116 protein-coding genes, 2 rRNA genes and 3 pseudogenes (2 of these 121 only partly in view) are annotated in these 115,343 nt (G+C 30.8%); 101 read left to right on the top strand and 20 right to left on the bottom strand.

Annotated elements, in window-relative coordinates; genetic code table 11:
* From CD56_RS07410 to CD56_RS07280, 27 genes are all read left to right on the top strand, one after another.
* Positions 1 to 1,130: ribosomal RNA gene (locus tag CD56_RS07410) — 23S ribosomal RNA — on the top strand; it begins 1,777 nt to the left of the window's first position.
* Between the two features lie 276 nt (positions 1,131 to 1,406).
* Positions 1,407 to 1,523, top strand: a 5S ribosomal RNA gene (gene rrf / locus CD56_RS07405).
* Between the two features lie 1,366 nt (positions 1,524 to 2,889).
* On the top strand, positions 2,890 to 6,648 hold the full coding sequence (locus tag CD56_RS07395; RefSeq protein WP_047208669.1) for a type IIG restriction enzyme/methyltransferase: 3,759 nt from the start codon (positions 2,890 to 2,892) through the stop codon (positions 6,646 to 6,648).
* A gap of 2 nt (positions 6,649 to 6,650) precedes the next feature.
* Positions 6,651 to 7,820 (top strand): protein kinase family protein, encoded by a 1,170-nt coding sequence (locus CD56_RS07390; RefSeq protein ID WP_047208668.1) that lies wholly within the window; start codon positions 6,651 to 6,653, stop codon positions 7,818 to 7,820.
* A 38-nt stretch (positions 7,821 to 7,858) separates the two neighbouring features.
* Positions 7,859 to 9,886 carry a hypothetical protein gene (locus tag CD56_RS08125; protein ID WP_052768391.1) on the top strand — a complete coding sequence of 676 codons (2,028 nt, stop codon included), beginning with the start codon at positions 7,859 to 7,861 and terminating at the stop codon, positions 9,884 to 9,886.
* Between the two features lie 97 nt (positions 9,887 to 9,983).
* Positions 9,984 to 10,172: a BCCT family transporter gene (locus CD56_RS08430; RefSeq protein WP_235375835.1), complete on the top strand. Its 189-nt coding sequence runs from the start codon at positions 9,984 to 9,986 to the stop codon at positions 10,170 to 10,172.
* On the top strand, positions 10,166 to 11,926 hold the full coding sequence (locus CD56_RS07380; RefSeq protein WP_235375834.1) for a BCCT family transporter: 1,761 nt from the start codon (positions 10,166 to 10,168) through the stop codon (positions 11,924 to 11,926). Before CD56_RS08430 ends, CD56_RS07380 begins: the two co-directional genes overlap by 7 nt.
* A 41-nt stretch (positions 11,927 to 11,967) precedes the next feature.
* Entirely contained in the window at positions 11,968 to 13,503 is a 1,536-nt protein-coding gene (locus tag CD56_RS07375; RefSeq protein ID WP_039619359.1) for a nickel ABC transporter, periplasmic substrate-binding protein, read from the top strand.
* 11 nt (positions 13,504 to 13,514) lie between these two features.
* Positions 13,515 to 14,453: an ABC transporter permease gene (locus CD56_RS07370; protein WP_039619694.1), complete on the top strand. Its 939-nt coding sequence runs from the start codon at positions 13,515 to 13,517 to the stop codon at positions 14,451 to 14,453.
* On the top strand, positions 14,446 to 15,222 hold the full coding sequence (locus CD56_RS07365) for an ABC transporter permease (protein WP_039619357.1): 777 nt from the start codon (positions 14,446 to 14,448) through the stop codon (positions 15,220 to 15,222). The genes CD56_RS07370 and CD56_RS07365 overlap by 8 nt, the downstream gene beginning before the upstream one ends.
* Complete coding sequence (locus CD56_RS07360) at positions 15,219 to 15,992, top strand: ATP-binding cassette domain-containing protein (RefSeq protein ID WP_039619356.1); 774 nt, start codon at positions 15,219 to 15,221, stop codon at positions 15,990 to 15,992. The genes CD56_RS07365 and CD56_RS07360 overlap by 4 nt, the downstream gene beginning before the upstream one ends.
* A complete protein-coding gene (locus CD56_RS07355; protein ID WP_039619692.1) occupies positions 15,976 to 16,647 on the top strand; it encodes an ATP-binding cassette domain-containing protein in 672 nt (223 codons plus the stop codon). Before CD56_RS07360 ends, CD56_RS07355 begins: the two co-directional genes overlap by 17 nt.
* A 116-nt stretch (positions 16,648 to 16,763) precedes the next feature.
* Positions 16,764 to 17,183 carry an NAD(P)H-quinone oxidoreductase subunit 3 gene (locus CD56_RS07350; RefSeq protein WP_039619354.1) on the top strand — a complete coding sequence of 140 codons (420 nt, stop codon included), beginning with the start codon at positions 16,764 to 16,766 and terminating at the stop codon, positions 17,181 to 17,183.
* Positions 17,162 to 17,659 carry a NuoB/complex I 20 kDa subunit family protein gene (locus CD56_RS07345; protein WP_039619352.1) on the top strand — a complete coding sequence of 166 codons (498 nt, stop codon included), beginning with the start codon at positions 17,162 to 17,164 and terminating at the stop codon, positions 17,657 to 17,659. The genes CD56_RS07350 and CD56_RS07345 overlap by 22 nt, the downstream gene beginning before the upstream one ends.
* Positions 17,659 to 18,450, top strand: coding sequence for an NADH-quinone oxidoreductase subunit C (locus tag CD56_RS07340; protein WP_039619349.1), 792 nt, complete (start codon positions 17,659 to 17,661; stop codon positions 18,448 to 18,450). Before CD56_RS07345 ends, CD56_RS07340 begins: the two co-directional genes overlap by 1 nt.
* A gap of 1 nt (position 18,451) precedes the next feature.
* The gene (nuoD, locus tag CD56_RS07335; RefSeq protein WP_047208667.1) at positions 18,452 to 19,678 is read left to right on the top strand and encodes an NADH dehydrogenase (quinone) subunit D; all 1,227 of its coding nucleotides are present in this window, start codon (positions 18,452 to 18,454) and stop codon (positions 19,676 to 19,678) included.
* Positions 19,675 to 19,902, top strand: a complete 228-nt coding sequence (locus CD56_RS07330; RefSeq protein WP_039619346.1) for an NADH-ubiquinone oxidoreductase subunit E family protein — start codon at positions 19,675 to 19,677, stop codon at positions 19,900 to 19,902. Before nuoD ends, CD56_RS07330 begins: the two co-directional genes overlap by 4 nt.
* On the top strand, positions 19,899 to 20,615 hold the full coding sequence (locus tag CD56_RS07325) for a hypothetical protein (protein ID WP_039619344.1): 717 nt from the start codon (positions 19,899 to 19,901) through the stop codon (positions 20,613 to 20,615). The genes CD56_RS07330 and CD56_RS07325 overlap by 4 nt, the downstream gene beginning before the upstream one ends.
* The gene (locus CD56_RS07320; protein ID WP_047208666.1) at positions 20,612 to 23,065 is read left to right on the top strand and encodes an NADH-quinone oxidoreductase subunit G; all 2,454 of its coding nucleotides are present in this window, start codon (positions 20,612 to 20,614) and stop codon (positions 23,063 to 23,065) included. The genes CD56_RS07325 and CD56_RS07320 overlap by 4 nt, the downstream gene beginning before the upstream one ends.
* Positions 23,062 to 24,060: an NADH-quinone oxidoreductase subunit NuoH gene (gene nuoH / locus CD56_RS07315; protein WP_039619340.1), complete on the top strand. Its 999-nt coding sequence runs from the start codon at positions 23,062 to 23,064 to the stop codon at positions 24,058 to 24,060. Before CD56_RS07320 ends, nuoH begins: the two co-directional genes overlap by 4 nt.
* Before the next feature lie 8 nt (positions 24,061 to 24,068).
* On the top strand, positions 24,069 to 24,701 hold the full coding sequence (gene nuoI, locus CD56_RS07310; RefSeq protein WP_039629100.1) for an NADH-quinone oxidoreductase subunit NuoI: 633 nt from the start codon (positions 24,069 to 24,071) through the stop codon (positions 24,699 to 24,701).
* Entirely contained in the window at positions 24,694 to 25,200 is a 507-nt protein-coding gene (locus tag CD56_RS07305; RefSeq protein ID WP_039629099.1) for an NADH-quinone oxidoreductase subunit J, read from the top strand. Before nuoI ends, CD56_RS07305 begins: the two co-directional genes overlap by 8 nt.
* On the top strand, positions 25,200 to 25,496 hold the full coding sequence (nuoK, locus tag CD56_RS07300) for an NADH-quinone oxidoreductase subunit NuoK (RefSeq protein WP_039619690.1): 297 nt from the start codon (positions 25,200 to 25,202) through the stop codon (positions 25,494 to 25,496). Before CD56_RS07305 ends, nuoK begins: the two co-directional genes overlap by 1 nt.
* Before the next feature lies 1 nt (position 25,497).
* Positions 25,498 to 27,300, top strand: coding sequence for an NADH-quinone oxidoreductase subunit L (nuoL, locus tag CD56_RS07295; RefSeq protein WP_047208665.1), 1,803 nt, complete (start codon positions 25,498 to 25,500; stop codon positions 27,298 to 27,300).
* Position 27,301: 1 nt separating this feature from the next.
* The gene (locus CD56_RS07290) at positions 27,302 to 28,771 is read left to right on the top strand and encodes a complex I subunit 4 family protein (RefSeq protein WP_047208664.1); all 1,470 of its coding nucleotides are present in this window, start codon (positions 27,302 to 27,304) and stop codon (positions 28,769 to 28,771) included.
* Positions 28,771 to 30,168, top strand: coding sequence for an NADH-quinone oxidoreductase subunit N (locus CD56_RS07285; RefSeq protein ID WP_039629093.1), 1,398 nt, complete (start codon positions 28,771 to 28,773; stop codon positions 30,166 to 30,168). The genes CD56_RS07290 and CD56_RS07285 overlap by 1 nt, the downstream gene beginning before the upstream one ends.
* A 24-nt stretch (positions 30,169 to 30,192) precedes the next feature.
* Entirely contained in the window at positions 30,193 to 32,556 is a 2,364-nt protein-coding gene (locus CD56_RS07280) for a tetratricopeptide repeat protein (protein WP_052768390.1), read from the top strand.
* Here the strand turns inward: CD56_RS07280 and miaA are convergent.
* Complete coding sequence (miaA, locus tag CD56_RS07275; RefSeq protein WP_047208663.1) at positions 32,547 to 33,422, bottom strand: tRNA (adenosine(37)-N6)-dimethylallyltransferase MiaA; 876 nt, start codon at positions 33,420 to 33,422, stop codon at positions 32,547 to 32,549. The genes CD56_RS07280 and miaA overlap by 10 nt on opposite strands.
* Before the next feature lie 69 nt (positions 33,423 to 33,491).
* Here miaA and mqnP point away from each other — a divergent pair, with 69 nt between their 5' ends.
* From mqnP to purF, 22 genes are all read left to right on the top strand, one after another.
* Positions 33,492 to 34,367: a menaquinone biosynthesis prenyltransferase MqnP gene (mqnP, locus tag CD56_RS07270; RefSeq protein WP_039627137.1), complete on the top strand. Its 876-nt coding sequence runs from the start codon at positions 33,492 to 33,494 to the stop codon at positions 34,365 to 34,367.
* Positions 34,358 to 34,861: a hypothetical protein gene (locus tag CD56_RS08300; RefSeq protein ID WP_047208662.1), complete on the top strand. Its 504-nt coding sequence runs from the start codon at positions 34,358 to 34,360 to the stop codon at positions 34,859 to 34,861. Before mqnP ends, CD56_RS08300 begins: the two co-directional genes overlap by 10 nt.
* Complete coding sequence (locus CD56_RS07260; RefSeq protein ID WP_047208661.1) at positions 34,854 to 35,375, top strand: hypothetical protein; 522 nt, start codon at positions 34,854 to 34,856, stop codon at positions 35,373 to 35,375. The genes CD56_RS08300 and CD56_RS07260 overlap by 8 nt, the downstream gene beginning before the upstream one ends.
* A 9-nt stretch (positions 35,376 to 35,384) precedes the next feature.
* A complete protein-coding gene (gene moaA / locus CD56_RS07255; RefSeq protein WP_047208660.1) occupies positions 35,385 to 36,353 on the top strand; it encodes a GTP 3',8-cyclase MoaA in 969 nt (322 codons plus the stop codon).
* Positions 36,353 to 37,102: a 7-carboxy-7-deazaguanine synthase QueE gene (locus CD56_RS07250; protein ID WP_047208659.1), complete on the top strand. Its 750-nt coding sequence runs from the start codon at positions 36,353 to 36,355 to the stop codon at positions 37,100 to 37,102. Before moaA ends, CD56_RS07250 begins: the two co-directional genes overlap by 1 nt.
* The gene (locus CD56_RS07245; RefSeq protein WP_047208658.1) at positions 37,099 to 37,683 is read left to right on the top strand and encodes a 6-pyruvoyl trahydropterin synthase family protein; all 585 of its coding nucleotides are present in this window, start codon (positions 37,099 to 37,101) and stop codon (positions 37,681 to 37,683) included. The genes CD56_RS07250 and CD56_RS07245 overlap by 4 nt, the downstream gene beginning before the upstream one ends.
* Complete coding sequence (locus CD56_RS07240) at positions 37,683 to 37,883, top strand: hypothetical protein (protein WP_039619318.1); 201 nt, start codon at positions 37,683 to 37,685, stop codon at positions 37,881 to 37,883. The genes CD56_RS07245 and CD56_RS07240 overlap by 1 nt, the downstream gene beginning before the upstream one ends.
* On the top strand, positions 37,883 to 38,293 hold the full coding sequence (locus tag CD56_RS07235) for a hypothetical protein (RefSeq protein WP_039619316.1): 411 nt from the start codon (positions 37,883 to 37,885) through the stop codon (positions 38,291 to 38,293). Before CD56_RS07240 ends, CD56_RS07235 begins: the two co-directional genes overlap by 1 nt.
* Positions 38,293 to 38,955 (top strand): 16S rRNA (uracil(1498)-N(3))-methyltransferase, encoded by a 663-nt coding sequence (locus CD56_RS07230; protein ID WP_047208657.1) that lies wholly within the window; start codon positions 38,293 to 38,295, stop codon positions 38,953 to 38,955. The genes CD56_RS07235 and CD56_RS07230 overlap by 1 nt, the downstream gene beginning before the upstream one ends.
* A gap of 77 nt (positions 38,956 to 39,032) precedes the next feature.
* On the top strand, positions 39,033 to 39,233 hold the full coding sequence (rpmE, locus tag CD56_RS07225; RefSeq protein ID WP_012662118.1) for a 50S ribosomal protein L31: 201 nt from the start codon (positions 39,033 to 39,035) through the stop codon (positions 39,231 to 39,233).
* Positions 39,233 to 40,051 carry a 16S rRNA (cytidine(1402)-2'-O)-methyltransferase gene (gene rsmI, locus CD56_RS07220; RefSeq protein WP_047208656.1) on the top strand — a complete coding sequence of 273 codons (819 nt, stop codon included), beginning with the start codon at positions 39,233 to 39,235 and terminating at the stop codon, positions 40,049 to 40,051. The genes rpmE and rsmI overlap by 1 nt, the downstream gene beginning before the upstream one ends.
* A gap of 19 nt (positions 40,052 to 40,070) precedes the next feature.
* Positions 40,071 to 40,751, top strand: coding sequence for a 23S rRNA (guanosine(2251)-2'-O)-methyltransferase RlmB (gene rlmB, locus CD56_RS07215; protein WP_039619309.1), 681 nt, complete (start codon positions 40,071 to 40,073; stop codon positions 40,749 to 40,751).
* Positions 40,744 to 41,619, top strand: a complete 876-nt coding sequence (locus CD56_RS07210; RefSeq protein WP_047208655.1) for a hypothetical protein — start codon at positions 40,744 to 40,746, stop codon at positions 41,617 to 41,619. Before rlmB ends, CD56_RS07210 begins: the two co-directional genes overlap by 8 nt.
* Positions 41,613 to 42,419, top strand: coding sequence for a hypothetical protein (locus CD56_RS07205; RefSeq protein ID WP_047208654.1), 807 nt, complete (start codon positions 41,613 to 41,615; stop codon positions 42,417 to 42,419). The genes CD56_RS07210 and CD56_RS07205 overlap by 7 nt, the downstream gene beginning before the upstream one ends.
* A gap of 11 nt (positions 42,420 to 42,430) precedes the next feature.
* Positions 42,431 to 43,633 (top strand): LL-diaminopimelate aminotransferase, encoded by a 1,203-nt coding sequence (locus tag CD56_RS07200; RefSeq protein WP_047208653.1) that lies wholly within the window; start codon positions 42,431 to 42,433, stop codon positions 43,631 to 43,633.
* A gap of 1 nt (position 43,634) precedes the next feature.
* Positions 43,635 to 44,888: a homoserine dehydrogenase gene (locus tag CD56_RS07195; protein WP_047208652.1), complete on the top strand. Its 1,254-nt coding sequence runs from the start codon at positions 43,635 to 43,637 to the stop codon at positions 44,886 to 44,888.
* Positions 44,888 to 45,226, top strand: coding sequence for a YraN family protein (locus CD56_RS07190; protein WP_047208651.1), 339 nt, complete (start codon positions 44,888 to 44,890; stop codon positions 45,224 to 45,226). The genes CD56_RS07195 and CD56_RS07190 overlap by 1 nt, the downstream gene beginning before the upstream one ends.
* A gap of 50 nt (positions 45,227 to 45,276) precedes the next feature.
* Positions 45,277 to 45,591: a thioredoxin gene (trxA, locus tag CD56_RS07185; protein ID WP_039619298.1), complete on the top strand. Its 315-nt coding sequence runs from the start codon at positions 45,277 to 45,279 to the stop codon at positions 45,589 to 45,591.
* Positions 45,592 to 45,709: 118 nt separating this feature from the next.
* Positions 45,710 to 46,648, top strand: a complete 939-nt coding sequence (gene trxB / locus CD56_RS07180; RefSeq protein ID WP_047208650.1) for a thioredoxin-disulfide reductase — start codon at positions 45,710 to 45,712, stop codon at positions 46,646 to 46,648.
* 63 nt (positions 46,649 to 46,711) lie between these two features.
* A complete protein-coding gene (locus tag CD56_RS08495) occupies positions 46,712 to 47,002 on the top strand; it encodes a PepSY-like domain-containing protein (protein WP_047208649.1) in 291 nt (96 codons plus the stop codon).
* A gap of 71 nt (positions 47,003 to 47,073) precedes the next feature.
* Complete coding sequence (gene dapB / locus CD56_RS07170; RefSeq protein ID WP_047208648.1) at positions 47,074 to 47,802, top strand: 4-hydroxy-tetrahydrodipicolinate reductase; 729 nt, start codon at positions 47,074 to 47,076, stop codon at positions 47,800 to 47,802.
* Positions 47,803 to 49,143 carry an amidophosphoribosyltransferase gene (gene purF, locus CD56_RS07165; protein ID WP_047208647.1) on the top strand — a complete coding sequence of 447 codons (1,341 nt, stop codon included), beginning with the start codon at positions 47,803 to 47,805 and terminating at the stop codon, positions 49,141 to 49,143. It abuts the gene before it with no gap.
* Positions 49,144 to 49,146: 3 nt separating this feature from the next.
* On the opposite strand, the gene CD56_RS07160 is transcribed toward purF, so the two are convergent.
* From CD56_RS07160 to ilvE, 4 genes are read right to left on the bottom strand one after another with little or no spacing between them, the layout of a single operon-like run.
* On the bottom strand, positions 49,147 to 49,677 hold the full coding sequence (locus tag CD56_RS07160) for a DUF2393 domain-containing membrane protein (protein WP_039619288.1): 531 nt from the start codon (positions 49,675 to 49,677) through the stop codon (positions 49,147 to 49,149).
* Complete coding sequence (locus tag CD56_RS07155) at positions 49,677 to 50,213, bottom strand: DUF2393 domain-containing membrane protein (protein WP_039619286.1); 537 nt, start codon at positions 50,211 to 50,213, stop codon at positions 49,677 to 49,679. The genes CD56_RS07160 and CD56_RS07155 overlap by 1 nt, the downstream gene beginning before the upstream one ends.
* Positions 50,214 to 50,228: 15 nt before the next feature.
* Entirely contained in the window at positions 50,229 to 51,299 is a 1,071-nt protein-coding gene (locus CD56_RS07150; RefSeq protein ID WP_039619283.1) for a prohibitin family protein, read from the bottom strand.
* A gap of 12 nt (positions 51,300 to 51,311) precedes the next feature.
* On the bottom strand, positions 51,312 to 52,226 hold the full coding sequence (gene ilvE, locus CD56_RS07145; protein WP_039668864.1) for a branched-chain-amino-acid transaminase: 915 nt from the start codon (positions 52,224 to 52,226) through the stop codon (positions 51,312 to 51,314).
* Between the two features lie 97 nt (positions 52,227 to 52,323).
* On the opposite strand from ilvE, the gene CD56_RS07140 reads away from it, so the two are divergent.
* The 10 genes from CD56_RS07140 (at position 52,324) to CD56_RS07095 (ending at position 62,116) form a co-directional block, all read left to right on the top strand.
* Positions 52,324 to 52,530 carry a tautomerase family protein gene (locus CD56_RS07140; protein WP_039619281.1) on the top strand — a complete coding sequence of 69 codons (207 nt, stop codon included), beginning with the start codon at positions 52,324 to 52,326 and terminating at the stop codon, positions 52,528 to 52,530.
* On the top strand, positions 52,527 to 52,988 hold the full coding sequence (bcp, locus tag CD56_RS07135) for a thioredoxin-dependent thiol peroxidase (RefSeq protein ID WP_047208646.1): 462 nt from the start codon (positions 52,527 to 52,529) through the stop codon (positions 52,986 to 52,988). Before CD56_RS07140 ends, bcp begins: the two co-directional genes overlap by 4 nt.
* On the top strand, positions 52,982 to 54,055 hold the full coding sequence (locus CD56_RS07130) for an epoxyqueuosine reductase QueH (RefSeq protein WP_047208645.1): 1,074 nt from the start codon (positions 52,982 to 52,984) through the stop codon (positions 54,053 to 54,055). Before bcp ends, CD56_RS07130 begins: the two co-directional genes overlap by 7 nt.
* A gap of 68 nt (positions 54,056 to 54,123) precedes the next feature.
* Positions 54,124 to 54,564 carry a 3-hydroxyacyl-ACP dehydratase FabZ gene (gene fabZ, locus CD56_RS07125; RefSeq protein ID WP_039619275.1) on the top strand — a complete coding sequence of 147 codons (441 nt, stop codon included), beginning with the start codon at positions 54,124 to 54,126 and terminating at the stop codon, positions 54,562 to 54,564.
* Complete coding sequence (lpxA, locus tag CD56_RS07120) at positions 54,564 to 55,355, top strand: acyl-ACP--UDP-N-acetylglucosamine O-acyltransferase (RefSeq protein ID WP_039619687.1); 792 nt, start codon at positions 54,564 to 54,566, stop codon at positions 55,353 to 55,355. The genes fabZ and lpxA overlap by 1 nt, the downstream gene beginning before the upstream one ends.
* Positions 55,348 to 56,577, top strand: coding sequence for an ATP-dependent Clp protease ATP-binding subunit ClpX (gene clpX, locus CD56_RS07115; RefSeq protein ID WP_047208644.1), 1,230 nt, complete (start codon positions 55,348 to 55,350; stop codon positions 56,575 to 56,577). Before lpxA ends, clpX begins: the two co-directional genes overlap by 8 nt.
* A 2-nt stretch (positions 56,578 to 56,579) precedes the next feature.
* Entirely contained in the window at positions 56,580 to 57,617 is a 1,038-nt protein-coding gene (locus CD56_RS07110; RefSeq protein WP_012662095.1) for a rod shape-determining protein, read from the top strand.
* Positions 57,607 to 58,347 carry a rod shape-determining protein MreC gene (mreC, locus tag CD56_RS07105; protein ID WP_039619271.1) on the top strand — a complete coding sequence of 247 codons (741 nt, stop codon included), beginning with the start codon at positions 57,607 to 57,609 and terminating at the stop codon, positions 58,345 to 58,347. Before CD56_RS07110 ends, mreC begins: the two co-directional genes overlap by 11 nt.
* An 86-nt stretch (positions 58,348 to 58,433) precedes the next feature.
* Positions 58,434 to 61,697 carry a carbamoyl-phosphate synthase large subunit gene (gene carB, locus CD56_RS07100; RefSeq protein ID WP_047208643.1) on the top strand — a complete coding sequence of 1,088 codons (3,264 nt, stop codon included), beginning with the start codon at positions 58,434 to 58,436 and terminating at the stop codon, positions 61,695 to 61,697.
* Complete coding sequence (locus tag CD56_RS07095; protein WP_047208642.1) at positions 61,694 to 62,116, top strand: Sua5 YciO YrdC YwlC family protein; 423 nt, start codon at positions 61,694 to 61,696, stop codon at positions 62,114 to 62,116. The genes carB and CD56_RS07095 overlap by 4 nt, the downstream gene beginning before the upstream one ends.
* On the opposite strand, the gene CD56_RS07090 is transcribed toward CD56_RS07095, so the two are convergent.
* Positions 62,117 to 63,151, bottom strand: coding sequence for an isoaspartyl peptidase/L-asparaginase family protein (locus CD56_RS07090; protein WP_039642326.1), 1,035 nt, complete (start codon positions 63,149 to 63,151; stop codon positions 62,117 to 62,119).
* Positions 63,152 to 63,342: 191 nt separating this feature from the next.
* On the opposite strand from CD56_RS07090, the pseudogene CD56_RS08580 reads away from it, so the two are divergent.
* The 5 genes and pseudogenes from CD56_RS08580 to bioD form a co-directional block, all read left to right on the top strand.
* Positions 63,343 to 64,116, top strand: a pseudogene (locus CD56_RS08580) (cache domain-containing protein); the annotation flags it as partial.
* An 819-nt stretch (positions 64,117 to 64,935) separates the two neighbouring features.
* Positions 64,936 to 65,334 (top strand): annotated as a pseudogene (locus CD56_RS08575) (methyl-accepting chemotaxis protein); the annotation flags it as partial.
* Between the two features lie 64 nt (positions 65,335 to 65,398).
* A complete protein-coding gene (locus CD56_RS07080) occupies positions 65,399 to 65,746 on the top strand; it encodes a DMT family transporter (RefSeq protein WP_047208640.1) in 348 nt (115 codons plus the stop codon).
* Positions 65,746 to 66,060: a DMT family transporter gene (locus CD56_RS07075; RefSeq protein ID WP_039619256.1), complete on the top strand. Its 315-nt coding sequence runs from the start codon at positions 65,746 to 65,748 to the stop codon at positions 66,058 to 66,060. Before CD56_RS07080 ends, CD56_RS07075 begins: the two co-directional genes overlap by 1 nt.
* A 7-nt stretch (positions 66,061 to 66,067) precedes the next feature.
* Complete coding sequence (gene bioD, locus CD56_RS07070; protein ID WP_047208639.1) at positions 66,068 to 66,640, top strand: dethiobiotin synthase; 573 nt, start codon at positions 66,068 to 66,070, stop codon at positions 66,638 to 66,640.
* On the opposite strand, the gene CD56_RS07065 is transcribed toward bioD, so the two are convergent.
* A complete protein-coding gene (locus CD56_RS07065) occupies positions 66,614 to 67,882 on the bottom strand; it encodes an adenosylmethionine--8-amino-7-oxononanoate transaminase (protein WP_047208638.1) in 1,269 nt (422 codons plus the stop codon). The two genes, bioD and CD56_RS07065, sit on opposite strands and share 27 nt — an antisense overlap.
* A gap of 127 nt (positions 67,883 to 68,009) precedes the next feature.
* Here CD56_RS07065 and CD56_RS07060 point away from each other — a divergent pair, with 127 nt between their 5' ends.
* Genes CD56_RS07060 through bioC form a run of 3 tightly spaced genes read left to right on the top strand, consistent with a single transcriptional unit; the run spans position 68,010 to position 70,440 of the window.
* The gene (locus tag CD56_RS07060; RefSeq protein WP_047208822.1) at positions 68,010 to 69,134 is read left to right on the top strand and encodes an aminotransferase class I/II-fold pyridoxal phosphate-dependent enzyme; all 1,125 of its coding nucleotides are present in this window, start codon (positions 68,010 to 68,012) and stop codon (positions 69,132 to 69,134) included.
* Positions 69,131 to 69,757 (top strand): pimeloyl-ACP methyl esterase BioG family protein, encoded by a 627-nt coding sequence (locus CD56_RS07055; protein ID WP_047208637.1) that lies wholly within the window; start codon positions 69,131 to 69,133, stop codon positions 69,755 to 69,757. The genes CD56_RS07060 and CD56_RS07055 overlap by 4 nt, the downstream gene beginning before the upstream one ends.
* A complete protein-coding gene (bioC, locus tag CD56_RS07050; protein ID WP_052768389.1) occupies positions 69,742 to 70,440 on the top strand; it encodes a malonyl-ACP O-methyltransferase BioC in 699 nt (232 codons plus the stop codon). The genes CD56_RS07055 and bioC overlap by 16 nt, the downstream gene beginning before the upstream one ends.
* Here bioC and blaOXA read toward each other — a convergent pair.
* Genes blaOXA through surE form a run of 4 tightly spaced genes read right to left on the bottom strand, consistent with a single transcriptional unit; the run spans position 70,414 to position 73,030 of the window.
* Entirely contained in the window at positions 70,414 to 71,181 is a 768-nt protein-coding gene (blaOXA, locus tag CD56_RS07045; RefSeq protein WP_047208635.1) for an OXA-493 family class D beta-lactamase, read from the bottom strand. The two genes, bioC and blaOXA, sit on opposite strands and share 27 nt — an antisense overlap.
* Positions 71,178 to 71,627, bottom strand: coding sequence for a GNAT family N-acetyltransferase (locus tag CD56_RS07040; protein WP_047208634.1), 450 nt, complete (start codon positions 71,625 to 71,627; stop codon positions 71,178 to 71,180). The genes blaOXA and CD56_RS07040 overlap by 4 nt, the downstream gene beginning before the upstream one ends.
* Positions 71,611 to 72,264: a ThiF family adenylyltransferase gene (locus tag CD56_RS07035; RefSeq protein ID WP_047208633.1), complete on the bottom strand. Its 654-nt coding sequence runs from the start codon at positions 72,262 to 72,264 to the stop codon at positions 71,611 to 71,613. The genes CD56_RS07040 and CD56_RS07035 overlap by 17 nt, the downstream gene beginning before the upstream one ends.
* The gene (surE, locus tag CD56_RS07030) at positions 72,257 to 73,030 is read right to left on the bottom strand and encodes a 5'/3'-nucleotidase SurE (protein ID WP_047208632.1); all 774 of its coding nucleotides are present in this window, start codon (positions 73,028 to 73,030) and stop codon (positions 72,257 to 72,259) included. The genes CD56_RS07035 and surE overlap by 8 nt, the downstream gene beginning before the upstream one ends.
* Positions 73,031 to 73,165: 135 nt before the next feature.
* On the opposite strand from surE, the gene CD56_RS07025 reads away from it, so the two are divergent.
* The 28 genes from CD56_RS07025 (at position 73,166) to uvrA (ending at position 102,327) form a co-directional block, all read left to right on the top strand.
* Positions 73,166 to 73,978 (top strand): cytolethal distending toxin subunit A/C, encoded by an 813-nt coding sequence (locus CD56_RS07025; protein WP_047208631.1) that lies wholly within the window; start codon positions 73,166 to 73,168, stop codon positions 73,976 to 73,978.
* The gene (locus CD56_RS07020; protein WP_047208630.1) at positions 73,975 to 74,778 is read left to right on the top strand and encodes a cytolethal distending toxin subunit B family protein; all 804 of its coding nucleotides are present in this window, start codon (positions 73,975 to 73,977) and stop codon (positions 74,776 to 74,778) included. Before CD56_RS07025 ends, CD56_RS07020 begins: the two co-directional genes overlap by 4 nt.
* Before the next feature lie 9 nt (positions 74,779 to 74,787).
* The gene (locus CD56_RS07015) at positions 74,788 to 75,360 is read left to right on the top strand and encodes an RICIN domain-containing protein (RefSeq protein ID WP_047208629.1); all 573 of its coding nucleotides are present in this window, start codon (positions 74,788 to 74,790) and stop codon (positions 75,358 to 75,360) included.
* A 78-nt stretch (positions 75,361 to 75,438) separates the two neighbouring features.
* Entirely contained in the window at positions 75,439 to 76,536 is a 1,098-nt protein-coding gene (gene lpxB, locus CD56_RS07010; protein ID WP_047208628.1) for a lipid-A-disaccharide synthase, read from the top strand.
* Between the two features lie 9 nt (positions 76,537 to 76,545).
* Positions 76,546 to 77,031 (top strand): transcription elongation factor GreA, encoded by a 486-nt coding sequence (gene greA / locus CD56_RS07005; RefSeq protein ID WP_039619215.1) that lies wholly within the window; start codon positions 76,546 to 76,548, stop codon positions 77,029 to 77,031.
* A 3-nt stretch (positions 77,032 to 77,034) separates the two neighbouring features.
* On the top strand, positions 77,035 to 77,763 hold the full coding sequence (locus CD56_RS07000; RefSeq protein ID WP_080956342.1) for a UDP-2,3-diacylglucosamine diphosphatase: 729 nt from the start codon (positions 77,035 to 77,037) through the stop codon (positions 77,761 to 77,763).
* A complete protein-coding gene (locus CD56_RS06995) occupies positions 77,763 to 78,716 on the top strand; it encodes a chemotaxis protein (RefSeq protein ID WP_047208627.1) in 954 nt (317 codons plus the stop codon). The genes CD56_RS07000 and CD56_RS06995 overlap by 1 nt, the downstream gene beginning before the upstream one ends.
* A gap of 2 nt (positions 78,717 to 78,718) precedes the next feature.
* Positions 78,719 to 81,025 (top strand): hybrid sensor histidine kinase/response regulator, encoded by a 2,307-nt coding sequence (locus CD56_RS06990; RefSeq protein WP_047208626.1) that lies wholly within the window; start codon positions 78,719 to 78,721, stop codon positions 81,023 to 81,025.
* Positions 81,026 to 81,029: 4 nt separating this feature from the next.
* A complete protein-coding gene (locus CD56_RS06985; RefSeq protein ID WP_039619209.1) occupies positions 81,030 to 81,548 on the top strand; it encodes a chemotaxis protein CheW in 519 nt (172 codons plus the stop codon).
* Positions 81,548 to 82,174 (top strand): phosphoserine phosphatase SerB, encoded by a 627-nt coding sequence (serB, locus tag CD56_RS06980; RefSeq protein ID WP_047208625.1) that lies wholly within the window; start codon positions 81,548 to 81,550, stop codon positions 82,172 to 82,174. The genes CD56_RS06985 and serB overlap by 1 nt, the downstream gene beginning before the upstream one ends.
* Complete coding sequence (locus tag CD56_RS06975) at positions 82,171 to 83,142, top strand: transaldolase (RefSeq protein WP_047208624.1); 972 nt, start codon at positions 82,171 to 82,173, stop codon at positions 83,140 to 83,142. The genes serB and CD56_RS06975 overlap by 4 nt, the downstream gene beginning before the upstream one ends.
* A 46-nt stretch (positions 83,143 to 83,188) precedes the next feature.
* Entirely contained in the window at positions 83,189 to 83,725 is a 537-nt protein-coding gene (locus CD56_RS06970) for a 50S ribosomal protein L25/general stress protein Ctc (RefSeq protein ID WP_039619203.1), read from the top strand.
* Between the two features lies 1 nt (position 83,726).
* A complete protein-coding gene (gene pth / locus CD56_RS06965) occupies positions 83,727 to 84,266 on the top strand; it encodes an aminoacyl-tRNA hydrolase (protein WP_039619201.1) in 540 nt (179 codons plus the stop codon).
* Positions 84,267 to 84,269: 3 nt separating this feature from the next.
* A complete protein-coding gene (locus CD56_RS06960; RefSeq protein ID WP_047208623.1) occupies positions 84,270 to 85,331 on the top strand; it encodes an LptF/LptG family permease in 1,062 nt (353 codons plus the stop codon).
* Positions 85,332 to 85,348: 17 nt separating this feature from the next.
* Positions 85,349 to 86,554 carry a diaminopimelate decarboxylase gene (lysA, locus tag CD56_RS06955; RefSeq protein ID WP_047208622.1) on the top strand — a complete coding sequence of 402 codons (1,206 nt, stop codon included), beginning with the start codon at positions 85,349 to 85,351 and terminating at the stop codon, positions 86,552 to 86,554.
* Between the two features lies 1 nt (position 86,555).
* Positions 86,556 to 87,317: an HAD-IIA family hydrolase gene (locus tag CD56_RS06950; RefSeq protein WP_047208621.1), complete on the top strand. Its 762-nt coding sequence runs from the start codon at positions 86,556 to 86,558 to the stop codon at positions 87,315 to 87,317.
* The gene (gene pheA, locus CD56_RS06945) at positions 87,314 to 88,387 is read left to right on the top strand and encodes a prephenate dehydratase (RefSeq protein ID WP_047208620.1); all 1,074 of its coding nucleotides are present in this window, start codon (positions 87,314 to 87,316) and stop codon (positions 88,385 to 88,387) included. Before CD56_RS06950 ends, pheA begins: the two co-directional genes overlap by 4 nt.
* On the top strand, positions 88,377 to 89,468 hold the full coding sequence (hisC, locus tag CD56_RS06940) for a histidinol-phosphate transaminase (RefSeq protein WP_047208619.1): 1,092 nt from the start codon (positions 88,377 to 88,379) through the stop codon (positions 89,466 to 89,468). The genes pheA and hisC overlap by 11 nt, the downstream gene beginning before the upstream one ends.
* A gap of 14 nt (positions 89,469 to 89,482) precedes the next feature.
* Entirely contained in the window at positions 89,483 to 91,168 is a 1,686-nt protein-coding gene (gene fliF / locus CD56_RS06935; RefSeq protein ID WP_039619193.1) for a flagellar basal-body MS-ring/collar protein FliF, read from the top strand.
* Entirely contained in the window at positions 91,168 to 92,196 is a 1,029-nt protein-coding gene (fliG, locus tag CD56_RS06930; RefSeq protein WP_039619192.1) for a flagellar motor switch protein FliG, read from the top strand. The genes fliF and fliG overlap by 1 nt, the downstream gene beginning before the upstream one ends.
* A 4-nt stretch (positions 92,197 to 92,200) precedes the next feature.
* The gene (gene fliH, locus CD56_RS06925) at positions 92,201 to 93,016 is read left to right on the top strand and encodes a flagellar assembly protein FliH (protein ID WP_039619191.1); all 816 of its coding nucleotides are present in this window, start codon (positions 92,201 to 92,203) and stop codon (positions 93,014 to 93,016) included.
* Positions 93,013 to 94,842, top strand: a complete 1,830-nt coding sequence (gene dxs / locus CD56_RS06920) for a 1-deoxy-D-xylulose-5-phosphate synthase (protein WP_047208618.1) — start codon at positions 93,013 to 93,015, stop codon at positions 94,840 to 94,842. Before fliH ends, dxs begins: the two co-directional genes overlap by 4 nt.
* Before the next feature lie 80 nt (positions 94,843 to 94,922).
* Positions 94,923 to 95,336: a peroxide-responsive transcriptional repressor PerR gene (perR, locus tag CD56_RS06915; protein ID WP_047208617.1), complete on the top strand. Its 414-nt coding sequence runs from the start codon at positions 94,923 to 94,925 to the stop codon at positions 95,334 to 95,336.
* Between the two features lies 1 nt (position 95,337).
* Positions 95,338 to 96,522: a CYTH domain-containing protein gene (locus CD56_RS06910; RefSeq protein WP_144411998.1), complete on the top strand. Its 1,185-nt coding sequence runs from the start codon at positions 95,338 to 95,340 to the stop codon at positions 96,520 to 96,522.
* Between the two features lie 7 nt (positions 96,523 to 96,529).
* Positions 96,530 to 97,231, top strand: coding sequence for a bifunctional demethylmenaquinone methyltransferase/2-methoxy-6-polyprenyl-1,4-benzoquinol methylase UbiE (gene ubiE, locus CD56_RS06905; RefSeq protein ID WP_047208615.1), 702 nt, complete (start codon positions 96,530 to 96,532; stop codon positions 97,229 to 97,231).
* On the top strand, positions 97,228 to 98,391 hold the full coding sequence (xseA, locus tag CD56_RS06900; protein ID WP_047208614.1) for an exodeoxyribonuclease VII large subunit: 1,164 nt from the start codon (positions 97,228 to 97,230) through the stop codon (positions 98,389 to 98,391). The genes ubiE and xseA overlap by 4 nt, the downstream gene beginning before the upstream one ends.
* Positions 98,392 to 98,403: 12 nt before the next feature.
* On the top strand, positions 98,404 to 99,480 hold the full coding sequence (gene serC / locus CD56_RS06895; RefSeq protein WP_047208613.1) for a phosphoserine transaminase: 1,077 nt from the start codon (positions 98,404 to 98,406) through the stop codon (positions 99,478 to 99,480).
* Between the two features lie 21 nt (positions 99,481 to 99,501).
* Positions 99,502 to 102,327 (top strand): excinuclease ABC subunit UvrA, encoded by a 2,826-nt coding sequence (gene uvrA, locus CD56_RS06890; protein WP_047208612.1) that lies wholly within the window; start codon positions 99,502 to 99,504, stop codon positions 102,325 to 102,327.
* An 18-nt stretch (positions 102,328 to 102,345) separates the two neighbouring features.
* Here uvrA and trpB read toward each other — a convergent pair whose 3' ends face one another.
* Positions 102,346 to 103,521, bottom strand: a complete 1,176-nt coding sequence (trpB, locus tag CD56_RS06885) for a tryptophan synthase subunit beta (RefSeq protein WP_047208611.1) — start codon at positions 103,519 to 103,521, stop codon at positions 102,346 to 102,348.
* Positions 103,522 to 103,830: 309 nt separating this feature from the next.
* Here trpB and CD56_RS06880 point away from each other — a divergent pair, with 309 nt between their 5' ends.
* Entirely contained in the window at positions 103,831 to 104,274 is a 444-nt protein-coding gene (locus CD56_RS06880) for a YqaA family protein (protein ID WP_047208610.1), read from the top strand.
* On the opposite strand, the gene CD56_RS06875 is transcribed toward CD56_RS06880, so the two are convergent.
* Positions 104,230 to 105,234, bottom strand: coding sequence for a nucleoside hydrolase (locus CD56_RS06875; protein ID WP_047208820.1), 1,005 nt, complete (start codon positions 105,232 to 105,234; stop codon positions 104,230 to 104,232). The genes CD56_RS06880 and CD56_RS06875 overlap by 45 nt on opposite strands.
* A complete protein-coding gene (locus CD56_RS06870; protein WP_087691011.1) occupies positions 105,234 to 106,589 on the bottom strand; it encodes an MFS transporter in 1,356 nt (451 codons plus the stop codon). The genes CD56_RS06875 and CD56_RS06870 overlap by 1 nt, the downstream gene beginning before the upstream one ends.
* A gap of 132 nt (positions 106,590 to 106,721) precedes the next feature.
* On the opposite strand from CD56_RS06870, the gene polA reads away from it, so the two are divergent.
* From polA to motB, 3 genes are read left to right on the top strand one after another with little or no spacing between them, the layout of a single operon-like run.
* A complete protein-coding gene (polA, locus tag CD56_RS06865; RefSeq protein ID WP_047208609.1) occupies positions 106,722 to 109,361 on the top strand; it encodes a DNA polymerase I in 2,640 nt (879 codons plus the stop codon).
* 12 nt (positions 109,362 to 109,373) lie between these two features.
* The gene (motA, locus tag CD56_RS06860) at positions 109,374 to 110,147 is read left to right on the top strand and encodes a flagellar motor stator protein MotA (RefSeq protein ID WP_039619177.1); all 774 of its coding nucleotides are present in this window, start codon (positions 109,374 to 109,376) and stop codon (positions 110,145 to 110,147) included.
* Positions 110,148 to 110,156: 9 nt separating this feature from the next.
* Complete coding sequence (gene motB / locus CD56_RS06855) at positions 110,157 to 110,891, top strand: flagellar motor protein MotB (RefSeq protein ID WP_047208608.1); 735 nt, start codon at positions 110,157 to 110,159, stop codon at positions 110,889 to 110,891.
* A gap of 19 nt (positions 110,892 to 110,910) precedes the next feature.
* On the opposite strand, the gene CD56_RS06850 is transcribed toward motB, so the two are convergent.
* The 6 genes from CD56_RS06850 to CD56_RS06825 form a co-directional block, all read right to left on the bottom strand.
* On the bottom strand, positions 110,911 to 111,894 hold the full coding sequence (locus CD56_RS06850) for a beta-ketoacyl-ACP synthase III (RefSeq protein ID WP_047208607.1): 984 nt from the start codon (positions 111,892 to 111,894) through the stop codon (positions 110,911 to 110,913).
* On the bottom strand, positions 111,881 to 112,870 hold the full coding sequence (gene plsX / locus CD56_RS06845; RefSeq protein ID WP_047208606.1) for a phosphate acyltransferase PlsX: 990 nt from the start codon (positions 112,868 to 112,870) through the stop codon (positions 111,881 to 111,883). The genes CD56_RS06850 and plsX overlap by 14 nt, the downstream gene beginning before the upstream one ends.
* Before the next feature lie 5 nt (positions 112,871 to 112,875).
* A complete protein-coding gene (gene rpmF / locus CD56_RS06840; RefSeq protein ID WP_012662034.1) occupies positions 112,876 to 113,022 on the bottom strand; it encodes a 50S ribosomal protein L32 in 147 nt (48 codons plus the stop codon).
* Positions 113,023 to 113,036: 14 nt separating this feature from the next.
* Positions 113,037 to 113,390: a DUF177 domain-containing protein gene (locus CD56_RS06835; protein ID WP_039619169.1), complete on the bottom strand. Its 354-nt coding sequence runs from the start codon at positions 113,388 to 113,390 to the stop codon at positions 113,037 to 113,039.
* Positions 113,390 to 113,803, bottom strand: coding sequence for a nucleoside-diphosphate kinase (gene ndk, locus CD56_RS06830; protein WP_039642239.1), 414 nt, complete (start codon positions 113,801 to 113,803; stop codon positions 113,390 to 113,392). Before ndk ends, CD56_RS06835 begins: the two co-directional genes overlap by 1 nt.
* A gap of 140 nt (positions 113,804 to 113,943) precedes the next feature.
* Positions 113,944 to 114,228 (bottom strand): ferredoxin, 4Fe-4S, encoded by a 285-nt coding sequence (locus CD56_RS06825; RefSeq protein WP_039619165.1) that lies wholly within the window; start codon positions 114,226 to 114,228, stop codon positions 113,944 to 113,946.
* A 186-nt stretch (positions 114,229 to 114,414) separates the two neighbouring features.
* On the opposite strand from CD56_RS06825, the gene CD56_RS06820 reads away from it, so the two are divergent.
* Together CD56_RS06820 and CD56_RS08570 are read left to right on the top strand one after the other, a co-directional pair.
* Positions 114,415 to 115,011 carry a peroxiredoxin gene (locus tag CD56_RS06820; RefSeq protein ID WP_039619163.1) on the top strand — a complete coding sequence of 199 codons (597 nt, stop codon included), beginning with the start codon at positions 114,415 to 114,417 and terminating at the stop codon, positions 115,009 to 115,011.
* Between the two features lie 162 nt (positions 115,012 to 115,173).
* Positions 115,174 to 115,343: pseudogene (locus CD56_RS08570) on the top strand (cache domain-containing protein); its annotated part runs 544 nt beyond the window's last position; the annotation flags it as partial.

Below are 115,343 nucleotides of genomic sequence, written 5' to 3'. Positions count from 1 at the left end.
CAAAGAGTCCCTCCCGACTGTTTACCAAAAACACAGCACTCTGCTAACTCGTAAGAGGATGTATAGGGTGTGACGCCTGCCCGGTGCTCGAAGGTTAATTGATGGGGTTAGCATTAGCGAAGCTCTTGATCGAAGCCCGAGTAAACGGCGGCCGTAACTATAACGGTCCTAAGGTAGCGAAATTCCTTGTCGGTTAAATACCGACCTGCATGAATGGCGTAACGAGATGGGAGCTGTCTCAAAGAGGGATCCAGTGAAATTGTAGTGGAGGTGAAAATTCCTCCTACCCGCGGCAAGACGGAAAGACCCCGTGGACCTTTACTACAGCTTGACACTGCTATTTGGATAAGAATGTGCAGGATAGGTGGGAGGCTTTGAGTATATGACGCCAGTTGTATATGAGCCGTTGTTGAGATACCACTCTTTCTTATTTGGGTAGCTAACCAGCTTGAGTTATCCTCAAGTGGGACAATGTCTGGTGGGTAGTTTGACTGGGGCGGTCGCCTCCCAAATAATAACGGAGGCTTACAAAGGTTGGCTCAGAACGGTTGGAAATCGTTCGTAGAGTATAAAGGTATAAGCCAGCTTAACTGCAAGACATACAAGTCAAGCAGAGACGAAAGTCGGTCTTAGTGATCCGGTGGTTCTGTGTGGAAGGGCCATCGCTCAAAGGATAAAAGGTACCCCGGGGATAACAGGCTGATCTCCCCCAAGAGCTCACATCGACGGGGAGGTTTGGCACCTCGATGTCGGCTCATCGCATCCTGGGGCTGGAGCAGGTCCCAAGGGTATGGCTGTTCGCCATTTAAAGCGGTACGCGAGCTGGGTTCAGAACGTCGTGAGACAGTTCGGTCCCTATCTGCCGTGGGCGTAAGAAGATTGAAGAGATTTGACCCTAGTACGAGAGGACCGGGTTGAACAAACCACTGGTGTAGCTGTTGTTCTGCCAAGAGCATCGCAGCGTAGCTAAGTTTGGAACGGATAAACGCTGAAAGCATCTAAGCGTGAAGCCAACTCTAAGATGAATCTTCTCTAAGCTCTCTAGAAGACTACTAGTTTGATAGGCTGGGTGTGTAATGGATGAAAGTCCTTTAGCTGACCAGTACTAATAGAGCGTTTGGCTTATCTTATTTAAGCATCACTTCCTTGTTAAGGTTTTTAATAAAGCTTTGAATGTTTTTATATGAAAACTACATTTAGCTTATAAAATCTTACAAGTAAAGTTTATATTAGAACTTGCTCTTAACATTGTTTTTTAAGTATTCTAAAACAATAAAGTGATTTAGTTTAATAAAACATCTAAATATAAGAATAAGATTAAAAACTAAAATAAAAATGATTTTTATATCTAAATCTTATTGATTGCTTTTATTATGCTATATTAAATAGAATATTTAAATAACAATGTCCGTGATTATACAGATGTGGAGACGCCTTGCTCCATCCCGAACCAAGAAGCTAAGCACATCGTGGGTGATGATACTACGCCTTACTGGCAGGGGGAAAGTAGCTCATTGCGGACTTGTTAGTTCTCTTATTATTCTTACTTATTACTTAGTTGAATCCTTAATTAGTTTATTATTTCTTTTCTTTAGAGATAGTTTTTATTGTTTTATAATTTATTTCTTTTATTTCTTTTATTTCTTTTATTTCTTTTATTTCTTTTATTTCTTTTATTTCTTTTATTTCTTTTATTTCTTTTATTTCTTTTATTTCTTTTATTTCTTTTATTTCTTTTATTTCTTTTATTTCTTTTATGGTGCGATCATGAATTATTTATTGGTTTAGTTAGTTTTTATTGCTTGTGGTGGATTAGTTTGGTTAGCTTGTGAAAATTTCTAATTAGTTTGTGTTGATTAGGTAGGATGTTTATTGTTATTTTTTATTATTTTATAAAATTTAGTTATTTAGTTGGATGGTTTTATTTTTTAGATGTTTTAGTTTGAGTGGCTATTAATTTTTTTTAGTAGTAGTTTGTTTTTATTTTTAAATTTTTTATGGTTTTTAGGTTTATTATTTTATTTTTTGTGGTTTTTTTATTTAATTATATTCCTTTTTATTTTTTAATTTATTTTTATTCTTTATTGTTTTATTTTTTTTGCTATTGTTTTTTATTTTTTGTCATGGTTTTTATTTTTGTTTTTAGTTGTTTGTGTTTTTAGTGATTTAGCTTTTGGATTTATATTGTTTGGGGATTTAGTCGTTTTAAGTTTAAAATGTTTATAGCGAGTTTGATAAATTTAGTTTTTTAGTTTTTACTGCTTATTTTTTTGCTTTTTTATTAATATGAAAAATTAGATTTTTAGTTGTTTAGTTGTTTAGTTGTTTAGTTGTTTAGTTGTTTAGTTGTTTGGTTGTTTGGTTGTTTGGTTAAACGGTAGGGTACGTTTTTATTGTGAAATTTTTTAATTAACTGTAGCTTTAAGATTTGATAGAATGCTTACTAAGAATTAGATGATTTGGTTGTTTTAGTTATTTTTATGGCTTAGATTTGTGTTGTTTGGTTATTGAATTGTTTTAATGGTTTATTTGATGGTTTGAGGTTGGGTGATATTTTATTGTTAGTTACTATTTGTTATTTATTTGGATTGGAAAGATTGGTATTTGAATTAAATAGTGTTGTGGTTTTATAAAATTATAGAATTAATTAGACTTGTTTTATTTGTATATTGTAAGGCAAAATTTATTGTTGGACTAGAATAAATATGCTTGATAAAGATTAATTGTTTTTGGTTGGTGGATTTTTTAGTTTTTGTTAATTGTTATATCTAGATATAGTATATAATGACATGTGAAAATAGTATGGATGACAATGATTAAATCAACTTCTTTTCAATCCTTTAAAGTAAATTTTAGTAAAATACAAAATATTCTTTATAAAGGTTAAAAATGCACTTTACTTTGCTAAATGAAAAAGATTTTTTCAACCCTTACTACCGCAAAAAGCAAATCACACAAAATGAATTTGACGCTTTTAGCAAGGCTTTAACGCAGTATCTAGAAAGGCTTGAAAGCTCACAAAGTGAAAACGAAGACTATCTTGTGGCTAACGCACTTAGTCCATTTTTAACCATGCTAAATTTCAAAACCCACATCAAAACCAAACAACAAGGCAAAAGCGAGATTGATTTAGCCATCGCTAAAGATAAGCTTAGCAAAGACCTAGAAGTTCTCATCGAAGCTAAAAAGCCCAACTCAAAAGAATTCATCACCCACACAAAGCCAAATTCCAAAGCCTTGCATGAGGCTATTTTGTATTATTTTAGAAATAGAGAGCATAGCTTTAGTTTGAAATTTATCATCATCACAGACTTTTATAAATTCTACATTTTCAAAGCTAGTGAGTTTGTAGAACTTTTTTATAAAAACACAAGCTTTAAAAAGCTTTTTGAAGAATTTCAAAGCCCAAATTCACTTTTTAAAGGCAACACCGATGAATTTTACAAAGAAGCAAGCAAACTCATAGAAAATTCTAAAGAAAGCTTAAAAGGCTTTTTCATCGATTTAGCCTTTTTAAAAGACAAGCAAAAGTCAAATTTCAAAAACCTAGCAAGCATTTTTAAAACCTTCCACAAAGACTTTTTGCTAAATGAATTTAGCCCAAATGACGCAAACTCACTAAACAACGCATTCTATAAAGAGCTTTTATACATCCTAGGCTTAAGCGAGAGCAAACAGCTTTCTAAATTTATCATCACACAAAGTGAGCAAAGCAAACAAGCCCAAGGCACGCTTTATCATCTCATAGCGAGCAAACTCCCAAAGCATGACTTTGAAGAGGTGCTAAAATTCATCATACTTTGGCTAAATCGCATTTTATTTTTAAAGCTTATTGAGTCAAATTTGGTTAGATTCAACGATGATAAAACCCTTAAATTTCTAAACTATGAAAAAATTCCAAATTTTACTACCCTTTCACACCTTTTCTTTGATATCTTAGCTAAAGAAAAGCACACAAGAGCGCAGAGTAAATTTAGCTATTTGCCTTATTTAAATTCATCGCTTTTTGAAAAACAAGCCATCGAAAAAACCACACTAGAAATTGCTACTTTGGAAAATGACGCTTTGCTAGAGTACCACCCACATACGCAGTTAAAAGATGACAAAGGCAAAAGCAAAAAAGGCAAAGTAGGTTTGCTAGAGTATTTGTTTGAGTTTTTAGACAGCTTTGACTTTGGAGCAGATGAGCAAAGTGAAGAACTCATCAAGCAAAAAGAACTCATCAACTCAAGCGTTTTAGGAAATGTCTTTGAAAAGCTAAATGGCTACAAAGAAGGCAGTTTTTACACCCCAAGCTTTATCACTTCATATATGTGTAAAGCAAGCATAGAAAAAGTCGTGCTTGATAAGTTTAACCATACTTTTAAGCTAAATGCCACCAAGCTAAGCGAGCTAAGAACCCAGCTACGCCAAGAAAAAATCCCTCAAGAACAAAAACTAGCCTTGCTAAATTCCATACGCATTTGCGATCCTGCGGTGGGAAGTGGGCATTTTTTAGTTTCAGTTTTAAATGCCATGCTTATGGTGCATTATGAGCTTGGTTTGTTTGAAGAGGACTTTTACCTAAGCGTGCAAAATGATGAAATTTTAGTGCAAAATCACAAAGGCCAGTTTTTAGAGTATAAACGCCCTGATTTTGACAAAGACAAAACCCACCTTTGTCAAAAAGAACTTTTTGAGCGTAAAAAAGACATCATAGAAAACAATCTTTTTGGAGTAGATATCAACCCAAACTCATGTGAGATCACTAAACTAAGGCTTTGGATAGAGCTTTTAAAACACAGCTTTTATGAAAGCTTTGATGATGCAAACTATCATGATCTTAAAACCCTACCAAACATCGACATCAATATAAAATGCGGGAATTCTCTTATAAGTTATTTTGAAATTCACAAAAGCCTTTCTCACTACCCCAATATCAAAGAACGCATGGATAAATACAAACGCATAGTCAAAGACTACAAAGAAGGCTTTTACACCGATAAAACTCTCATAGCAAAAGAGATCAAAAATCTCAAAGAATCTTTTAAAAATTTCTGTTTAAAAGACAAATTTGCCAAAGAGATCAAGCAACTTACCAACGGCGCTAATGAATACTCTAAAAAATACGGCGATTTTTTAGCACAAGATGAAAAAGATGAGAATTTTAGAGTATTTTTCTCTAAAAATATGTTTGAATTTGACTTTGATGAAAGTGCTGCTAAGAAAGAATTTAAAAAGCTTAAAAAGCTTTATGAGAGTATATTTGACTTAGAAAGTGCAAATCCTTTTGAATGGCGTTTTGAATTTAGTGAAGTGCTTGATGAGGGCGGGAGTTTTCAAGGGTTTGATCTCATCATCGGCAATCCACCTTACATCAGACAAGAAGACATCAAAGAACTAAAGCCAAATTTAGCCAAAAACTATAAAGTATATAAAGGTACAAGCGACATTTATACTTACTTTTATGAGCTTGGGTTTAATGTGCTAAAGCAAAATGGTGTTTTGTCTTTCATCACTTCAAACAAATACACAAGAGCAGGTTATGGAGAAGCTTTAAGAGAGTTTTTACTCAAAAATACCACACTTTTAGAATACATCGATCTAAATGGTATAAAAGTCTTTGATAGTGCTACGGTAGATACTTCCATACTAAGCTTTGAAAAAGCAAAAACTAAAGATAGTAGCTTCAAATACCTAGCCCCAAACACCGAGCTTTTAAAAGAAAACGACTTTAATATAGAAAGCATTTTAAATTTTAACAAAATCGCACAAAACTCTTTAAGCAAAGAAAGCTTTACTTTTAACGATGAAAGCACAAACGCACTAAAAGCAAAGATAGAAAAGCACGGCACTCCGCTTAAGGACTGGCATGGGCTTAATATATATCGTGGAATTTTAACAGGGCTTAATGAAGCCTTTATTATCACTACTGAAAAAAGAGATGAAATTCTAGCTAAATGCAAAGATGAAGCCGAAAAAGAACGCACCGCCAAACTCATACGCAAAATGCTACGCGGTAGAGATATAAAAAGATATAGTTATGAGTGGGCAGGGCTTTGGGTGATTAACACTCACAATGGCTATAAAAGCAAAAGCGGAGAAAAGGTAGAAGCGATAAACATAGATGAATACCCTAGCTTAAAACAGCATTTAAAGCCGTATTATAAAACTTTAGAAAAAAGAACTGACAAAGGAAAAACACCTTATAACCTTAGAAATTGTGCTTATTTAGAGGAATTTGAAAAAGAAAAGATAGGCTGGCAAAGAGTAACCCAAGAACCGAGTTTTATTTTAGAAAACGAATGTGTTTTATTGGATTCTATGGCTTTTATGGTAGGAAATTCTAAAAATGAACTTAAATATCTTTTGGGATTTTTAAATTCTAGTTTGATATTTTATTATTTTAAAAATATCGGGCATTTATATTCAGATAAAGGTTTTTTATTATCAAATCAATATGTAGAAAAATTTCCTATACCAAAAATAAATTCTAAAAATGAAAAACTAGCAAACGAGCTTATAAGCTTAGTCGATGAGATTTTAAATTTAAAAGAACAAGACAAAAAAGCAGACACCAAAACCCAAGAAGATAAAATAAACTCTATTGTTTATAAACTTTACAACCTAAACGAAGAAGAAATAAAAATCATTGAAGGAAATAAGTGAAAATGGATTTAGTAAGAAATGCTATTGAGATTGCTTATAAAGCAATTGATTATAAAAAAACTTTAGCATATAGTGAATTATATGATAGTATTTGTGATAAAAAATTGCAGATTATTTTTTCAACTTTACATAGTGAAATTATTAAAGATTTTAAAGCAATGAATGAGCGACTTCCGGTCACTCAAACAAGTATTAGACATTATTGGGCAGAAAATAGTAGAAGATTAAAAGAAAGTATAGAAATAGCAAAACAATTAGAAAAAGAGTTAAAAAATAGTGAATTGTCTTTTGAAATAGATAGGTATTATAATCAAATATTTAATAAATGTTTAGAATTTTTACAATCTAGTTACGGTAGCGAACTTCCTGAAGGTATGGAAAAAATAGGAATATATGAAGTTATTCCTATATTTAAAAAATCAGATTTTATTAAAAATTCAAAAACTAATATAGAGTATCAATTAAAAAATATTGGTTGCGGTTCTTATGCGAAAGTATTTAAATATTATGATGAATTTTATCAATGTGATTTTGCTTTAAAAAGATTAAATGAAAATGCAAACACTAAAGAAATTGAAAGATTTTTAAAAGAATTTGAAACAATGAAAAATATAAATAATCCTTATATTTTAAAAGTATATTCTTTAAATAAAAATAGAAATGAATATATTATGGAATATGCTGATTTTACTTTAGAAAAATATATAAATCAAAATAATTCCAAACTTTTGATTGATGAAAAAATTAGTTTAGGTTGTCAAATAATTAGAGGTATTGAAATTTTATGGAATAAAAAAATATTACATAGAGATATAAGCTTTAAAAATATTTTATTAAAGATATACGATGATATTTATCCTGTAGTAAAAATTTCAGATTTTGGGCTTATAAAAGAGATTGATAGTCAATTAACAAGTGAAAATACAGAAGTAAAAGGAAGTTTAAATGAAATTTCTAGATTACAAAAAAAGGGTTTTAAAAACTATGATACAAGTGATGAAATTTATGCTTTAAGTAGAGTTTTGTATTTTGTAGCCACTGGAAAAACAAATATGGAAAAAGCTACATGCAACTTTTTACAAAAAGCAACTGATGAAAATATAGAGAATAGATATAAAAATTTAAATGATTTAAGAAAAGATTTTGTTTCTTTTTTAAAAAACCGCACGTAAAAACTCCATAGTGCTAAGCTAAAATATAGGAAGATGAAATGATGGAAAAAACACTTGAAAAAATACTTCATACCTTAGAGAAATGTTGCGAACAAAAACAACACTATAAAAGCAAAGATGATGAAAATCAAAGCAAAGATGATGAAAATAAAAATAGGGAAATTAAAAGTATAATAGCAAATGCTTTAAAGATATCCGAGGATAAAGTAGCGCTAAATGATGATCGTATTTTCACTATCGCCATAGAAGGTAGTGAAGAGGATAAATTGTATATTGATGATATAGAAATAGATGTTGTATCGAGTTTTGGAAACTTAGAAGATAAAGAAAATATACATACTATTTTTGTGAAGTATAATTTTGAATTTAAATTCTGTATTTTTAAAAAAATTGATTTACAAAATGGTTTGGAGCTTCAAAAATTTTCTTTTGAGAATTGTGATATCAAAGATAAAATTGATTTAAATATGTCTGAATTTAAATCTCTATCTTTTTGTGATTGTAATTTTGATAAAAATACTAATTTTTCTTGTATGAAAATTCTCAAAGAAGCATCTTTTTCTGGATGTAATTTTAAAGAAGAAGTTGATTTTGCTGATGCAGAGTTAAAAAACAACGATTATGATATTTTTTCTGAGTGTATTTTTGAGAAAAGAGTAAATTTTACAAATTTTACATTTGATGAAGATATAAATAGTTTGTTTTTTCGCGATGAAGTTGTTTTTAATGGTACTAAATTTCTAAAAAAAATCTCATTGAGTGAAGATAATTTTACGCAAAAAGATATAAAATTTGAAAAATGTGTTTTTGAAGAGGTTGACATAGAAGATAATCTCTTAAAATCAAAAAATATATCGTTTAAAAGTTGCGAATTTAACCAAGTAATTGCTTTTGAAAATAAAACTATAAAAAACTTAACATTTGGAACATGTGTTTTTAATAAAGGTGTGTATTTTGTATTTTGCAATTTTTTTGATGTGAAAATTTATAGTTGTAGTTTTAACCAACCTGCTTCTTTTTATGGGTCTACTTTTAATATGGTTCCAAATTTTTCTCAAATAATTTTGAAAGATAATTTTAATGCTTTAAATATAACTTTAAATTTTACTTTTGATGATTTACAAGAAAGAATCAAACAAGAATATGAAGATTTTAATAAAGATGAAAATGAACAATATCAAAAATCTTTAGATAAATTTGCAAATGATTTTAGAGATTCTTTTAGAGTTCTTAAAAATGCATTGATAAAAGATAACAATCTTTTAGAAGCTTCAAAGTTTCATAAATATGAGCTTTGTTATAAAGAGATAGAACTAGAAGAGAAAAAGCCCAAGAAATTTTCTAAAGAATGGATAGACAAATGGCAACTTGTTTTTTATCGTAAACTTTGTGATCATCATACAGACTTGCTAAAGGTATTTCATAATCTACTTATAATCATCATGCTTTTTAGCGTTTTTTCTTTTGTGCTTGATAAATTTAAACAACCTAGCATAGAAAATAATGCAAAATATCACATCGTTCAAGTAGATACTAACGAAAGCTATATCTTTAAAGAACATAATAAAACGACTTATAATATTTTTGGTTTAAATATAAACAAAGAAAGTGGCAAGCTAGATGAATTTATAAAAAACAATTTTGTTTATATATTGATTTTATTATTTATAGTTTTACCGATACTTTCTTTCAATATTTTTACTAATTTATATATTTTTGGTAGCTTTTTTTATGTGATTTTTAATTTTTTAGATTTAGTAGCTTTGTATACACATGTTGCTATTATAAGTCTTTTTGTATTTTTTGCTTTGAAATTTATTTTACTTGATGATAAGCAAGAAATTATAAGAAAAATCATCATTGGTATTTCTTATATAGTTTGTATTTTTACGCTACTTGCAAAACCTAGTTTAATGCTTCCTGTGTTTGGAAGCTTTTTAGAAAAAGACACTAATGCTACTTATCCTTTACTACTTAGTTTATCGGTGGTATATTTTATACTTGTAGCTTTAGTGATATTCTCACTTCAAAAAACCGCACGTAAAAACTCCATAGTGCCAAGCTAAATCAAAAGGCTTATTAAAGCCTTTTTGTTTTTTGGTTTTTAAATTTTGCTCGTTTTTAGCTTATGGTATAATGAAAATTATCCAAAAAAGGAGTGCCATGCTAAAGACAAGTTTTAAAAAATCAGTTTTTATTCCAAGTATTAGCATCATAATCATCTTAAGTCTTAGTTGTATTTTCTTACCTAAGCTTACAAATGATTTTATCAATCATATCAAAAGCGGGATTTTTGCAAATTTTTCATGGTTTTATATACTAAGTGTAAGTTTTTTTTGTGTTTTATGCTAGCACTCGCACTTTCAAAATTTGGCGATATCAAGCTCGGCGATGATGATGAAAAACCTCATTTTAAATTTACTTCTTGGCTTGCTATGCTTTTTGCTACGGGTATGGGTGTGGGGCTTATGTATTTTGGTGTGGCTGAACCTCTTATACATAAAAAAGCCTTGCAAACAAGCGATGAAGAAGCTATGCTACATACTATCTTTCACTGGGGAATTCACCCATGGGCTATTTATGGGGTGTGTGCTTTGGCTATGGCGTATTTTGGTTTTAGATATAAAATGCCTCTTAGCTTGCGTAGTGCTTTTTACCCTTTGCTTAAAGACAAAATTTATGGCTTTTGGGGAAATTTAGTCGATATGCTAGCTTTGATTGTCACGGTTTTTGGTATTAGCACTACGCTTGGCTATAGTGCTTCTCAGCTTAATGCTGGCTTTTTAAATTTAGGTATTTTAAACGAGCAAAGCTTTTTAGAACAAAGCGTGATTATAATCATCATCATTTCTTTAGCTACGCTTTCATCGATTAGCGGTTTGACAAAGGGCTTAAAAATTTTAAGCGAGGCAAATTTGGTTTTTGCGGTGTGTTTAATGCTTTTTGTGCTTTTTTCAACCAACACCATTCAAATTCTTTCGCAATTTAGCTCTAATATTGGCAATTATTTGCAAAATTTAATTTCTTTGAGTTTTAAGACTTATTATTATGAAAAAGAACATATAGAGTGGTTTAATAACTGGACTATTTATTATTGGGCTTGGTGGCTTAGTTGGGCGCCTTTTGTGGGCTTTTTCATCGCTAAAATTTCTCGCGGTAGAACGATAAGGGAATTTATCTTTGGTGTGCTTGTGGTGCCTACTAGTTTTAATATACTTTGGTTTAGCATTTTTGGTAATAGTGCTTTAAATTTCAATGATATCTTAAGTCCTTTTACTTCAGCACCTGAAAGTTTGCTTTTTTATTTTTTACAAAATTTTTCTTTTTCTTATTTTAGCTCTTTGCTTGCGCTTTTGGTTTTAGCTTTGTTTTTTATCACTTCAGCAGATAGCGGGATATTTGTGTTAAATTCTTTAAGCAGTGGCGGAGCTCATGAGCCATATAAATGGCAAAATATCCTTTGGGGTTTTATACTTGCACTTTTAGCTACTTCTTTGCTGTATTCAGGTGGTTTGGGAGCGATTTTAAGTATCACTATGATAGTGGCCTTACCTTTTGCTTTTTTGCTTTGCTTGATGTGTTTTTCACTGCTTAAAGGTTTAATCGTAGATGTAAATTACTCTTTAACTAAGCTTAGTCAAAGTAGTGTGTATTTTTCAGGGGAATTTTGGCAAGAAAGACTAGCTAGAATTTTAAAACAAAGTAAAGAACAAGACATACAAAATTTCTTAAATACTAAAGTTAAAAATGCTATGGAGTTGCTTGATCAAAGTCTAAAAAACTATGGCTTAAAAACACAAATTGTTCAAGAAAAATCAAGCATAAGTTTGATTATAAAAAAAGAATTTGCAAAAGATTTTATCTATGGAGTGCAAGTGGTAAAAAAACAAGCAAGTCAAAGCATAATCGATGATAAATTTATGCCAACTTATTCTAAAGAATTTATTTTTGAGCCACAGACTTTCTTTGCTGATTCGCGTAATGGTTATAATATAGAGTATTTAAATGAACAAGAAATCATCGTAGATATACTAAAGCAATATGAGAGGTATTTGCAACTTTTATTTGATGATAAAAATGAAATTTTTACTAAAGCTTATGATTAAAAATACTATAATTAAAATTTATTTCAAAAGAAAGGAAAATTATGTTGCGATTTTTTTTAATGCTTTTTTGTGCTTTAAATCTTTTTGCTGCTACGCCAAAAGATACGATTGTTATAGCAGTGGAGAATGAACCAGAGCGTATTAATCCTCTTTTTAGTGAAGATCACGATGTGGCGATTGCTCTTGTGTTTTCAGGGCTTACACGCTTTGATGAGAATATGAACTTAGCGCCTGATCTTGCTAGTTCTTGGAAAGTTAGCAAGGATGGGCTTGTTTATGAATTTACTTTAAGAGATGATGTGTTATGGCATGATGGGGCTAAATTTAGTGCTAAAGATGTGGAATTTAGTATAAATGCTTTAAAAGATGAGAAGCTAAATTCACCTTCAAAAGTAAATTTTGATGCGGTTAAGGAAGTAAAAATCATCGATGATTATCACTTGTCTATCACACTTTCAAAGCCTTTTCCTGCATTTTTAGACGCTTTGAGTGTAGGGATTTTACCAAAACACTTGCTTGAAAAAGAAAATTTAAACACCACTAAATTTAATCAAATGCCTATAGGAACAGGATCTTATAAGCTAAAGCAATGGAAACAAGGTCAATACATGATCTTAGAAGCAAATGAAAATTATCATTTAGCTAAGGTAAAAACACCAAAACTCATACTAAAACACATTAAAGATCCAAGTATTAGCGCAATTGAGCTTAAAAATGGTTCTATTGATGTAGCTTTGGTTGATTTTGCCCTAGCTTCAAATTTTGAAAATGATAAAAACTTTAAAATGCTTATAGAACCTTCGGCTGATTACCGTGCTTTGATGTTTAATCTTAACCATGAGTTTTTAAAAGATCAAAATGTGCGTTTAGCGCTAAATTATGCTATTGATAAACAAGCTATTATAAATTCACTTTTGCATTCTTTTGGAAAGGTAGCAAATCATCCTTTAGAAAAATCATGGGCAAATCCTAAAGAATTTGCAAGCTATGCTTATGATGTAAAAAAAGCAAATGAGCTTTTAGCAAAAGCGGGCTTTGTGAAAAATAAGAATGGAATTTTAGAAAAAAATGGCAAAGAATTTAGCTTTGAAATGTATGCTATGAGTGAAGATCCACTAAGAGTGGCTTTGGTAAATATCTTGCAAAGTGAGTTTTTAAAGCTTGGCATAAAAGCAAAAGCGGTAGCTAAGCCAAGTGGAAGTTTTGATTATACGAAAATTGATAGCTTTTTAGTGGGTTGGGGTAGTCCTTATGATCCTGATTTTCATACATTTAGAGTTTTTGCAAGCTCTCAAGATAGTGCTTTAAACTCAAGTGGATGGAATTTTGGTCATTATCAAAATGCTAAAGTTGATGAGGCTTTAACAAAGGCTAGAAATTCGCTTGATGTAAATGAAAGAAAAAAACACTATAAAGAATTTATTGATGCTTTATATAAAGATCCTGCATTTTTATTTATAGCTTATATTGATTATCCTTTAGTTTTTGCTAAAAATATCCAAGGTATAAAACCTCACATTTTAGGTCACCATGGGGTAGGTTTTACTTGGAATGCTTATGAGTGGAGCAAAAATTAGTGTTAAAACTCATTTTTAAACGCCTTTTATGGGCGTTTTTTTTGATGATTTTTGCAAGTTTTTTATGCTTTGTGATGATTTATCATGCTAAAGGAAGTGTGGTTTTTGCTAGTGTGCCTCAAGGAACTAGTATTAAAATAAAAGAAGAAATCGAGCGTAATTTAAATTTAGACAAGCCCTTATTAGAGCAGTATGAAAATTGGCTTTTTAATGCCTTAAAAGGCGACTTTTCCTACTCTTTAATCAGCGGAGAAAAAGTTAGTGAAATTTTAAAAGAAAAGCTTCCTTATACCATCATACTGGGGAGTTTAGCTTTTTTTATACTTTTTGTGTTATCTTTGGTTTTAGCACTTTTTTGTGTTCTTTATAAAGATAGCTTTTTAGATAAATTTATCACTTTTTTAACGATGAGTTTTTTTGCATTGCCTGCTTTTTCTTTATCATTAATGCTTATTTTAGTTTTTGCTGTATTTTTTAAGCTTTTTCCAAGTTCGGCTATTGCTGATATTGGTTTTGAAGATGATGTGTTTAATCGTTTGTGGCATTTGTTTTTACCAGTATGTGCTTTAGTGCTTTCGCATTTAGCTGTTTTTGTGCGTTTTATAAGGACAAGTTTGATTGATAGTTTAAATCAAAGCTTTATAGAAAGTGCTTTTGCAAGAGGGCTTAGCAAAACAAGAATTTATTTGCACTTTGTGTTAAAAGATGCTTTTGGTTCTATACTTGCGTATTTTGGTGCTTCTTTTGTGAGTTTTTTAATGGGAACTTATATAGTAGAAAGTGTGTTTTCTTATGAGGGTGTGGGAAATTTGGTAATTAAAAGCATATTGTTTAAAGACTATCCTGTGGTTTTGGCTGTGGTGATTTTTAGCATTTTAGTGGTGGTGCTTGTAAATTTGATCGTAGAAATAATTTGTAAGATGATTAATCCAAGGTTTGCTAATGCGTAAGTTTTGCGTGATGATGATTTTGCTAAGTTTTATTTTAGCACTTTTTGCACCTTTAATAAGTTTTTATGATCCAAATTTAGTGGATTTAAGTAAGGCTAAAATAGCCCCAAATTTAAGTCATATTTTTGGCACAGATTTACTTGGTAGGGATGTTTTTACGCGTATTTTATATGCCTTGCGTGTTTCTTTATTTGTAGGGGTAATGGCAGCATTTTTTAGTGTGCTTTTTGCTTGTGTTTATGTGTTTTTAACAAGATTTTTTGCCTATGCTTTTTTCGCTAGGGTGATTGATATGCTTTTGGCACTACCTTCTTTGCTTGTGATTATGTTTTTTCAAAGCTTTTTGGCAGGATCTTTGTGGAGTATGATTTTTATCATAGCTTTGGGGCATTTTGCTTTTGTGGCAAAGGTGCTTGATACTCAGCTTAATAAATTTCAAAAACTTGAGTTTTATCAAAATGCTATCATTTTAGGTTCTAGCAAGATGAAAGCTTTATTTAGCGAGCTTTTGCCTGCTTGTTGGAATTTGCTTTTTGTGCTTTTTGTTTTAAATATCGCTCATGCTATTACAAGTGAAGCCACTTTGAGTTTTTTTGGTTTGGGTGTAGAGCTTTGGACTCCAAGTTTAGGAAATATGCTAAATGAAGCAAGTAAGGCCGTGTTTTTAGGGTTTTGGTGGATGATAGTTTTTCCAGTAGCCTTTATACTTATGCTTATTTTGCCTTTGCTTGCTTTGGGCAATGATTTACAAGAAGAGATTAAAGCATGATAGAAATTTCAAATCTTAACCTTAGTTTTAAAGATAAAATCTTACTAAAGGATGTAAATCTTAATTTAGAAGATGGCAAAGCTTTGGCTATCATGGGTAAAAGTGGAGCAGGAAAAAGCTTGCTTTTAAAAAGTATGATTAAGCTTTTTGATAAACACTATAAACTCAATGCACAAAAATTTCAGATAAATCAAAAAGATATTTTAAATTTAAAAGAAAAAGAGCTAAATGCATTAAGAGCTAAGGTAAATTTGCTTTTTCAAGATGTTTATGGGAGTTTTTATCCTCTTGTTGATATAGGGAGTTATTTTAATATAGTTTTAAAAACTCATACGAGTTTAAGCACAAAAGAGATTAAAGAAAAGGCCTTTTATTATTTTGAGTGTTTAGGACTTAAAAATCATGATCTTTTGTGGCATTCTTTTATATATCAGTTAAGTGGTGGTATGGCAAGACGTGTTCAAATAGCGCTAGCTTTGTTAAGCGAAGCTAAGTATTTATTGTGTGATGAGATTACAAGTTCTCTTGATAGGGCTAATGAAGAAAAAATCATCACTATTTTAAAAGAGTTAAAAGCACAATTTAAAAATCTCATTTTCATCACGCATGATATAAATTTAGCCAAAGAGCTTTGCGATGAGGTGGCCATCATAGAAGATAAAACTTTGCTTTATCAAATGCCTATGAAAGAGTTTTTAAACAATCCAAAAGGTATTTTTGCCAAAGAATTGTTAAATTATTTTGAGAATGAAAATGTTTTTAGAAGTTAAAAATTTAAGCAAATCTTATAAATTTAAAAAACACTGGTATTTAAAAGAAGAAGAAATTTTTGTTTTTAAAGATGTGAGTTTTGCTTTAAATCAAAATGAAAATTTATTGCTTTGTGGGGAAAGTGGTAGTGGAAAAAGCACCTTGGCTAAAATTCTTTGTATGCTTGAACGCGCAAATACTGGAGAAGTTTTGTTTGAAAATGAAAGTATATTAAATTTAGATTTTAACGCTCAAAGAAAATTACGCCAAAAAATTCAATATATTTTCCAAGATCAAAAGCTGGCTTTAAATCCTTACAAAAGCACTAAAAGACTTTTACTTGATGTGTATGAAAATTTTAAACTTAAGCCCGATTTTGAAGAGCTTTTTAAGCTTTTTGATGCTTTTGAGCTTGAAAAAGATATTTTAAATTTAAAACCCTCTAAGCTAAGTGGTGGTCAAAGTCAAAGATTAGGTTTGATTAGAGCTTTGCTTTTAAAGCCAAAATTGCTTATTTTAGATGAAATCACAGCAGCGCTTGATATAGTGACTGCTTATAAAATTTTAAACTACTTGTATGCTTTTCAAAAAACGCATGATATTACTTATATATTTATTTCTCATCAAGAAAAAATCTTACAAGATATATGCCATAAAAAAGTGTTTTTGCAATAAAGATAAAAATTGTTTCATTTTGAAATATCATAAAATTTATTTTTTTGATAATAAGTTTTTATATAGCTAAGTTAAAGTAAAATAAATTTTAATTATGCTTGAATAAAAGGTTTATTATGACGCACGCAACTATAGAGCATCAATACTTTGGCATCTTTGCAATGCTTGTTATCGCAAGTGTTATATTTTTTACTTTGGTGTATATTTCTTCTAAAATAGGCTCCAAACTCGCCTCTCATAATAGAAAAAAACTCGGACTCGGAATTTATGAATGTGGGCCTATGGCTTCTAAGCAAGCAAATAAAATCAATTCTCAATTTTTTGTTTTTGCTTTGATTTTTATTTTGCTTGATATTGAAGTGGTGTTTTTATTTCCTTGGGCGGTGATTTTTAAAGATTTAACCGCAGAGCTTTCAAAATACGGCTTATCTTTATTTGCCTTAGTGGAAGTATTTATTTTTATTTTATTGCTTGCAATAGGTTTTTTATACGCTTATAAAAAAGGAGCATTCGCATGGCAGAGTATCAAAAAATGAGCAATGCGCCAGTTGTTTTAACTACGGTTGATAAGTTAGTGCAATGGGGTAGGAGTAATTCTTTATGGGCGCTATCTTATGGGCTTGCTTGTTGTGCTATTGAAATGATGGCAGCAGGTGGTGCAAGATATGATTTTGATAGATTTGGAACGATTTTTAGAGCAAGTCCAAGACAATCTGAAGTAATGATTATAGCGGGTACTTTAAGCAAAAAACACGCTGAATTTACAAGAAGACTTTATGATCAAATGCCTGATCCTAAATGGGTTATTTCTATGGGTTCTTGTGCAAATACTGGTGGTATGTTTAATACCTATTCTACTGTTCAAGGGGTAGATAGAATCATTCCTGTTGATATTTATGTGCCAGGTTGTGCCCCACGCCCCGAAACTTTTCAATTTGCTTTGATGATTTTACAAAAAAGAATTCGTAAAGAAAAAGCAAGTAGAAAAATAGCTCCAAAAAGGCTTATATGATGAGAAAATATAGCGATAAGAAAAATGCTCAGCTAAAAAATTATTATGAAGATAGATTTTACCATGCACCTGCAACTAAAAAACTAAGCACAGAGAATAGTGTTTTTGAGAGTGATCATCAAATCTTAAACCAAGAATTTGAGTTAAAAAATTCTTTTATAGAGCTTGATTTTTGGGTGATTGAGATAAGCAAAGATGATAATGTTGCTATTCTTAGCAAGCTTAAAAATTTAGGTTATAGTTGTTTTACTGATGCAAGTGCGATTGATTTTGTTGCTCAAAAACAAGGTTTTGAAGTATATTATCAGCTTTTAAATATGGAGAAAAATTTAAGAGTGAGAGTAAAGACTCTCGTTGGTTTAAAAGAAAAACTTCAAAGTGTTATGAGTGTTTTTAAGGGTGCTAACTGGTGTGAGAGAGAAATATATGATATGTTTGGGATTTTCATCATCAATCATCCGAATTTAAAAAGACTTTTAATGCCTGATGATTGGTATGGAAATCCTTTTTTGAAAAGCTATCCTTTGCATGGTGATGAATTTGCTAAATGGTATGAGATAGATAAAATTTTTGGAAAAGAATACCGCGAGGTAGTAGGAGAGGAAAATAGAGATCCAGGTTTTGTAGATGAAAAAGACACGCTAAACTTTAGCAGAATTTATCATGAGGTTGGTAAAGGCGAAGCCTCAAGAGAAGATAAATACCTACAAGAATATCAAGAAGAAGGTGGCGTGCCTTTTGTGAAAAAAGCCAAAAGAACGCAAGTAAAAATTTTAGATAAGAGAAGATAAAATGCAAATTTCTACTAAATTAAAACCTTATTATGAAAATATAAGCTTTGAGCGTGAAGATGGTACTATGATAGTAAATCTTGGTCCCCAACATCCAAGTGCTCATGGGAATTTACGCCTTATTTTAGAACTTGATGGAGAAGAAATTACCAAGGCTGCTCCTTGTATAGGCTATATGCATCGTGGTATGGAAAAAATGGCTGAAAATATGATCTATCAAGAGTTTATCCCAACTACTGATAGAATGGATTATATCGCAGCTAGTGCAAATAATTATGCCTATGTAGCTGCTGTGGAAAAACTTTGCGGTTTGGAAATTCCACGCAGAGCAAGTGTGATAAGGATGATTTTGCTTGAGTTAAACCGCATTGCTTCGCATTTGTTATGGCTTGCTACACATGCTCTTGATATTGGTGCGATGACAGTATTTTTATACTGCTTTAGAGAGCGTGAATATGTGCTTGATCTAATAGAAAAATATTGCGGGGCAAGACTTACACATTCATCTATGAGAATAGGTGGGGTAATGCTTGATTTACCTGAAGGTTTTTTAGATGAACTTTTAGCATTTTGCAATAAATTTCTAAATGATATAAAAGATTATGAAGCCTTGCTTGATGATAATAGAATTTGGCGTGCAAGAACTGAAAATGTAGGAGTGGTAAGTAAAGAACAAGCGCTAAGTTGGGGTTGTAGCGGGGTTATGCTAAGAGGAAGTGGCATTGCTTATGATGTTAGAAAAGAAGAGCCTTATTTGCTTTATGATGAGGTAGATTTTGGCGTACCTGTGGCTAAAATGGGTGATTCTTATGCAAGATATAAAGTTTATATGCAAGAATTTAGAGAAAGTTTGAAAATTTTAGTTCAATGTGCTAAGCTCTATCAAGATACTCCACCTGAGATTTTATGCAATCATCCTGAGTATGTAAGCGCTTCAAAAGAGCAAATCATGACGCAAAATTATTCACTTATGCAACATTTTGTCCTAGTAACCCAAGGCTTAAAGCCACCAAAAGGCGAGGTGTATGTGCCAACTGAAAGTCCAAAAGGCGAACTTGGGTTTTTTATTCACTCAGATGGTAGCGGTAGGCCATATAGATTAAGAGCTAGAACCCCAAGTTTTTTTCACTGTGCGTTTTTAGAAGAAATGCTTGTAGGATCGTATTTGGCTGATGCAGTGGCTATTTTAGGAAGTATTAATATAGTTTTAGGTGAGATAGACCGATGAGACGCGTGGATTTAAGAAAAAGTCAAGATTTATTTAAGGATTTAGAGCAAATCATTCAAAAAGCCTATATGGGTGAAGTTTTAGTGGTTTTGTTTGAAATAGGAGATTTTTCTAATGTAGAAAAAAGTTTTGCTTTCATAAAAGAGCAAAATTGTGAACTTTTAAATTCTTTAAAATTTAATCAAGTAGATTGGACTATAGTTTTTAAAAAGGTAGGACAATGAAATTAGCAAAATATCAAGAAGGCTTAAATGCTTTGTGTTTTGTGGATTTACTTTCTTTAAAAAATCCTTCACTTTGTGCTAAGCTTAACAAAAGTAAAAATTACAATATTTCCTGCATAGAAGATAAAATTTTAAAAGCAAGCTTTTATAAATGCGAGATTGCAAGTGTGCCTTTCGTGCTTGCATTACTTTGTAAGATGAGTTTAGAGGCTGAATTTAACGAGCTTGATGAGGGTTATTTAAGTGCTGAATCTTGCTTTGGCGAAGAAGAGGCTTTAGAGATTTTGGAGTTTTTAAAAGAAGCAAAGTGTATTATTTTTGATGAAAATTTATACCAACATAAAGACTTTGAAAATATTAAGTATTTTTTAGAAAAACTTTGTCATAAATTTAATCTTTTGCTAATTTGCTCTAATGAAAATGAAGAAAATTTGTCAATACAAAATTCTTTTAGTGCACTTTTAGAACTTGATAATTTTGATGGAACTATCATCATGCAAGCACCTTTAGGGGATAAAAATTTGCATTGTTCTCCATCTTTTGCTTTGATTGCTAAGGTTAAAGATGAGGATAAAATTAATTTAAAAATAAACACTCAAGAATTTACAACTATAATAAAAATCAATCATGATTTAAAAGGCACGGTGGCTTTGTTTGATTATGAAAGCGCTGGTTTTGCTTTTTCAAAAGCTCAAGTTAAGGTTATAAAATGAAAGTTATCATTAATGGTATAGAATGTGAGGCAAATGAGGGTGAGTATATCTTAAATGTCGCAAGAAAAAATGATATTTTCATTCCTGCAATTTGTTATTTAAATGGTTGTTCTCCAACACTTGCATGTCGTATGTGTATGGTAGAAGCTGATGGTAAAAAGGTTTATTCTTGCAATACTAAAGTTAAAGAAGGTATGGTAGTAGAGAGTGATTTGCCAAATTTATGGGATGAGCGCAATGCTATCATGCAAGCATATTGTATCAACCACCCTTTACAATGTGGGGTGTGTGATAAATCTGGTGAATGTGAGCTTCAAAACTTTACACATAAAGCAAGAGTAAATGTGCAAAATTATTGGATTAAAGATACCCATAAAGAGCATAAAAAATGGGGCGAGATTAATTATGATCCAGCTTTATGTATAGTATGTGAAAGATGTATCACAGTTTGTAAAGATAAAATAGGAGAAAGCGCTTTAAAAACTACTCCAAGAGGAGCAAACGCGCCCGATGTAAGCTTTAAAGAGAGTATGAGTAAAGACGCGCTAGCGATTTGGACTAAATTTCAAAAGAGTTTAATTGCGCCAAGTAGTGGTGATATGCTTGATTGTTCTTTTTGTGGAGAATGTACAAGTGTATGCCCAACAGGAGCCTTGGTGGGTTCGGCTTTTCAATATACATCTAATGCTTGGGAATTAAAGAAAATTCCAGCTAGCAATCCACATTCTAGTGATTGTGAGTTGATGTATTATGATATTAAACAAACTAGTATTAATAATCAAAAAGAAAAAATTTATAGAGTGAGTAATGATTTTGCTTTTGCTACGCTAAATAAAGCTGCAAGATATGGTTTTAATACCCAAAATGAAGTTCAAGGTAAAGATGAAAAAGCCTTTGAAAAACTAGTAAATATGATAAAAAATGATGAAATAAAAAATATTTTATTTAATAGTTTTATTACTAACGAAGAAGCTTTAATCTTGCAAAATTTAAGTAAAAAATTTAATCTTAATCTTATAAATTATGAAGCTAAAAAATTCCAAGATTTTCTAGCTTGTTTTTATCAAAATGCAAATGCAATGTATAATGCAAATACAGATGATATCACTCAAAGTGATTTTTTAATCATCGTAGGTTCATTTTTACGCTATGATGCGCCAACGCTAGGATATAAAGTTAATAATGCTTTAGTGATGAATAAAGGTGCAGGGCTATATTTTCACCCTATAAAAGATAAGGGTGTGGATAAATACTCTAAAAATTTCTTGCAGATTAATCATGATATTAAAGATAATGAAAATATTTTATTATTTATCTTGCAAAAATTTACTAAAGAGTTTCCGCAAGATTTTAAAAATACATTAGAAAATGCGTATTACCAAGGCACTAAAGAAATAGAAGAAACTATTAATGAAGAAGTTATTGAAAAGATAGAAAAGCAAAATGAAAATGGTGACACTATTATAGAAGAAGTTAAAAAGCTTGTGCCTAAAAAAATTAAAAAAAGCATAGAAGTGCAAAGATCAAATTATGCGAAAAATCTTGGCATAGATGAGGATATTTTAGAAACTTTATTAGCTAAAAAGCAAAAATTTACACTTATTATAGGAAGTGATTTTTACTATGATGAGCAAAGTGCAAAGCTAGCAAAACTTTGTGCTTTGGTGCAAAAATATACTGATTTTAAAGTCTTTTTAAATCCAACTTGCACTAATACTTTAGGTGTGAGTTTGATTTGTGATTTAAGTCAAGATTTTCAAGCGGGAAAAACACTAGGTTATAATGAAAAAGGTGATTTTACTTTTTCTTATGATGGGCATTTTGATCTTGCAAGTTCTAGTTTAAATCAACAAGAAGGTAGCTTTGTAAATTATGACAAAAGATTAGTTCCTACAAACGCAGCTTTAGAATTTAAAGGTTATTTTTTAAATGATTTAGCAAATGCTTTAGGTTTTGATGAAGAATTTACAATCAACTATACTAAATTTTTACCACAAAATAAAGGCTTTAGGGCAATTGATTTTGATGAGTTAGAAAATCATTATGATAATGGTGGGGTAAACCATAGAGGCTATGAGCTTGATTTTTCTCATTTTGAGTTTGAAAAAATATTAAACGCCCAAGAAGTCAAAGAACAAAATGAAGGAAATTTAACCTTATATCATGCAAATCGTATTCATCAGTTTTCAAAGCTTAGCAATAGAGCTTTTAATGAGGTTGGAGCTTTATTTTTATCGTCTGATTTAATGCAAAAATTTGATTTAAATCAAGATGATAGTGTTATTTTAAAAAATGAAAAAACTCAAATTGCTATAAGTGTAAAATGTGATGAATCTTTAGAAAATGGTGCGTATTTGGGGGATTATGATAGTAAGATTGATTTTAAATCTTTATTTGATAATACTCGATATGCAAAAGTTTGGCTTGAAAAAGCAGGAGCTAAAATATGAGTGATATTACTTTTTTTATTATAGAGACAATTATCAAATGCGTGCTTGTTATAGCTATTTTTGCTACTTTAGCAGGCTTGGCAACTTATCTTGAAAGAAAGGCTTTAGCTTTATTTCATCGTCGTTTGGGACCTGATATGGTAGGTCCTTTTGGATTGCTTCAAGTAGTTGCTGATATGATTAAGCTTTTTACTAAAGAAGATATAGTGCCAACTTATGCTCAAAAAGTGGTGTTTTTAATCGCTCCATTAATCGCAGCAATTTGTGCTTTTGTGGCAATTGCAGCTATTCCTATTTTTCCTGAATTTACTTTATTTGGTAGAGTGATTCGCCCTATTATTGCTGATATTAATGTGGCCTTACTATTTGTCATAGGCATGGGCGGGGTTAGTTTTTATGCTATTTTTTTAGGAGGCTTGGCAAGTAATAATAAATGGTCATTGTTAGGTGGGGCAAGAGGGCTTGTTTCTATCATTTCTTATGAGAGTGTTGCAGGTCTTTCTTTGGTATGTGTTGTAATGCTTGTTGGTTCTTTATCTTTAGTAGATATTAATAATTATCAAAGTGAAGGCATACTTTCTTGGCTTATTTTTAAACAACCTTTGGCTTTTATTTTATTTGTAATAGCCATTTTTATAGAAACCAATAGAACTCCACTTTGTTTAAGTGAAAACGAAACTGAACTTGTTTCAGGTTATGGCACTGAATATAGTGGGCTTAGATGGGGTATGTTTTTTATTGGTGAATATACAGCCATGATCACCGGAGCGATTATGATATCGCTTTTGTTTTTAGGTGGATTTAATGATTTTTGGATTATACCAGGGGCTATTATGATGCTTTTGAAAGTGTCTTTTGTGTTCTTTTGGTATTTTTGGGCTAGAGGGGCTTTTCCGCAACTGCGTCCTGATCAAGTAATGAGAATGTGTTATTTGATTTTAATTCCTTTAGCGGTTTTAAATTTATTAATTAGTGCTTTAGTGCTTGTGATATAGGAAAAACAATGAAAAAAGGTTATTTTAAGGTAGATTTTGAGCGTAAAAATCCTCAAAATGCTTATGAAAAATTCATACAAGTAATCAAGCGTTCTTTAAATACAGAACTTTTTGTAGGTTTATTTGTCGTATTAAGAGAAATGTTTAAAAAGAATAATAGCGCAACGATTAAATATCCTATGGAAAAAGTTGCTTTAGATAATCGTTACCGTGCGGTACATCGTTTGATGCGTTTTATTGAAAGTGAAAATGAATGTTGTATTGGTTGTGGCTTGTGCGAAAAAATTTGCATTAGTAATTGCATAAGAATGGAAACAAGCTTAAGTGAAGATGGACGTAAAAAGGTTGAAAATTATAGTATTAATTTAGGGCGTTGTATTTATTGTGGCTTTTGTGCTGATGTTTGTCCTGAACTTGCTATTGTGCATGGCAAAGAGTATGAAAATGCAGCAGAGCAAAGATCGTATTTTGGTCAAAAGCAAGATTTTTTAACCCCTATTGATGAGCTTAAAAATCAAGTAGTATTTGAAGGAAGTGGTAGTTTAAGAAAAGATGCTGATGATTTAGTAAAGAAAACTCCAAATTATTATGAGATAGATTTACAAAGACAGCAAGATACCCCAAAGGAAGAAAATGTTTGAAACGATAGCTTTTTGTTTATTAAGTGTTTTAGTATTGGGATTTTTTTTAATTAGTGTTTTAAGTACTAGCGTGCTTTATGCTATTAGTTCTTTGGCAGCAGCTATGGTTTTTTTAAGCGGATTTTATTTTTTACTTAATGCTGAATTTATTGGGGCGATTCAAATTATCGTTTATAGTGGGGCTATTTTAGGTCTTTATAGTTTTGCTATGATGTTTTTTGATGCTTCGATAAAAGTAAAAGAAAGTTTAAAGGGTAAAAGAATATTTATTTTCGCTGTGATTTTTAGCGCAATTTTGCTAATTAGTATTATTATGGGTTATAGTTTTGGTTTAAATGAAGCTAATGAGATTTATGGTCTTGATTCAACTCAGCAAATAGGTTTTGCTTTATTTACAAAATACATGCTTGCTTTTGAATTTATGGCAATTTTGCTCTTAATAGCTTTAATTTGCGCTATAGCACTTACTCAAAAAAATATAAAAAAGGATGAGCAATGATGTTAGAAAAATACTACATTGTGGCTATTTTGATGTTTATCATTGGTCTAATAGGTATTATAAAACGCCAAAATTTAATCATGCTTTTTATTTCAAGTGAAATTTTATTAAACGCTGCTAATTTGGCTTTAGTTACAGCAGGGGCTTCTCATAAAGACATAGAAGGACAAATTTTTGCTTTGTTTGTAATGGGAGTTGCAGCTTGTGAAGTAGCTGTTGGAATAGCGCTTTGTGTTTTGTGGTATAGAAAAACAGGAACACTAGAGCTGAGTTCTTTAGCTGAAAAAGGAGAATAAAATGCAAAATTTAGCTTTAATTGCGCTTTTTTCTCCTTTGGTTTCGGCTATTATTTTAGGTATTTTTGCTTTTAGCGCTAAGAAAATTATTTTAGGTTATTTGGCTTCTTTGTTTATAGCTTTTTCAGCATTTGCTTCAATTGTTTTATTAAACAATGGAGCGCATTTTAATTTTGAACTTGGCACTTGGATCTCTTTAGTAGATGTTAGTTTTGGTTTCAAAATAGACTCTATTACTTTAATTATGATGAATGTAGTAAGTATAGTTGCTACTTTTGTGCATTTATATAGTATATTTTACATGGAGCATGATGAAGGGTTTAATCGCTATTTTAGTTATTTAGGACTTTTTGTTTTTTCTATGATGTTTTTGATTATGAGCGATAATTTCCTAGGGCTTTTCATAGGTTGGGAAGGTGTTGGACTTTGTTCATGGCTTTTGATAGGTTTTTGGTATCATAATGAAAAATACACCTTTGCTGCTAATGAAGCATTTATTATGAATAGAATTGCAGATTTAGCTTTGCTTTTAGGAATTTTCTTAATTTATATAGAGTTCAATTCTTTGAAATATGATGAATTTTTTGCACTTTTATCTTTAGGTTGCGCTAATAATGCTATTTTGATATTAATAGCAATTTTGCTTTTTATAGGTGCTATGGGTAAATCAGCACAATTTCCTTTCCACACTTGGCTTGCTGATGCCATGGCAGGACCTACACCAGTTTCAGCACTAATCCATGCTGCAACTATGGTTACTGCAGGGGTTTATTTGGTAATTCGTGCAGGAGAGCTTTATTTGCAAGTTCCTGAAGTAGGGTATTTTATTGCTATACTTGGAGCTTTTGTAGCACTTTTTGCCGCTTCTATGGCTATGGTAGCTAAAGATTTAAAAAGAATTATTGCTTATTCAACGCTTTCTCAGCTTGGTTATATGTTTGTAGCAGCAGGTCTTGGAGCTTATGCCATAGCTTTATTTCATCTAGCAACCCATGCATTTTTTAAATCTTTACTATTCTTAGGTGCGGGTAATGTTATGCATGCGATGAATGATAAACTTGATATTAGCAAGATGGGTGGGCTTTATAAAAGTATGCGTTTTAGCGCTATTTTAATGCTTATAGGCTCTTTGGCTTTGGCAGGAATTTATCCTTTTGCAGGATTTTTCTCTAAAGATTTAATTTTAGGATTTTCTTTTATAAGTCATCACCATGGAATTTTTTTAGCGCTTTTAATAGCAGCTTTTATGACAGCTTTTTATAGTTTTAGACTTTTAATGCTTGTATTTTTTACTCCAAAAAGACATGAAGAACATCCTCACGAAGCTAGTAAGATAGCTTTGCTTGCGATGAGTCCTTTGGCTTTACTTGCTATTATTGCAGGATTTTTTGAGCATAGCTTTATGGAGTTTGTAAGTAAAAATTTAGCTTTTATTGACGGACAAAATTCTTTAGTTATGGCACTTGCAAGTGTTGCTGCGGTGCTTGGAATGCTTTTGGCTATTATAGCTTATTGGAAAAATTGGTTTAAACCATCACTTTCTAAAACAAGCATTTATAGACTTTTGTTTAATGAATATTATATACCAAGATTTTATCATCAATTTATTGTTAGTAAATATGCTTTATTTTGTGAATTTTTAAGAAAAAGCGATAAAGAAATTTTAGATACTTTGGTAGATAGTGTTGCATTTTTCCTTAGAAGCTTTGCTAGAGTGCTTAGTGTGGGCAAGGATTATTCTTTGGTTTTAAGAATTGCAGTGTTGGCTTTTGTGTGTTTATTTTGTTTAGCGTTGGCGGTGTAGAATGCTTAGTTTATTAATGTTATTTCCATTTTTTGCAGCTTTTATAGCTTTGTTTTTACAAAAAGAAGATTCTAAAACTTTTGCTATTTTAATTAGCTTTTTGATTTTAGTTTTAAATGTTTTTTTATTGTTTAATTATCATGATGGCATAGCGTATGAGTTTAGCTTAAATTCTTTGATAGTTAATTTTCATATAGGTGTAGATGCTATAGCACTTTATTTGATGTTGCTTTGTTCTATTATGATTTTTTTATCTTTTATATGTTTAGATATTCAAGATAAAAGTGTTATTGTAAGTATATTTTTACTGCAATTTTGTATTATAGGGCTTTTTGCTTCACTAGATGCTTTATTGTTTTATGTATTTTGGGAGTTTTCTCTTATACCACTTATTTATTTAATAGGTAGGTATTCGGATAATTATAGAGCAGGGATTAAATTTTTCATTTATGCATTTTGTGGTTCTATGCTCATGCTTTTAGCAATTATTTATGTAGGATTTTTGTATTATCAAAGTTTTGGGTATTGGAGTTTTGATTTACTTGCTTGGTATAAGAGCGAATTTTTTATACCTGAAAACGCACAAAATTTAATCTTTATAGGTTTTTTTATCGCTTTTGCTATTAAAAGTCCATTATTTCCTTTTCATACTTGGGCACCAAAGGTTTATGCAAAAAGCCCAACACTAGTGTCTGTAATGCTTGTGAGTTTTAAAATGGCTCCTTTTGGATTTTTAAGATTTATCTTGCCTTTAACGCCTGATACTTTAAATCATTATTATTCTTTACTTGCTATTTTATGTATAGTTGGAATTTTATATGCAGCTTTAATTGCTTTTAAAACTAAAGACTTGAAAGAGTTAATTGCTTATAGCTCAATTTCGCATTTGGGTGTGGTGATTTTGGGCATTGTGACTTTTACTTATAATGGAGTTAGTGGTTCTGTATTTTACATGTTTGCACATGGTATAGTAACAGGCGGTTTGTTTTTAGCTGCTTATATGCTTTATAAAAGATATCATACTTTTGATTTAGACTTTTATAAAAATTTAGCCAAAACAGCTCCGTTATTTAGCTTTTTCTTTGCGGTGTTGTTATTTTCATCTATTTCACTACCTTTGACTATTTCTTTTGTAGGTGAGTTTTTAATTTTACAAGGCATAGCAAGTGTGAATTTGTGGTATGCATTATTTGCAGGCGGTGTGATCATTTTAGGGGCTATTTATATGCTAAATATTTATAGAAATATGTTTTTTACCACTAATGCAGAAAAAATAGAAAAGCTAGTTTTGAAAAAAGGTGAAATTTTTGTTTTAAGTGTGTTGAGCGCATTGGTAATTTATTTAGGGATAGCTCCAAGTGCTATGCTTGATGAAATTGCTTTGAATGTAAATAGTATTCTTGAAGTTATGCAAACAAGAAATATTGCAATAGAAAATCAAAAAATCATAGATAATATAAGAGGTTTTTAATGAGTGACTTTAGTTTAGAAAAATTAAATTTTGTATTATTATTTCCTGTGTTGTCATTGCTTTTTTGGGCTATTGCTTTACTTTTACTGGGTGCTTTTAAAAAACTTTCTAGAAATTTTTATATAGGAGCAAGTGTTATAGCTTTGCTTAGTACTTTATGTTTTTTATTGTTTTATAATGGCTTTGTTTTAGATAATTCTCAAGCTTTTTTTGGTTTATTTGTAAGTGATAATTATGCAATTTTTACTCAAATAGTTATTTTGGTTTTTTCAATGCTTTATTTATTGATGGATAAAGATGAGCAAAAGCCAGAGTTTTTTTCTTTGTTTTTATTTATGATTGCTTCTTTGATGCTAATGGTGTCAAGTACTAATTTGATCGTAATTTTCCTAGCCTTAGAAGGCTCTTCTTTAGCTCTTTATACATTAATAGCTTTAAGAGGAACTCATAATGCTATTAGCTCTAGTATAAAGTATTTTACTTTAGCTGCGGTGGGAGCTGGGTTTTTTGTCTTTGCATGTGCTTTTGTATATTTAAAAACTAAGTCTTTAGATTTAGATAATTTGTTACATTCTGAATATATTTCAGATCCTATTTTGCTTTGTGCTGGAGTAATGTTTTTAGTTATTGTTGGAGTAAAGCTTTCTATTGCACCTTTTCACTTTTGGTTAAAGGATGTATATTATGGAGTACATACAAATTTTATAGCATTTATATCAATTGTTCCAAAAATAGCTATGATAATAGTAGTTTTAAGAATTTTTTCTGCTTTGGGTGGTGGGGTAAAATTTGAATACATAGTAGCATTGCTAGCGATTTTTTCTATGCTTGCTGTAAGCATAGTAGCTTTAATCCAAAAAGATGTAAAAAAAATGCTTGCATATAGCTCCATCACTCATTCTTCTTTTATATTAGCAGTTATTGTTTCTAGTATGAGTGTGAGTTCTCAAGGAGATGGGACTTCTTATTTGCTTTCAATTTTTGCTTTGTTTGTGTATTGGATTTCTTTTGCTTTTGCAAATTATGGAATTTTTTTAATATTGAGTTTATTTCAAAAAAGTTCATTTGAGAGTTTTTCGGGCTTGTTTGATCAAAGACCGGTATTGTCTATAATGTTAGCTATATTTATTTTATGTATAGCAGGTATTCCGCCTTTTGGTATTTTTTGGGGTAAAATTTTAATTTTAGCTTCTATTTTAAACTCAGGCTATTATGTACTTGTATTTGCTATAGCTTTAAGCTCTATGATTATGCTTTATGCTTATTTAAAAATTTTAATTTATGTTTTTTTCAAAAAAGCTCAAATCATAGAAAGTGCAAACTTAGATGTAAAACAAAAGATTATTTTATGCTTGTGTTTGATTGGAAGTGTTTCTTGTGTGTTTTTGCTTTTGTAAAATAATATTGCTATAATCACGCTTATGATAAGGGTTTTATTTTTATTTTTATTAAGTATAACTTATACATTTTCTTTTGAAATTATTGTTAATAAAGGGGAGGAAAGTAAGCGCCCTTTTACGCTTTTGCATTTAAAAGACGATAAAGATTTTACTTGCAAAAGTGTTTTTGAATTTGAAAAAACCCATTTTGAGTGCAATGTTTTGGGTGTTAGCAATATGCAGTTTCAAAATAAGGAATTTGATGATTTTACGATTTATTTTGAAAAGCACCAAACTTTTTTGACAATCAAAATCTATCCTAAAATTTTAGCTAAGATGTTTAATTATTCTCAAGATATCTTCAATGCTAAAGAAATTCGAAGTCAAAGTGGAGATATTTCTAAACATTTTGTATTTATTTTTACTAAAGACTTAAAATATTATAAGCCTAGCGATGGGCTTGATTTTGATATTTATTTTGATGATGCATTAATGCCTTATATCGGAGCTTTAGATTTAAATTCTAATCCTATGGAAACTTCTAAAAGTGCAGATTTTAATACTTATTTTAATATTAAACAAGAATATGAGGCTAAAAAATATGACCAAGTATTAAGAGATACTGTTAATGCTATTAAGCGTTATCAAGGTAGTGTATTTATGAATGAATTTGAGCTTTATAAATTAAGAGCTCAAAATAAACTATACACTTATGAACTTGACAAAGACCAACTAATTTTAGAACAAATGCTAGATGATGCTAAAAGATGGGTAAGAACTTATATTAACGACAAAGATTATACAGAAGTGATGTATATTATGATGAGAGTTTATATGGGTTTATCACAAAGATCTAATGTTGAATATATTATAGATACTTTAAATACTGAGCATAAAGGCGATAAATATACTATAATGGCTCTGCTTGATTATGCAGATTATTTATATCATTTAGGTAAGAAAAATACTGCAAATAATATTTATCAAGATGTGTATTATTCTACCCCAAACGCAGATTTGGCCAGCAGAGCTGCTTTATTTTTATCAAAAAATTATTTAGAAACTCAAAATACCAAAGAAGCCAAAGAGTTAGCAAATAAAATTTTAGAATCAAATCCTGAATTTTTTATGAGTGATTTGGAAAATTCTTTATCTTTGGCTAAAGCTTTTGCTAATAATAGGGTTTATGATTTAAGTTCTAAAATTTATGAATATATTTTTACACATTTAACCAAGGTAGATAAAGAATATGAAAGAGTATTAAAAGATCTTGCTTTGTCTTTATTAAATGCAAATGAGTATACTAAGGCTCAAAAATATTTAGATCTTTACGCAGAAGATTTTCCTTTGGGTGAATATGTGAGTTTAATTAAAGAAGCGCAAGATAAAAACTTTTTATATTTAAAAGATGCTAATGCAAGTTTTTTGCACCAAAGATATGAAGAGATTATGAAAAAATATGCTGGAGAAATTTCTAGTAAGGCGTTGTTTGATAATGTAAAATTGTATTTTCAAGAAAAAAATTATGAAAAGGTTGTAAGTTATCAAAAAGACATTGAAAAATACTCTAATAAAGAAGTTAAAAATCTTTTAGAACAAGCTGCTATTTTAGTTTTAGAACAAAAATTAAAAAATGATGAATGTTTAGCTGCTGTGAAAATATATGATGATTTTAAAGCTTATAATGTAGGGGGTAAAATACAAAATAAAAAACAAATGCTTGAGTGTTTTAAACGCACAACGCGCATTGAAGAAGCTAAAAAATACATAGTGGACAATGAAAACGATGATATTATCTTTTATAAGCTTCAAAGTGCTGATTTAGCCCTCAAAGATAAGCGTTATAGCTTTGTTATAAAAACGATTAATGATATTTTAAATACAAGAACGATTATTAGTGATAATGAAAAATTTGAAGCAAATTATATTAAATTTTTTGCTGAGCTTAGATTGCAAGATTATAATGCTATGATAAGAACTTTACAAAAACTAGAGCAATTTCCTATGAATTATCGTATGGTGGAATTATATTATGAGTTTTTGCGTTATTGTGAAAAAAATAATTTTTTAACAAGTATCTTAACTTATGCTCCAAAGGCTATTGATTATCAAAACTTAAAGGGAGTAAATCTTTTTAGTCCCGATTTAGAATTTATCTATATCAAGGCTTTAAAACAAAGCAATCAAGCTCAAAAAGCTTTAACTTTGTTTAAAGATTTACTTGCTAATCCTTTAAAAGATGATGAGCGTGCAAGAGCTTTTTATATGCAAAGTAATATTTATGAAGATTTAAAAGATGTGCAAAATCAAAAGCAAAGTTTGCAAAATTGTATAGATATTAATGCAACAAGCAATTGGCAAAATTTATGTAAAGATAAATTAAATGTCTTAAACACTCAGCCTTGATATTTTTTTAAAATATAAGCTTTTAAATTCTCATAAGCGTTTTGAAAATCTAAAATTTCTTTATTGAATTTTTTATTAAAAGTTCTTTGTCTTTTGGCAAGTTGTCTTGTGTGAATGATGATGAGCTCTTCAAGCTCATTTAAATTTATTTTTTTATCTAAAAACTCTTTGCATTCTTTCAAACCTATGGAATTTAGTGCTTTTAAATGATGATCATAATTATCAAATAACATTTTAGCTTCATCTATTAAGCCCTCATTTAGCATATTTTTAGTACGCTTAATAATGCGTTTTTCTAAAAGTTCTTTTTGCCAAGAAATTTCAAAAATATCAAGTTTTTTAATCAAAGCTTCTTGTTTGGTTTCTTTCAAAACCTTACTTGGAATTTTATTAGTTTGCTCATAAATTCCAAGCCATTTTTTCAAACGATAAGTATCATTTTTTTCTATTTTTGCTTGTGGATCAATTTTTGTCATTAAATGATAAATTTCATCATTGCTTAGCATGCTTTGACTCTCTTTAAAATTTTCACTCAAACCATCCATTAAAGCTTTTAGATAAAAACTAGTTCCGCCTGTGATGATAAGCATTTGATTGTTTTTTTGAGCAAAGACTTTTGCTTTTTTGTATTCTTCAAAAAACAAAGCGATGTTAAAATGCTCATTGACATTTAATAAATTTATGCCAAAATAATCAAGCTCATCTAAGGTTTTTTGCTCTGTTTTTGCTGAAGCGATGTTGATTTGTTTATACACGCAAAGACTATCAAGGCTTAAAATACTTGCGTTAAATTCATAAGCTAGTTTATTAGCAAGTTCTGTTTTGCCACTTGCAGTAGTTCCAATGAGTGCAAATTCAAAAAACATCGTAAAAATATCCTAAATTTAAAATTATTTTAGTAAAATCATAACAAAAATATATTATAAAGAGAAAAAATGCCTATATTAAAAGAAAAATTAAAAGATATTTTAGATTTGATTGTTTTTAAGCATTCTATTTTTGCTTTACCCTTTTTATTCACTTCAATGATTGTAGCTTCTGTTATTTTAAATGATAGCACTTGGTTTGGCTTTAAGGCTTTATTTTTGGGTGTTATTTGCGCAGTGAGCGCAAGAAATTTTGCAATGGCGATTAATCGTTTGATGGATGAGGATATTGACAAAAATAACCCAAGATGTGCAAATAGACCTAATATTGATGGGCGTATAGGCAAAGCTAGTATTTTACTTTTTATTATTTTAAATGCTATTATTTTTGTTTTGGCAAGCTATTTTATTAATAAGCTAGCCTTTGCTCTTTCTTTGCCGGTATTGTTTATTTTAGCTATTTATTCAGCTTTTAAAAGATTTTCATCCTTAGCGCATTTAGTATTAGGATTTTGCTTAGGACTTGCTCCTATTGCAGGTAGTATTGTAGTTTTGGGAAGTATTGAAATTTATAGTGTTATTTTGTGTTTGGGTGTTACTTTTTGGACGGCTGGATTTGATTTGCTTTATGCTTTGCAAGATATGGAGTATGATAAAAAAACAGGCTTGCACTCTATACCTGCTAAATTTGGACTTGAAGCAACCTTATTTATCTCAGCATTTTGTCATGTTTTAGCAGTGCTTTTTTGGCTTTTATTTGTTTGGGTGGCTCCAACAGGAAATATTGCCTTTTTAGGTGTGATAATTAGTGCGATTATTTTATTTTTTGAGCACCGCATTGTTAGAAAGAATTTTGCAAAAATCGATAAAGCATTTTTTACTTTAAATGGTTATTTGAGTATAGTGTTTTTTATATTTATTTGGGTTGATCTTTTATGGAGATAAAATTTTTTAAAAGCTCATTAGAACTTGAGTTTGAAGAGAGCAAAGAAAGATATGAAGAGTTTTTGCAAGAATATCTTTCAAGTAATAATTATGTCAATTTAAGCAAATGGAAAAAGCTTGCCTCAAGAGTGGAATTTAGCGAAGGTGAACAAATTATTTTTGATTTGCTTATGGATATAAAGCAAGAATTGTATTTGATAAAAAATGATATCAATAAAACAAAATTATTTACAGATTTAAAACATAAAGCCTTTGTGGTGGGTGTAAATTTTGCACACATTCAGTTTAAAGATAAGTGTTTAACTCAAGATGAGGAGTATTATGCAAGATTTGAGTTAAATGGCCAAAAAATTAGTATTTTTTTTAAAGCCTTAAATGAAAATGAGGCAAAGATCATACAAATAAAAGCAGAAGATGAGCTTGTGTATGATAATTTTGTGGCAAATATGCAAAGAGCGATGATTAAGATTTTAAAGGAGCAAGAAAATGGGTAGTGATTTATTATTGTGGCTTGTGGTGGCTTTGCTAATTTTTGCTATGTTTGCTTATATGATGATAAAAGAAAAAGAAAATATTACCAAAATTAATGAACTTGGTAAGATGATAGAAGATTTAAATAAGCAATATCATTATTTAAAAAAAGAAAGCTTAGAGGAACAAGAACAAGAAAAAGAAGAAATAGATACTGAAGCTATTAAAGAAGAGCTAAAAGAAGAACTTTTGCAAGTGCTAGAACAAAAAATCAATCAAAATATCCTTCCTATTTTAAGTGCTTTAAAAGAAGTAGAAGAGGTGATCGAAGAGTTTCAAAGTGAACAAAAAAATCGTTTGTTAAATTTAGAACAAAAAACCCAAAGTATTACAAAATTAAGCCCAAGCTATGATAATGAAGAGCAAAAGGTAATAGAGCTTTTTAATCAAAAAAAATCCATAGAGCAAATTGCTAAAGATTTGCGTATAGGTATGGGTAGGGTTGAGCTTATTTTGAAATTTAATAAATTATTATAAAGGCTCTTTATGTTGGTGGATAGCTATGGAAGAGTGATAGATTATTTAAGAATTTCAGTAACACAAAGATGTAATTTTCGTTGTCTTTATTGTATGCCAAAAACTCCATTTGAATGGAGTGCTAAGGAAAATCTTTTATCATTTGAAGAACTTTTTATGTTTGTTAAAGTTTGTATTGATGAGGGGGTTAAAAAAATTCGCATTACAGGTGGTGAGCCTTTAGTAAGGAAAGACTTGCATAAATTTATTGCTATGATTAGTGAGTATAAGCAAGATATAGACTTAGCACTTACTACTAATGCTTCTTTATTAAAACAACAAGCAAAAGACTTAAAACAAGCAGGTTTAAAAAGAATTAATATCTCTTTAGATACCTTAAAAGAAGAAATAGCTTTTAAATTAGCCCAAAAAAATATACTTAAGGATGTGTTAAGTGGTATTAATGAGGCTTTAGAATTAGGTTTTAATATTAAATTTAACACCGTAGCGCTTAAAGGGATTAACGATAATGAATTTATCGATCTTTTGGAATTTGCCAAAGCACGCAAAAGCCAAATTCGCTTTATAGAATTTATGGAAAATTATCATGCTTATGGAGATTTAAAAGGCTTAAAATCAGCAGAAATTTTAAATATTATTGCTCAAAAATATTCTTTTAAACAAGGACAAAAAATCCCTAATGCACCTGCGACTATTTATGAACTTGAAGATGGATATGAGTTTGGTATTATTGATCCGCATAGCCATGATTTTTGTGATAGTTGTAACCGTATAAGACTTTCAGCCGAAGGACTTTTGATACCTTGTTTGTATTATGATGAGGCTTTAAGCATTAAAAAGGCTATACGTAATAAAGACATAGCAGGAGCATGTGAGGTTTTAAAAACCGTGATAAAAAATAAATCAGAAAAAAACAGATGGGCTGAAAATGAGGCTAATCAAAGTTCTACAAGAGCCTTTTATCAAACAGGTGGATAATGGAAGTTGTCGAGACTTTTTTAAGCTTGCAGGGTGAGGGAAAATATAGCGGAAATTTGGCTATATTTGTAAGGTTTGCTGGGTGTAATTTTAACTGCACAGGCTTTGGAGTAAAAAAAGAAAAAGATTCTAAAATACTTTTGGGTTGTGATACTATAAGAGCTGTTTTTACCAAAGAATTTAAAACTTGTTATAAAACATATACTTCAGTAAAGCTTTTTGATGAGGTTTTAAAACTAGCCAATTCACGCAAAGTTATAGTTGTCATTACAGGTGGAGAGCCTTTATTAAATTATCAAAATAAAGATTTTTTGTGTTTTATAAATTTACTTTTAGAAAATGATTTTAAAGTGCATTTTGAAACCAATGCAAGTATTGAAATTGATTTTGAAAAATATCCTTTGTATAAAAAATGTTATTTTGCTTTGGGTGTAAAGCTTAGTAATAGTGGTGTAAAAAAAGAAAAAAGGATTAATGAAAAAGCATTGAAAGCTTTTAAATATTATACTAAAGATAGTTTTTATAAATTTGTTTTAGATAAAGATTTTTTACAAGAAAATAAAGCTTTAGAGGAGATTAGTGAAATTTTACAAATTTGTGAAAATGAGGTGTTTTGTATGCCCATGGGGTCAAATGAAGAAGAAATTTCTAAAAATGCCTTAAGTGTTGCTGAATTTTGTATAAAAAATGGATATAATTACTCTGATAGATTGCATATTAGAATTTGGGGAGATAAAGAAGGCGTATGATTATTAGAAAAATGTTTGAATTTGAAAATGCTCATATTGTTAGATTTTGTAGCTCCAAGCGATGTAAAACAAGCATACATGGACACTCTTATAAGGTAGAAATTTTACTTGAGAGTAAATACCTTGACAATGCGGGAATGGTATATGATTTTGGCTTGTTAAAAGATGAGATAAAACAAATTATTGATAGTTTTGATCATGCTATTACACTTTTTAAAGATGATGATAAAGTTTATTTAGAAGATATGAAAAAACACTCACAAAGATGGGTAAGTTTGCCTGTGAATGTAAGTGCGGAAAATTTTGTACGCATATTTTTTATTTTGATAGATACCTTGCTTTTAAAGACCAAGATGGTTAATGGCGAGCAAGGTGTAAGTTTAAAAAGTATCATTGTGCATGAAACAAGAACAGGCTATGCACAAGGTTTTAGAGAAGATGCTTATAGTAAGTTTTTACCAAAGATAAATTTGGCAGATATTGAATTTTCACAAGCTATAATTGATGAATGGAAAGATAAAGATTTTTTAAAAAAACTTCAAGATGTAAATTTTGTTTTTGTCAATCAAAAGGAGGTGTGATGAAAAAGATTCTGTTAGTTGTGCCATTGTTATTTTTTATGGCTTGCTCAAATCAAGAAAATAACAATACAAAAAAAGAAGTGCAAACCGAACAAGTTCAAATTGAGCAAAGTGACTCTAATGTTATTATAGATGATGAAACACTGCCTATACCCGTAGATGATGATATCAAAGATGAAAATAGCACACAAGGACAGTGATGGATCAAAGTTATGAGTTTTTTTTAGCATTGCATGTGTACAGCCTATATGCAAATGGCTTTTTAATGTTGTTTTATTTATATCTAACTCAAAGTAGTTTTTCACAAGAGTTTATTTTTATAAAAAGAATTCGCCTGTTTTTGCCAATTTATTATTTATTTTTAGCAATTACACTTTTTACAGGAAGTTTGCTTTGGGCTTTAAAGCATTTTGAGCTAAATTTATACATACTTTCTATGTGGTTTTGTTGGATTTTTATCTTTGCTTTGGCTATTTATCAATTTGTTTTATTTAAAAAAGCAAGATTGTTTAAGCGTTATGCTAAATTTAGATTTTTAAGCTTTTTTATTTTGTGTTTGGGTATATTTTTACTTTTTGTACCTTATTTGCTTCAAAGGTTTTATTTTTAATGCGATTTTTATATCACCCACAAAGTGGTGTTTTAAATTTAGAGTTAGAAAATGAAGCTTTTTTACACTTAAAGGTTCGAAGAATTAAAGTAGGTGATAAAATCATATTAAAAAATTTAAAAGATTTTTTTGCTTATACTTATGAATGCATAGAGCTTTCTAGACGCTCTTGCGTATTAAATTTGCTTGATAAAAAAGAAGAAAAACAAGAATTAAAAACGCATTTACATTTAGCTTTAGCGGTGATTGATCCAAAGATTATAGAAAAAACTTTGCCTTTTTTAAACGAGCTTGGAGTAGCAAAGCTTTCTTTTGTGTATATGGATTATTCACAAAAAAATTTTAAGTTAGATTTTAAAAGAATGGAAAAAATTCTTATAGAATCATCCCAACAATGTGGTCGCGCTTCTTTAATGGAGCTTGAAAGCTTTGATGATTTTAAAAAATTTCAGCAAGTTTATGAGAACATTGTTTTGATAGACTTTGAAGGCGAAGATTTGATGAGTTTTGAACCTAGTAAGTACGTGTTTTTAATAGGTGCTGAAGGTGGATTTTCTCAAAAAGAAAGAGAGAAGAATATAAAAAAAGCAAAATTACAGGCTGATTTTGTACTTAAAGCACAAACAGCTTTAATAGGGGTTGCTTCAAAATTCATAATTTAAAAACACGCTTAAATTTAGCTATTTTTTATATAAAAATCTATATAATTACGCCTTAATGTTTTGAAAAAGGATAAACAATGAAAAAAGAAATTCACCCAGAATATGTAGAATGCAAAGTTAGTTGTGCTTGTGGAAATTCTTTTACTACTAAGTCAAATAAACCAGAAATTAAAGTTGATATTTGCTCAAGTTGTCATCCATTTTTTACAGGTAGTGAAAAAATCGTAGATGCTGCGGGTCGTGTAGAGAAATTTAAGAAAAAATACGCAATGCAATAATGTTATATTTTATTCCTACACCCATAGGAAATTTAAACGATATTTCTTTTCATTCTTTAGAAATTTTACAAAAATGCAAACTCTTTTTATGTGAAGATACGAGAGTTTGCAAATCTTTAGTCCATCTCCTTAATGAAAAATTTAATTTAGAAATAAAACCTGATAAATATTTAGCCTTACACACGCATAATGAAAAAGATTTTTTAGCAAAAATAGATGATGATTTTTTTAAACAAGATATTGCATATTTAAGTGATGCGGGTATGCCAGGTATTAGTGACCCGGGGCAATTTTTAATTGAATATGCCATTAAAAATAATATTGATTATGAAGTCTTAGCAGGGTCAAATGCTGCTTTGCTTGCATTAGTTTCAAGCGCATTTTGTAAAAAAGAATTTATTTTTATGGGTTTTTTAGCCAATAAAAATCCTCAAAGACAAAAAGATATTGAAAATTTAATGCTTAATCCTTATCCTAGTATAGTTTATGAAGCACCCACTAGAATACTGAATTTGGTAGAAGAAATTAGCAAAATTGATCCTTTAAGAGAAATTTTTATCATAAAAGAAGCAACAAAGAAATTTGAAACTAAATTTAGAGCAGGAGTCTTAGAGGTTTTAGAAAAAATAAAAACAATGGATTTGCGCGGTGAATGGTGTGTAGTCGTAAGTGCTAAAGAAAAGCAATTTCATCAAAATACCTTGTGTGAGCAAGATATTTATGAGCTTGATTTGCCTTTAAAAACAAAGGCAAAACTTCTTTCAAAAATCAATGCAAAATCTCCAAAAGAAAATTATCAAAAACTGCTTTTAAGTTGAATTTGGTTATTATTTAAAAATGATAGTTTATGGCAAGCAAGTGTTTTTTTATATCTTAGAAAAGCATAAAGAAAAAATTAAAGAAATTTATTTAGCAAAAGAATGCGAAAAAGCTGATTTTTCAAAAATAGCAAAAGCTTCAAAAAAAATTAAAAAGCTTGATTTTAAAACCGCACAAAGTTTAGCAAGAGGTGGAAATCATCAAGGTTTTTTAATGGAAATTGATGAGTTTGAATTTAGCTCTTTTGAAAGTTTAAAAGAAAAAGATTTTATAGTTATTTTATATAATATTAGCGACGTTGGAAATATCGGAGCTATCGTGCGTAGTGCTTATGCTTTGGGTGCTGATGGGGTTATTTTGGTAGCTAAAAGTGTAGCTATAGATGGAGTAATCCGCGCAAGTAGTGGGGCAGCTTTAGATATGAAAATAGTTTTAAATGATGATATTTTAAGCATGATAAATGAATTAAAACAAAAAGGTTTTTATATCTATGCTAGTGCTAGCGGAGGTAGTGATATACATACTATCAAGGCTAAAGATAAAAAAGTTTTGATTATGGGAAGTGAAGGTTTTGGTATAGCACCAAAGGTGCTTAAAAAATGCGATGAATGTGTAGGTATAAAAATGCACAATGACTTTGATAGTTTAAATGTAAGTGCAGCATTTGCAATACTTTGCGATAGGATGAAAAATGGATAGTTGGAAAAAATTAGAAGATTTAAATTTATTAGAAGTTCAAAAAAGAACACAAATAGAAATAGCTTGTCTTGAATATATCATTAAAAAAGATTTTAAGTCTTTATCTCGCTTTAATGTAAATGGCTTTATTAAAATTTTACAAAGAGAGTATGAGCTTGATTTTTCTAATTTTTTAGAAGAATATCATGCCTATTTAGAGGAAAATGGCATTGAGAAAAAAAATCATGTGTATATTGCGCCCAGAATGAACTCATATACTAAAGAAAGTTCGAGTGTATGGTATATTGTGATTATAGTAGTAGTGCTTTTGATAGTGGCTTTAGCTTGGGGTGTTTCAAGATTTTTTCAAAGCTCCACTTTAGATGAAAATACCACTAATGTATTAAATCAAGAGCAGGTTGTTTTAGAAGAAAAAGTCGATGAGAATGAAACTCCGGTTGTTAATTTTTTTGCTGATGATGTTATAGAAAATAATGAAACAAATACAACTATTTTAGAGCTAACAGATGAGAGTAATAATACTATAGAAGAAACATTAGAGGATAATGCTAGTTTAAATATGCCTGAAGAAAATATGGTTTTGCTTAAAGAAAGTATTATAAAACCAAGCGCAGAACTTTGGCTTGGTATGGTGGATTTAAAAACTTTCAAAAAAAGTTCTTTAACTATTAAAAATGATTATACTTTATCTTTAGATAAAGATATGCTTATTACCACAGGTCATGCTGCTTTTAGTTTAAATGATGAAAATAACAATACTTTAGAGTTTAAAAACGGTGTGTCTAAGTTTTTAATGATTAAAGATGGCAAAATCAAACAAATTACAAAGGCTGAGTTTGTAAAAGAAAATAGAGGAAAATTATGGTAAGAATTTTAATATTTTCCATTTTTTTTACTCTCAATGCTTTTGCACTAAGTGCCTTAGAGGTTGCTAAGCATATTGTTAATGATAATTCTAAAGATGCACAATTGGAACTTTTGTTTGCAAGAAATGATTACAAAGATGAGCGTGAAAATGTAGATATTTACACTATTTCTCAAATTTTAAAAACCAATTCTTTAGCAAATTTTATATTAAATGAACCAAAAACTTTAACCTTTAGTTTTAAAGCCCAAGCTGATTCTGTTTTGTTTTTTAAAACAATCAATGATACTTTAAATGAACTAGGTTATATATATTTTATACCAACTGAATTAACTTTAAGGGAAAACTATATCACATATAAGTTAGCCGTAGATTCTCAGTATATGCTTGATCCAGGAGTTTTTTATAAGGCTTTGTTGGGTAGTTCTGTTTTTATTAAAGATATTTATAAAATTTCAGAGTTAAATTATGAATATGAGTTAGATTTTTCAAAAGCAAAACCTAAAGTTAATACTCAAATTCCACTAAATACTATTACTCAATTAAACAAACCTTTAAGAGAATATATTATTGATTTGCAAGGTGCAAAAAGTATGGAGCTTAGTGCACACAATCTTGACTCTTGGTTTTGTAAAATTCAGTTTTTAGATAAAAATTTAAATTTTATTCAAGGTGTAGAAAATACACATAAGCAAAATGAGGTAAATGTAAATATACCATTGGGCGCAAAATATGCTATTATAGGGGATATGTTTAGCCTTGATAATATAAAAAGGGGTTTGAAAATTTACTTAAGACGCTAAAAGGACGGACGATGTTTGAAGAAATTCATTTTAATACCATAGAAAGACTTCCAAATTATGTTTTTGCTGAAGTTAATGCGATTAAAATGGCAGCAAGAAGAGCAGGGGAGGATATAATAGATTTTTCTATGGGGAATCCTGATGGCAAAACCCCTCAACATATCATAGACAAGCTTTGTGAAAGTGCAAATAAAGACAAAACTTCAGGTTATTCTGCTTCGAGTGGAATTTATAAACTAAGGCTTGCAATTTGTAATTGGTATAAAAGAAAATATGATGTTGATTTAGATCCTGAAAGTGAAGTAGTTGCAACGATGGGTTCTAAAGAGGGTTTTGTAAATTTAGCAAGAGCTGTTATTAACCCAGGAGATGTAGCTATTGTACCTACACCTGCTTATCCTATACATACTCAAGCTTTTATCATAGCAGGTGGTAATGTAGCGACAATGAATTTTGATTTTAATGAAAATTATGAATTAAATGAAAATACTTTTTTTGAAAATTTACAAAAAACACTACATGAAAGCATTCCGCGTCCAAAATATGTAGTAGTAAATTTTCCGCATAATCCTACAACAGTTACAGTGGAAAAAAGTTTTTATGAGAGATTGGTTGCCATGGCAAAAAAAGAAAGATTTTATATTATTTCTGATATTGCCTATGCGGACTTAACTTTTGGTTCTTATAAAACTCCTTCTATTTTTGAAGTTGAAGGTGCTAAAGATGTAGCAGTAGAAACTTATACACTTTCAAAATCTTACAATATGGCAGGTTGGCGCGTAGGTTTTGTGGTGGGCAATAAACGCTTAATTGCTGCTTTGAAAAAGATTAAATCTTGGTTTGATTATGGTATGTATACTCCTATACAAGTTGCTGCTACTATAGCTTTAGATGGAGATCAAACTTGCGTTGAAGAGATTAAAGTAACTTATGCAAGAAGATTAGAAGTCTTGCTTGATTCGTTTTATCAAGCAGGATGGGAGCTAAAAAAACCTAATGCAAGTATGTTTGTTTGGGCTAAACTCCCTCAAAGTAAGGCTCATCTTGGTAGTATGGAATTTTCCAAACAGCTTTTGCAAAAAGCAAATGTAGCAGTAAGCCCTGGAGTTGGCTTTGGTGAAGCGGGCAATGAGTATGTTAGAATAGCTTTAATAGAAAATGAAAACCGTATTCGTCAAGCAGCAAGAAATATTAAAAAATACTTAAGAGAATAAAATGAAAATAGCAATTTTAGGCTATGGCACGGTAGGAAGTGCCGTTGTAGAAACTTTGTTAAAAAATCAAGATTTAATCAAAGCAAGATGTGATGAAGAAATTATTCCAGTGATTGCTTTAGCAAGAAATCCAAAACCAAATGCATTAATTCCTGTGGTTAATGATATTGATGAAGTTTTAGAGCGTGAAGATATTGATGTATTTGTGGAGTTAATGGGTGGTATTGATTTACCTTTTGAGATAATTTCAAAGATTTTAAAAAGAAAAAAATCAGTAGTAACTGCCAATAAAGCTTTGCTTGCTTATCATCGTTATGAGCTTGAAAAATTAGCACAAGATACAGCTTTTGGTTATGAAGCAAGTGTGGCAGGCGGAATTCCTATTATTAAAATTTTAAAAGAGGGTTTGAGTGCTAATAATATTGTTTCTATTAAAGGCATTTTAAATGGTACAAGCAATTATATTTTAAGTAAAATGACTGAAGATAATGCTAAATTTCAAGAAGTATTAAAAAAGGCTCAAGATTTAGGATATGCCGAAGCTGATCCTACTTTTGATATAGAAGGATTTGATGCTGCACATAAGCTTTTAATTTTAGCAAATATTGCCTATGGATTAAGAGTAAAACCTGAAGATATCTTGATTGAGGGTGTTAGTAAGGTAAGTGATGAAGATATTTATTTTGCAAAGGAATTTGAATATATCATAAAGCATTTAGGTATTGCTAAAATAAAAGATGAAAAAATAGAACTAAGGGTTCATCCTGCTATGCTTAGTAAAGATAAAATACTAGCAAAGGTTGATGGAGTGATGAATGCTATTAGTGTTGATGGGGATATTTTGGGTGAAAGTTTATATTATGGCCCAGGTGCAGGTGGCAAGGCAACTGCAAGTGCTGTTATAGCTGATTTAATCGATATAGCAAGAAAAGAAAAAAATAGTGCTATTTTTGGGTATTTAAATGATACTTCTTATAAACTTTTAAATAAGGATGAAATTTATACAAGATATTATTTAAGATTGAAAGTATTAGATAAAATAGGGGTATTATCAAAAATCACACAATTAATGAGTGAACATCAAATTTCAATCGATACTTTTTTACAAAAGCCAAAAAAAGAAAAGCAAGATTGTAGTACTTTATTTTTTATCACTCATCAAACTTATGAAAAAAATATACAAATTTTAATTCAAAAACTTAAAGAACAAGAATTTGTAAAAGATGATGTTTTTATGATGAGAATAGAAGATTAATGGCTTTATTACAGTATCTTTTTGGCAAAAAAGGAGAGGATTTAGCGTGCGAGTATTTAAAAACTCAAGGTTTTGAAATTTTAAAAAGAAATTTTCATTCTAAATTTGGAGAAATTGATATCATTGCTAAAAAAGATAAAATTTTACATTTTGTTGAGGTTAAAAGTACGCAAGGAGATTATGAAGTAGCATATAGATTAGATCATAAAAAATACAATAAAATCATCAAAGCTATAGAGTATTACTTTATGAAACACAAAAGTGATGAGAATTATCAAATAGATTTACTTTGTGTATATAAAGATGATATAAAACTTTTAGAGAACATTGGTTATTAAGAGAATATTTATTCTAATTTAATAAAATGTGAAAAAATAAAGGAGAAAAAATGGGAAAATATATTGATTTAACTACAGAAAATTTTGCACAAGCAAAAGAAGGTGTAGCTTTAGTAGATTTTTGGGCTCCATGGTGCGGACCTTGTAGAATGTTAGCTCCAGTTATTGATGAGCTTGCAAATGATTTTGATGGTAAGGCTAAAATTTGTAAAGTAAATACAGATGAGCAAGGCGATTTGGCTGCACAATTTGGTGTAAGATCTATTCCAACTATCATTTTCTTTAAAGATGGTGAAGTAGTTGATCAGCTAGTGGGTGCTCAATCAAAACAAGCTTTAGCAGACAAACTAAACTCACTTTTATAATCTTAAGCCACTTTTTGTGGCTTTTCTTCATATTTTTTACTATTTAATAATTTTTATTATTTATAATTAAAGAAAAATTTGTATAATACCTATAAATAAAACTACAAGGAAAAATATTATGTTAGATTTAGCTATTATAGGTGGTGGGCCTGCAGGCTTGAGCGCAGGTTTATATGCTACTAGAGGTGGATTAAAAAATGTTGTCATGTTTGAAAAGGGTATGCCTGGTGGGCAGATTACTTCGAGTTCAGAGATAGAAAATTACCCTGGAGTTGCTCAAGTTTTAGATGGAATTTCTTTTATGGCTCCTTGGAATGAACAGTGTATGCGTTTTGGTTTAAAACACGAAATGGTAGGCGTGGAGCAAATTAGCAAAAATGCTGATGGAAGTTTTAATATAAAATTAGAAGGTGGTAAAAACGAACAAGCAAAAGCTGTAATTGTATGTACAGGTTCTACACCACGTCGTGCAGGTTTTAAAGGTGAAGATGAATTTTTTGGAAAAGGCGTAAGCACTTGTGCAACATGTGATGGATTTTTTTATAAAAATAAAGAAGTAGCTGTTTTAGGTGGGGGAGATACTGCTTTAGAAGAGGCGTTATATCTAGCTAATATTTGCTCAAAAGTATATTTAATCCACAGAAGAGATGAGTTTAGAGCAGCACCTTCAACAGTTGAAAAAGTAAAAAATAATGAAAAAATAGAATTAATCACAAATGCGCTAGTTGATGAGGTTTGTGGTGATAATATGGGTGTTAATAAAATTAAAATAGCATTTAATGATGGCTCTAAAAGAGAGGTTGATGTACCTGGAATCTTTACTTTTGTTGGATTAAATGTAAGAAATGAAATCTTAAAACAAGATAATGGTGAGTTTTTATGTGCCATGGAAGAAGGCGGTCAAGTGAGTGTAGATCTTAAAATGCAAACTAATATTGCAGGATTATTTGCAGCAGGTGATTTAAGAAAAGATGCGCCAAAACAAGTAATATGCGCAGCAGGTGATGGAGCGGTTGCAGCGCTTAGTGCTTTAGCTTATATTGAAAGCTTGCATTAATCTTCACATAAATTTCACAAAAATTAATTAAGATTCTCCTATAAAAAATAAGGAGAATCTAAAATGAAAAAAATATTAATTCTAAGCATGGCTTTAGCGCTAATGGCTAGTGCAAATATTACACAACAAAATGCTAATTCATATCAACAAAATACACCTCAACATAACCCTTATGTGCAAAATTATTACGGGCTTTCTAAACCTATTATGGATAAAATTCAAAGTTCTTTTCCTGGAGCTTTTATTGTAGATGTAGATTGGGAGGAATTTGGATATGAAATTAAACTAAGTAATAATATGGAAATGTTTTTTGATAGAAATGGAAATTTTTTAGGTCAAAAATGGGATGATTAATTAAAAGCGTTATTTGCTTTTAAATAAATAAACGCTACAATTTTCCAAATTCTAAAAAGGCAGATTTTAAAATGATTAATATTGGAATTCATGGAAGTAATGGGCGTATGGGTACTCAAATAAGACTTTGCCTAGAAGATGATGAACAGGCAAAGGCTAGTGCATTTTTTGATCAAGGATCAAATTATGAAGATTTTTTTAATAAATGTGATGTGATTATTGATTTTTCTACTCCAAAGGGGTGTGAGGATTTGCTTTTATACGCAAGAAGCAATCCCAAGCCTTTGGTAATAGGTACTACAGGTTTAGATGCTAAGCAAAATGAATTGATGCAAAGTGCGAGCATTACCATGCCTATTCTTTATGCAACTAATATGTCTTTGGGTGTTGCAATTTTAAAAAAACTTTCTTATTTAGCTAGTGAAGCTTTGAGAGATTTTGATATAGAAATACTTGAAATGCACCATAATAAGAAAAAAGATGCCCCAAGTGGTACTGCGATGACTTTAGCACAAAGTGTTGCTAAGGCTAGAAATTTAGACTTAGAAAAGGTTAGAGTAAGCGGTAGAGATGGGATTATTGGGCAAAGAAGCAAAGATGAAATTGCAGTGATGAGTTTAAGAGGTGGTGATATAGTGGGTTCACATAGGGTTGGTTTTTATAATGAAGGTGAATTTATAGAGTTAAATCATACCGCAACATCACGAGCTACTTTTGCAAAAGGTGCAATAAAATGTGCAAAATGGCTAGTTTCTCAAGAAAATGGCTTATATGATATAGATGATTGTTTAGGAATTTAAATGTGTGCAGTAGTTGGAGTAATTAATTCAAAAAATGCAAGCACGGTGGCTTATTATGCTTTATTTGCAATGCAGCACCGTGGACAAGAAGCAAGTGGGATTAGTGTAAGTGATGGTTTAAATATCAAAACTCATAAAGCTAAAGGCGAGGTTGGACAAATTTTTAATACTCAAATTTTAGCAGGATTAAAAGGCGAGATAGCTATAGGACATAATCGTTATTCTACTGCAGGAAATTCTTCTTTACATGATGCCCAACCTGTTGCAGCTACTTGTTCTTTGGGAGATATTTCTTTAGTACATAATGGAAATTTAATTAATAAAGAGGAAGCTAGAAAAGAGCTAATTGATAATGGTGCTATTTTTCACTCAAATATGGACACAGAAAATGTGGTGCATTTAATAGCAAAAAGCAAAAAAGAAACTTTAAAAGATAGATTTATAGAAAGCTTAACTCAAAGTAAGGGAGCATATTGTTTTATGCTTGCTAGTAAAAATCAACTTTTTGTCGTAAGAGATCCTTATGGGGTTAGACCTTTGTCTTTAGGCAGATTAAAAGATGGCGGGTATATTGTAGCGAGTGAAACTTGTGCTTTTGATTTGATAGAGGCTGAATTTATTCGTGATGTAAAGCCAGGTGAGATGCTAGTTTTTACTCAAGGTAGTGATGAGTTTGAAAGTATTCAAGTTTTTGATAAGATAGATCCAAGAATTTGTGCATTTGAATATATTTATTTTGCTAGACCTGATAGTATTATAGAAGGTAAAAGCGTATATGAAGTGCGTAAAAAAATGGGCGAAACCTTGGCTAAAAAATTTAAAGAAAAGGTAGATTTTGTAGTGCCAGTTCCAGATAGTGGTGTGAGTGCTGCTATAGGTTTTGCACAGTATTTAAAAATTCCACTTGAAATGGCAATAGTGAGAAATCATTATGTAGGCAGAACCTTTATAGAGCCAACTCAAGAAATGAGAAATTTGAAAGTAAAATTAAAACTCAATCCTATGAAAAAAGTTTTAGAAGGCAAAGATATAGTGGTGATTGATGATAGTGTGGTAAGAGGAACAACTTCTAAAAAAATCATCGCACTTTTAAAACAAGCAGGTGCAAGAAAAATCCATTTAGCTATAGCATGCCCAGAAATTAAATTTCCTGATATTTATGGTATAGATACGCCTACTTTTGAAGAGCTAATCTCAGCTAATAAAAGTGTTGAAGAGGTTAGAGAATATACAGGTGCAGATAGCTTGACTTTTTTAGATATTGATGAGTTAGTTTCAAGTATAGGCGATGAAAGAAAATATTCTTTGATTAGTTTCGATGGGGATTATTTTATTAAATAATCCTTATTTGCATTTTAATTGTTTGAATATTTTATAACTTTGAAAATGAGGTGGCAATCCCACTTCAAATGAAAAATCTTTATAAGTATGTCCTGGAAGATTTTTTGCGATACTTATATTATATGAGGCATCTCTTTGTTGTTGACTTGCTCTTTTGATGCTATCAAAATTTTGTTGGTTAAATATTTCGCCACTTACTTCATGTTTTTTGTTATCATCGATTATTCTAAGTTCTAAAAAGCACTCTGAAAGTTTGAAGTTAGTATCATTGGTTACTCTACCTTTTACAATAATACTCTCTGTTGCTAAGCGTCTATAGGTTGAAAAATTACTCAAACTTGCTTTTTTGGTGTATTGATCTATGGTTAGCAGTAGTGAAATGGTTAAAATTAAAGCAAGTATGAAACTTACTATGCAAAAAATAATCATATATTTTTTATTTTGAACTTTTAAGTAAAGTAAAACCCAAGTTAAACCTGTAGAAGCTAGCATAATGAAAATGATTAGAATATGAAAAAAAGTAAAATATCCCATTAAAAACACTTTGAATAAATTTTAATGTCAAAATTTTGACCTTCTTTAAAATCGGAAAATTTGGTTTTAAAATTAATGGTTTGGCTAGGGTTTATTGTTTTTTCTATAATGGTAGATTTGCTTCTTAGAGGTTTTATAGTGTGCATTAAATTTTTAAAAGTGCTATTATCATCATTTTTTTTAAAGACTTCTACTTTTAATTTACAATACTTAAAACTTTTTTTAGAAGTGTTTGTTAAGCTATAATCAACACTAAGCGAGTTGTCGTATACAAAAAATTGAGCATTATCTAAACTAGCTATTCTTGATCTAACTTTAGTATCAATTAAAAAATATCCCAAATACGCTATGCTAGCTGAGCATAAAATTCCTAAAAAAATAACCATAAAAGCAAAAGTAGGTTTGTTTCTAATAATTAAAGCAATAAATAAAGTGATAATGAAAAAAAATATAACCAAAGCCATTAGTAAAAAATCAATCAAGTGCAAATGAGTGGTATAAAAAATCATTTGCTCTCGAATGTGCTGGGTGTTCATTATCACTCTTTAATTTTAGTTTGCTACTGAGCTTGTTCTTTTGCTATCTTTACTATCAACCCAAATATTTGGCACAGCTCCACCAGGTGTTAAGAAAATTTTGGCGTCTTTGTTAACCTTAAGTGCTTCGTTAAACTGCTTTTGAGTTTCGATTTGTTTTAAATCAAGCAAAGGATTATTTAAACTTTTTGCTATTTCTCTATTTGAATATGCTTGCGCATCAGCTTCTATTTTAACCGCACTTGCTCTACCTTTAGCGCTAATGATGGTTGCATTTGCCTCCCCTTCAGCTAAAGCTGCTTTTTTAAGTGCTTCTTGATTAGCTCTTTCAACTTCATATTTAGTTCTTTCAGCCTCTTGTTTGGCAATTTGCACTCTTTCAATTTGTTCTTTTACTTTGATAGGCAAGATGATCTCTCTAAGTTGAACTGCTTGAAGCTCGGCAGGCTCATTTGGTTGACTTTCTATAGTTTTTCTAATGCCTTGATCAATTTGCACTGCTATGGTGTTACGATTTGTTGGAAGCTCTTCTGCGGTATATTGACCTACCACATTTCTTACTACATCTCTTACAACTGGGTCAATGATTTTATTTTCCCAATTAAGCCCCCAAGTAGCTATGGTTTGAGGAACTTGCAAAGGATTTAATCTATATTGAACGGTTACATCAATAGACACAGGTAAACCTCTTGAATCAAGCACGGAAATACTATTTTTATTTACAACCCCTGAGCCTATTTGTAAATTTTCATTTACGCCTTCAATAGAAGCATAATTGATTTGTCTTACTCTAGTATCTACTATAGTGATTTTTTGCAATACCGGCATAAAAAAATGAAGTCCTGGTTCAAGCGGAGTAGGGCTGTATTTACCTGTGGTAGACTTGATCCCCATTTCCCCTGAATTAACTATTGCAAAAGGTTTAAAAAGCGCAAAAACTAAAATAATCGCAATCGCACTATAAATTAATGGAGAAAATTTTCCAAAACCTTTGAAGTTAAATTCAGGAGCTTTGAAATTTAAATTTTGCTTATTGTTGTTTTGATTGTTTTTTTTATTAAAATAATCATTCAAATCAGCTGGCATTTAGTTCCTTTGTTAAATATAAGTTAGCATAGAAGCGTATTTTTCATTGCGTCCATAAACTATATCAAAATACGCATTTTGGAGCTTTGTTGTTAGCTCACCTCTTTTTCCATTTCCTATAATTCTTGCGTCAATATTATTTATCGGAGTTATTTCTGCTGCAGTTCCTGTGAAAAATGCTTCATCAGCCACATAAACTTCATCTCTTGAAATTCTTTGGCGCACTACGCTTATACCCAAATCATGTGCAATTTTTAAAACAGTATCTTGAGTGATACTTTTTAATGAAAAATCATTTGGCGGGGTGATTAATTTCCCATCTTTAACCATAAAAAAGCACTCGCCTGTTCCTTCTGCTATAAAACCTTCTTCATCAAGCATTAAAGCTTCTTCATATCCTGCTTCTATAGCTTCATACTTAGCCATTTGAGAATTTAAATAATTTGCACTTGCTTTGGCTTTGCCTAGGCTTGATTTTACGCTATTTCTAGCAAAAGAAGAAATTTTAACCTTAATACCTTTTTCTAAGCCTTCTTCGCCCAAATAAGCACCCCATTCCCAAGCAGCAATAGCTACTCTAACAGGAGCTTTAGCATGATAAACTCCCATAGTTCCATCACCCAAAAAGATCAATGGGCGCAAATAAGTGTTATTTTGAAAATCATTTGCTCTTAAAAGTTCAACTTGCGCATTTTCAAGTTCTTCTTGAGAAAAAGGTGAGTTGATTAAAGTGATTTTTGCAGACTCTAAAAGTCTTTTGGTGTGTTCTTTTAATCTAAAAATTGCTAAACCATTTTGTGTTTTATAAGCTCTTGTTCCTTCAAAAACTGCATTTGCATAATGTAATGAATGTGTTAAAACATGAATTTTCGCATCATCAAAATCAATGATTTTTCCATCCATCCAAATTTTTTTTGCCCTAATCATGAGTAAGCCTTTATTGAAAATAAAACTAATTTTATCAAAAATATACTAATAATTGCTAGAATATAGTAAAATTCTTTATTTAAAGCAAGGAAAAACAATGCCTATTATTAATATCAAACTTGCTAAACCAGAATTTAGCAAAGCACAAAAAGAAGAGTTAATAGCAGATATTACAGAACTTTTACATACAAAATATAATAAACCAAAGCAAAATATAGTCATAATGCTAGAAGATATTGAACCATATAATATTGCTTTTGGTGGTGAAAGTGTAGAAAAATTAAGATTGAAAGGTAAAAAATGAAAGAATTGCAAATTGGTGATAAAGCTCCGGTTTTTGAACTTTTAAATCAAGATGGAGTTAAAATTTCTCTAAGTGATTTTTTGGGTAAAAAAATTATTTTGTATTTTTATCCAAAAGATAATACCCCAGGTTGTACTACACAAGCTTGCGAATTTAGTCAAAATTATGAAGATTTTTTAGGACAAAATGCTGTGATTATAGGTATTAGCCCAGATAGTGTGAAATCACATGAAAATTTTATAAAAAAATATGATTTAAAACACACTTTATTAAGTGATAGTGAAAAAGAAATTTGCAAACTTTATGGTGCTTGGGGTTTAAAGAAAAATTATGGAAAAGAGTATGAAGGGCTTATAAGATCTACTTTTGTAATTAATGAGGAAGGAAATATCACAAAAATTTATAAAAATGTAAAAGCAAAAGATCATGCTTTTAAGGTGTTAAAAGAATTATGTTAGTTCATATTTGTTGTAGTGTGGATAGTCATTATTTTATACAAGAATTAAGCAAAGCCTATCCTGATGAGAAAATCATCGGGTATTTTTATGACCCAAATATTCATCCATATAGTGAGCATGAGCTTAGATTTTTAGATGTTAAACGCAGTTGTGATAAACTAGGCATTAAACTTTATAAAGGTGAATATGAGTATGAAAAATGGCTTGAGAGTGTAAAGGGTTATGAAGATGAACCTGAAAAAGGTGCAAGATGTCAAATTTGTTTTGATTTTAGAATGCACAAAAGTGTTGAATTTGCCCAAAAGATAGGAGAAAAAAAACTCACAACAACTCTTTTAACATCTCCTAAAAAAGATTTAGAGCAATTAAAATTAGCATTACAAAAAGAATGTGATAAATTTGGCATAGAGTTTTTAGCGCCTGATTTTAGAAAAAATGGAGGCACACAAAGACAATTTGCCCTAGCAAAGCAAGATATGCTTTATCATCAAAATTATTGTGGATGTATTTATGCACTTTCTAAACAAAAGGGTCAAAAAGCTTTTATAGATGAGCTGATGAGTCCTATTAATAAACAAATATTGCCTTCAAGCATAGAAGAAAAAATTAAATTTTACAACCAAGTAAAAAAGTTAGAAAAAAAAGGCATTAAATTTGAAATTCAAAGAGAGAAATTTTTAAATTATCGTTTATTAAGAGCTTTAATAAAACAAAACAAGCAAGCTATAAAAACTCATGTTTTATTTTACTCACATTTTAAAAATTCTTACACTAAATTTAGTATTTTAGATGAGGGTTTAAAGCATTATAAAAGTGCAAAGGATGAGATTAATTTATGGAGTTTTGATTATTTCAATAGCTTATGTAAAATGCGATTTAAAAATTATGAAGATTTTTTACAAAATCCTTTAAAAATAGAGCAAGAAATCAAAATAAGACAAAAACATTTTGGTGCTTATGATCTTTCACCGGTAATTATTGTTGAAAATATTATTAAAGGCGCTTATGAATTTATGGCAAAAAGTGAAATTTATTTTGATAGCAAAGAAAAGATTGTGAAGTTATAAAACTTAATTAATTTATTAATATTTTTTTTGTAAAATCTGAATTTTGAATATATTTTAAGGCTAAATTTATGATAGATGTAATGCAAATTCAAAAAATTTTACCACATAGGTATCCATTTTTACTTGTAGATAAAATCGTAGAATTAAAAAACAAAGAAGTTGTTAGAGGTTATAAAAATATTAGTATAAGCGATCATGTTTTTATGGGGCATTTTCCAGATCATCCAATTTATCCAGGTGTGTTAATTTTAGAAGGTATGGCACAAACTGGAGGGGTTTTAGCATTTGAAAGTATGGATGATAAAGTAGATCCAAGCACCAAGGTGGTATATTTTACAGGCATTGATAATGCTAAATTTAGAAACCCAGTGCGTCCTGGTGATAGACTTGATTATGAAATGAGTGTAGTAAAAAATCGTGGAAATATGTGGATTTTCCAAGGAAAAGCTTTTGTAGATGGACAATTAGTAGCAGAAGCTGAACTTAAAGCCATGATAGTAGATAAATGATGAGCAAAATTCATCCAAGTGCAGTTATAGAAGATGGAGCTATCATAGCAGATGATGTTGTAGTAGAAGCTTATGCTTATGTTGGTAAAAATGCTAACATAGGCGCAAATACCATCATCAAACAAGGTGCAAGAATTTTACCTAATGTAACTATAGGTGAGAATTCGAAAGTGTTTTCTTATGCTATAGTAGGAGATATCCCGCAAGATATATCTTATAAAGATGAGATAAGCTCAGGTGTTATTATAGGAAAGAATGCGGTTATTAGAGAATTTGTTACTATTAATTCAGGTACAGCTAAAGGCGATGGCTTTACAAGGATAGGTGATAATGCTTTTATCATGGCTTATTCTCATATTGCGCATGATTGTACTTTAGGAGATCACATCATCTTAGCAAATAATGCTACTTTAGCAGGTCATGTAGAGCTTGGAGATTATACCGTAGTAGGTGGGCTTACTCCAATACATCAATTTGTAAAAGTAGGAGAAGGGTGTATGATAGCAGGTGCTAGTGCGCTTTCTCAAGATGTGGTACCATTTTGTTTGGCTGAGGGAAATCGTGCAAGCATTAGAAGCTTGAATTTAGTAGGCATTAGAAGACGCTTTGATAAAGAAGAAGTGGATGTTTTAAGCAAGGCTTTTAAATTTTTATTCAGACAAGGAAATTTAAAAGACAATGCTTTAAGTTTATTAGAAAGTACTTCTAGTGAAAATGTGAAAAAAATGTGTAATTTTATCTTAGAAACAAAAAGAGGAATTCCTATATATAAGGAAAAAAACCATGGTTAAAAGATGTAGTTTTTGCAATGAAATAGAAACAAGCGAAAGAAGAATTTTAGTAAATGATTATAATAATGCCTTTATATGTGAGTATTGTGCTGAAAGCGCTTGTAATATTTTCTTTGGAGAGGAAAAAGAGCTAAAAAATAAAGAAGTTGATAAAGAAAATTTTAAAGACATAACCCCTAAAGAATTAAAAGCATATTTAGATAAATATGTCATCGGACAAGATAGAGCTAAAAAAATCTTTAGTGTAGGTGTGTATAATCACTACAAAAGACTTTTTAGATCTGACTTAGAAGATGATGATACAGAATTAGCAAAATCAAATATTTTATTAGTAGGCCCAACAGGAAGTGGAAAAACTTTACTAGCGCAGACTTTAGCAAGATTTTTAGATGTGCCTATTGCAATTTGTGATGCGACTTCTTTAACTGAAGCAGGTTATGTGGGAGAAGATGTTGAAAATATCCTTACTCGTCTTTTACAAGCTGCTGATGGAGATGTGCAAAGAGCACAAAAAGGGATTATATTTATTGATGAGATAGATAAAATCGCAAGAATGGGTGAAAATCGCTCCATTACAAGAGATGTAAGTGGCGAGGGTGTGCAACAAGCTTTACTTAAAATCATCGAAGGATCTTTAGTAAATATCCCACCAAAAGGTGGTAGAAAACACCCAAATCAAGATTTTATACAAATAGATACGACTAATATTTTATTTGTATGTGGTGGAGCTTTTGATGGTATTAGTGATATCATTAAAAGAAAACTAGGCGATAATGTCATGGGCTTTTTTACTGATGATAAAAAAGATGAAAAAGAAACCTTGCTTCAAAGATTAGAGCCTGATGATTTAGTGCATTTTGGGCTTATCCCTGAACTCATAGGAAGATTGCATGTGCTTGCTTCTTTAGAAGAGCTTGATGAAGAAAGCATGGTGCGTATTTTAACTGAGCCAAAAAATGCCATTATTAAACAATATCAAAAACTTTTTGCTATTGATAATGTGGAATTAAAATTTGAAGATGAGGCACTAAGAGAAATTGCTAAGCTTTCATTAGAGCGTAAAACGGGAGCTAGGGGTTTAAGAAGTATTATTGAAGAGATGATGGTAGATTTGATGTTTGATTTGCCAGAGTATAATGGATATAGCATAGTAATTACTAAAGAAGTGATCAAAGAAGGTGCAAAACCTTTATTTATAAAAAATAAAAAAGTTAAAGGCTGAGAATGATTTTAGATCAAATAATTGGATTTTTTTCAAGTGATATGGGGATTGACTTAGGTACCGCAAATACTTTAGTTTTGGTAAAAGATAAAGGTATAGTGATTGATGAACCTTCGGTTGTTGCAGTAGAGCGTGAAAGATATGGTAGGGTTAAAATTTTAGCTGTTGGAAAAGAAGCTAAGGAAATGGTAGGAAAAACCCCAGGTAATATCGAAGCAATCCGTCCTATGAAAGATGGTGTGATTGCTGATTTTGATATGACTGAAAAAATGATCCGTTATTTTATAGAAAAAACTCATAGAAGAAAATCTTTTTTAAGACCTAGAATTATCATTTCAGTACCTTATGGTTTAACTCAAGTTGAAAGAAAAGCAGTTAGAGAAAGTGCTTTAAGTGCGGGTGCTAGAGAAGTATTTTTGATAGAAGAGCCTATGGCAGCAGCTATTGGTGCAAATTTACCAATCAGAGAGCCTCAAGGGAGCTTAGTGGTAGATATTGGTGGTGGTACAACTGAAATTGGTGTTACTTCTTTGGGTGGACTTGTGATTTCAAAATCTATCCGCACAGCTGGCGATAAACTTGATACTAGTATAGTAAATTATGTAAAAGAAAAATACAACCTTGTCATAGGTGAAAGAACGGGTGAGGAAATTAAAATCGCAATAGGCTCAGCAGTTCAACTTCCAAAAGAGCTTTCTATGGTGGTTAAAGGGCGTGATCAAGTAACAGGCTTGTTAAATAGAATCGAATTAACAAGTGAAGATGTAAGAGAAGCTATGCGTGAACATTTAAAAGAAATCGCTGATGCTTTAAAAATCGTTCTTGAAATGATGCCACCTGATCTTGCAGCAGATATTGTTGAAAATGGTGTTGTTTTAACGGGAGGCGGAGCTTTAATACGCGGGCTTGATAAATATTTATCTGAAATTGTAAAACTTCCAGTATATGTAGCTGATGAGCCGCTTTTAGCAGTTGCAAAAGGTACAGGTAAAGCTTTAGAAGAAATTTCATTATTACACCAGCTAACGAATGAAGAGTAAAATTCTTAGCGTTTTAATATTATCTTTTTTAGTATTTATTTCGTTTTATTATGGAGATGTAATAAAACGAAATGTTTTAGATTTAAATATTGCTATTGTCAATCAATTTTCTCAAAGTATTGATCTTTTAAAAAATAAATTCAACGAGCATTTTAATCAAGCTGAAGAAATTAGAACTTTAAGAGAAAGAAATGCCGAGCTTGAGAAAAATAATATCTATATGAAAAACTTTGCTAATGAGCTAAATAACATTTTAAGCGATAAAAACTCAAGTTTTTATTATCCTAATGTGAGTTTGGTTAAAGCAACTTCTTATGCGCAAATTAGTGATTATCATAAGGTTTGGCTTGATGTTGATTATAAAGGAAAAATCAAAGGTTTAATTTATAATGGTTACACAGCAGGCATAGTCATAGAAAAAAATGGTAGAGCTTTGGGGCTTTTGCAAGGTGATGAAGAATGTATTTTTTCTGTTTACATAGGCAAAGAACAAGCACCAGGTATAGCTCATGGAAGAAATGATTATGTTTTAGTTAAGTATATCCCTAAATGGCTTGAACTTAAAATGGGCGATAAGGTTTATACAAGTGGTTTAGATGAGATTTTCTTTTCAGGAATTCCAGTGGGAGAAATTTTTAAAATAGAAGAAGAGGGTGCTTATCAAAATGCTTATGTTAAACCTTATACTAAAATGAAAGTTCCAAGTTATTTTTACATGGTAGAAAACTAATTTTTGCTTATTTATTTTAAAAATTTCAACTTCTAAAAAACTTATATTTGTTATAATTTGGCTAAAAATTCAGCTTAGGAAAATACATGCCAAAAAGAACAGATATCAAAAATATATTATTAATAGGCAGTGGGCCTATCGTTATAGGTCAAGCTTGCGAGTTTGATTACTCAGGAACTCAAGCAGCAAAAACCTTAAAAGAGCTAGGTTATAGAGTAGTTTTGATCAATTCTAATCCAGCTACGATCATGACAGATCCTGAATTTGCTGATGCAACTTATATAGAACCAATTACCAAAGAAAGTATTCTAAGTATTATCAAAAAAGAAAAAATCGATGCGATTTTACCTACTATGGGTGGCCAAGTTGCTTTGAATGTCGCTATGGAAGTTTATGAAAGTGGTGAGCTTGCAGATGTCAAGTTTTTAGGTGCAAATCCTGAAGCGATTAAAAAAGGCGAAGATAGACAAGTTTTTAAAGAATGTATGAAAAAAATTGGCATGGATTTGCCAAAATCTATGTATGCGTATAATTATGAAGAGGCTTTAAAAGCTGTTGATGAGATTGGTTTTCCTTTGATGATTAGAGCTTCTTTTACCTTAGGTGGTGCAGGAAGTGGCGTGGTGTATAATATGGATGAGTTTGCAGAGCTTGCAAATACTGCTTTAGCACTCAGTCCTATCCATGAAATTTTAATCGAAGAAAGCTTACTTGGTTGGAAAGAATATGAAATGGAAGTCATTAGAGATAAAAATGATAATTGTATTATCGTTTGCTCTATTGAAAATGTTGATCCTATGGGGGTTCATACGGGTGATTCTATCACTATAGCTCCTGCTTTAACTTTGACTGATAAAGAGTACCAAGCAATGCGTAATGCCTCTTTTGCTATTTTAAGAGAAATTGGAGTAGATACAGGCGGATCAAATGTGCAATTTGCTATCAATCCAACTAATGGTAGAATGATAGTCATTGAAATGAATCCTAGGGTTTCAAGATCTTCAGCCTTAGCTAGTAAAGCAACGGGTTATCCTATAGCTAAGGTAGCTACGCTTTTAGCAGTTGGATTTAGTTTAGATGAGATTAAAAACGACATCACAGGCACTCCTGCTTCATTTGAACCGGTAATTGATTATATTGTAACTAAAATTCCTCGCTTTACTTTTGAAAAATTCCCAAATGCAAGCACAGAGCTTGGCACTGCTATGAAAAGCGTGGGTGAGGTTATGGCTATAGGGAGAACTTTTAAAGAAAGCATTCAAAAAGCACTTTGCTCACTTGAGAGAAATTTAAGTGGGTTTGATACTATAGAATGTGATAAAAATGAGCTTTTGGCAAAAATTCGCCAAGCTAACGAAAAACGCTTGCTTTATATAGCACAAGCTTTTAGAGAAGGTTTTAGTACTCAAGAGCTTTATGAGCTTTGCAAAATAGATCCTTGGTTTTTAAATCAAATTAAAGCAATAGTGGATTTTGAAGATCAAATAGATATGGATATTTTAAGCAATAAACAACTATTAAGAAAAGCTAAAACCTTAGGTTTTTCGGACAAAAAAATTGCTAGTTTGATAAATCAAAAAGATAATCTTGAGCTAAGCCAAAATGATATTTATTATGCAAGAATTAAACATAAAATCATCGCTCAATATAGCGAAGTAGATACTTGTGCGGGCGAATTTGAAGCATTAACTCCGTATTTATACTCAAGTATCAATGCAAATGAAGCTACACAAGTAAAAGAAAGTAAAGATAAAAAAGATAAAAAAGTGATGATTATAGGTGGTGGGCCAAACCGCATAGGACAAGGCATTGAGTTTGATTATGCTTGTGTGCATGCTTCTTTTGCTCTAAAAGATATGGGCGTAAAAACTATAATGTATAATTGTAATCCAGAAACGGTTTCGACAGATTATGACACAAGTGATATTTTATACTTTGAGCCGATTGATTTTGAGCATTTAAGAGCGGTTATTGATAGAGAAAGACCAGATGGAGTGATAGTGCATTTTGGTGGTCAAACTCCGCTTAAATTTGCAAAACGCCTTAGTGCTTTTGGAGCAAAGATCATAGGAACAAGTGCAAGAGTGATAGATTTAGCTGAAGATAGAAAGAAATTTGCTAAATTTATCGAAGATTTAGGCATAAATCAACCTAAAAATGGCACAGCTATAAGTGTAGAAGAAGCGATTATAAAAGCAAATGAGATAGGTTATCCTGTGCTTGTTAGGCCAAGCTATGTTTTGGGTGGTCGCGCAATGCGTGTTGTACATGATGAGAGTGAGCTTAGACTTTATATGCAAGAAGCTGTAGATGTGAGTGATAAATCCCCGGTATTAATCGATCAATTCTTAGACAATGCTACTGAACTTGATGTAGATGCGATAAGTGATGGAAAAGAAGTTTATGTAGCAGGTATTATGGAGCATATTGAAGAAGCAGGAATTCACTCAGGCGATAGTGCTTGCTCTTTACCTGCCGTAAATATTGATGAAGCTATGCTTGAAATGATTGAGCAAAAAACAAAAGATATTGCTTTAAATTTAGGAGTAGTAGGGCTTTTAAATATACAATTTGCTATCCATGATAATAAACTTTATATGATAGAAGTAAACCCAAGAGCTAGTAGAACTGTGCCTTTTGTGAGTAAGGCTACAGGAATTCCTTTAGCTAAGGTTGCAACACGCGTGATGTGGCAAGGAAATTTAAGAGAAAGTTTGAAATTTTATGATACCTTTAAAGTGGTAGAAGAAAAAAACGGAATTTTAAGAGCTAAAAAACCAAAACACATTAGTGTAAAATCAGTGGTATTTCCTTTTGCAAAACTTAGTGGAAGTGACCTTGAGCTTGGGCCTGAAATGCGCTCAACCGGCGAAGTTATGGGTGTAAGCAAAGACTTTGAAAACTCTTACGCAAAAAGCCAACTTGCTTCTTCAAATTTCTTACCAGAAAGTGGCAATGTATTTTTATCACTAAGAGAACAAGATAAAAAATACGCAGTAGATTTAGCTAATGAATACATTAAGCTAGGATTTAAAATCATTGCTACAAGTGGAACTTATAAAATTTTACAAGAAGCAGGTTTAGAGTGTGAGTTTGTGCATAAAATTTCTGAAGGGCGCCCAAATGTAGAGGATAAGTTAAAAAATTCTCAAATTCAACTTGCTATTAATACAAGCGATGAGCATAGCTTTAAAGGTGATACTAAAAAAATTAGAGCAAATATTTTACGCTTTAAAACCCCGTATTTTACAAACCTAAGAGCAGCGTATGCAGGTGCTAAAGCGATTAAAGCTATACAAAATAAATCATGTCTTGAAGTAAAGAGCTTGCAAGAATACTTAAAAGCATGATTTATCTTGCTCAAACTGATACAACAGCAGGGTTTTTAAGCAAGGACTTAAAAGCCCTTAATACTTTAAAAAAAAGACCTTTAAGCCAAGATTGTTTGATTACCACAGCTAAATTTAGCGAGCTTAAAAAACTTACAAGAATACCAAGTCATTTTAAAAACACTATTAGAAAATCCAAAAAAACTACTTTTTTATATCCTAATTCTAAAGCAATACGCGTTGTGAAAGATTGTGCTCATGAGAATTTTTTAAAAGAGTTTGATTGGCTTTATTCTACTTCTGCAAATCTTCATGGAAAAAAATTTGATTTAAAGTGGGCTATGCAAAATGCAGATAAAATAATAGATGAAAAGTTTTTTGAAAGTGGAGCCTCAAAGATCTTTAAACTTCGAGGCGTTAAAAAAGTCAAGTTGCGCTAATTATTTTCCAAGCGGCCAAAATACTTTTGGTTCTTCACCGATTTTTGCTTGTCCATGATACATTCCAAGTTTATCTTTAGTCCAAGCATAGCCAACTTTTCCGTTTTTATCTATTGAGATGATTCCACCAGTACCACCAAGTTTAGCTACTTGTTTGATAGTTTCTTCAGCTGCTTTTTGCACTGAAAGTTTTTTGTATTTATACAAAGACGCAACCTCATGAGCTGCAGCTACTCTTATGTAAATATCACCTGTTCCTGTACAAGAAATCGCTACTGAGTCATTATTTGCATAATTTCCTGCCCCTATAATAGGAGAATCCCCAATGCGTCCTGTCATTTTATTTGTAGTGCCACCTGTGCTTGTGCCCGCTGCAAGATTGCCATTTTTATCTAAAGCTATTGCGCCTACTGTGCCTAAATATGGCTCTGTGCTTACACCAAGATGAGCTTTTGCTTTATCACTATCTAGTAATACTTCTTTGCTTTTTTTAGCTTCTTGAAGTTGTTTATATCTGTGTTCTGTAAAGAAGTATTTTTGCCCCACTATTTCTAAACCATGTTTTTTGGCTAATTTATCAGCACCTTCGCCTGCTATTAAGGTGTGAGGTGTTTTTTCCATAACAAGTCTTGCTGCTTCTATGGGGTTTTTAATCGTCCTAGCCATAGCAATTGCACCTGCTTTTAAATTTTTTCCATCCATTAATGATGCATCAAGTTCGTTAAATCCATCAGAAGTAAAAACAGCGCCTTTTCCAGCATTAAATTCAGGACTATCTTCCATGACTTTAATGGCAGCTATAACCGCATCAACCGAGCTTCCACCTTTTTCAAGTATGCTTTGACCTGCTTTTAAGGATTCTTTCATTACCTTTTCTCTTTTGGCAAATTCTTCTTTAGTAAGTCCTAAGCCACTTGTTCCACCATGTATAACGATAATAGGTTCAAAATCTTTTGCAAAAGTATTATTGCTTGTTAAAAAAGCTAAACTAGCTAATACTAATAAAGCCTTTTTGCTACCTGCTAAAAATTTCATATATTCTCCTTTTTTTGTAAACTGACTATTATATTAAATATAAATTAAATGAATATTAATTTGTATTAGTAAATGTGCAAATTTAAAACAAATTTTTATTTTTTAAATTAATTTATTAATAAATACTAAGAAATTTTTAATAATTACATTACAATATTTTTATATTTACGACAAAATTTGGAGGTTTGTTAATGTTTAAAACTATTATTGCAAGAAGAATATCTATACTTACGGCCTTAATTTTGCTTATAGGCTTTGGAATTTTTGTAGGTATAAATTATCATTCTTCTAAAAGAGATATTTTACAAAGTATTACTCATGGTAAGCAAGAAAGCGTTAAAAACGGAAAAAGTTTTGCTGAGCTTTATTTTAATTCAAGAAAAGAAAGTATTGAGAGAATATCTAAAAGTATTGTAGCTGGCAAAAATACAGACAAAGAGCATGTGGCTAAATTTTTAGAATATATTTTTTCTTTACATTCTTTTACAGCTATTTATGTAGGATATGAAAAAGATGGTAGTTTGATTGATGTTGATATTAATTCTAAAGGTAAGCATTTTATTTTAAATCAAGAAAAAGATGGTTTTGACGCTAGAGTAAGATCTTGGTATAAACTCACAAAGGATACTAGAAAAATCAATATTTCAGATCCTTTTGAAGATGTAGTAACCAAAAAAATGGTTGTATCTATAACAGCTCCCATAGAAATAGATGGAAAATTTATAGGTGTTTTAGCAGGTGAAATTTTCCTTGATGATATGCGAAAAGCTTTTGAGGAGTTAAAAATAACTCCAAGCAATAGTGTGTTTTTAATTAATAGTAATGGAAACTTAATTGCTCATTCTTCTGGGTATATTGATTTAAACAAAGAGACTGAAATAGCAAATGCGATAAAAATGTTTATTAGTGTTGCAAGTTTAACCCCAAATGAGCCAACAAATTTGATCGAGTATACTTTAAAAGGTGATCAGCGTGTAGCAGTATGTATAAATACCGCAAATGAAATGATGTTGTGTTCTGCGAATTCTTTAAAAGATTATGATGAGGTTTTTGATAAGCTCTTGATAACTCAAATTATTTTTGGAGTAATATTTGTATTGATAATTATAGCTATATTGGGTGGTATGATAGATTATTTTCTTAAAAAAATTATAGTGATCAAAAATACTTTAGAAAGTTTTTTTGATAGCTTAAACTATAAAAAGAAAATGGATTTAATAAAAATAGATCTTAAAGGAAATGATGAATTTGCAATTATTGCTCGTGAGATTAGCGAAAGTATTGTAAGCATTCAAAACAATTTACATAAAGACCAAGAAGCAGTTTCTGAGAGTGTGCAAAAAGTTAAAGAAATTGAACTTGGAAATTTATCAGTGAGATTAGATAAAAATCCTATTAACCCTCAACTTATAGAATTGAAAAATATTTTAAATGGTATGTTAAAAGTTTTAGAAGAAAAAATAGGTTCTAATATCAATGAACTTGATAGAGTACTTGAAAGTTATAAGGCATTAGATTTTTCTACTCAGGTTCAAAATGCAAAAGGTAATGTAGAAATTACAACAAATGTTTTAGGTGATGAAATTAAAAAAATGCTTATTTCATCCTCTACTTTTGCAAAAGAACTAACTTTGCAAAGTGTAAAACTAGAAGAATCTATGCAAAAATTAGTAGATGGGACACACTCTCAATCTCAATCACTTGAAAAATCAATACACGCGGTAGATCAGATCAATATTTCTATGCAAAATGTGGGAGATAAAACAAAAGAAGTGGTAACACAAGCTGAAAATATCAAAGAAATTGTGAATGTAATTAAAGATATAGCAGATCAAACCAATTTACTAGCTTTAAATGCAGCTATTGAAGCAGCTCGTGCGGGTGAGCATGGACGAGGGTTTGCAGTGGTAGCTGATGAGGTACGTCATTTAGCTGAAAAAACAGAAAAAAGCTTAGGAGAGATAGAGGCTAATGTTAATATTTTAGTTCAAAGTGTTAATGATGTTTCTATATCAATGCAAGAGCAAACTCAAAGTATTACACAGATTAATGATGCCATAGTTAATTTAGAAGATGTTACAAAGGAAAATGTAGAAATCGCTAATTTTACAAACGAAGCTACCAAAGCCGTAGGAAACATCTCTCAATCTATATTAAAAGAGGTAGAAAGTAAGAAAATTTAACTTTATAGAGCTTATTGTTTTGTAAATTTAGTTATAATTTGCGCTTTTGAAAAAAAGGTAAATTATGATAGAAAGAACAAAAATAAGCTCTAATTTTGGTTGGTTTATGGTTATTTTAGGTGGTTTGGTTGAGTGTTTTTGGGTGAGTGGTTTAAAATACTCAACTGAAATTTGGCATTATGCTTTAACAGCTATTGGTGTAAGCATATCTTTTACATGTTTTTTAAAAGCTTGCGAAAGACTTGAAGTAAGCATTGCTTATAGTGTCTTTGTGGGTATTGGCACAGTTGGAGTGGTGCTTAATGAGATGTTTATTTTCAATGAGCTAACTTCCATTACTAAGCTTGCTTTAATAGCCATTTTGCTTTTAAGTATCATAGGTCTTAAGATTGTAAGCAAGGAAGCTAAATAATGGAATGGTTTTTTTTATTTTTAGCGACTGCTTTTGAAATTTTTGGTGTGATTATCATGAAACAACTTGTAAGCACTAAAAATAAGCTTTATCTTTTAGCTTTGATAGTGTGTTTTGGTTTTTCGTTTGGGTTTTTAAGCCTTAGTATGCAAAGCATTGCTATGAGTGTGGCTTATTCTATATGGACAGGAGCTGGAACTGCAGGCGGGGTTATCATCGGAGTGCTTTTTTACAAAGAAAGTAAAAGCTTTTTAAAGCTTTTTTTAATTGCTCTTATCATTGCTTGTACTGTGGGTTTAAAAATACTTTCATAGGCTTAAAATGAAAATATACATTAGTGGTATAGACACAGATGTTGGTAAAACTTATCTAAGTGCTAGACTTTGTAAGGAATTGGATTTTGATTATTTTAAGCTTATCCAAGCAGGCACGCCAAAAGATAGCGAGGTAGTAGCTGAGTTTAGTCCAAAAACTAAGATTTTCAAAGAAGGTGTGTTTTTAAAAACCCCTGCTTCCCCGCACAAAGGCAGGATTTTAGAAAATTTAAGCTATAAAGCTTTTGATATACAAATTCCACAAAGTGATAAACTCATCATCGAGCTAGCTGGTGGGCTTTTTTCGCCCCTTGATGATGAAAAAACAATGATTGATTATATGAGTGTGTTTAAGTACCCTACGATTTTAGTAGCAAAAGACTATCTAGGAAGTATCAATCACACTCTTTTAAGCATAGAAGCACTAAAACAAAGGGATATTAAAATCCTTGCTTTAATCTTAAAAACTCAAGATAATTTTAGCAAGGATTTTATAAGCAATTACGCTAAAATTCCTATCATAGAATTTGATGATAAAGTGTGTGAAAAACTTTCAAAAATCTTTAAAAATTTCTCTTAAAGACTGCACTACATAAGCAATCTCATCTTCATTTATAACATATGGTGGCATGAAATAAATTGTATTTCCAAGTGGTCTTAAAAGCAAGCCTTTTTCTAAGGCTCTTTGAAAGACTTCAAGTCCTGCTCTTTTATATTTGCTTTTTTGTATATCAAATGCACTTACCATACCTAAATTTCTAAAATTTCCTAAAAAGTCAAATTCTTTTAAACTCTCCCATTGAGTTTTTATAAAAGCACTTTTGATTTTATTTTTTGCGATGATATTTTCTTTTTCAAAAATATCCAAAGTCGCATTAGCCGCTGCACAAGCTAGGGCATTACCCGTGTAAGAGTGAGAGTGTAAAAAGGCCTTTTGGCTCTCATAGCTATCATAAAATTTCTCATAAATTTCATCTTTAGTAAGCACCACTGAAAGTGGTAAATACCCACCCGTGATAGCTTTAGAAAGACATATATAATCAATACTTTGTGAGCAATAATCAAGCGCAAACATTTCCCCTGTGCGTCCAAAACCTGTGGCTATCTCATCAAATATCACTTGCACACCATAATCTTTAGCAAGTTTAACCGCCTCATCTAAATACCCAAGCTCATACATATGTATATTGCCCGCACATTGAAGTAAAGGCTCAAGTATAAAAGCACAAATTTCATGATGATGATTTTTTAAAATACTTTCTAAAATTTCAAGTTCTTTTGTATAGTCTTTGTTTGTTGGCACAGGTGTTGTGATACTTTTTAAAAGTAAAGGCTCATAGGTTTTTTTATAAAGTGCTACATCGCCAACGCTTAATGCGCCTAAGGTTTCTCCATGGTAAGAATTGCTAAGCGATAAGAATTTATCCTTTTTAGAGCCATTGTTTAAGTGGTATTGAAAGCTCATTTTTAAAGCCACTTCTATGGCCGAACTACCATTGTCTGCAAAAAAGCATTTATCAAAAGGCAAAAGCTTACAAAGTCTTTGCGAAAGCTTTATGATAGGCTCATGCGAAAAGCCTGCAAGTATAACATGCTCTAAGTTTTGTAGCTGATCTTTGATTTTTTCATTGATATATTCATTACAATGGCCAAAGATATTTACCCACCAAGAGCTAATGCAGTCTATGTAAGATTTTTCATCAAAATCATACAAATATACTCCCTTAGCTTTTTTTATAGGTATTAAAGGTAAAAACTCATGATCGCTCATTTGCGTGCAAGGGTGCCAAATGTGTTTTAAGTCTAGTTCTTTTAAATTCATTTTTACTTCTTTGATTTTTATTGCTAATGATACTACATTTAAGTTTATGTGTTATCTAAAAATAGCAATCACTTCTTTTAACATTTTTTGTATAATTGAATATTTAAATAGTAACAATAGGTTGAGTATGCAAATTGCACAAATTTTAGATGCGTTAAAACAACAAGATAATTTTAGAATTCTACGCTCATTAGGGCATGAGGGAAAATATGTCGTTTATAATGAGCAAAAATTGCTAAATTTAGCGAGCAATGATTATTTAAATTTAAGCAACGAAAAAGCATTAAAGCAAGATTTTTTAACACATTTAAAAGAATTTGAATTTTCTAGTTCAAGTTCAAGAAGCTTGAGTGGCAATTATGCGATTTTTGATGAATTTGAAAGCTTTTTAGAAGCTAAGTTGGGCAAAAAAATTTTGCATTTTAACAATGGCTATGCCTTAAATGTTAGCTGTTTGCAAGCTTTAGCAAGCATTAAAAATACTTTGTTTTTAGCAGATAAGCAAGTGCATGCAAGTATCATCGATGGTTTAAGGCTTGGCGGGGCTAAATTTATAAGGTTTAAACATAATGATATAAAACATTTACAAAGCTTAGTGCAAAAGCATTATAAAGAATTTGAAAATATTATCATCATAAGTGAAGCGCTATTTAGCATGGATGGAGATTTTGCACCTATAAAAGAAATCATAAATTTAAAAAAAGAGTTTAAAAATATCAAAATTTACATCGACGAAGCTCATAGCATAGGGTGTTTTAATGATGATGGTTTGGGTTATGTGAAATTTTTGGGTTTAGAAAAGGAAGTGGATTTTTTAGTTTTTACCTTTGGTAAGACCATAGCTTCCATGGGAGCTTGTATGATAAGTGATGAGAAAGATTTTTTTATCAACAAAGCAAGAGCCTTTATATACTCAACTGCTATTGCACCCATCAATGTAGCTTGGACTTTGCATGTTTTTAAGCATTTACATGAATTTAACGCTCAAAGAAAAGAGCTTTTAGGGTTAAGTGCTTGGTTTAAAAATGCTTTAGCAAGTAAAGGTGCAGTTTTAGGCGAGGCTTATGTGATATCTTTTATTTTAGGGCAAAATGCATTAGCTAGTGAAATTTCACAAAAGCTTTTAGAAAATGGTGTTTTTGCACCTGCTATTAAAGAGCCTACCGTGGCTAAAAATACAGCTAGAATTCGCTTTTCTTTGCATGCTGGGCTAGTGAAAAAAGACTTAGAAAAGGTTTTGGAGGTACTTTGAAAACTCATTTTTTACATAAAAATGCAAATTCATCTGAGTTGATTTTATTTTTTTCAGGATTTTGCTCGCATTTTAGCCATTTTGCACATTTAAAAAGTGATGTAAATGTTTTAATGGTGTATGATTATACGAGTTTTGATTGGGAATTTGATCTTCATAAATTTGAAAAAATAACTCTTATTGGCTTTTCCATGGGAGTTTGTGTAGCGAGTAAAATTTTAAAAGATATAAAATTTGATAAAAAAATAGCCATAAATGGTACAAATTTACCTATAGATGATGAATTTGGGATTAAAAAAGCCATTTTTAAACTTACAATGAAAAGATTTGTTTTAGAGGATTTTAAAGCAAATTTGCTTGAAGAAAGAATGAGTTTAAGTGATGGATTTTATTTTGAAAAAAACGAACATTTAAAAGCAGAACTTTTAAGCTTATATGAGTTTTGTACTAAGGATTTAAATGAAAATTTCACTTGGGATAAAGCCATAATTAGCAAAGAGGATAAAATTTTTCCACCAAAACATGCTTTTAATTTTTTCAAAGAAAAGGCAATGTTTATTGATGAGCCACATTTTGCATTTTTTAAATACCACACTTGGGAAGAGCTTTGCAAACTTTCATAAGAGCAAAAGATACTTATAGCGCAAATACACCAGTGCAAAAAGACATGGCTAAAGAGCTTTGTAAAATGCTTAGTGAGAGTGATTTTAGAGATTTTGAAGCGGTGTTTGAGTTTGGCTGTGGGGTAGGGGTTTTTAGCAAGGCTTTGCAAGAGAGCATTAAATTTAAGCATTATTTTTTAAATGATATTTATCCTTTTGAAAATCCTTGTAAGTTTGATGAATTTGGTGTTTTTGATATGAATGAACTTAAAAATCATCATTTTTATACGAAAAAATTTGATCTTATAGCTTCAAATGCTTGTATGCAGTGGCTAAAGATAGATGAGCTTTTAGAAAATCTTGCAAGCATGCTAAGTAAAAATGGGGTTTTGCTTTTTTCTACTTTTGGAGAAAAAAATTTCACTCAAATAAAACAAAGCACTAATTTATCACTTGAATATTTAACTTTAGAGCAAATTAGGCAAAAGCTTTCTAAAAATTTTAAGATCATAAAGGCAAAAGAAGAGTTAAAAGAGCTAAAATTTGATCATACTTTAGAGCTTTTTAGACATTTGAAATTAAGCGGGGTAAATGCTTTGAGTGATAAATTTTTTATAAGCAAGGCATTTTTAAAAAACTATGAAAAAGAATTTCAAAATACCTTGACTTATCATCCTTTATTTTTTATGTGCCAAGTTTATTAAATTTGATAGATATTTTTTTGCTAATTCTTCTCTTAGATAAAGCTTGTTAAAATCACTTATATCCATACATAAAGCAAAAGCATAAATTTGATGAGTTTTTTTATCTTTTATAAAACCTACGATTTGTCCGTATTTTTCTTTACCCCAGCCTGTTTTTGCAAAAAACTCATAATGGCTATTTTCACTAAGTTTTATTATATTTATAATTTCTTTTTGTATATTTTTAGGATAATCTAATTTTAGATTTGCTAGTTCAAAAAGTAAGTTTGCTTGTTCTTTAAGACTAATTTGTAAAGAGTCATCTATCCAAAATTCATCGATTTTACTTATTTTTTGGTTGCCATAGTTGAGTTTATTTAGGTTTTTTTGCATTTTTTCTAAGCCGATTTTTCTAGCTAGTTCTTTATAGGCAGGTAGTTGTGATCTTTGCATAGCTAGGGCTAAATTTGCGTCATTTTTCCAAGAGAGTAAAAATACCTTTTCACCTTTGTAATGATAAAAAATTTCATTGGTATCTTTTACAATACCTTCATTAAGTGCGATTAGGGCATTGAAAATTTTAAAAGTAGAGGCAGGTAGGATGCGTTTGTTTGCTTTTGTAAAATCATTACTATAATAATCCTTGCCATCGTAAGCTATAAAAACTCCACTTTCATTGTAATCTTTAAAAAGATCTTTTAAATTTTCATTTGCCAAAGCAAAAGAGCAAAAAAGACTAAAAAGTAAAAGTATTTTTTTCATTTTATTTCCTTTTTCATTAAAAAATTTTTCAATTCTTGTTGATCTATTATAACAATGTTTTCTTTGATGATTTTAAATCCTGCTTTTAAAAAGAAATTTTTAGCACTAAGGCTAGCAAAAGTATAAATTTCACTATAAGGGTAGTTTTTAAGAGCAAATTCTAATAAAGCTTTGCCATAACCTTGATGAGCATAGCTTGCATGAGTAAAGCAAAGATCGAGAGTTTTTTCTTCTAAATTTATACTTATAAAAGATATGATTTGACCTTTTTCTTCATAAACAAAGCCTAGTTGATTTTGAAATTTTTCTTCCCAAGCTTTTTGATCTATATTAATCCATGCATGAATTTGTTCTTTTGTGTAATCATTTTTACAAAGAGTAGATACGCTTTGCTTAAAAAGCTTGATACAAGAAGCTAAGTCTTTTATATCAAGCTTTCTTATCAAGCACTTTCCTTAAAGCCAAAGAAGCTAAAGCAAGTCCAAAAGAGGCTGTCACACCCATAAATGAGCCAAGATCTTTACAATGAGCTTCTTCATCTGAAAATACCACATCAAAATCCCCTTTAAAGCCTGATTTTCTAAGCTCATAACGGAATTTTTTAGCTAGGGCATCGCCGTGTGTTTTAAATATACTTGTCGTTTTAATACGCGTTGGATCAAGCTTTCTAGCTCCACCGGTTGATGAGATAAAAATTTGCTTTTTTAAATCAACCAAGTTAGCCAAAGCAACCTTAGCAGGTATATCATCAATCGCATCAATGATTAAATCAAACTCGCTTAGATCAAAACTTTTTAAAAACTCATCATCGATTTTACCAACTATACCTTTGGCATTGTAAATGCGTTCAAAAACCTTAGCTTTTTCTACGCCTATATTTTCACTATGAAGTTGGCGGTTTTGATTAGTAGTTTCAAATTTATCTGCATCGATTAAAGTTAGATTGCTAAAGCCACTTCTAAAAAGCGCATCAACACAAATTCCACCAACTCCACCAAGTCCGCAAACTAAAACTTTGGTATTTTGAAATTTAATAAAATTTTCTTCATTAACAAGCCATTTTATACGCGTGTATCTATCCATTTTTCATCCATTTTTTGAGATTTTTCATTTGATTATAAGCTGTTAGATCAAGCATTATAGGTGTTATTGTGGCATAGCCTTGTTTTAAAAGTGCTATGTCTGAGTCTTTTTCATTTTCATGATCAAGATTAGCAGCAGCTAGCCAGTAGTATTCTACACCTCTTGGATTTGTATTTGAGTGTGCTTCATAACTATAAATTCTTTTACCTGCTTTGCAAATTTTTAAGCCTTGAAAGGCTGTTTTACTAGAAGGAAAGTTGATATTTAAAAATTCTTTTTTATCTAAAGGAAAGCCCTTTTCAAAGATATTTTTGACTATTTTTTTAGTAAGCTTTAAAGCAAGTTTATAATCAAGCTCTTTTTGGCTATCTTTGTAAAATTGTGATAAAGCAATTGCAGGAATTCCATGAAGCACTGCTTCCATAGCACCTGCGCAAGTTCCTGAGTAGGTTATATCCTCGCCTACATTAGCACCTTTGTTAATCCCACTTATGACAAGATCAGGTAAACGCTTTTTGTATAAAGCATGCAAAGCAAGATAAACACAATCTGCAGGTGTGCCATCATCAAGTTTATAAAATCTTTTTCCAACCTTGTGAAATCTTAAAGGTTTGGTTAGTGTTATGGAGTGCGAGCATGCTGATTTTTCACTAGCAGGAGCTACTATGGTGATTTTAGCTTTAAAATGCTTTCTTAGCATTTTAATAAGCTTTTTTAAGCCTTCGCTTTCATAGCCATCATCGTTTGTTATTAAAATTTCTTTCATATTTTTTCCTTTTTTTAAATTTTAACACAAGTGATAAAATATTTTTTAAAATAAAGAAAAATTATTAGTGGTGTTTTGTATTATAATTTATTTATAATTATGATAGTATATTTAAATTTAATTCAAGGAGGAAAAATGCAAAAAATTAAATTCATAATGATATTTAGTGCATTTGTAGCTTTTTTTATTGGATGTTCTTCTAAAGAGCAATTAAACCCTTTAGGACGTTCTTTGGGTGATGTAAATGATATTGATCCTTTAAAAATAGGTAAAAATCCAACGCCACCTGCCAAGCAAAAAACACCAGCTTTAATAGAAGGTAAGCATTTTCCTGCTATACCGCTTGTACCACCAATAGTTACTACAAATACTTTTAAAGGGGATAATCCCGTAAAAGGACCCTTGCCAAGGTTAACTTCGGATAATAAATTTACTTCAAATGCTTTGTATGAAAATTCAGGCATTGCGAGTGATTTTGTAACTATCATGAATCCAAATGGTGCTGCGCTAACTGTTTGGGCGTTAAATCCAGGCAATTGGATATGGGGTTATAATTTATTTGATAGCAAACCTTTTGGTGATGCAAGAGTGTGGCAACTCATTGAATTTCCTAATAATAAAGTCATGATTAAAAACGCAAAAACTAACACTTGTTTAAATGCTTATGGAAATGGCATTGTGCATTATCCTTGTGATCAAAGTAATTTTGCACAATATTGGGGTCTTTTTCCTATGAGTAATGGTGCTTATCAAATTCAAAATTATGCTACTCAACAATGTATACAAACAACGGTTGGAAATGTAATGGAGGAGTTTTATTTTAACTATTATAGTATTTATTTGACACCTTGTTTGAAATCAAAAGAAAAAAATTTAGATAGACAATGGAGTATAAGTGCGCCTGCTTTTCAAACAAGATCACCTTATGTTGAAGGAGGGGTATTTTGAAAAAGATAATATTTTTAATTTTAGGTTTTAATTTATTGTTTGGAGCTTTAGAAAATTATAATAGCGGCACTTGGAATTTACAAGGCTCATCAGCTTCTACTGAAAGTAAATGGAATATTAGTATTAGACAGCTTGTAACGGGTGCTAATCCTATGGATATTTTGGCTGTTCAAGAAGCAGGAGTTTTGCCAAGTACAGCCATAATGACTCCAAGACAAGTTCAACCTGTGGGAGTTGGAATTCCTATACATGAGTATGAGTGGAATTTGGGCTCATCAAGTCGTCCAAATTCTGTTTTTATATATTATTCAAGAGTGGATGTTGGAGCAAATCGTGTAAATATGGCTATAGTAAGTAGAGTGCAAGCTGATGAGGTTTTTGTTTTACCGCCTCCAACTGTTGCCTCAAGACCTATTATAGGAATTCGCATAGGAAATGACGCGTTTTTTAGCATACATGCTTTAGCAAGTGGGGGTAATGATGGTGGAGCTATTGTGAGCGCTGTGGATCAATTTTTTAGAAATAGACCAGAGATTAATTGGATGATTTTGGGTGATTTTAATAGAGAATCAGGAGCTTTGGTTTCTTTACTTGATCCAGATTTAAGAGCGCGTACACGAGTGATCCCTCCAAATACTAATACTCAAACTAGCGGAAGGATTATTGACTATGCTATCACAGGAAATTCCAATACAGCTTCTTTGTACAATCCACCGCCAATTATTGCTCTTTTAGCTGTAGCAGGACTTAGGACTTTTTTAGCTTCTGATCATTTTCCTGTGAATTTTAGAAGACCTTAGGAGTAAATGATGAAAAAAATTTGTATTTTATTTTTTATGGTTTTGAGTTTTTTAAGGGCTGAGGTTAGTTTAGATGAATTAGAAGATTTTACACCTATGTTTGCCATAAGATCTTTAGAAACAGGAATTTCACTAAGTCCTTTTAGGTATAGTTCTGAAATATTAGAAGAGCAAAATTGGTTTTTAAAAGAAATAATACTTAGCGATGAGTTAAAAGAAAAAGATAGATATGCCGTGCAACGCCCTTTTGGTTATGTGCAGTTTATAAACCCTAGAGGTGCTGATGTGTGTTTGGCTGTTTTGGATGAAAAAACTTTTGGAACAAAATCTTGCAAGCAAGATTTACAAGATGGACAAATGCAAACGGTTTTTTCTATCATGCCTACGACAAGTTCTGCTGTGCAAATTAGATCTTTAACGCATGGAGGGGTAAAATGTATGAGTACTTTTTATGAAGCACATGTGCCTATAGAAAATCGCTTTGGCTTAGATGATTGTACTGTAAATCCTTCTGTGCCTATAGAATTAAAAGAATTATTTTTCTTTGCTCCTGCTATCGTTGAAGCAACTCCGCTTTATTAAACTAAACCCGCTTTGCGGGTTTAAACTCTAAGTTAAAATTTGTTAAAATGTCTTTTAAAATTGATATAAGGTAGGTTAATGAAAACCTTTTTAGTTTGTGCCTTAGAGCCTTCAGCAAATTTGCATTTAAAAGAAGTTTTAAAAGCTTATAAAAATGAATATAAAGAATTTGATTTAGTAGGAATTTATGATGAGAGTTTATGTAAAGAATTTAGTCTAAATTCCAAGCCACTTTATAGCTCACATGAGTTTAGCGCTATGGGTTTTATAGAGGTTTTGCCACTCATTTTAAAAGCTAAAAAAGCTATAAAAGAGCTAGTAAATTTAAGTCTTACTCAAAAAATTGATGCGATTTTATGTATAGATTCACCTGCTTTTAACATACCTTTTGCAAAGGCTTTAAAAAAAGCAAATTCCAAAGCAAAAAGAATTTATTATATCTTACCTCAAGTTTGGGCATGGAAAAAAGGTCGCATACCTATCATAGAAAGTCATTTTGATGTGCTAGCTTCTATCTTGCCTTTTGATAGCGAGTTTTTTAGCAAAAGCACTTATGTGGGTCATCCACTTTTAGATGAGATAAAAGAATTTAAAAATCAAGAAGATGTAAAAAATATACTTTCAAAAAAAGATGATGAAAAAACAATCGCTTTCTTACCAGGCTCAAGAAAAAGTGAAATAAAACGTTTAATGCCTATTTTTAGAGAATTAAGCACTAAATTTAAAGGTAAAAAAATCCTTTGTGTGCCAGAGTTTAATTTAAAAAGACTAGAACTTTATGGAGATATAAATGGCTTTGAAATTCAAAGCAATACCCCAAAAGTGCTTAAAAATGCTGATTTTGCTTTTATTTGTAGTGGTACAGCTACACTTGAAGCAGCTTTGGTCGGCACGCCTTTTGTGCTTGCTTATAAGGCTAAAGCTATTGATGTATTTATCGCAAGATGTTTTGTAAAACTCAAACACATAGGCCTTGCAAATATCTTTTTAGATTTTGCAGGAAAAAGCGAGCTTAATCCTGAATTTTTACAAGAGCAAGTGAATGTGGAAAATTTGTATCAAGCTTATCTTAAATACGATTATAAGGCATTTTTTGATAAAGTAGATTTTTTAAAAGAATATTTGCAATTTGCAAGTGCAAAAAATTTAGCTAAAATACTTTATGAAATCAAATAAGGATAAATCATGCAAAAAGAACCTATGAGTAAATATGGCTATGAGAAATTAGAAAAAGAATTAGAACATTTAAAAAAAGTTGAACGCCCAAAAGTAGTAGAAGAAATAGACATAGCAAGAAGCCATGGAGATTTAAAAGAAAATGCAGAATATCACGCAGCTAGAGAAAAACAAGCTTTTATAGAAGGTAAGATAGCTGAACTTGGGGATTTGATCTCAAGAGCGCAAATCATCGATCCATCTTCTTATGAACATGATAGTGTGAAATTTGGCTCAACTGTTGTGGTGGAAGATTTAGAAAGTGAAAAGCAAAGCACTTATACTTTGGTAGGGGTAAATGAAGGAAATTTAGAAAAAGGTTATATTTCCATTAGCTCGCCTATTGCTAAAGCAATGCTTGGTAAAAAAGAGGGTGATGATTTTAAAGTGCGTTTACCAAAAGGCGAGAGTGAATTTGAAATCATTTCTATAGAATACAAAGCTTTGGAATTTTAATTTTTGCAAAAAATAATTATAAAAGAAAATGCTATTTTCATCGCTGATGCGCATGAAAATGAGAATAGGCGTGGTTTTTGGGAGTTTTTACAAGCCTTAAAAGATAAAAAAATTCAAGCCCCGCAGCTTTTTTTAATGGGTGATATTTTTGATCTTTTAATTTATGAAGTAAAAGCTACTCATGGTTTTGCAAAAGCTTATATAGACTTACTTGAAGAGCTTGCTGATGAAATTGAAATCATTTATTTAGAAGGTAATCATGATTTTAATTTGGCTAAATTTTTTAAAAAAGTGAAGGTTTTTAGTATAAAACAGCAACCTTTACTTTGCGAATTTCAAGATAAAACCTTAGTAAAATTAGCCCATGGAGATATTTTTTTAAAACCTTTTTTGCAATTTTGCTTAAAAAGTTTAAGAAATCATTGTCTGCTATTTTTTTTAAATTTTTTAAATATTATTAATAAAGAAAAAATAACTCAAAAAATTCTAAAAAATCAAAACAAAAAACAACTTATTAGAAAAATTCCTCATTTTTCTACCTTGATAAAAGAGCGTTTAAAGCACTATAATATAGGTTTTGTGATAGAAGGTCATTATCATCAAGACGTGTTTTTAGAATACGAAAATATAAAATATTTAAATTTAGCTACTTTTGCATACAAGGAAAGTTTTTTTGTAGTAAAATATGAGCCAGAAATCAGATTTCACAAAATAGAACTTAAGGAGGCATAATGTTTGATGAGAATGTCGTTAAAACAGGTTCAAATGAAATGGAACTTGTTGATTTTCGCATCTTTAAGCAAGGCCACGATAAAGTCTATGAGGGAATTTATGGTGTAAATGTTTCTAAGGTTAGAGAAATCATTAAAATTCCTTTTTTGACTGAAATTCCGGGAGTACCTGACTATGTGGAAGGTATTTTTGATCTTCGTGGTGTGGTGATTCCTGTAATCAACCTAGCAAAATGGATGCAAATTCAAGAACCAGAAATGACAAATATAAAACCTAGGGTAATCATTACTGAATTTAGTAATGTTTTAATTGGTTTTATTGTGCATGAAGCAAAAAGAATTCGTAGAATAAATTGGAAAAATATAGAACCAGCTACTTTTGCAACAAGTGCAGGAAGTTTAGATAAGGGTAAAATTACCGGTGTGACTAAAATCGAAGGAGATGAGGTTTTACTTATCCTAGATTTAGAAAGCATAGTGCAAGAGCTTGGAATTTATACTCCACAAACTGATATTGAAGATGATAAAATCCAAAAAATCGAAGGTATGGCTTTAGCGCTTGATGATAGCTCTACTGCAAGAAAACTTGTAAAAGATATTCTGAATAAAATCGGGTTAAAAGTTGTTGAAGCAAAAGACGGTGTTGAAGGCTTACAAAAACTAGAAGAGCTTTACAATGCTTATGGTACTGATTTAAGAAAGCATCTAAAAATCATCGTAAGCGATGTTGAAATGCCACAAATGGATGGCTTCCACTTTGCAGCTAAAGTAAGAGATGATGAGAGATTTAAAAATATTCCTATCGTGTTTAACTCTTCTTTATCAAATGAATTTATGAGTGATAAAGGTGTTAAAGAAGCAGGTGGCGATGGATATTTAGTTAAATTTAACGCAAGTGATTTCTTTGCTGAAATTTCTCGTGTTATTAAAAAACATGAAAAAGGTGAGGAGTAAAAATGGAAGATATTCAAGAAATACTTGAGGATTTTTTAGTTGAAGCCTTTGAATTAGTCGAGCAAATTGACCATGATTTGGTTGAATTAGAAGCAAATCCTGAAGACTTAGAACTATTAAATAGAATTTTCCGTGTTGCGCACACTGTTAAAGGTTCATCAAGCTTTTTGAATTTTGATGTTTTAACAAAACTTACTCATCACATGGAAGATGTTTTAAATAAAGCAAGACATAATGAGCTTAAAATTACTCCTGAAGTAATGGATGTCGTTTTAGAGTCTATTGATATGATGAAAACCTTGTTAAATTCTATCAGAGATAATGGAAATGATACAGCAATAGGACTTGACATAGCTCCAATTTGTGCAAGATTAACTGCTATTTCAGAAGGTGAAAGCTTAGAGTCTGTTGTGCCGACTAAAGTTGAAGAGCCAAAAGAAGAAGTAAAAGAAGAACCAAAAACTGAAGAGCCTGAAGTTGATGTTAATAAGCTTAGCGATGATGAGGTTGAAGCTGAAATTGAAAGACTTTTAAAAGTAAGAAAAGCTGAAGATCAAGCAAGACGTGCTGAAAAGAAAAAAACACAGGAAGCAAACCCAGCTTCAAGTAAACCAGCCGCTCAAGCCCAAAATGCAACTGCTGAGAAAAAAGTTCCTGCAGCAGGTGGTGGAAGTAGTGGTGCGAATATGGATCAAACCATTAGGGTTGAAGTTAAAAGACTTGACCATCTGATGAACTTAATTGGTGAGTTAGTACTAGGTAAAAACCGCTTGTTGAAAATTTATGATGATGTTGAAGAAAGATATGATGGAGAAAAATTCTTAGAAGAATTAAATCAAGTTGTTTCTCAACTTAGTATTGTCACTACAGATATTCAGTTAGCAGTTATGAAGACAAGAATGCAGCCTATTGCAAAAGTATTTAACAAATTCCCAAGGGTTGTACGTGATTTGGGTCGTGAGCTTGGTAAGCAAATGGAGCTTGAAATTTCAGGGGAAGAAACTGAACTTGATAAGTCTATTGTGGAGGAAATCGGCGATCCTATTATGCACATGATTAGAAACTCATGTGATCATGGTATAGAAGATCCAGCAACGCGTGTGGCTAATGGTAAACCAGAAAAAGGAACGGTTAATCTTAAAGCATACAATGAAGGAAACCACATTGTGGTAGAGATTGCTGATGATGGTAAAGGGCTTGATGCTGATGTATTAAAAGCAAAAGCTATGGAGAAAAATCTAATCACAGAACGCGAAGCTGATCAAATGAGCGATAAAGAAGCGTTTGCTTTGATTTTCAAACCAGGTTTTTCAACTGCGAAAAAAATTACTAATGTTTCAGGTCGTGGCGTTGGAATGGACGTTGTTAAAACTAATATTGAAAAATTAAATGGTGTGATTGAAATCGACAGTGAACTTGGAAAAGGCACTGTGATGAAACTTAAAATCCCACTTACCTTGGCGATTATTCAATCATTGCTTGTGGGTACACAAGAAGAGTTTTATGCTATTCCTCTTGCAAGTGTTCTTGAGACAGTTAGAGTGCCAATTGATGATATTTATACTATTGAAGGTAAAAATGTACTACGCTTAAGAGATGAGGTTTTATCTTTAGTAAGACTTTCAGATGTATTTGGTGTAAAACAAGTGCTTGAAAATACTGATCAAACTTATGTCGTTGTTATCGGCGTAGCAGAAAGTAAGCTTGGTATTATAGTAGATACTTTAGTGGGTCAAGAAGAGATTGTTATTAAATCTATGGGTGAGTATTTACAAAACATTCAAGGTATAGCAGGAGCAACTATTCGTGGTGATGGTAGAGTTACTTTGATTATTGATGTTGCTGCTATGATGGATATAGCTAAAGAAATCAAAGTAGATATTAAAGCGCAAATTGAATCACAATCTAAAAAGACTGCTAAAGAAAAACCAAGTGATTATACAGTGCTTATAGTGGATGATTCTAAAATGGATAGAAATATCATGCAAAAATCACTAGAACCACTAGGTGTGAGTATTGTAGAGGCAACTAATGGTGTGGAAGCTTTAAATATGATCAAATCAGGCGAACATGATATTGATGCAGTCTTGATTGATATTGAGATGCCAAGAATGGATGGTTATACCCTAGCAGGTGAAATTAGAAAGTATTCTAAATATAAAAACCTTCCACTTGTTGCAGTAACTTCAAGAACTAGTAAATCAGACCGCTTAAGAGGTGTGGAAGTAGGAATGACTGAGTATATTACTAAGCCTTACTCTCCAGAGTACTTAGAAAATGTAGTTAGAAAAAATTTAAAACTAGGATAAGAAGATGAATGATAAATTAAGCCAGGTTTTGCAAAAACAACAAGCACAAATTGCAGAACCTGATGTAGATAAAGAAGAGGATATTATTCAGCTTGTTGGTTTTGTGGTTGGAGATGAGGAATATGCTATTCCTATTCTTAATATCCAAGAAATTATTAAACCTATAGAATATACTAGGGTTCCAAGTGTGCCTGATTATGTTTTAGGTGTGTTTAATATGAGGGGTAATGTTATGCCTTTGATTGATCTTGCAAAAAGATTTAATCAAGGTAGTTCTAAAATGACACCTCAAACTAGATATATTGTTTTAAAAGGTATGGCAAATGGCAATCAAACTCCTGCAGGTAATGCGGGTTTTGTGATAGATAGATTAACAGAGGCTATTAAAATTCACAGAAGCAGGATTGATCCACCACCTGAAACTTTATTAAAAGAAAAAGGTATGATTTTTGGTATAGGTAAAAGAGAAGAAAATATCTTGACTATATTAAAAGCTGAAGCTTTATTAAAGCGTGAGTTTTAATGATAAAGCTTTGTGCCTTTGACTTTGATTCTACGCTAATGGATGGAGAAACCATCGATATTTTAGCGCAAGACTATAATGTTGGTGATGCTGTAAAAGCAATCACCAACAAAGCAATGAATGGTGAGCTTGATTTTTTTGAAAGCTTGAGTGCTAGAGTAGCCTTGCTTGAGGGAATGCCTATTGATCAAGTAAGAAAATGCTGTGAAAATTTACCTTTGATGAATGGTGCTAAAGAATTATGCGAGTATTTAAAAAATAAAAACATAAAAATAATTGTTTTTAGCGGTGGATTTCATGAAGGAATTGACTTAATACAAGATAAACTTCATTTTGATTTTGGTTTTGCTAACTTTTTGCATAGTAAAAATGGTATGTTAACAGGAAAAGTTGGCGGAGAAATTATGTTCAATAACTCAAAAGGTATTATACTACAAAGACTTAAGAAATTTTTAAATTTAAAAACAGAAGAAATTATGTGTGTGGGTGATGGAGCTAATGATATTTCTATGTTTAAAGAGTGTGGATTAAAAATAGCTTTTTGTGCCAAAGAAATTTTAAGATCCCATGCAGATATTTGTATAGATAAAAAAGATTTAAAAGAAATAATAAAGGTAATACAATGAAAAAATTTTCACTATGGTGTGATTTTATAGAAAATGAATTTTTAGATCATGAATTTTTAGATTTAATATACTCAAGAACAATCAACGGTGCTACTTCAAATCCTGCTATTTTTAAAAATGCGATTTTAAATTCAGCTATTTATAAAGAAAAAATCAAAAAATCAAATCTTAAAGATAAAAAAGCTTTATATGAGTATCTTGCGGTAGAAGATATAGCTAAGGCCGCAGATAAATTAGCTATTAATTATTATGAAAATAATGATGGTTTTATTAGTATTGAAATTGACCCAAGATTAAAAGATAATACTAGTTTATCTTTAGCCGAGGCAAAAAGATTATACACGCAAATTTCAAAAGAAAATGTAATGATGAAAATTCCTGCCACGGAAGCTTCTTATGAAGTAATGCAAGAATTAATGAAAAATGGTATTAGTGTCAATGCGACTTTGATTTTTGATTTTGAGCAAACTAAAAAATGCTTTGAAGCTTTAAATTTGGGTTTAAAAGAATTTAGAAAAAATAATATCGCAATCAAAAAAGAACCTCAAGCAGTTATTAGTATTTTTGTAAGTCGTTTTGATAGATTATTAAATAATCAAGTTTTAGATAAAAATTATATAGGAATTCTCACTGCAACTAAGGCTTATAATTATATCGTTAAACAAAATGAAGCAAATATTAGAGCTTTATTTGCAAGTACGGGTGTTAAAGGTGATGATTTAGAAAAAGATTATTATGTTAAAGAATTACTCTATGATAAAGCTATTAATACTGCACCGCTAGATGCTATCAAAGCATTTAAAGGTAAGCAAATTGTGTTTAAAGAGCCTTTAAAAGATGAGTGTATAGAGAAAAAATTGAATGCAAATATTTCAAAAGATACTTTAAGCAAAGCTTGTAAAGATTTACTTGATGATGGTTTAGAGCAATTTTGCATAGCTTATGAAGATATTTTAAAATCTTTATAAACTTATTTAGCTATAATTAGCGTTTATTTTTTTAGAAAGGAAACAGATGTTAGAAGGTATCGTTAGAGAGAGTATCGGTAGAAAAGCTGCTAAAGCTTTAAAAAGAGATGGTTATCTAATCGCAAACATCTACGGAAAAGGATTAGAAAACATCAATGCTGCTTTTAAAGTAAATGAATTTATTAAAGAAGTACGCAAAAAAACTACTTTAGCTTTTGATGTAAAAGTAGCAGACAAAGTATTAAATGTTGTGGTAGTTGATTATCAAAAAGATCCTGTAACTGCAGAATTAAAACACGTAGATTTAAAAGTAGCACAAAAAGGTGTTGTTTCTAAATATATGGTTCCTGTAAAAATCGTAGGAACGGCTATGGGTCTTAAAAATAAAGGTGTTTTAATCCAATCAAAAAGAAGATTGAAAGTAAAATGTGCAGCTGAAAACTTACCAAATTATTTTGAATTAGATGTAACTAAACTTGATGTTGGTGATGCACTTTTAATCCGCGATGTAGTTGTACCTGAGGGTGTAACTATGGTTGATGCTGATAGAGTAGCTGTAGTTGGCGTAGAAAAAGCAAGATAAAATGACCTTAGTCGTAGGACTTGGTAATATAGGAGAACAATACGCCCAAACCCGTCATAATGTAGGGTTTATGCTAATTGACTTGATTTTGAAAGACTTGCAAACAACAAAGCTTTCAAATGCTAAATTTAAAGGAGAGCTTTTTAAAAGCTCTTCTACTCTTTTTTTAAAACCTTCCACTTATATGAATTTATCCGGAGAAAGCGTAAAAGCTGTTAGTGAATACTATAAATGTGATAGAATTATTGTAATCCATGATGATATAGATTTAAATTTAGGTGCTTTGAAATTTAAAATAGGTGGATCAAGTGGTGGACATAATGGACTTAAAAGTATAGATAATCTTTGTGGTAATACTTATGAGAGAGTACGTATAGGAGTAGGAAAAGGACAAGATGTAATTTCTCATGTTTTGGGGAAATTTAAACAAGAAGAGCAAGAAAGTTTAACTAAGGTTTTAGAACATAGTAAAAAAGCCTTATTTGAGCTTTTAAATTCTGATATAGAAAAAATCGCTTCAAAATATTCTTTAAAAAGTTAAACGATGAGTATATTTTTTCGCTATATTTCATCTTTGTATTTAAAATCATTTTTTATTTTATTTTTTTCTTTGACTTTTTTCTTTGTAGCGATTGATTTTTTGCTCAATTTCAATAGACTACCAAAAAGTGCAAATTTAGAGCTTTTGTATATATTTTTTTTAACATGCTCAGCAGCTTCTTATATACTACCTTTAGCTATAGTCCTTGCTTTGGTTTTATGTATTTTTAATATGATACGTTCGAATGAATTTGTTAGCTTGTATGCTTTGGGTTTAAGTAAAAATCAAGTGATTTTTTATCCTTTTTTATGGGCTATGTTTTTTTGTTGTGTTTATGTTGGACTTAATTTTAGCTCCTTTGCTTATGCAGATGAATATAAAAGTAATATTCTTAAGCGTGGCGTTGTAGATAGAGAGGGCGGGGAAGTTTTGATTAAATATAATGATAAATTTATTTATATACAAAAAACAAGTTCTCAAACCCTATATAATGTAAAAATCTTTGATGTAAAAAATTTAGATATTCAAAGCATAATCCACGCAAAAACTGCTAAATTTAATGGAGATTCTTGGGATTTAAATGATGCCAAGGCTACTAATATACCGCAAAATTTGATTGTTTCAAAAGAGGGTTTAAGTATAGAAGAATTTAAAAATATTAAAGGTTTAGAAGACTTTTCTCCAAAAATTTTAGAAAGAATTTCTTTAGTAGAGAGTAATCCTTCTTATTCTATTTTAGACGCACTAGAAAGTATGGTGATTTTTGCAAAACAAAATATTTCTACTAATACACTTAGAACAAGTTTATATTCTTTAATTCTTACACCATTTTTTGCCCCATTTTTGATGCTTATTGTGTATTATTATTTTCCTTTAACTGCAAGATTTTTTAATCTTGCACTTTTAGCTTTTGTGTTTTTTGTGTGCATACTTTTAGTTTGGGGTTTATTGTTTTTATTAACAAGATTGAGCGAAAATGAAATTTTACTTCCAGAGCTTGGTATAATGCTACCAGTATTTATTTTAATGAGTATAGGAAGTTTTTATTATTTTAAACACAAATAACTACAAGTGAGGTTTTTATGGATTATTTAAAACTAGCAAAAGAATATAACACACCATTTTATATTTATGATTTTGATAAAATCAAAGAACGTTTTACAATGTTAAAAGATGCATTTAAAGCAAGAAAATCACAAATTTTTTATGCAGTTAAAGCAAATTCTAATTTAAGTGTTTTAAAACTTTTAGCTTCTTTAGATAGTGGGTTTGATTGTGTTAGCGCAGGCGAGATTTATAGAGCTTTAAAAGCAGGAGCTAAAAATTATAAAATTATTTTTAGCGGGGTAGGTAAAAGTGCTGATGAGTTAAAATATGCTTTAGAACAAAACATACTTTATGTAAATTTAGAAAGCTATGAAGAAATGCTTCTTTTAGAACAAATTGCTAAAGAAAATCAAAAGATAGCTCGTATAAGCATAAGAGTAAATCCAAATGTAGATGCTAAAACACATCCTTATATTTCTACAGGTTTGCATGAAAATAAATTTGGTGTAGATATAGAAAGTGCTAAAAAAATGTATCTTTATGCTAAAAACTCACAATTTTTAGAGCCAGTTGGTGTGCATTTTCACATAGGCTCTCAAATTCTTGATATAAGCAGTATTCATGAAGCTTCAGTGATTGTTGCAAAATTAGTAAAAGAACTTTTAGCTTTGAAAATTAATATTAAATTCTTTGATATAGGCGGGGGTTTAGGAGTTTGTTATAAAGATGAACAAGAGCCAAATTTATATGATTATGCTCAAGGAATTTTAGCAAGTTTACAAGGTCTTGATGTGTGTATAGGTATGGAACCTGGTAGATTTTTAGTGGCAAATGCAGGTGAGTTTGTTACTAAAGTTTTATATGAAAAATTTAATGATAAAAAGCGTTTTGTGGTTGTTGATGGGGCGATGAATGATTTATTGCGTCCAAGTTTATATAGTGCTTATCATGAAATCAAGCTTTTGAGCAAAAATAAAGAAGAAAGCCTTTGTGATATTGTTGGTGGGGTTTGTGAAAGTGGAGATTTTTTAGCTAAAGATAGAAAACTAGCTAAAACAAAAGCAGGAGATTTGATCATAGTTAAAAGCGCAGGTGCATATGGTTTTAGCATGAGTAGTAATTATAATACTCGCAATAGAGTATGTGAGCTAGCTTGTGAAAATGGTAAGGTAAGAATGATTAGAAAAAGAGAAAGTTATGAGGATCAAATTGCTTTAGAGCTTGATTTTTTAAAGGATTGAAATGTTGTTTTTAGATGTGCAGGGAACTTTGATTTCAGATTATGATAAAAGTCCTATAAATGGTGCTTTAGAACTCATTAAATCTTTAAATAAAGAAAAAATTCCTTATGTGATTATCACTAATAATACCAAAAAATTAGATTTTTTAAATTATTTGCAAAATTTGGGTTTTGAAATTAATGAAAAAGTTTATATCGATCCTTTTTGTGTTTTAAAAGATCATTTAAAGCCTTGTAAAATAGCAGCTTTTGGAGCAAAAGAATTTTTAGATTCACTTCAAGAGTTAGGTTATGAGCTTGATTATAAAGATCCAAAAGCATTTTTACTAGCAAGTTATGATGATTTTAAATTTCAAGATTTTGCTAGTATGATAGAGTATCTTAAAAATGGTGTGCAAGCTATAGCAATGCATGAAAGTAGTATTTATAAGAAAAATTCAAGGCTTTATCCAGGCGTTGGAAGTATTATGTCTATGCTTAAAAATGCATGCGAGTTTGATTATAAAGTGATAGGAAAACCTAGCAAGGCTTTTTATGAAAGTGCTTTAAATTTATTAAAACAACAAGATTGTAATGTGAGTTTTGAAAAGACTTTGATTATTAGTGATGATTTTAAAGGTGATTTGCTTGGTGCTTATGAGCTTGGCATGCAAACAGCCTTGGTTTTAAGCGGTAAAATTTCTAACACTCAAGGTCTTGATACAACTAAACTTAATTTTGTATATGATAGTATTAAGGATTACTACATATCGAGGTTTAAATGAAAGAGATAGAAAAATTACGCAATAAAATCGATACTATCGATGATAAAATTTTGGCTTTACTTAATGAAAGAATGCTTCATGTTAAAGATATAGGAGTTATTAAGCAAAATTTAGGTGGGAGTATTTATAGACCTGAGCGCGAAAGAGCTATTATAAATAGACTTAAAAATTATAATCATGGTTTATTAGATCAAAATGCAATCGAAGCAATTTACCAAGAAATTTTTGCTGTATCAAGAAATTTAGAAATGCCTCAAAGTATAGCTTATTTAGGCCCTGAGGGAAGTTATACGCATCAAGTAGCAAGAACGCGTTTTGGTGCTATGAGTCGTTATACTCCACTTGCAAATATAGAAGATGTTTTTAAAGAATTAGCTCACAAAGAAGCAAAATATGGAGTAGTACCTATAGAAAATAATACAGCAGGTGCAGTGGGTGTGACGCTTGATTGTCTTGGAAAATATGAAGATGTAAAGATTTTTGCTGAAATTTATATGGATATTCATCATTCTTTTGTAAGTATGAGTGAAAATTTAAAAGATATTAAACGCATATATTCTCATCCACAAGGCTATAACCAATGTAGAAATTTTTTAGAAAGTCATGATTTAAGTGAAGTAGAATTTGTAGCAAGCAAATCCACAGCTCATGCGGCTTACTTAGCTTCGCAAGATGTCACTTCAGCTGCGATTTGCTCTAAGATTGCGGCAAAACTTTATAATGTACCTATATTATTTGAAACGATTGAAGATAATTTGGCAAATCGTACTAGGTTTTTGATTTTAAGTGATGTAAAAATACCTCAAATGCCTCATTGTAAAACTTCTATTTTAGCACTTGCTGCACACAAACCAGGCGGGCTTAGTGATTTATTATATGAGTTTAAAAAAGAGGGGATAAATTTAACAAAACTTGAATCACGCCCTATAAAAACAAGAGAATTTGTGCATAGTTTTTATATAGATTTTGAAGGACATATTGATGATGAAAATGTCCAAAGAGTATTAAAAAAAGCCGAGCATATAAAATGGCTTGGATCATATTTATCAGGAGAAAGCAATGAAATTTAATCCTTTTTTAGAAGCTATTAAAACTTATGAAAGTGGTAAGGATATGGATTTAATTGCTAAAGAATATGGTTTAAAAGAAGTTATTAAATTAGCGAGTAATGAAAATCCTTATGGTACAAGTAAAAAAGCTAAAGAAGCCATCATAAATAATGCACATTTAGCTCATTTGTATCCTGATGATACTATGAGTGAATTAAAACAAGCCCTAGCGCAAAAATATGATATTTTAAAAGAAAATCTCATCATAGGTGGTGGGAGTGATCAAATCATAGAATATATAGTACATGCAAAACTTGATCATTCTAAGGCTTATTTGCAATGTGGGGTTAGTTTTGCTATGTATGAAATTTATGCAAAACAACTAGGAGTTAAGGTTTATAAAACCCCAAGTTTAACCCATGATTTAAATGAGTTGTATGAGTTATATCAAAAGCATAAAAATGAAATCAAAGTGATCTTTTTATGCTTACCCAATAATCCTTTAGGTGAGTGTTTAGACGCAAGTGCGGTTTTTGAGTTTTTAGAAAAAATTGATGAAGATTGTTTGGTGGCCATTGATGGAGCTTATAATGAATTTGCTTCATTTAAAGATAGCAAAAAGCATATTAATCCTAAAGAATTAATCCATAAATTTCAAAATGCAGTATATCTAGGAACCTTTTCTAAGCTTTATGGTTTGGGTGGTATGAGAGTGGGTTATGGTATAGCTTGCAAGGAAATTATCAATGTATTTTATAAATTAAGAGCACCTTTTAATGTGACTAATTTGAGTTTAAAAGCTGCTGTTGCTGCATTAGATGATGATGAGTTTGTGCAAAAAACTTTGAAAAATAATTTTTCACAAATGAAACTTTATGAAGATTTTGCTAAAAATTATAAAATTCGATACATTCCAAGCTATACAAATTTTATTACTTATTTTTTTGATGAAAAAAATAGCACAGATTTATCTGAAAAACTGCTTAAAAACGGTATAATAATAAGAAATTTACAAAGTTATGGTTTAAATGCTGTGCGTATAAGTATAGGTACAGAGTATGAAAATTCAAGGTTTTTTGAAGAGTTTTCTAAAAATTTTTAGTTTGTAGGAAATAAATGGATTATAAAACTATACTGCACCAAGTAGGTCAGCTTTATCAAAATTTAAGTTTAAGACAGCGTATTATCATTGCTGCTTCTATTGTTGTTGTAGTTGGATTTTTAGTATTTTTAACCCTTTTTAGAAGCGGCTCTACAGTAGCTAGCGAGGCTGGATATTCAGTATTATTTGAAAATGCTAATACTAGCGACTCAGCGATGATAGTAACTCAACTTGAAAAAAGTGGGGTTCCTTATATTTTGCGCGATGAGGGAACTATTTTAGTTCCTAATGAACAAGTATATAAACAGCGTTTAGCTATTGCTTCAGCAGGGTTATTGCCAAAAGATAATAAAGTAGGTTTTGAGCTTTTTGATAAACAAGAATTTGGAGCTACAGAAGCTGAACAAAAGGTAAAATATCAAAGAGCATTAGAAGGTGAGCTTGCTAGAACGATTGAAAGTTTAGAGCCTATCCATAGTGCCACAGTGCATATTGCTTTTGCTAAAGATACACTTTTTACTCAACAACAAGTTCCACCAACTGCTTCGGTAGCTTTGACGATAAAAGATGGTTTAAAGCTTAATAAAAAGCAAATTATGGGGATTAAAAACTTAATTGCTTCTTCAGTAACAAAACTTACCCCTGAAAATGTAAAAATCATGGATCAAAAAGGTATTCCTTTAGATGATGAAGGTGCTTTTGAGAGCGATTTAATCGCAGCACAAATTAAATATAAAAGAGATCAAGAATACGAATTAGAGCAAAAAATTGTTGCTTCCATTGCTCCATTTGCAGGTGGTTATGATAGGGTAGTAGCAAAGGTTAGTATTGATTATGATTTTTCTAAAGAAGAATCACAAAGTGAAGTGTATGATCCAAACACAGTCGTGCGTAGTGAGCAAACCTTAGAAGAGCATAGAGAAGGCTATAAAGATAAAGAAATTCAAGGTGTACCAGGCGCTGTTTCAAACATCGGTCCTGTAGAAGGCTTAGATGATAAAGGCGCGCGCGAGGTTTATACTAAAAACCAAACCACTACTAATAATGAAATTTCTAAAAAAATCACCAATACCACGAAGCAATTTGCAACCGTTAAAAGAATTTCTGCGGCCGTTGTAGTAGATGGAAAATACAAAGTAATTACCGATGATCAAGGAAATATCACAAACGAATACATTCCTTTGAGTGATAAAGAAATTCAAGCTATCGAAAATCTCACTAAAGGCGCTATAGGTTTTAATCTTGCTAGAGGTGATGCGGTTGAAGTAAATAATTTGGAATTTCATAGAACAGTTAAAGTTGAAAATAAGGTTCAAACTTTCTATTCAAGATTTATTGAACCATTTATTCCACCTGTTAAGTATGTCTTTGCAGCGATTTTACTTTTCATCTTTTATAAAAAGGTTATTGTGCCATTTTCACAAAAAATGCTTGCAGATATCAAGCTTGAAGAAGAGATGGAAGGTAAAGATGGACAAGTTATTGATGATGCTGAAGATGCTATTGAAAAATTCAATGCTGCGCGTAAGAAAGTTGAAGAACAACTTGGTTTCGGAGATAATTTTGATGAAGATGCACTTCAATATGATGTTTTACTTGAAAAATTAAGAGCAGTGGCTAATGAAAAAGGTGAAGAAGTGGCATTATTGTTACAAAAACTTGTTGAAAATGAAGCTGAATTTGGTGAGAAGGATATCTGATGATAAAGCTTAGTGAAGAACAAAAAATGGTCTATGATGACCTTTCTATGCCAGAAAAGGTCGCAATTTTTTTAATTCAACTTGGAGAAGATGTAACAACAGTTTTATTTTCTCATATGGATATTAATGTCATCACTGAAATTTCTCGCTATATTGCTTTAGCAAAAAATGTTGACAAACCAGTTGCTACTGCAGTGCTTGAGGAATTTTATACTTTATTACAATCAAACCAGTATCTAAAAAGTGGTGGTTTGGAATATGCAAAAGAAATTTTATTTAGAACTTTTGGTCCTGAAATCGCCAATAAAATTTTGGAAAAACTTACCAAAAGTATGGAAAATAACCAAAATTTTGCTTATCTTTCTCAAATTAAACCACAACAGCTTGCTGACTTTATCATTAAAGAACACCCTCAAACCATAGCTTTAATTTTAGCTCATATGGATACTACTCAAGCGGCTGAAACTTTGGAATATTTTAGTGATGAATTAAGAGCTGAGGTTGTAATAAGAATGGCAAATCTTGGAGATATTTCACCTTCAATCATCAAAAGAGTATCTGCAGTGCTTGAAAGCAAACTTGAAAGTCTTACTTCTTATAAGGTTGAAGTGGGTGGTCCAAGAGCGGTTGCTGAAGTGCTTAATCGCTTGGGTCAAAAAGCCTCTAAAACAACGCTTTCTTATATTGAGCAAAGTGATGAAAAACTTGCTACAACCATTAAAGATTTAATGTTTACCTTTGATGATATTTCTCAACTTAGCACTAATGCGATTAGAGAAGTTTTAAAAGCTGCTGATAAGCGTGATTTGATGATAGGTTTAAAAGGTGCAAGCGAGGATTTAAAACAAAAATTCATGTCCAATATGTCTACGCGTGCTGCTGAAGCCTTTGTAGAAGAAATGGGATTTTTGGGTGCTGTGCGTGTAAAAGATGTTGAAGAGGCTCAAAGAAAAGTTGTAGAAGTGGTGCAAAAACTTGCAGAACAAGGTCTTATCCAAGTGGGTGAGGCTGATGAGATGATAGAGTAAGATTATGGCTAAATTAACCAATGTAATTTCACCTGAAAACATTTCTGCTCATGTAGTTGAGGGTTATCATTTTAAAGTTATGAGCGAAATGTCTTCTAATGAGGAACAAAAACAAGAAGAAACTCAAACTATAAATCAAGTCTCTCCTGTCCAAAATACAACTCAACAAGCAGTAGAAAATCAAACAGTAGAAACTATCCCACAAGCCCCACAACCACAAATCCAACCTGATTTTGTGGAAGATTTACTTAAAAAAACTGATGAAATGTCAGGAAATATCATTAAGTTACAAATGCAAATAGAAAGTCAAGAAGCTGAATTTAACAATCGCTTAAATGCAGAATTAGAGCATGCAAAAGAAAAATTTACCAAAGAAGGTTATGAGCAAGCTCAAAAAAATTTTGAAAGTGAATTAGAAGCTTTAAAAGAAAAATACTTAAAAAGTGTAGAAAAGCTTGAAAATACAGTACAAAATTTAAATGAGTTTTTATCTAAAAATGAAAAAGAATTAGCTGATACTGCTGTGATTATAGCAAAAGAGGTGATTGCAAAAGAACTTGAGGAAAATTCTTCACTTATAGCTTTAAATTTGGCAAAAGAACTTATGAGTGAGCTTAAAAATGCTACTAAGATAGAATTAAAGCTAAATCCTGATGATTTTGAGTATGTAAAAACACATTTACAAGAGCAAAGTAATATCAAATTTAGTCTTGATGATGCGATTAATAAGGGGAGTATTTTAATATTAAGTGATGCAGGCAATATAGAGTCAAACCTTAATAATCGTTTGCAAAAAATCAAAAATATGGTTAATGAATGATAGATTTAAATAACTTAAATATTAAAAATATGCAAATTAAAGAGCTAGAAAATTTAGCTAATAATTTGCGTGAAGTTATTATAGATACAGTAAGTAAAAATGGTGGACATTTAAGCTCTAATTTAGGGGTTGTAGAACTTAGCATAGGAATGCATTATGTTTTTAATGCACAAAAAGATCCTTTTATTTTTGATGTTTCACATCAATCTTATCCGCATAAGCTTTTAAGTGGTAAAATAAATAATTTTCACACTCTAAGACAGTTTAATGGTTTAAGTGGCTATACCAAGCCTGATGAGGGGGATTATTTTGTAGCAGGACATTCAAGTACTTCTATATCTTTAGCGGTTGGAGCTTGCAAGGCTATAAGATTAAAAAAAGAAGACCGCTTGCCTGTTGTATTAATAGGTGATGGAGCGCTAAGTGCGGGTATGGCATATGAAGCCTTAAATGAGCTTGGTGATAGAGAATATCCTTGTGTGATCATTTTAAATGATAATGAAATGAGTATTTCAAGGCCAATTGGGGCTATTTCAAAATACCTTTCTCAAGCAATGGCAACGCAGTTTTATCAAAAATTTAAAAAACGCATAGAAAATCTTTTAGAATACTTTCCTCAAGGTGCTTCTTATATGGCAAAGCGTTTTGAAGAGGGTTTAAGACTTATTACACCTGGACTTTTGTTTGAAGAACTAGGGCTTGAATATATTGGACCTATTGACGGACATAATTTAAATGAAGTTATTAATGCATTAAATCAAGCAAAAGCTATAAATAAACCTTGCGTTGTGCATGCGCAAACTATCAAAGGCAAAGGCTATGCATTAGCTGAGGGAAAAAATGCTAAATGGCATGGGGTAGGTGCTTTTGATAGAAGTAGCGGGGAGAGTTTAAAAGCAAATGTAAGCAAAAAAAGCGCTACAGAAATTTTTTCAAATACACTTTTAAATTTAGCTCAAAAATATGAAAATATAGTGGGTGTAACTGCTGCTATGCCAAGTGGAACTGGACTTGATAAATTAATGGAAAAATATCCTGAACGCTTTTGGGATGTTGCAATTGCAGAACAACATGCAGTTACTTCTATGGCGGCTATGGCCAAAGAAGGTTTTAAACCTTTTATAGCAATTTATAGTACTTTTATGCAAAGGGCGTATGATCAAGTAATTCATGATTGTGCTATTATGAATTTAAACGTAGTTATAGCTATGGATAGAGCAGGAATTGTAGGAGAAGATGGAGAGACACATCAGGGTGTTTTTGATGTTAGTTTTTTAAGTGCTATTCCAAACGTTACTCTAGTGGCTCCAAGAGATGAGGCTATGATGGAAAAAATCATGGAATATGCTTATTTTCATCAAGGTGTTTTTGCTTTTCGTTACCCTAGGGGTAATTTTTTATTAGATGATGATTTTAAACCATGCGAAATAAAACTTGCAAAAGCTCAGATTTTATCTAAAACACAAAGCGATAAAGTGTTTTTAGGTTTTGGTCAAGGTGTAGCTAAGGCAAAATTAGTTTTAGATAAACTTGGTTTAGATTATGCGAGCTTAATAGATTTGATTTTTGCAAAACCTTTAGATGAAGAGCTTTTAAAAGAATTAGCAAAAGACACAAAAGCTTGGTTTGTTTTTTCAGATAGTGTTAAGATAGGCGGGGTGGGAAGTTTAATTGCAAATTTTTTACAAAAAGAAAAACTTTGTCATATAAAACTAGTAAGTTTTGAATTTGAAGATCAATTCATAACTCACGGTAAAACAAATGAAGTGGAGAAATTTTTAGAGCTTGATATTGATTCTTTATGTAAAAAAATCAAAAGTTATTAAAGGATAAAAAATATCTTTTAATATAATTATTTTTTTATAATAAAAGCGTTATACTATTAAAAAATATTGGAGAATTTATTATGGAACTTATTCAAATGCTTAAAAATTGTGATTTAAAAGCTACTCCACAAAGACTTTGTATTTTGAAAATTTTAAAACGCCATGAACATCCTAATATTGAATCTTTATATGAAAGTATTAAGGAAGAGTATCCTTCTATTTCATTGGCTACGGTATATAAAAATTTAAACACCTTAAAAGAGCAAGGTTTGGTGGTAGAAATTAACACTCCAAATCAAAAAACTTGTTATGATATTTATGAATATCCACATATTCATGTAGTTTGTAGTAAGTGTAATCATATAGAAGATGTGTGTTATGAAGATAGTGGGCTTAATAAATACCAAGAAGAACTCGAGAAAAAAATCGGTAATATTATTGATTATCTTGGTGTTTTTGCCCATGTAAATGGTTGTAAAGCTTGTAAAAAATAAAATGGTTTGTGAAGTCCAAAGACGCTTTTTACTCAAAAATGATGACTTTATAAAAATTTTAAAAGAAGAAAAAATTGCTTATTCTAAGGATAAAATACGCGTTTTTTTTACGCGTATAAGTCCTTTTTGTGATATTAAATATAAAAAAATCAATCAAAGTTATCATCAATTTTCACTTTATAAACTACACGATATTATAGATAAAAAAACTCATAAACTCTCTAAAAAAGAATTTAAATGCCAAAGTAAAAATGCTATAGGGGGTATCATTAAAAAAACTAGAATTAGTTTTGAGATTAATGGTATTTGGTTTTTTCTTTATAAATTTAAAAATAATTTGCAAGATTTAATTATTTTAAAAGTTATTTTTTCTACTTTTGAACAAGCAAGATGTTTTAATTTACCCCATTTTTTACAAAGCTATAAAGAAATCACAGATGATGAAAATTTTTATAGTAAAAATTTAGCATTATATGGAGATTTTTCAAAGACCTTTGATAGTGTAAAATGTATTAAAATTTTAGACAAGCAAGAAGACATTAGTTTGTATTTTCCAAGTCAAATTCAAAGTTTTGAAGCGGGTAAAATTTTACTTTTTGTGCTTTTAAAAAGATTAAAAAATGATAGATTAAATTTTTTACAAAAATTGACTTTTGAAAGTTTAGAGCAATTTTTTATAAGCCTTAGGCAAATTTGTATCTTCTTTGAGTTTTTCAGTGCTCTTTTTGAAAAAAGTATTCAAAATAAGCTTCAAAATTATATTTTAAATTTAGAAAAACAAGTATATGGCGATAAAAATTATAAATTTGAATTAGAAAAGTATATTTTTATTTTAAGTGATGAAAAAATTAACAACGTTTTTCTTGATATGGATTTTATTTTAAAGAATGATTGTGATTTTTATCAAGGGGAAGAAAATAAAATTTTAAAGTCTCAAGTAGCTTTTAAACTAAGAAAAGAATTAGTTTTTTTAAAGAAAAAAATTGTAAAATCTCAAAGAAATCTTGAAGAAGAAATAGAAAGAATAAAATTTTTATTATGCTATTTTACAACTATGTTTGAAGAAAAAAGTATTGAAAAACTAAAAAATTATTTTGAATATAATCATTTAGAGCAAATTTCATATGATGAAAATATAATAAAACAAATTGAAAAAAGCATTAAAAAATTGAAAATATATAGTTAGGAAACACATGCAAAAACAAGAAAAAATAGTTAAAATGTTTGATGATATAGCGCCAACTTATGATAAAGCTAATAGAATTTTAAGTTTTGGAAGTGATGTGAGTTGGAGAAAAAAAGCTTGTTTGGATGTTTTTAAATTTTCTAATAATGAACTTGATATTATTGATGTAGCTTGTGGTACGGGCGATATGATTATAGAATGGCAAAATCAAGCCTTAAGGGCAAATAAAAATATCATTAGCATAAAAGGGGTTGATCCAAGTGCGGGTATGCTTGAAGTGGCTAAGAAAAAAATCCCTGATGCGACTTTTGTGCAAGCAAAAGCACAAGAACTTCCACTTGAAAATGAAAGTGCAGACATCATAAGTATAAGTTATGGTATACGCAATGTGGTAGATAGAAAAGAAGCTATAAAAGAATTTGCAAGAGTGTTAAAAAAGAATGGAATTTTACTTGTACTTGAATTTGCTAAAAGAGAGCAGGGTGGTTTTATAGCTGCTTGTAGAGATTTTTACTTAAAAAATATTTTGCCAAAAGTGGGTGGATTTATCAGTAAAAATTATAGTGCTTATGAGTATTTACCAAATTCTATAGAAGATTTTTTAAGCAAAGAAGAATTTATTAAAGAATTGAGTGGGCATTTTGAAATGCTAGAGTATAAAAGCTTTAGTTTTGGTGTTTGCTCTATGTTTATTGCAAGAAAAAAATGAAAGTTTCAGAACTTAATTTAAAGGCTAAAAGTTTATTAGAATTTCATCTTGATGATATAGAGCTTAGTGGGGAAATTTCTAAAATTACCATTCATAGTTCAGGGCATTGGTATTTTGATTTAAAAGATGAAAAATCAAGCATAGCTTGTGTGATGTTTAAAGGCTTTAATCAATTTGTTCAAGCTAAACCTAAGGTTGGTGATATGCTCGATCTTAGAGGTTATGTGAGTTTATATGAAGCAAGTGGTAGGTATCAATTTATCGCTAAAAGTATGCAAAAAACAAGCCTTGGGGATTTAGAAGCTAAATTTTTAGCCCTAAAAGAAAAGCTTGAAAAAGAAGGCTTGTTTGATACAAATGTTAAAAAAAGCATTGTTAAATTTCCTAAAAAAATAGGCATAATCACTTCTTTTACTTCAGCAGCTTTGCAAGATATGCTAAAGCTAATTTCACAAAAGGAATACAATCTTTGTAAAATAACTATTTTTAATGCTCTCACTCAAGGACAAAGTGCTCCAAATTCTTTGATAAATGCTTTAAAAAAAGCTGATGAGTATAATTTAGATGCGATTATTTTAGCAAGAGGTGGCGGGAGTAGAGAGGATTTGTTTTGTTTTAATGATGAAGAACTTGCAAGATGTATTTTTTCTTTAAAAACACCTGTTGTTTCTGCTATTGGACATGAGATTGATTATGTTATTAGTGATTTTGTAGCAGATTTAAGAGCACCAACTCCAAGTGCGGCTATTGACATGATTTTTCCAAATAAACTCAGCTTAGAACAAGGACTTGATGAGCTTGCTATGCGTTTTAAAAACCAAATGTTAAATCATCTTAAGTTTTATCAAAACAAAATTGATCACTTGCAAAATTTAGCCAAAGCTAAATCTTTAGAAAATGCTTTTTTTCTTAGAAAACAAAAACTTGATTTTTTACAAAGTCAACTAAAGAGCGTTTTAAATTTAAAATTATTAAATTATGAAAACAAGCTTGATAATTTTGAGGAACTTTTAACTCAACATAAAAATTTCTTTGATAAAAGTAAAAATTTGATAAATTTACAAAAAGATGGCAAAAATATCTCTCTAGAAAAACTAAAAAAGGGAGATATTATAAAACTTTGCTCAATAAATGAGAGCAAAGAAGCCCAAATACTATAAAAAGGAGACAAAATGAGAGTAATGAATTTTAGTGCAGGTCCTTCAAATCTGCCTGATGAGGTTTTAAAAGAAGCACAGGAGCATTTGTTTGATTATCATGGCAAAGGCTTTTCTATTATGGAAGTTTCTCATCGTGGAAGGGTTTTTGAAGAAGTGCATTTTGAAGCTATTAAAATGGCAAAAGAGCTTTATGGTGTAAATGATGATTATGAAGTGCTTTTAATGCAAGGTGGAGCTAGTTTGCAATTTGCTATGATACCTATGAATTTATATATGGGTGGAGTTTGTGAATTTGTTAATACAGGAGTTTGGACTAAAAAGGCTATTAAAGAGGCTGAAATTTTAGGAGTAAATACAAAAATAGTAGCAAGTAGCCAAGAAAGTGAGTTTGATCATATCCCACAATTTGAATTTAGCGATAATGCAGATTATGCTTATATATGCTCTAACAATACCATTTATGGAACTCAGTATAAAAACTATCCAAAGACTAAAAGTCCTTTGATAATTGATGCTTCTAGTGATTTTTTCTCTAAAAAGATAGATTTTTCTAATATTGCTATGCTTTTTGGTGGAGTACAAAAAAATGCAGGAATTTCAGGACTTGCTTGTGCATTTGTGCGTAAAGATATGATAGAGCGTAGTAAAAACAAAAATATACCTAGTATGTTAAAATACAGTGTTTATGCTGAAAATAATTCTTTATTTAATACACCTGCGACCTTTGCTGTATATATGTTTAATCTTGAAATGAAATGGCTTTTAAACCAAGGTGGTTTAGATAAAATCAATGAGCAAAACATACAAAAGGCTAAAATTTTATACGATGTGATTGATGAGAGTAATGGTTTTTATAAAGGTCATGCTAAAAAAGAAGATAGATCGCTAATGAATGTTAGTTTTAACATAAATCGTGATAAAAACTTAGAGCCAGTTTTTGTAAAAGAAGCTGAAGAAAATGGTATGATAGGTCTTAAAGGGCATAAAATTTTAGGTGGAATTCGCGCTAGTATTTATAATTCTATCAGCATTGAAAAGGTTCAAAAGTTAAGTGAATTCATGAAAGCTTTTGCTAAAAAACATGCTTGATTAGGTAAAAAGAGGATTTTTATGAATAATGACAAAATAAGTATCATTGGTGCTAAGGAAAATAATCTTAAAAATATCAACCTAGAAATTCCTAAAAATAAACTCATAGTATTTACAGGACTTAGTGGAAGTGGTAAATCCACTTTAGCCTTTGGCACGCTTTATGCAGAAGGACAACGTCGCTATATTGAAAGTTTAAGTGCTTATGCAAGGCAGTTTTTAGATAAAGTGGGTAAGCCAAATGTTGATAAAATAGAAGGTTTAACTCCTGCTATTGCTATTGATCAAAAAACAACTTCTAAAAATCCTCGATCAACTGTTGGAACTATTACTGAAATTTATGATTATTTAAGACTTTTGTATGCAAGGATTGGCTCACAACATTGTCATCAATGTGGCCAAAAAATCTCATCTATGAGTGCAGCAGATATCGTAGGTGAAATCTTAAAGCTTCCAAAAGGGGCAAAAATCATCATTTATGCACCGTTGATTAAAGAAAAAAAGGGAACTTTTGCAGATCTTTTGGAAAATTTAGTCGCAAAAGGCTATGTTAGAGCGCAAATTGATGGGGTTTTAACACGTCTTGATGAGGATATTGAGCTTGCTAAAACCAAAAAACATACAATAAAACTTGTAATAGATAGGCTTGAAGTGCAAGATGATATGCTAGCAAGACTTGCAAGCGATATAGAAAAAGGTCTTAGTGAGAGCTTTGGTGAAGTGGAAATTGAAGTTTTGAATAATGAAGAATTAGATATACCTAAACATTTTCATTATAGTGAGCATAATGCTTGTTTTGATTGTAAAATTTCTTTTCCTTTGCTTGAGCCTTTGAGTTTTTCTTTTAATTCTCCAAAAGGCGCTTGTCCAAGTTGTGATGGTCTTGGTATAAGATATACGCTAGATATGAAAAAGCTTATCAATGAAGAATTAAGCTTAGAAGCAGGAGCTATAAAGCTTTTATATGGGTTTAATAAAAGTTATTATTATAAGTTTTTAATGGCTTTTTGTGAGCAAAATGATATCAGGGTAAAAATTCCATATAATGAGTTAAGTGAAGAAGAAAAGCGTCTAGTACTTTATGGTAATGCCAAAGAAATTAACTTTTTATGGAAAAGACATCGTTTAAATCGCAAATTTGAAGGTGCGGTTAAATATGCCTATGAAATGCTAAAAGATGAAAAAGATTTAAGCGAGTATATGAGCGAAAAAACTTGTAAAGATTGCAATGGTCATCGTTTAAGAGCTGAGAGTTTAGCTGTAAAAGTAGCTGAAAAAAATTTGGGTGAAATTTTAGATATGAGCATAGAAAATACCACTGCATTTTTTTCAAAAGAAGCTAATTTTGCGTATTTGAGTGAGCAAGAAAGATTGATAGCTAAACCTATTTTTAAAGAAATTAATGAAAGATTATTTTTTCTTTATGATGTAGGACTTGGGTATTTATCTTTAGGGCGTGATGCAAGAACCATTAGTGGGGGTGAGGCTCAAAGAATTCGTATAGCATCTCAAATTGGTAGTGGTTTAAGTGGAGTAATGTATGTTTTAGATGAGCCTAGCATTGGTTTGCATGAGCGAGATACGGCAAAACTCATTAAAACTTTAAGAAATCTTCAGCAAAAGGGTAATACTTTAATCGTAGTTGAGCATGATAAAATGACCATAGAAGAGGCAGATTTTATCGTAGATATTGGTCCAAATGCTGGTAAATTTGGCGGTGAGGTAGTATTTAGTGGGACTTATAAAGAATTATTAAAAAGCAAAAGTCAAACCGCCCTTTATATGAGTGGCAAAAAGCAAATTGCTCATCAAAAAAATAGAGAACAAAAAGATTTTATTAGTTTAAAAGATGTGAGTATTAATAATATTCAAAATTTAAGTGTAGATTTTCCATTACACAATCTTGTAGCAATTACAGGTGTTTCAGGAAGTGGTAAAAGCTCATTAATTTTACAAACTTTGCTTCCATTTGCAAAAGAAGAGCTTAACCGTGCTAAAAAAGTTAAAAAACTAAGTGGAGCTAAAATAGAAGGTTTGGAAAAACTTGATAAAGTGATTTATCTTGATCAAAGTCCTATAGGTCGCACCCCACGTTCAAATCCTGCTACTTATACAGGCGCTATGGATGAAATTCGTAATCTTTTTGCAGCTACTAAAGAAGCTAAAATGCGAGGTTATAAAGCAGGGCGTTTTTCTTTTAATGTTAAAGGTGGAAGATGTGAAAAGTGTAGTGGCGATGGTGAAATTAAAATCGAAATGCACTTTTTGCCTGATGTGATGGTAACTTGTGATGTTTGTAATGGTAAAAGATATAATGATGCAACTTTAGAGATCAAATATAAAGGTAAAAGCATAGCTGATGTTTTAAATATGAGTATTATTGAAGCAAGTGAGTTTTTTACTTCTGTGCCAAAGATAAAGCAAAAGCTTGATACTTTGGTAAAAGTTGGGCTTGATTATCTTACCTTAGGACAAAATGCAACTACTTTAAGTGGTGGGGAGGCTCAGCGTATTAAGCTAGCCAAAGAATTAAGCAGAAGCGATACGGGAAAAACTCTTTATATTTTAGATGAACCTACAACAGGACTTCATTTTGAAGATGTTAATAAGCTTATTTTAGTTTTGCAACATTTAGTTGATCTTGGAAATAGTGTGTTTGTGATAGAGCATAATTTAGATGTGATTAAAAATGCTGATTATATCATCGATATGGGACCTGAAGGTGGGGTTAAAGGTGGTAAGGTTATAGCTAAAGGTAGCGTTGAAGAGCTTGCAAAAAATCATGAAAAAAGTGGTTCTTATACGGGGTATTATCTAAATTTAGAGTTAAAAAACACAAAAAAATAAATTGGTTGAAGTTATCCTTCAACCATAAATTTCACCTTTTTTATACTCATAAATACTTTGCATATCTTTATCGCCTCTTCCTGAAAGATTTATAACTATCACACTTTTTTTCTTTAAAGTCGGACAAAGTTTTTCTAGATAAGCTAATGCATGTGAGCTTTCAATAGCGGGTATAATACCTTCTTCTTTACATAATAATTTTAAAGCATTAATACACTCATCATCACTAATAGCATGATAACTTGCTCTTTTACTTTCTTGTAAATATGCGTGCAAAGGACCTATGCCAGGGTAATCAAGTCCAGCAGAGATGCTAAAAGTATGAGCAATGTTTCCTTTATCATCTTGTAAAACCTTAGTTTTCATACCATGGATAATACCTTCTTTACCTTTAGTAAGTGTGGCTGCATGATAAGGTGTATCTTTTCCTAAACCTGCCGCCTCAACGCCTATGAGTTTAACTTTTTCATCTTTTAAAAATGCATGAAAAATTCCAGCAGCATTGCTACCACCTCCAGCTGCTGCTATGATGTAATCAACTTTTTTATTTAATTTTCTAAGTTGCATTTTACATTCTTTACCTATAATACTTTGAAAATGCGTAACAATTTGCGGATAAGGATAAGGTCCTACTGCACTTCCTACTACATAAAATACTTCTTTGGTATTTTTAACCCAAAAATTTAAAGCCTCATCTACTGCATCGCTTAAAGTTTTACTTCCACTTTCTACCGCATGAACTTTTGCTCCTAAAAGCTCCATTTTATAGACATTTAAGGCTTGTCTTTTTACATCAATAGCTCCCATAAATATCTCACATTCAAGTCCCAAAAGTGCTGCTGCAGTAGCTGTTGCAAGCCCGTGTTGTCCTGCTCCGGTTTCTGCAATAATTTTTTTCTTATTCATTTTCTTTGCCATTAAGGCTTGAGCTATGGCATTGTTGATCTTATGAGCTCCTGTGTGAGTTAAGTCTTCTCTTTTTAAATAAATTTCATGATTATAAAGCTTGCTTAAATTTTTAGCATGGTATAAAGGCGTAGGTCTTCCCACATAATTAGCTAAGAGTTCTTTTAATTCTGTGTTAAAATCTTTATCTTTTTTGAGTTTTAAAAAAGCTTTTTCTACTTCATCTAATGCTATTTTTACTTCATTTGGCACAAATTGCCCACCAAATTTTCCATAATATTTTTTCATAGTATTTCCTTGGAATGATTAATAATTTAAAATCAAAAATGATCAACTAAAACTAAAAATGTAAAATAAAAAATGATCAACTAAAACTAAAAATGTAAAATAAAAAATGATTGAAAATGTAGTAGTAGGCTTAACGCCAAGAAAAAGAAGCTTTGTTAAATGAGTATTCTAAATTTAGTTTAGAAAATTTTTTCCTTTCCATAGTTTTTCCTTTTAAAAAATTGCCAAATGACTTTACATTCTAAGATAATTGTTATTAAAAATTCTTTAAAATGATAGTTTGAAAAATAAACACTAAGAAAATTTGTAATGTTTGATTTTTTATATAATGATATAAGCTATATAGGACTTTTTATAGTATGTTTTCTCTCTAGCACGCTTTTGCCTATGGCAAGTGAGGCTTTTGTGCTTGCTTTTGTAAAATTAGATTTTAATGCTTGTATGGTTTTATTTGTAGCAAGTTTGGGAAATACTTTGGGTAGTTTAAGTACTTATGCGTTAGCTTATTTTGGAGAGAGTCAAATTTTAGAAAAATATTTTAAAGGCTCTTTGTATAAATTAGAAAAAATCAATGCAAACTTTAAAAAATTTGGTTCTTTGTATGCTTTTTTTACTTTTTTGCCCATAGTGGGAGATCTTTTTGCACTAGGGCTTGGATTTGCTAAGTATTCTTTTTTAAAAGCAAGTATTTTTATAGCCTTGGGTAAATTAAGCCGTTATGCTTTTGTAATTTTCATAGCAAATTCCATTTAAAAGTCTTGATTTTAAAAGATTTAAAAGTCTAGCATTATCAATATCTTTTAAAACTTTTATAGCATTTTTTAATTTATGATTTTTCATAGGCATTTTTGCATCTTTAAAACACCTTATCGTGCTTCCTCTAGCAAAAGTACTATCACAAATGACATCTACTAAATACTCATCAAAATTTGCTAAATTAGGATCAAGCATATAAGCAATAGTTAATGCATCATGTATCCATGTGCCATTTGTACCTCTTGTTTTGCTTGCATAATCAATCCAAACTCTTAAAGTCTGTACTAAAAAATCACAAAGAGGATTTTGATTTTCTAAAGCATTTAAATCTTCATGTGTGAGCATAGTTTGCATTGTTGCATTATAAGGAACAAGTGTGATTTTAGCTCTTGAGTTTAAAACTATACTAGCAGCTTCAGGATCAAAACCAAAATTTGTATCTTTGATATGATAAGGCATATCAAAACTTCCACCCATGATAAAAATTTCTTTCACATTTTTATCAAAGTCTTTAAAAAGCTTCATCGCTATGGCTATATTTGTTAAAGGACCTATAGCACAAATGGAAATTTCACCTGGATTTTGCATAATAAGCTCACCCATTTTTATACAAGCATTTGGGCTTATGTTTTCTAAGATTTTTATAGGTTTTATATGATCCCAAAGATGAGTAAGCTTAAACTCTTCTACGCTTTTATCTAGTCTTTGTCTCCAAAAATGACTATCTTCACATAAAGCTTCATGGGCACCTAAATACAAAGGTATATCTAGATTAAGCTTATTTAATAAATCTTTAGCAACACTATAAGCGGTTAAAGCTTGTACATTACCACTTAAAGTGCTAATCATCTCAAGTTTGATTTCTTTAGAGGCTAAAATAAGCCCAAGGGCTAAACCATCATCGGTATTAGCCCCTGCTACGCCATTACCTATATCAGTATCTAAAATAAGGCGTATCATATCGCATCTTCTATTAAATTTAAATCCCTGCCTCTAGTTTCTGGTGCAAAGAAAGTAGTGATAAAACCAATTCCTGCGGTGATAACAAAATACAAGGCTATTGGCCACCAAGTGCCATAATAAGCAAGCAAAGCTGAAGCTATCATAGGAGCAGTTCCTCCTGAAAGTATAGAGCCAAATTCTTTTGCTAGTGCCATTTTGGTATAGCGATTTTTTGCTCCAAAAAGCTCCACACCCCACGCAGCTTGCACGCCAAAAATCCCTAAAGATGCCAAAGACATGCCTACGATGATAGTTAAAATCACGATAATTTCATTTTTACTATCAAGTAGCATAAAAGCAGGGAAGGCATAAAGCATTAAAAGCAAGCAAAAGGTTCTATAAGTAATGCGTCTTCCAAATTTATCACTTAAATATCCTGCTAAAGGTATAACTAAAAATCCTACTAAAGAAGCGATAACAACAGCAGTTGTGGCTACTGATTTATCAAGAAGTAAAATTTTAGTTACATAGCCTACTATAAAGCCTTGTGCAAGATAAGATGGCCCATTTTCTCCTATCCTTATACCTACCATAGTCCAAAATGCGCGACTTTTTTGCCAAAAAGTTCTTTCATCTTTTTTCATATGCACTTCATTTTCATGACGAATTTTTAGCATTAATTCTTTTTGTTTTTCAAAAACAGGAGTTTCTTTTACATTTAAACGCATATAAACAGCAAAAAGTGCTATAAAAATACTTCCTATAAAAGGAATTCTCCATCCCCATTCTTTAAAACTAGCATCATCCATACTTGTAACTAAAAGCCATACAAAAGCTGCAAGTAAGGTTCCACTATTTGATCCAAGAGCGATGATAGAAGAGATTAAACCTCTATGCTTACTAGGAGCGTATTCTCCAAGCATGACAGTCCCACCTGAAAGCTCAGCACCTGCGCCAAAGCCTTGCATAAAACGCAAAATAACCAAACATATAGGAGCCCAAATTCCAATTACTGCATAACTTGGTATAAAACCAATTAAAGTAGTTGAAATACCCATTAATGCAATGGTGCTCATCAATACATTTTTTCTTCCGTATTTATCTCCTAAATATCCAAAAAATAAAGCTCCAATAGGTCTAGCAATAAAACCTATACCATAAGTAACAAAACTAAGCAATAATGCTATAACAGGAGTTTGCTCAGGAAAGAAAACTTCTGAAAAAACAGTAGCTGCAGCTAAGCCATAAAGTGCAAAATCTGCATATTCCATAGCAGTTCCTAGCCAACATGAAAACACAGCCTTTTTGAAGGCTTTTTTTCCTTGTGGAGTTTGAAAATTTTCATCCGCGATTGATTTTGTTTGCAAGATTAAACCTTTATTTGAAATTTCAAAATGATAATTTTATCTAAAATGCTTAAAATGGAAATTTAATACTTTTTACCGACTTTTAAATAATTTTGGGCGATAATTATTGTTATTATTTTTTAATATAGGAAACAAATGAAAACTTTAACCATAATTGATACTTTTGGCTTTTTCTTTAGACTTTTTTATGCTTTAAAGGGTTTGAAAAATTCAAAAGGCGAGCCTAGTAATATGATTAGCGGTTTTGCTAATTTTATTTATAGTTTGAAAAATGAACATCCTAGTGATATGATTATTTTTGCTCTTGATAGTAAAGGAAAAACTTTTAGAAGTGAAATTGATCCAAATTATAAAATCAACCGCACCCCACCTCCACCTGATTTATTAGCTCAAATTCCAATTTGTATTCAAATGATAGAAAAAATGGGTTTTTCAAGTTTTTCTTGCGAAGGCTATGAGGCTGATGATATCATAGCATCTTTGGTTAAAGAGTGTGAAAATAAGGATATTTTTATAAGAATTATCACTCAAGATAAAGATTTATATCAACTTATAAAAGATGATAAAGTTAGTATTTATAGTCCTATTTCAAAAAATGATTACAATGAAGCAGGATGTTTGGAAAAATATGGGGTAAAACCTAGCCAAATAAGAGATTTTTTAGCTCTATGTGGAGATAGCTCAGATAATATCCCAGGGGTAAAAGGAATTGGTGCTAAGGGTGCTAAGAATTTACTTGATGAGTTTGAAAGTATTGAGGGAATTTATGAAAACTTAACACTAGTGCGTAATGAAAGAAGTCGTAATTTATTGCTTGAGGGCAAAGAAAATGCCTTTTTGAGTAAAAAACTTGCTTCTTTGTACGAAGATTTAGATGTGAAAAATATGCTTTTAAATTGCGAGTATCCAAAAGATGAACCTTTGCTTAAGATTATGGATATTTTAGAGTATTATGAATTAAATGCTTTATTGAAAAAACTACGCACTAATCCTACTAATAAAGATAAAAATTTAGGATTTAATGCAAGATTAATTTTAGATGAGAAAGAATTATTTGAAATTTTAGAAAAAATTGATGATCAAAGCATTGTTGCTTTTGACACTGAAACTACGGGCTTAGATACTAAAGAAGCTAAGATAGTAGGGTTTAGTTTTTGTTTTCATGAAAGTGAAGCCTTTTATGTGCCACTTGCGCATGATTATTTAGGTGTTTGTAAGCAAATTTCTATGCAAGTGGCTAAAAGGGGTATAGAAAAAATATATCAAAGCATGGTTATAGGACATAATCTTAAATATGATTTTGAGATTATAAAAAATAATTTTAATCTACTTCCTCCAAAAAATTATGCTGATACTATGATACTTGCATGGCTTAAAGAGCCAAGTTTGCGTGTAAATATGGATGATTTAGCAAAAAGATTGTTTGATTATGAGACTTTGCATTTTGAAGATTTGGTAAAAAAAGGAGAAAACTTTGCAGGAGTGGATGTAGAAAAAGCTTGTAAATATGCAGCCGAGGATGCTTATGTTACTTTAAGATTTTATCTGTATTTTTTAAAAAATTTAGAAAAACCTTTACTTGAACTTGCACAAAAAAGTGAGTTTGAATTTATCAAAGTGCTTATTATGATGGAAAATAACGGCATTAAGCTTGATACTCAAAAGCTTGAAAGCTTAATGCAAAGTTTTAATCAAGATATCAAAATATTAAGTGAAAAAATATATGATTTAGCGGGTGAAAAATTCAATATTAACTCTCCTAAACAAGTAGGGGATATTTTATTTGAAAAACTAAAGCTACCAAGTGGTAAAAAAAGTAAAACAGGTTATTCTACTGATGAAAAGGTTTTAAATGCTATTTTAGATAACCATCCGATTGTAAAAGAAATTTTAGCTTATAGAGAGCTTGCAAAATTAGTTTCTACTTATTGTGAACCTTTGTTAAAATTAGCTAAAAAAGATGAAAACTCAAGAATTTACTCAAGCTTTTTACAAACAGGAACAGCTACTGGGCGCCTTTCATCAAAGGATCCAAATTTACAAAACATCCCTGCGCATGGTCAATATGCTAAAGATTATAAATCCTGTTTTGTAGCAAAAGAAGGATTTAGTTTTATTTCACTTGATTATTCACAAATTGAGCTTAGAATGCTGGCGCATTTTAGCGAAGATGAAAAGTTGTTAGAGGCCTTTTTAAATGATGAGGATATTCATGCAAAAACTGCTATTATGATCTTTGGTCATAGTAATTATGAGACAAGAAGTATTGCTAAAAGCATAAATTTTGGTCTTATTTATGGCATGGGTTATAAGACTTTGAGTCAAAATTTAAAAATAGAAGCAAAGTTAGCTAAAGAATATATTGAAAAATATTTTGAGAATTTTACTAGTATTAAAACTTATTTTGAAAAGGTAAAAAATGAAGCTAAACAAAATGGTTTTATAAGTACCTTACTAGGCCGTAAGCGTTATTTTGATTTTGAAAATGCAAAGCCTATGCATGTGGCAATGTATGAAAGAGAGAGCATTAACTCTACACTTCAAGGCTCTGCTGCCGATATAATAAAACTTGCAATGATAGAAATTGCAAAAGATTTAGATGAAAATAAACGCTTGATTTTACAAATTCATGATGAGCTTATTTTTGAGGTAAAAGATGAACTTTGTGAGGAATTTGCAAAAAATGCTAGTGATATTATGGAAAATATTGTAAAATTAAAAGTTAAATTAAAAACTTCATCAAGTATTGCCAAAAATTGGGGCGCATTAAAATAAGGAGAATAACTAATGGATCTTTCAACCATACTTGGGATGGTATTAGCTGTTGTTAGTATTTCTGTAGGGGATATTTTAGAGGGTGGTAACCCTTTGCATGTTTTGCACTTAAGTTCGTTTTTGATCGTGGTTCCAACTGCGGCTTTTTGTGCGATGACAGCAACGCATAAAAAATTTGTTAAAGCAGCTTATAAAGAATTAAAACTTGCCTTTAAAGGTGCAGGGGTAAATTTAAGTCAAAGGATAGCTGAGCTTGTAGAATACTCTATCATAGCAAGAAGAGATGGGCTTTTGGCTTTAGAATCAAAAACTAATGAAATTGATAATGAGTTTTTAAAAGAAACCATGATGATGATGGTTGATGGTAAGAGTGTGGAAGAGATTAAAGAAAGCATGGAAATCCAAATAGAAGAAATGGAAGAATACTATAAAGAAACTGCTGAATATTGGATACGCTTTGGTGAGACTTGTCCTACTATGGGTCTTGTTGGTGCGGTTATGGGGCTTATGCTTGCATTGCAACTCTTAGATGATCCTCAAGCTATGGCAGCAGGTATTGCAGGGGCATTTACTGCAACAGTAACTGGGATTTTTGGTGCTTATGCTTTATTTGGTCCTTGGGGACATAAAATTAAAGCTAATGCGCATGAACTAATCAAAGAAAGGATAGTTATCTCACATGCTATTGTGAGTATTGCTGAGGGAGCTAATCCTAGAGATTTAGAGGCTAAATTGTTTAATTATCTTGGACAAGGCGAGCCTAGAATTTCTCAGTTTGATAAGTAAGAGTTAAAAATGGGAAAAAAACATAAATGCCCAGAATGTCCAGCAGGTGAAAAATGGGCTGTACCTTATGCAGATTTTTTAAGTTTGCTTTTAGCACTTTTCATTGCTCTTTGGGCGATTTCTGAAAGTAATCCTGCTAAAACTGAAGCCTTAAAAACTGAATTTGTTAAAATTTTTGAATTTACTGCTTCTAGTCCTTTAGAAAAAGAAAGTGAAGTGCATAATAAATATAGTGCACCATCTAATGCAAATGTTGAAGAACTTGAGAAGCTTAAAAAATTAAGTATTACTCAACAAGAAAATATAGAAAAACTAAAAGCAGCTTTAGATCAAAGAGAAAATAATATAGTTTTAAATTTACCTGCAAGAGTTGAATTTGCTAGAGGTAGTACTGAGATTGACTCAGTAGATGTGCAAGATTTTTTAAAGCGTATTAGTGAAGTTTTAAAAAGAATGCCAAAACAAGCTCAAATAGAACTTAGAGGTTATACTGATGCAAGCGATAAAGATCCTAAAAGGAATTTTGATTTAGCAAGCAAAAGGGCTCAAGTTGTGACTGATTATTTGATTGCTAAAGGGATTAATCCAGCTCAACTTATAGTGGTTAGTTTTGGAGATAACTATCCTTTAGGTGCAAACAAAGAAGATGAAATAAATAATAGGGTTGAATTTTATATCCGCGTAGATTCTTCGGATAATCAAACTAGAAAGTCTGTATTGGATCAAATTGGAACTTTTAAATAACAAATAAGTAAAAAAAGACTTATTTGTTATTTTCTCCGCCAAAACGAAGTAGTGCTGAACCCCAAGTAAAACCACCACCAAAAGCATCAAGTAATACTAGCGAACCTTGTTTTAAACGACCTTGCTCATAAGCATCATTCATTGCCATAGGAATTGAGGCGGCTGAGGTATTGCCATATTTTTGAACAGTAACTACACATTGTTCATCTTTAAAATTTAATTTTTCTTGTACGGCTTTGATAATTCTTAAATTAGCTTGATGAGGTATAAAAAGATCAATTTCTTCGCTTTTTATATCATTTTTGGTAAGAATTTCAACAACATCATTACTTAGAGTATTCACTGCGATTTTAAATACTTCATTTCCCTTCATTTGCATGGAAAGTGGAGAGCAGATACTGCTTTTTTGAGATCTTTGAGTCATTAATAAACCTCCAAATTCTCCATCACTTGCAGTATGAGTATCTATGATAGGGAAATTATCATCTAATGACACAACCCCAGCACCAGCTCCATCACCAAATAAAACACAAATGCTTCTATCAGTATAATCCATGATAGAACTAATTTTTTCAGCCCCTATGATTAATACATTTTTTTTGGCACCACTTTCAACCATAGATTTTGCAAGCTCTAAAAGATAAATAAACCCTGAGCATGCAGCAGAAATATCAAAAGCGGTGATATTTTTTAAGCCTAAATTATGAGCGATTTTGCACGCAGTTGATGGCATGGTAAAATAATCAGGGCTTAAAGTAGCTACGATGATTGCATCTATATCTTGAGGATTTAAATTAGCTCTTTGTATGGCTTTAATAGCTGCTTTAGTACCAAGATCGCTTGTATTCTCATCATCATTTGCTATACGTCTTTGTTCTATACCAGTTCTTCTTAATATCCATTCATTACTAGTTTGAACCATTTTTTCTAAGTCAAAATTACTCAGAGTTTTTGTAGGAATATAAGAAGCTATACTTTTTAAGGAAGCTTTAGTTGATTTCATAATTAGAAAGTTCTTTTTCTATAGTTTGATTTATATTTGATTGTGTGAAATTTAATGCTTGAAAAATAGCATTTTTTATAGCTTTTGGACCACTTTTTCCATGACTTATAATGACACATTCTTTTATGCCTAAAAGTGGGGCTCCACCATATTCTTCATAATCAATATGAGTTTTTAGTTCATTAAAAGCTGGTTTTGCTAAAAGATAGCCAAGTTTTGCTAAAAAAGATTTTTGAATTTCTTGTTTTAGAAGCTTTGTAATAACACTTGCTACACCTTCACCTGTTTTAAGTAAAATATTCCCATTAAACCCATCGCATACTAATACATCTATAGTGCCATTAAAGATATCTCTACCTTCGGCATTTCCGACAAAATTTGGAAGTTGTTTTAAGAGTTGATGAGTTTCTTTGGTAAGCTCATTTCCCTTACATTCTTCTTCACCATTTGATAGTAAAGCAACTCTAGGTTTAGTAATTTTTAAAATCTCTTTAGCATAGGCTTCGCCCATAATAGCAAATTGAAATAAATGCTCGCTTTTACAATCAACATTTGCTCCAACATCTAATACAAGTGTTCTTGAATGGATATTTGGCATTAAGGTAGCTATTGCAGGTCTAGCAATATTTGCTAATCTTCCAAGTCTTAATGTGGCTAAACTCATGGTAGCACCACTATGCCCAGCAGAAACAACAGCTTTTGCTTTTTGATTTTTTACTAGCTCTATGGCCTTGTAGATAGTACTATCTTTTCTTTTTAATGCATCTGTGGAATTTTCTTCCATAGCAAATACATCAAAAGCCTCTTCATATTCTATATATGAGTTTAATTCTTGAGGGATTAAGGTTTTAAGCTTTTGAGGATCTCCTACCAAGATAGCTTTAAATTCACGCTCTTTTAAAGCCTGAATTACGCCTTCTATAATAGGTTTTTCCCCAAAATCACCTCCCATTGCATCAATAGCAATGCTTGTCATCGTTATTAATATTCCTTGGTTACTGGATTTACACGGTGAGGCATTTTATAGCTACCATCTTTGTCTTTTATAGGCATAGGTAGGGTAACTTTATAATGAGTTCTGCGTTTTGCTGCACGAGTTTTGCTCACTCTTCTCTTAGGTACTGCCATTTTTTACTCCTTTATTAATTTAAACATTTATTACAATAAAAATAATCACTTAAATAAGATTGTAACTCGCTTGTGGCAAGTTCTATTAAATCTACATGAGAGTCAAAAAACTCCATAGTGTCACTTAAAGTGTTATTTTCATCTTTAAAAATTCCATCACTTGCAAAAAGCTCTACATTTTGATCGATTTCAAGCTCCATTTCATCGCCACACCGATCGCAGTTTCTATAAGTAAATCCTTTAAAACTAGCTTTTACTTTTGCTAATTTTGGATTAACTTTTGTAATAGTTCCTTCAAAAACTATATTATCAAGATCTAGTTTAAAAGGATAAGCTACAGAGCTAAGTTTTGCAAAGGCAATTTTCATTATAAAATTTCAGTTTTTGAAAAGAAAAATTCTATTTCAATTTTTGCATTTTCCAAGCTATCGCTTCCATGAACCGCATTTGCATCAATACTATCTGCAAAATCTGCTCTAATAGTACCAGGAGCTGCTTCTTTTGGATTTGTAGCACCCATTAATTCTCTGTTTTTTAATACAGCATTTTCGCCTTCTAAAACAGAAACCACAACTGGACCACTGATCATAAATTCAACTAAATCTTTGAAAAAAGGTCTATCTTTGTGTACAGCATAAAATTCTTGAGCTTCTTTTTCTGAAAGCTGTATTTTTTTTGTTGCTGCTATTCTTAGACCATTGCTTTCAAAGCGTGTTAAAATTTGACCAATAACACCTTTTTTAACTGCATCAGGTTTAATAATAGAAAGTGTTTTTTCCAAAATCGTCCCCTTAATTTAAATAAGTTTTATGTTTATAAAAGAGTTAATTATACCAAAAAATGCTTTAAAATTATATAAAAGTTTAGAGTTATTGAAAGGTTTGTAAGTAACTTGAAATCAAGATACTTACATTAAATTTGTTAAGCAAATACCGGAGTTGAACCGTCTCTTAAGTCACTTCCGATGTTATCACGGCTTGGTTGTCCGCTAACTACATCACTCCATACAATACAGCCATCAGTTGGGCAAGCACTTGCACAGGCTGGCTGATCATTGTGTCCTACACATTCAACGCACTTATCAGCATAAACATAATATCTATCTTCGCCCTCAGGATTGTTTGCATCATCTACGATTGCGCTTACTGGGCATTCATCTATACAAGAACCACATGCTATACAAATATCAGTAATTTTAACTGCCATTTTTTACTCCTTAATATTAAATATTGAATATAAGATTATCAAAATTGTCTTAATTTTATTCTTAAAATCTTTTAATTTTGATAATAAAATTAAATTATGGGTAATTTTACACAATTAATAAATTTTTAAATTTACAAATGATATTATTTTGTTACAAATAAAATTTATTAATTAGGAGAAAAAATTATGGTAGTAACTAAAAAAGCTATTGATTTTACAGCACCTGCTGTATTAGGTAATAATGAAATAGTTGGAGATTTTAATCTTTATAAAAATATAGGACCAAAAGGTGCTGTAGTATTTTTCTATCCAAAAGATTTTACATTTGTTTGCCCGTCTGAAATCATTGCTTTTGATAAAAGATATCAAGATTTTAAAGATAGAGGTGTTGAAGTAATCGGTATATCTTGCGACAATGAATTTTCTCACTTTGCATGGAAAAATATGCCTGTAAATCAAGGTGGTATAGGCCAAGTTAAATTTCCTTTAGTAGCTGATTTAACAAAACAAATTGCTAGAAATTTTGATGTTTTATTTGAAGAAGCAGTTGCTTTAAGAGGTTCTTTCTTGCTTGATGCTGATGGAACAATTCGCCATGCAGTAGTTAATGATTTGCCACTTGGAAGAAATATTGATGAAATGATTAGAATGGTTGATACTATGTTATTTACTAATGAGCATGGTGAAGTTTGCCCAGCAGGTTGGAATAAAGGTGATGAAGGTATGAAAGCTGATCCTAAAGGCGTAGCTGATTATCTAAGTAAAAACGAAGGTAAACTATAATCAAAAGCCTACTAAGTAGGCTTTTATTTTTTCGAATAATTTAATCTTATATTTAAAATATTTCTGCATTTTTTATTTAAATTATATTTTTTATCAATTTTAAATCAAATAATACAATTTTAATCTTATTTATCAACGTGACATTTAGTATAAGGAGTGAGAATGTTTCAAAATATTACAGGTAGATTAACCTTGGTAATTGCGATTGTGAGTGTGATAGTTCTTGCAGTGGTTAACGGATTGAGTTATTACAATGCAAAAGAAGATACTTATGATTATTTAGAGGAAATACAAAGAAAGACAATGCTTGACACAGCTGAAGTTTTTTCTAT

Origin of the sequence: Campylobacter lari, assembly GCF_001017575.1 — a bacterium.
Lineage (GTDB): Bacteria > Campylobacterota > Campylobacteria > Campylobacterales > Campylobacteraceae > Campylobacter_D > Campylobacter_D lari_C.
Note: the sequence above shows the minus strand (reverse complement) of the source record. Positions and strands in the feature narration are given on the sequence as shown.

Excerpts from the sequence above, each read along its gene's own strand:
- CD56_RS07380 (WP_235375834.1), top strand. The coding sequence starts at position 10,166 with ATGCTAGCACTCGCACTTTCAAAATTTGGCGATATCAAGCTCGGCGAT.
- CD56_RS06825 (WP_039619165.1), bottom strand. The coding sequence starts at position 114,228 with ATGGCAGTTAAAATTACTGATATTTGTATAGCATGTGGTTCTTGTATA.
- CD56_RS07290 (WP_047208664.1), top strand. The coding sequence starts at position 27,302 with ATGCTTAGTTTATTAATGTTATTTCCATTTTTTGCAGCTTTTATAGCT.
- CD56_RS06950 (WP_047208621.1), top strand. The coding sequence starts at position 86,556 with ATGTTGTTTTTAGATGTGCAGGGAACTTTGATTTCAGATTATGATAAA.
- miaA (WP_047208663.1), bottom strand. The coding sequence starts at position 33,422 with ATGTTTTTTGAATTTGCACTCATTGGAACTACTGCAAGTGGCAAAACA.
- CD56_RS08495 (WP_047208649.1), top strand. The coding sequence starts at position 46,712 with ATGAAAAAAATATTAATTCTAAGCATGGCTTTAGCGCTAATGGCTAGT.
- CD56_RS07240 (WP_039619318.1), top strand. The coding sequence starts at position 37,683 with ATGAAAAAGATTCTGTTAGTTGTGCCATTGTTATTTTTTATGGCTTGC.
- rpmF (WP_012662034.1), bottom strand. The coding sequence starts at position 113,022 with ATGGCAGTACCTAAGAGAAGAGTGAGCAAAACTCGTGCAGCAAAACGC.
- CD56_RS07395 (WP_047208669.1), top strand. The coding sequence starts at position 2,890 with ATGCACTTTACTTTGCTAAATGAAAAAGATTTTTTCAACCCTTACTAC.
- CD56_RS07350 (WP_039619354.1), top strand. The coding sequence starts at position 16,764 with ATGACGCACGCAACTATAGAGCATCAATACTTTGGCATCTTTGCAATG.
- CD56_RS06960 (WP_047208623.1), top strand. The coding sequence starts at position 84,270 with ATGAGTATATTTTTTCGCTATATTTCATCTTTGTATTTAAAATCATTT.
- mqnP (WP_039627137.1), top strand. The coding sequence starts at position 33,492 with ATGCCTATATTAAAAGAAAAATTAAAAGATATTTTAGATTTGATTGTT.
- CD56_RS07110 (WP_012662095.1), top strand. The coding sequence starts at position 56,580 with ATGATTTTAGATCAAATAATTGGATTTTTTTCAAGTGATATGGGGATT.
- uvrA (WP_047208612.1), top strand. The coding sequence starts at position 99,502 with ATGAATAATGACAAAATAAGTATCATTGGTGCTAAGGAAAATAATCTT.
- CD56_RS06850 (WP_047208607.1), bottom strand. The coding sequence starts at position 111,894 with ATGAAATCAACTAAAGCTTCCTTAAAAAGTATAGCTTCTTATATTCCT.
- CD56_RS07230 (WP_047208657.1), top strand. The coding sequence starts at position 38,293 with ATGCGATTTTTATATCACCCACAAAGTGGTGTTTTAAATTTAGAGTTA.
- CD56_RS07160 (WP_039619288.1), bottom strand. The coding sequence starts at position 49,677 with ATGGGATATTTTACTTTTTTTCATATTCTAATCATTTTCATTATGCTA.
- CD56_RS07280 (WP_052768390.1), top strand. The coding sequence starts at position 30,193 with ATGATAAGGGTTTTATTTTTATTTTTATTAAGTATAACTTATACATTT.
- CD56_RS07320 (WP_047208666.1), top strand. The coding sequence starts at position 20,612 with ATGAAAGTTATCATTAATGGTATAGAATGTGAGGCAAATGAGGGTGAG.
- CD56_RS06820 (WP_039619163.1), top strand. The coding sequence starts at position 114,415 with ATGGTAGTAACTAAAAAAGCTATTGATTTTACAGCACCTGCTGTATTA.
- CD56_RS07340 (WP_039619349.1), top strand. The coding sequence starts at position 17,659 with ATGAGAAAATATAGCGATAAGAAAAATGCTCAGCTAAAAAATTATTAT.
- CD56_RS08125 (WP_052768391.1), top strand. The coding sequence starts at position 7,859 with ATGATGGAAAAAACACTTGAAAAAATACTTCATACCTTAGAGAAATGT.
- fabZ (WP_039619275.1), top strand. The coding sequence starts at position 54,124 with ATGATAGATGTAATGCAAATTCAAAAAATTTTACCACATAGGTATCCA.
- lysA (WP_047208622.1), top strand. The coding sequence starts at position 85,349 with ATGGATTATTTAAAACTAGCAAAAGAATATAACACACCATTTTATATT.
- fliH (WP_039619191.1), top strand. The coding sequence starts at position 92,201 with ATGGCTAAATTAACCAATGTAATTTCACCTGAAAACATTTCTGCTCAT.
- nuoL (WP_047208665.1), top strand. The coding sequence starts at position 25,498 with ATGCAAAATTTAGCTTTAATTGCGCTTTTTTCTCCTTTGGTTTCGGCT.
- CD56_RS07080 (WP_047208640.1), top strand. The coding sequence starts at position 65,399 with ATGATAGAAAGAACAAAAATAAGCTCTAATTTTGGTTGGTTTATGGTT.
- serC (WP_047208613.1), top strand. The coding sequence starts at position 98,404 with ATGAGAGTAATGAATTTTAGTGCAGGTCCTTCAAATCTGCCTGATGAG.
- CD56_RS06985 (WP_039619209.1), top strand. The coding sequence starts at position 81,030 with ATGAATGATAAATTAAGCCAGGTTTTGCAAAAACAACAAGCACAAATT.
- mreC (WP_039619271.1), top strand. The coding sequence starts at position 57,607 with ATGAAGAGTAAAATTCTTAGCGTTTTAATATTATCTTTTTTAGTATTT.
- CD56_RS07150 (WP_039619283.1), bottom strand. The coding sequence starts at position 51,299 with ATGCCAGCTGATTTGAATGATTATTTTAATAAAAAAAACAATCAAAAC.
- CD56_RS07075 (WP_039619256.1), top strand. The coding sequence starts at position 65,746 with ATGGAATGGTTTTTTTTATTTTTAGCGACTGCTTTTGAAATTTTTGGT.
- CD56_RS07015 (WP_047208629.1), top strand. The coding sequence starts at position 74,788 with ATGAAAAAAATTTGTATTTTATTTTTTATGGTTTTGAGTTTTTTAAGG.
- ilvE (WP_039668864.1), bottom strand. The coding sequence starts at position 52,226 with ATGATTAGGGCAAAAAAAATTTGGATGGATGGAAAAATCATTGATTTT.
- trxB (WP_047208650.1), top strand. The coding sequence starts at position 45,710 with ATGTTAGATTTAGCTATTATAGGTGGTGGGCCTGCAGGCTTGAGCGCA.
- polA (WP_047208609.1), top strand. The coding sequence starts at position 106,722 with ATGAAAACTTTAACCATAATTGATACTTTTGGCTTTTTCTTTAGACTT.
- CD56_RS06880 (WP_047208610.1), top strand. The coding sequence starts at position 103,831 with ATGTTTGATTTTTTATATAATGATATAAGCTATATAGGACTTTTTATA.
- CD56_RS07200 (WP_047208653.1), top strand. The coding sequence starts at position 42,431 with ATGTTTGAAGAAATTCATTTTAATACCATAGAAAGACTTCCAAATTAT.
- surE (WP_047208632.1), bottom strand. The coding sequence starts at position 73,030 with ATGAAAGAAATTTTAATAACAAACGATGATGGCTATGAAAGCGAAGGC.
- CD56_RS07260 (WP_047208661.1), top strand. The coding sequence starts at position 34,854 with ATGGGTAGTGATTTATTATTGTGGCTTGTGGTGGCTTTGCTAATTTTT.
- CD56_RS07245 (WP_047208658.1), top strand. The coding sequence starts at position 37,099 with ATGATTATTAGAAAAATGTTTGAATTTGAAAATGCTCATATTGTTAGA.
- nuoD (WP_047208667.1), top strand. The coding sequence starts at position 18,452 with ATGCAAATTTCTACTAAATTAAAACCTTATTATGAAAATATAAGCTTT.
- clpX (WP_047208644.1), top strand. The coding sequence starts at position 55,348 with ATGGTTAAAAGATGTAGTTTTTGCAATGAAATAGAAACAAGCGAAAGA.
- nuoH (WP_039619340.1), top strand. The coding sequence starts at position 23,062 with ATGAGTGATATTACTTTTTTTATTATAGAGACAATTATCAAATGCGTG.
- hisC (WP_047208619.1), top strand. The coding sequence starts at position 88,377 with ATGAAATTTAATCCTTTTTTAGAAGCTATTAAAACTTATGAAAGTGGT.
- rsmI (WP_047208656.1), top strand. The coding sequence starts at position 39,233 with ATGTTATATTTTATTCCTACACCCATAGGAAATTTAAACGATATTTCT.
- CD56_RS07095 (WP_047208642.1), top strand. The coding sequence starts at position 61,694 with ATGATTTATCTTGCTCAAACTGATACAACAGCAGGGTTTTTAAGCAAG.
- plsX (WP_047208606.1), bottom strand. The coding sequence starts at position 112,870 with ATGACAAGCATTGCTATTGATGCAATGGGAGGTGATTTTGGGGAAAAA.
- bcp (WP_047208646.1), top strand. The coding sequence starts at position 52,527 with ATGAAAGAATTGCAAATTGGTGATAAAGCTCCGGTTTTTGAACTTTTA.
- motA (WP_039619177.1), top strand. The coding sequence starts at position 109,374 with ATGGATCTTTCAACCATACTTGGGATGGTATTAGCTGTTGTTAGTATT.
- blaOXA (WP_047208635.1), bottom strand. The coding sequence starts at position 71,181 with ATGAAAAAAATACTTTTACTTTTTAGTCTTTTTTGCTCTTTTGCTTTG.
- xseA (WP_047208614.1), top strand. The coding sequence starts at position 97,228 with ATGAAAGTTTCAGAACTTAATTTAAAGGCTAAAAGTTTATTAGAATTT.
- CD56_RS08300 (WP_047208662.1), top strand. The coding sequence starts at position 34,358 with ATGGAGATAAAATTTTTTAAAAGCTCATTAGAACTTGAGTTTGAAGAG.
- CD56_RS07205 (WP_047208654.1), top strand. The coding sequence starts at position 41,613 with ATGGTAAGAATTTTAATATTTTCCATTTTTTTTACTCTCAATGCTTTT.
- moaA (WP_047208660.1), top strand. The coding sequence starts at position 35,385 with ATGTTGGTGGATAGCTATGGAAGAGTGATAGATTATTTAAGAATTTCA.
- CD56_RS07285 (WP_039629093.1), top strand. The coding sequence starts at position 28,771 with ATGAGTGACTTTAGTTTAGAAAAATTAAATTTTGTATTATTATTTCCT.
- CD56_RS07210 (WP_047208655.1), top strand. The coding sequence starts at position 40,744 with ATGGATAGTTGGAAAAAATTAGAAGATTTAAATTTATTAGAAGTTCAA.
- CD56_RS08430 (WP_235375835.1), top strand. The coding sequence starts at position 9,984 with ATGCTAAAGACAAGTTTTAAAAAATCAGTTTTTATTCCAAGTATTAGC.
- CD56_RS07355 (WP_039619692.1), top strand. The coding sequence starts at position 15,976 with ATGTTTTTAGAAGTTAAAAATTTAAGCAAATCTTATAAATTTAAAAAA.
- greA (WP_039619215.1), top strand. The coding sequence starts at position 76,546 with ATGCAAAAAGAACCTATGAGTAAATATGGCTATGAGAAATTAGAAAAA.
- CD56_RS07390 (WP_047208668.1), top strand. The coding sequence starts at position 6,651 with ATGGATTTAGTAAGAAATGCTATTGAGATTGCTTATAAAGCAATTGAT.
- CD56_RS07065 (WP_047208638.1), bottom strand. The coding sequence starts at position 67,882 with ATGAATTTAAAAGAACTAGACTTAAAACACATTTGGCACCCTTGCACG.
- serB (WP_047208625.1), top strand. The coding sequence starts at position 81,548 with ATGATAAAGCTTTGTGCCTTTGACTTTGATTCTACGCTAATGGATGGA.
- CD56_RS07025 (WP_047208631.1), top strand. The coding sequence starts at position 73,166 with ATGCAAAAAATTAAATTCATAATGATATTTAGTGCATTTGTAGCTTTT.
- CD56_RS06990 (WP_047208626.1), top strand. The coding sequence starts at position 78,719 with ATGGAAGATATTCAAGAAATACTTGAGGATTTTTTAGTTGAAGCCTTT.
- CD56_RS07195 (WP_047208652.1), top strand. The coding sequence starts at position 43,635 with ATGAAAATAGCAATTTTAGGCTATGGCACGGTAGGAAGTGCCGTTGTA.
- bioD (WP_047208639.1), top strand. The coding sequence starts at position 66,068 with ATGAAAATATACATTAGTGGTATAGACACAGATGTTGGTAAAACTTAT.
- CD56_RS07250 (WP_047208659.1), top strand. The coding sequence starts at position 36,353 with ATGGAAGTTGTCGAGACTTTTTTAAGCTTGCAGGGTGAGGGAAAATAT.
- carB (WP_047208643.1), top strand. The coding sequence starts at position 58,434 with ATGCCAAAAAGAACAGATATCAAAAATATATTATTAATAGGCAGTGGG.
- CD56_RS07130 (WP_047208645.1), top strand. The coding sequence starts at position 52,982 with ATGTTAGTTCATATTTGTTGTAGTGTGGATAGTCATTATTTTATACAA.
- fliF (WP_039619193.1), top strand. The coding sequence starts at position 89,483 with ATGGATTATAAAACTATACTGCACCAAGTAGGTCAGCTTTATCAAAAT.
- CD56_RS07365 (WP_039619357.1), top strand. The coding sequence starts at position 14,446 with ATGCGTAAGTTTTGCGTGATGATGATTTTGCTAAGTTTTATTTTAGCA.
- dapB (WP_047208648.1), top strand. The coding sequence starts at position 47,074 with ATGATTAATATTGGAATTCATGGAAGTAATGGGCGTATGGGTACTCAA.
- CD56_RS07330 (WP_039619346.1), top strand. The coding sequence starts at position 19,675 with ATGAGACGCGTGGATTTAAGAAAAAGTCAAGATTTATTTAAGGATTTA.
- CD56_RS07035 (WP_047208633.1), bottom strand. The coding sequence starts at position 72,264 with ATGGATAGATACACGCGTATAAAATGGCTTGTTAATGAAGAAAATTTT.
- CD56_RS07190 (WP_047208651.1), top strand. The coding sequence starts at position 44,888 with ATGGCTTTATTACAGTATCTTTTTGGCAAAAAAGGAGAGGATTTAGCG.
- CD56_RS07060 (WP_047208822.1), top strand. The coding sequence starts at position 68,010 with ATGCAAATTGCACAAATTTTAGATGCGTTAAAACAACAAGATAATTTT.
- CD56_RS06970 (WP_039619203.1), top strand. The coding sequence starts at position 83,189 with ATGTTAGAAGGTATCGTTAGAGAGAGTATCGGTAGAAAAGCTGCTAAA.
- CD56_RS07155 (WP_039619286.1), bottom strand. The coding sequence starts at position 50,213 with ATGAACACCCAGCACATTCGAGAGCAAATGATTTTTTATACCACTCAT.
- fliG (WP_039619192.1), top strand. The coding sequence starts at position 91,168 with ATGATAAAGCTTAGTGAAGAACAAAAAATGGTCTATGATGACCTTTCT.
- lpxB (WP_047208628.1), top strand. The coding sequence starts at position 75,439 with ATGAAAACCTTTTTAGTTTGTGCCTTAGAGCCTTCAGCAAATTTGCAT.
- trxA (WP_039619298.1), top strand. The coding sequence starts at position 45,277 with ATGGGAAAATATATTGATTTAACTACAGAAAATTTTGCACAAGCAAAA.
- CD56_RS06835 (WP_039619169.1), bottom strand. The coding sequence starts at position 113,390 with ATGAAAATTGCCTTTGCAAAACTTAGCTCTGTAGCTTATCCTTTTAAA.
- perR (WP_047208617.1), top strand. The coding sequence starts at position 94,923 with ATGGAACTTATTCAAATGCTTAAAAATTGTGATTTAAAAGCTACTCCA.
- trpB (WP_047208611.1), bottom strand. The coding sequence starts at position 103,521 with ATGAAAAAATATTATGGAAAATTTGGTGGGCAATTTGTGCCAAATGAA.
- CD56_RS07305 (WP_039629099.1), top strand. The coding sequence starts at position 24,694 with ATGTTTGAAACGATAGCTTTTTGTTTATTAAGTGTTTTAGTATTGGGA.
- lpxA (WP_039619687.1), top strand. The coding sequence starts at position 54,564 with ATGAGCAAAATTCATCCAAGTGCAGTTATAGAAGATGGAGCTATCATA.
- CD56_RS07090 (WP_039642326.1), bottom strand. The coding sequence starts at position 63,151 with ATGAAATTTTTAGCAGGTAGCAAAAAGGCTTTATTAGTATTAGCTAGT.
- CD56_RS07325 (WP_039619344.1), top strand. The coding sequence starts at position 19,899 with ATGAAATTAGCAAAATATCAAGAAGGCTTAAATGCTTTGTGTTTTGTG.
- pheA (WP_047208620.1), top strand. The coding sequence starts at position 87,314 with ATGAAAGAGATAGAAAAATTACGCAATAAAATCGATACTATCGATGAT.
- CD56_RS06975 (WP_047208624.1), top strand. The coding sequence starts at position 82,171 with ATGAAAAAATTTTCACTATGGTGTGATTTTATAGAAAATGAATTTTTA.
- CD56_RS07345 (WP_039619352.1), top strand. The coding sequence starts at position 17,162 with ATGGCAGAGTATCAAAAAATGAGCAATGCGCCAGTTGTTTTAACTACG.
- ubiE (WP_047208615.1), top strand. The coding sequence starts at position 96,530 with ATGCAAAAACAAGAAAAAATAGTTAAAATGTTTGATGATATAGCGCCA.
- rpmE (WP_012662118.1), top strand. The coding sequence starts at position 39,033 with ATGAAAAAAGAAATTCACCCAGAATATGTAGAATGCAAAGTTAGTTGT.
- CD56_RS06995 (WP_047208627.1), top strand. The coding sequence starts at position 77,763 with ATGTTTGATGAGAATGTCGTTAAAACAGGTTCAAATGAAATGGAACTT.
- CD56_RS07235 (WP_039619316.1), top strand. The coding sequence starts at position 37,883 with ATGGATCAAAGTTATGAGTTTTTTTTAGCATTGCATGTGTACAGCCTA.
- nuoK (WP_039619690.1), top strand. The coding sequence starts at position 25,200 with ATGTTAGAAAAATACTACATTGTGGCTATTTTGATGTTTATCATTGGT.
- CD56_RS06910 (WP_144411998.1), top strand. The coding sequence starts at position 95,338 with ATGGTTTGTGAAGTCCAAAGACGCTTTTTACTCAAAAATGATGACTTT.
- dxs (WP_047208618.1), top strand. The coding sequence starts at position 93,013 with ATGATAGATTTAAATAACTTAAATATTAAAAATATGCAAATTAAAGAG.
- nuoI (WP_039629100.1), top strand. The coding sequence starts at position 24,069 with ATGAAAAAAGGTTATTTTAAGGTAGATTTTGAGCGTAAAAATCCTCAA.
- motB (WP_047208608.1), top strand. The coding sequence starts at position 110,157 with ATGGGAAAAAAACATAAATGCCCAGAATGTCCAGCAGGTGAAAAATGG.
- CD56_RS07375 (WP_039619359.1), top strand. The coding sequence starts at position 11,968 with ATGTTGCGATTTTTTTTAATGCTTTTTTGTGCTTTAAATCTTTTTGCT.
- CD56_RS07140 (WP_039619281.1), top strand. The coding sequence starts at position 52,324 with ATGCCTATTATTAATATCAAACTTGCTAAACCAGAATTTAGCAAAGCA.
- rlmB (WP_039619309.1), top strand. The coding sequence starts at position 40,071 with ATGATAGTTTATGGCAAGCAAGTGTTTTTTTATATCTTAGAAAAGCAT.
- purF (WP_047208647.1), top strand. The coding sequence starts at position 47,803 with ATGTGTGCAGTAGTTGGAGTAATTAATTCAAAAAATGCAAGCACGGTG.
- pth (WP_039619201.1), top strand. The coding sequence starts at position 83,727 with ATGACCTTAGTCGTAGGACTTGGTAATATAGGAGAACAATACGCCCAA.
- CD56_RS07360 (WP_039619356.1), top strand. The coding sequence starts at position 15,219 with ATGATAGAAATTTCAAATCTTAACCTTAGTTTTAAAGATAAAATCTTA.